At 70.2% G+C, this 113744-nt stretch carries 95 protein-coding genes (2 of these 95 running past the window's edge); 47 read left to right on the top strand and 48 right to left on the bottom strand.

Annotated features, from left to right (window positions below; all coding sequences use genetic code 11):
• The 6 genes from gspD to OV207_RS22270 form a co-directional block, all read right to left on the bottom strand.
• On the bottom strand, positions 1 to 1265 hold the start of the coding sequence (gspD, locus tag OV207_RS22245; RefSeq protein ID WP_267557109.1) for a type II secretion system secretin GspD. Its footprint begins 1354 nt before the window's first position; only the first 1265 of its 2619 coding nucleotides appear in the window; its start codon is at positions 1263 to 1265; its stop codon lies beyond the left edge, outside the window.
• Positions 1266 to 1290: 25 nt separating this feature from the next.
• Positions 1291 to 2205, bottom strand: a complete 915-nt coding sequence (gspC, locus tag OV207_RS22250) for a type II secretion system protein GspC (protein WP_193428270.1) — start codon at positions 2203 to 2205, stop codon at positions 1291 to 1293.
• 212 nt (positions 2206 to 2417) lie between these two features.
• On the bottom strand, positions 2418 to 3824 hold the full coding sequence (locus OV207_RS22255; RefSeq protein WP_267557111.1) for a sigma-54-dependent transcriptional regulator: 1407 nt from the start codon (positions 3822 to 3824) through the stop codon (positions 2418 to 2420).
• A gap of 46 nt (positions 3825 to 3870) precedes the next feature.
• Positions 3871 to 4881, bottom strand: a complete 1011-nt coding sequence (locus OV207_RS22260; RefSeq protein ID WP_267557113.1) for a ParB/RepB/Spo0J family partition protein — start codon at positions 4879 to 4881, stop codon at positions 3871 to 3873.
• 63 nt (positions 4882 to 4944) lie between these two features.
• The gene (locus tag OV207_RS22265) at positions 4945 to 6291 is read right to left on the bottom strand and encodes a TldD/PmbA family protein (protein ID WP_267557115.1); all 1347 of its coding nucleotides are present in this window, start codon (positions 6289 to 6291) and stop codon (positions 4945 to 4947) included.
• A 28-nt stretch (positions 6292 to 6319) separates the two neighbouring features.
• Positions 6320 to 7804, bottom strand: coding sequence for a TldD/PmbA family protein (locus tag OV207_RS22270; protein ID WP_193428266.1), 1485 nt, complete (start codon positions 7802 to 7804; stop codon positions 6320 to 6322).
• A 279-nt stretch (positions 7805 to 8083) separates the two neighbouring features.
• On the opposite strand from OV207_RS22270, the gene OV207_RS22275 reads away from it, so the two are divergent.
• The 3 genes from OV207_RS22275 to OV207_RS22285 all read left to right on the top strand — a co-directional run bounded on the left by OV207_RS22275 (position 8084) and on the right by OV207_RS22285 (position 11930).
• Positions 8084 to 10033, top strand: a complete 1950-nt coding sequence (locus tag OV207_RS22275) for an FHA domain-containing protein (RefSeq protein WP_267557116.1) — start codon at positions 8084 to 8086, stop codon at positions 10031 to 10033.
• 66 nt (positions 10034 to 10099) lie between these two features.
• A complete protein-coding gene (locus OV207_RS22280; protein ID WP_267557118.1) occupies positions 10100 to 11437 on the top strand; it encodes a cyclic nucleotide-binding domain-containing protein in 1338 nt (445 codons plus the stop codon).
• Between the two features lies 1 nt (position 11438).
• On the top strand, positions 11439 to 11930 hold the full coding sequence (locus OV207_RS22285) for a hypothetical protein (RefSeq protein WP_193428263.1): 492 nt from the start codon (positions 11439 to 11441) through the stop codon (positions 11928 to 11930).
• Positions 11931 to 11990: 60 nt separating this feature from the next.
• Here OV207_RS22285 and OV207_RS22290 read toward each other — a convergent pair whose 3' ends face one another.
• On the bottom strand, positions 11991 to 13577 hold the full coding sequence (locus OV207_RS22290) for a tetratricopeptide repeat protein (protein ID WP_267557119.1): 1587 nt from the start codon (positions 13575 to 13577) through the stop codon (positions 11991 to 11993).
• A gap of 142 nt (positions 13578 to 13719) precedes the next feature.
• On the opposite strand from OV207_RS22290, the gene OV207_RS22295 reads away from it, so the two are divergent.
• Positions 13720 to 14688, top strand: coding sequence for a homoserine kinase (locus OV207_RS22295; protein ID WP_267557121.1), 969 nt, complete (start codon positions 13720 to 13722; stop codon positions 14686 to 14688).
• Positions 14689 to 14702: 14 nt separating this feature from the next.
• Here OV207_RS22295 and OV207_RS22300 read toward each other — a convergent pair whose 3' ends face one another.
• The 3 genes from OV207_RS22300 to OV207_RS22310 all read right to left on the bottom strand — a co-directional run bounded on the left by OV207_RS22300 (position 14703) and on the right by OV207_RS22310 (position 18167).
• A complete protein-coding gene (locus OV207_RS22300) occupies positions 14703 to 15173 on the bottom strand; it encodes a nuclear transport factor 2 family protein (protein WP_193428260.1) in 471 nt (156 codons plus the stop codon).
• A gap of 72 nt (positions 15174 to 15245) precedes the next feature.
• A complete protein-coding gene (locus tag OV207_RS22305) occupies positions 15246 to 15773 on the bottom strand; it encodes a hypothetical protein (RefSeq protein WP_193428259.1) in 528 nt (175 codons plus the stop codon).
• Between the two features lie 33 nt (positions 15774 to 15806).
• Positions 15807 to 18167 carry a hypothetical protein gene (locus OV207_RS22310; RefSeq protein ID WP_267557124.1) on the bottom strand — a complete coding sequence of 787 codons (2361 nt, stop codon included), beginning with the start codon at positions 18165 to 18167 and terminating at the stop codon, positions 15807 to 15809.
• Positions 18168 to 18192: 25 nt separating this feature from the next.
• On the opposite strand from OV207_RS22310, the gene OV207_RS22315 reads away from it, so the two are divergent.
• Both OV207_RS22315 and OV207_RS22320 read left to right on the top strand, forming a co-directional pair.
• Positions 18193 to 18594 carry a TIGR02266 family protein gene (locus tag OV207_RS22315; protein WP_120535495.1) on the top strand — a complete coding sequence of 134 codons (402 nt, stop codon included), beginning with the start codon at positions 18193 to 18195 and terminating at the stop codon, positions 18592 to 18594.
• Positions 18591 to 19139 (top strand): DUF192 domain-containing protein, encoded by a 549-nt coding sequence (locus OV207_RS22320; RefSeq protein WP_267557125.1) that lies wholly within the window; start codon positions 18591 to 18593, stop codon positions 19137 to 19139. Before OV207_RS22315 ends, OV207_RS22320 begins: the two co-directional genes overlap by 4 nt.
• Positions 19140 to 19164: 25 nt before the next feature.
• On the opposite strand, the gene OV207_RS22325 is transcribed toward OV207_RS22320, so the two are convergent.
• The 7 genes from OV207_RS22325 to cglC form a co-directional block, all read right to left on the bottom strand.
• Complete coding sequence (locus OV207_RS22325; protein ID WP_267557127.1) at positions 19165 to 20946, bottom strand: GGDEF domain-containing protein; 1782 nt, start codon at positions 20944 to 20946, stop codon at positions 19165 to 19167.
• Positions 20947 to 21083: 137 nt separating this feature from the next.
• The gene (locus OV207_RS22330) at positions 21084 to 22304 is read right to left on the bottom strand and encodes a hypothetical protein (RefSeq protein ID WP_267557128.1); all 1221 of its coding nucleotides are present in this window, start codon (positions 22302 to 22304) and stop codon (positions 21084 to 21086) included.
• A gap of 79 nt (positions 22305 to 22383) precedes the next feature.
• Complete coding sequence (ybaK, locus tag OV207_RS22335; protein WP_267557129.1) at positions 22384 to 22860, bottom strand: Cys-tRNA(Pro) deacylase; 477 nt, start codon at positions 22858 to 22860, stop codon at positions 22384 to 22386.
• 5 nt (positions 22861 to 22865) lie between these two features.
• The gene (purK, locus tag OV207_RS22340) at positions 22866 to 24008 is read right to left on the bottom strand and encodes a 5-(carboxyamino)imidazole ribonucleotide synthase (protein ID WP_267557131.1); all 1143 of its coding nucleotides are present in this window, start codon (positions 24006 to 24008) and stop codon (positions 22866 to 22868) included.
• The gene (purE, locus tag OV207_RS22345) at positions 24005 to 24508 is read right to left on the bottom strand and encodes a 5-(carboxyamino)imidazole ribonucleotide mutase (RefSeq protein ID WP_193428252.1); all 504 of its coding nucleotides are present in this window, start codon (positions 24506 to 24508) and stop codon (positions 24005 to 24007) included. Before purE ends, purK begins: the two co-directional genes overlap by 4 nt.
• 215 nt (positions 24509 to 24723) lie before the next feature.
• Positions 24724 to 26157, bottom strand: coding sequence for a vWA domain-containing protein (locus OV207_RS22350; protein ID WP_267557133.1), 1434 nt, complete (start codon positions 26155 to 26157; stop codon positions 24724 to 24726).
• A 104-nt stretch (positions 26158 to 26261) separates the two neighbouring features.
• Positions 26262 to 26762, bottom strand: a complete 501-nt coding sequence (cglC, locus tag OV207_RS22355) for an adventurous gliding motility lipoprotein CglC (RefSeq protein ID WP_193428250.1) — start codon at positions 26760 to 26762, stop codon at positions 26262 to 26264.
• A 269-nt stretch (positions 26763 to 27031) separates the two neighbouring features.
• Here cglC and OV207_RS22360 point away from each other — a divergent pair, with 269 nt between their 5' ends.
• The 7 genes from OV207_RS22360 (at position 27032) to pcnB (ending at position 36417) form a co-directional block, all read left to right on the top strand.
• Positions 27032 to 27859 (top strand): outer membrane beta-barrel domain-containing protein, encoded by an 828-nt coding sequence (locus OV207_RS22360; protein ID WP_267557134.1) that lies wholly within the window; start codon positions 27032 to 27034, stop codon positions 27857 to 27859.
• Entirely contained in the window at positions 27856 to 28725 is an 870-nt protein-coding gene (locus OV207_RS22365; RefSeq protein ID WP_267557135.1) for an outer membrane beta-barrel domain-containing protein, read from the top strand. The genes OV207_RS22360 and OV207_RS22365 overlap by 4 nt, the downstream gene beginning before the upstream one ends.
• Positions 28726 to 28730: 5 nt before the next feature.
• Positions 28731 to 30755: an adventurous gliding motility protein GltC gene (gltC, locus tag OV207_RS22370; protein WP_267557632.1), complete on the top strand. Its 2025-nt coding sequence runs from the start codon at positions 28731 to 28733 to the stop codon at positions 30753 to 30755.
• Between the two features lie 105 nt (positions 30756 to 30860).
• Positions 30861 to 32159, top strand: coding sequence for an MFS transporter (locus tag OV207_RS22375; RefSeq protein ID WP_193428247.1), 1299 nt, complete (start codon positions 30861 to 30863; stop codon positions 32157 to 32159).
• Between the two features lie 10 nt (positions 32160 to 32169).
• Positions 32170 to 33204: a phosphate acyltransferase PlsX gene (gene plsX, locus OV207_RS22380; RefSeq protein WP_193428246.1), complete on the top strand. Its 1035-nt coding sequence runs from the start codon at positions 32170 to 32172 to the stop codon at positions 33202 to 33204.
• Positions 33201 to 34247, top strand: a complete 1047-nt coding sequence (locus OV207_RS22385; protein WP_193428245.1) for a phosphatase domain-containing protein — start codon at positions 33201 to 33203, stop codon at positions 34245 to 34247. The genes plsX and OV207_RS22385 overlap by 4 nt, the downstream gene beginning before the upstream one ends.
• A gap of 442 nt (positions 34248 to 34689) precedes the next feature.
• The gene (gene pcnB / locus OV207_RS22390; protein ID WP_267557137.1) at positions 34690 to 36417 is read left to right on the top strand and encodes a polynucleotide adenylyltransferase PcnB; all 1728 of its coding nucleotides are present in this window, start codon (positions 34690 to 34692) and stop codon (positions 36415 to 36417) included.
• 77 nt (positions 36418 to 36494) lie between these two features.
• On the opposite strand, the gene dinB is transcribed toward pcnB, so the two are convergent.
• A complete protein-coding gene (dinB, locus tag OV207_RS22395) occupies positions 36495 to 37697 on the bottom strand; it encodes a DNA polymerase IV (RefSeq protein ID WP_193428243.1) in 1203 nt (400 codons plus the stop codon).
• A 41-nt stretch (positions 37698 to 37738) separates the two neighbouring features.
• On the opposite strand from dinB, the gene OV207_RS22400 reads away from it, so the two are divergent.
• Positions 37739 to 38152 (top strand): secondary thiamine-phosphate synthase enzyme YjbQ, encoded by a 414-nt coding sequence (locus tag OV207_RS22400; RefSeq protein ID WP_267557138.1) that lies wholly within the window; start codon positions 37739 to 37741, stop codon positions 38150 to 38152.
• Here OV207_RS22400 and OV207_RS22405 read toward each other — a convergent pair.
• Together OV207_RS22405 and OV207_RS22410 are read right to left on the bottom strand one after the other, a co-directional pair.
• Positions 38133 to 39095, bottom strand: a complete 963-nt coding sequence (locus tag OV207_RS22405; protein WP_267557139.1) for an RluA family pseudouridine synthase — start codon at positions 39093 to 39095, stop codon at positions 38133 to 38135. The genes OV207_RS22400 and OV207_RS22405 overlap by 20 nt on opposite strands.
• A complete protein-coding gene (locus OV207_RS22410) occupies positions 39092 to 40222 on the bottom strand; it encodes a serine/threonine-protein kinase (protein ID WP_267557140.1) in 1131 nt (376 codons plus the stop codon). Before OV207_RS22410 ends, OV207_RS22405 begins: the two co-directional genes overlap by 4 nt.
• A 128-nt stretch (positions 40223 to 40350) precedes the next feature.
• Here OV207_RS22410 and OV207_RS22415 point away from each other — a divergent pair, with 128 nt between their 5' ends.
• Positions 40351 to 42222, top strand: a complete 1872-nt coding sequence (locus OV207_RS22415; RefSeq protein ID WP_267557141.1) for a serine/threonine-protein kinase — start codon at positions 40351 to 40353, stop codon at positions 42220 to 42222.
• A 19-nt stretch (positions 42223 to 42241) separates the two neighbouring features.
• On the opposite strand, the gene OV207_RS22420 is transcribed toward OV207_RS22415, so the two are convergent.
• Together OV207_RS22420 and OV207_RS22425 are read right to left on the bottom strand one after the other, a co-directional pair.
• Positions 42242 to 43876, bottom strand: a complete 1635-nt coding sequence (locus OV207_RS22420; protein WP_267557143.1) for a putative metal-binding motif-containing protein — start codon at positions 43874 to 43876, stop codon at positions 42242 to 42244.
• A gap of 35 nt (positions 43877 to 43911) precedes the next feature.
• The gene (locus OV207_RS22425; RefSeq protein ID WP_267557144.1) at positions 43912 to 44754 is read right to left on the bottom strand and encodes a hypothetical protein; all 843 of its coding nucleotides are present in this window, start codon (positions 44752 to 44754) and stop codon (positions 43912 to 43914) included.
• Positions 44755 to 44891: 137 nt separating this feature from the next.
• Here OV207_RS22425 and uppS point away from each other — a divergent pair, with 137 nt between their 5' ends.
• From uppS to OV207_RS22475, 10 genes are all read left to right on the top strand, one after another.
• Positions 44892 to 45686, top strand: a complete 795-nt coding sequence (gene uppS / locus OV207_RS22430; RefSeq protein WP_193428236.1) for a polyprenyl diphosphate synthase — start codon at positions 44892 to 44894, stop codon at positions 45684 to 45686.
• Complete coding sequence (locus tag OV207_RS22435) at positions 45683 to 46513, top strand: phosphatidate cytidylyltransferase (RefSeq protein WP_193428235.1); 831 nt, start codon at positions 45683 to 45685, stop codon at positions 46511 to 46513. Before uppS ends, OV207_RS22435 begins: the two co-directional genes overlap by 4 nt.
• A gap of 84 nt (positions 46514 to 46597) precedes the next feature.
• Positions 46598 to 48229 (top strand): RIP metalloprotease RseP, encoded by a 1632-nt coding sequence (gene rseP, locus OV207_RS22440; protein ID WP_267557145.1) that lies wholly within the window; start codon positions 46598 to 46600, stop codon positions 48227 to 48229.
• Positions 48230 to 48241: 12 nt separating this feature from the next.
• Positions 48242 to 48724: a septal ring lytic transglycosylase RlpA family protein gene (locus OV207_RS22445; RefSeq protein ID WP_420715254.1), complete on the top strand. Its 483-nt coding sequence runs from the start codon at positions 48242 to 48244 to the stop codon at positions 48722 to 48724.
• 24 nt (positions 48725 to 48748) lie between these two features.
• Positions 48749 to 49483, top strand: a complete 735-nt coding sequence (gene tsaB, locus OV207_RS22450; RefSeq protein ID WP_267557634.1) for a tRNA (adenosine(37)-N6)-threonylcarbamoyltransferase complex dimerization subunit type 1 TsaB — start codon at positions 48749 to 48751, stop codon at positions 49481 to 49483.
• Between the two features lie 67 nt (positions 49484 to 49550).
• Complete coding sequence (locus OV207_RS22455; RefSeq protein WP_267557146.1) at positions 49551 to 50582, top strand: aspartate-semialdehyde dehydrogenase; 1032 nt, start codon at positions 49551 to 49553, stop codon at positions 50580 to 50582.
• Positions 50583 to 50709: 127 nt separating this feature from the next.
• The gene (locus tag OV207_RS22460; RefSeq protein ID WP_267557147.1) at positions 50710 to 51756 is read left to right on the top strand and encodes an MXAN_2561 family MXYO-CTERM-anchored protein; all 1047 of its coding nucleotides are present in this window, start codon (positions 50710 to 50712) and stop codon (positions 51754 to 51756) included.
• Positions 51753 to 52475 carry an MXAN_2562 family outer membrane beta-barrel protein gene (locus OV207_RS22465; RefSeq protein ID WP_193428231.1) on the top strand — a complete coding sequence of 241 codons (723 nt, stop codon included), beginning with the start codon at positions 51753 to 51755 and terminating at the stop codon, positions 52473 to 52475. The genes OV207_RS22460 and OV207_RS22465 overlap by 4 nt, the downstream gene beginning before the upstream one ends.
• A gap of 10 nt (positions 52476 to 52485) precedes the next feature.
• On the top strand, positions 52486 to 54300 hold the full coding sequence (locus OV207_RS22470) for a PKD domain-containing protein (protein ID WP_267557149.1): 1815 nt from the start codon (positions 52486 to 52488) through the stop codon (positions 54298 to 54300).
• Positions 54301 to 54383: 83 nt separating this feature from the next.
• Entirely contained in the window at positions 54384 to 55046 is a 663-nt protein-coding gene (locus OV207_RS22475; protein WP_267557150.1) for a molybdenum cofactor biosynthesis protein, read from the top strand.
• Positions 55047 to 55064: 18 nt separating this feature from the next.
• Here OV207_RS22475 and OV207_RS22480 read toward each other — a convergent pair whose 3' ends face one another.
• From OV207_RS22480 to OV207_RS22495, 4 genes are all read right to left on the bottom strand, one after another.
• Positions 55065 to 55745 carry a hypothetical protein gene (locus OV207_RS22480; RefSeq protein ID WP_193428228.1) on the bottom strand — a complete coding sequence of 227 codons (681 nt, stop codon included), beginning with the start codon at positions 55743 to 55745 and terminating at the stop codon, positions 55065 to 55067.
• 112 nt (positions 55746 to 55857) lie between these two features.
• Positions 55858 to 59658, bottom strand: a complete 3801-nt coding sequence (locus tag OV207_RS22485) for an ATP-binding protein (protein ID WP_267557151.1) — start codon at positions 59656 to 59658, stop codon at positions 55858 to 55860.
• Between the two features lie 172 nt (positions 59659 to 59830).
• Positions 59831 to 61231: a M50 family metallopeptidase gene (locus tag OV207_RS22490; RefSeq protein WP_267557152.1), complete on the bottom strand. Its 1401-nt coding sequence runs from the start codon at positions 61229 to 61231 to the stop codon at positions 59831 to 59833.
• Positions 61232 to 61246: 15 nt separating this feature from the next.
• A complete protein-coding gene (locus OV207_RS22495; RefSeq protein WP_193428225.1) occupies positions 61247 to 61669 on the bottom strand; it encodes an NUDIX domain-containing protein in 423 nt (140 codons plus the stop codon).
• A 72-nt stretch (positions 61670 to 61741) separates the two neighbouring features.
• Between OV207_RS22495 and OV207_RS22500 the strand changes: the two genes are divergently transcribed.
• Both OV207_RS22500 and acs read left to right on the top strand, forming a co-directional pair.
• Entirely contained in the window at positions 61742 to 62227 is a 486-nt protein-coding gene (locus tag OV207_RS22500; RefSeq protein ID WP_267557153.1) for a hypothetical protein, read from the top strand.
• Positions 62228 to 62288: 61 nt separating this feature from the next.
• Complete coding sequence (gene acs, locus OV207_RS22505) at positions 62289 to 64241, top strand: acetate--CoA ligase (protein WP_267557154.1); 1953 nt, start codon at positions 62289 to 62291, stop codon at positions 64239 to 64241.
• Between the two features lie 18 nt (positions 64242 to 64259).
• Here the strand turns inward: acs and OV207_RS22510 are convergent, their stop codons facing one another.
• On the bottom strand, positions 64260 to 64421 hold the full coding sequence (locus OV207_RS22510; protein ID WP_267557155.1) for a hypothetical protein: 162 nt from the start codon (positions 64419 to 64421) through the stop codon (positions 64260 to 64262).
• A 242-nt stretch (positions 64422 to 64663) separates the two neighbouring features.
• Between OV207_RS22510 and OV207_RS22515 the strand changes: the two genes are divergently transcribed.
• The 5 genes from OV207_RS22515 (at position 64664) to OV207_RS22535 (ending at position 70930) form a co-directional block, all read left to right on the top strand.
• Entirely contained in the window at positions 64664 to 66367 is a 1704-nt protein-coding gene (locus OV207_RS22515) for a dipeptidase (RefSeq protein ID WP_267557156.1), read from the top strand.
• Positions 66368 to 66592: 225 nt separating this feature from the next.
• Positions 66593 to 67531, top strand: coding sequence for a squalene/phytoene synthase family protein (locus OV207_RS22520; protein ID WP_267557157.1), 939 nt, complete (start codon positions 66593 to 66595; stop codon positions 67529 to 67531).
• A gap of 86 nt (positions 67532 to 67617) precedes the next feature.
• Positions 67618 to 68151: a hypothetical protein gene (locus tag OV207_RS22525; protein ID WP_193428219.1), complete on the top strand. Its 534-nt coding sequence runs from the start codon at positions 67618 to 67620 to the stop codon at positions 68149 to 68151.
• 100 nt (positions 68152 to 68251) lie between these two features.
• Positions 68252 to 69256, top strand: a complete 1005-nt coding sequence (gene dusA / locus OV207_RS22530; protein ID WP_193428218.1) for a tRNA dihydrouridine(20/20a) synthase DusA — start codon at positions 68252 to 68254, stop codon at positions 69254 to 69256.
• A gap of 378 nt (positions 69257 to 69634) precedes the next feature.
• Positions 69635 to 70930 carry a tetratricopeptide repeat protein gene (locus tag OV207_RS22535; RefSeq protein ID WP_267557635.1) on the top strand — a complete coding sequence of 432 codons (1296 nt, stop codon included), beginning with the start codon at positions 69635 to 69637 and terminating at the stop codon, positions 70928 to 70930.
• Between the two features lie 223 nt (positions 70931 to 71153).
• Here OV207_RS22535 and OV207_RS22540 read toward each other — a convergent pair whose 3' ends face one another.
• From OV207_RS22540 to OV207_RS22550, 3 genes are all read right to left on the bottom strand, one after another.
• The gene (locus OV207_RS22540; protein ID WP_267557158.1) at positions 71154 to 71753 is read right to left on the bottom strand and encodes a GNAT family N-acetyltransferase; all 600 of its coding nucleotides are present in this window, start codon (positions 71751 to 71753) and stop codon (positions 71154 to 71156) included.
• A gap of 332 nt (positions 71754 to 72085) precedes the next feature.
• Entirely contained in the window at positions 72086 to 72406 is a 321-nt protein-coding gene (locus OV207_RS22545) for a hypothetical protein (RefSeq protein ID WP_267557160.1), read from the bottom strand.
• A gap of 709 nt (positions 72407 to 73115) precedes the next feature.
• Positions 73116 to 76325, bottom strand: coding sequence for a CHAT domain-containing tetratricopeptide repeat protein (locus OV207_RS22550; RefSeq protein WP_267557162.1), 3210 nt, complete (start codon positions 76323 to 76325; stop codon positions 73116 to 73118).
• A gap of 270 nt (positions 76326 to 76595) precedes the next feature.
• Between OV207_RS22550 and OV207_RS22555 the strand changes: the two genes are divergently transcribed.
• A complete protein-coding gene (locus OV207_RS22555; RefSeq protein ID WP_267557163.1) occupies positions 76596 to 77594 on the top strand; it encodes an ADYC domain-containing protein in 999 nt (332 codons plus the stop codon).
• Between the two features lie 13 nt (positions 77595 to 77607).
• On the opposite strand, the gene OV207_RS22560 is transcribed toward OV207_RS22555, so the two are convergent.
• Positions 77608 to 78522, bottom strand: coding sequence for a sigma-70 family RNA polymerase sigma factor (locus tag OV207_RS22560; protein ID WP_267557164.1), 915 nt, complete (start codon positions 78520 to 78522; stop codon positions 77608 to 77610).
• Between the two features lie 65 nt (positions 78523 to 78587).
• On the opposite strand from OV207_RS22560, the gene OV207_RS22565 reads away from it, so the two are divergent.
• Entirely contained in the window at positions 78588 to 82553 is a 3966-nt protein-coding gene (locus tag OV207_RS22565; RefSeq protein WP_267557165.1) for a bifunctional serine/threonine-protein kinase/formylglycine-generating enzyme family protein, read from the top strand.
• 93 nt (positions 82554 to 82646) lie between these two features.
• On the opposite strand, the gene OV207_RS22570 is transcribed toward OV207_RS22565, so the two are convergent.
• Genes OV207_RS22570 through OV207_RS22580 form a run of 3 tightly spaced genes read right to left on the bottom strand, consistent with a single transcriptional unit; the run spans position 82647 to position 84695 of the window.
• Positions 82647 to 83108, bottom strand: a complete 462-nt coding sequence (locus OV207_RS22570) for a hypothetical protein (protein ID WP_267557166.1) — start codon at positions 83106 to 83108, stop codon at positions 82647 to 82649.
• A 30-nt stretch (positions 83109 to 83138) separates the two neighbouring features.
• On the bottom strand, positions 83139 to 84095 hold the full coding sequence (locus OV207_RS22575) for an alpha/beta fold hydrolase (RefSeq protein ID WP_267557167.1): 957 nt from the start codon (positions 84093 to 84095) through the stop codon (positions 83139 to 83141).
• Between the two features lie 48 nt (positions 84096 to 84143).
• On the bottom strand, positions 84144 to 84695 hold the full coding sequence (locus OV207_RS22580) for a glutathione peroxidase (RefSeq protein WP_193428210.1): 552 nt from the start codon (positions 84693 to 84695) through the stop codon (positions 84144 to 84146).
• Between the two features lie 147 nt (positions 84696 to 84842).
• Between OV207_RS22580 and OV207_RS22585 the strand changes: the two genes are divergently transcribed.
• Positions 84843 to 85742, top strand: coding sequence for a transporter (locus OV207_RS22585; protein WP_267557168.1), 900 nt, complete (start codon positions 84843 to 84845; stop codon positions 85740 to 85742).
• Positions 85743 to 85912: 170 nt separating this feature from the next.
• Here the strand turns inward: OV207_RS22585 and OV207_RS22590 are convergent, their stop codons facing one another.
• Positions 85913 to 87466 carry a hypothetical protein gene (locus tag OV207_RS22590; RefSeq protein WP_267557169.1) on the bottom strand — a complete coding sequence of 518 codons (1554 nt, stop codon included), beginning with the start codon at positions 87464 to 87466 and terminating at the stop codon, positions 85913 to 85915.
• A gap of 133 nt (positions 87467 to 87599) precedes the next feature.
• Positions 87600 to 87992, bottom strand: a complete 393-nt coding sequence (locus tag OV207_RS22595; RefSeq protein WP_267557170.1) for a hypothetical protein — start codon at positions 87990 to 87992, stop codon at positions 87600 to 87602.
• A 279-nt stretch (positions 87993 to 88271) separates the two neighbouring features.
• Between OV207_RS22595 and OV207_RS22600 the strand changes: the two genes are divergently transcribed.
• Positions 88272 to 89561 carry a hypothetical protein gene (locus OV207_RS22600; RefSeq protein WP_267557171.1) on the top strand — a complete coding sequence of 430 codons (1290 nt, stop codon included), beginning with the start codon at positions 88272 to 88274 and terminating at the stop codon, positions 89559 to 89561.
• Between the two features lie 28 nt (positions 89562 to 89589).
• Here the strand turns inward: OV207_RS22600 and OV207_RS22605 are convergent, their stop codons facing one another.
• The 4 genes from OV207_RS22605 to OV207_RS22620 form a co-directional block, all read right to left on the bottom strand.
• Entirely contained in the window at positions 89590 to 90675 is a 1086-nt protein-coding gene (locus tag OV207_RS22605; RefSeq protein ID WP_267557172.1) for a hypothetical protein, read from the bottom strand.
• A gap of 21 nt (positions 90676 to 90696) precedes the next feature.
• Positions 90697 to 92007, bottom strand: coding sequence for a GAF domain-containing sensor histidine kinase (locus OV207_RS22610; protein WP_267557173.1), 1311 nt, complete (start codon positions 92005 to 92007; stop codon positions 90697 to 90699).
• Between the two features lie 86 nt (positions 92008 to 92093).
• Complete coding sequence (gene trxA / locus OV207_RS22615) at positions 92094 to 92426, bottom strand: thioredoxin (protein WP_267557174.1); 333 nt, start codon at positions 92424 to 92426, stop codon at positions 92094 to 92096.
• Between the two features lie 123 nt (positions 92427 to 92549).
• Positions 92550 to 93461 (bottom strand): LysR family transcriptional regulator, encoded by a 912-nt coding sequence (locus tag OV207_RS22620; protein WP_420715255.1) that lies wholly within the window; start codon positions 93459 to 93461, stop codon positions 92550 to 92552.
• A gap of 272 nt (positions 93462 to 93733) precedes the next feature.
• On the opposite strand from OV207_RS22620, the gene OV207_RS22625 reads away from it, so the two are divergent.
• From OV207_RS22625 to OV207_RS22635, 3 genes are read left to right on the top strand one after another with little or no spacing between them, the layout of a single operon-like run.
• Entirely contained in the window at positions 93734 to 95698 is a 1965-nt protein-coding gene (locus OV207_RS22625; protein ID WP_267557175.1) for a LodA/GoxA family CTQ-dependent oxidase, read from the top strand.
• Positions 95695 to 96819, top strand: coding sequence for a tryptophan 7-halogenase (locus tag OV207_RS22630; protein WP_267557176.1), 1125 nt, complete (start codon positions 95695 to 95697; stop codon positions 96817 to 96819). The genes OV207_RS22625 and OV207_RS22630 overlap by 4 nt, the downstream gene beginning before the upstream one ends.
• Before the next feature lie 36 nt (positions 96820 to 96855).
• Positions 96856 to 100026 carry a hypothetical protein gene (locus OV207_RS22635; protein WP_267557177.1) on the top strand — a complete coding sequence of 1057 codons (3171 nt, stop codon included), beginning with the start codon at positions 96856 to 96858 and terminating at the stop codon, positions 100024 to 100026.
• A 185-nt stretch (positions 100027 to 100211) separates the two neighbouring features.
• On the opposite strand, the gene OV207_RS22640 is transcribed toward OV207_RS22635, so the two are convergent.
• The gene (locus OV207_RS22640; protein ID WP_267557178.1) at positions 100212 to 101207 is read right to left on the bottom strand and encodes a hypothetical protein; all 996 of its coding nucleotides are present in this window, start codon (positions 101205 to 101207) and stop codon (positions 100212 to 100214) included.
• Positions 101208 to 101513: 306 nt separating this feature from the next.
• Between OV207_RS22640 and OV207_RS22645 the strand changes: the two genes are divergently transcribed.
• On the top strand, positions 101514 to 101954 hold the full coding sequence (locus OV207_RS22645; protein ID WP_193428198.1) for a CBS domain-containing protein: 441 nt from the start codon (positions 101514 to 101516) through the stop codon (positions 101952 to 101954).
• A 133-nt stretch (positions 101955 to 102087) separates the two neighbouring features.
• Here OV207_RS22645 and OV207_RS22650 read toward each other — a convergent pair whose 3' ends face one another.
• Together OV207_RS22650 and OV207_RS22655 are read right to left on the bottom strand one after the other, a co-directional pair.
• Positions 102088 to 102291 (bottom strand): hypothetical protein, encoded by a 204-nt coding sequence (locus tag OV207_RS22650; RefSeq protein WP_267557179.1) that lies wholly within the window; start codon positions 102289 to 102291, stop codon positions 102088 to 102090.
• Between the two features lie 153 nt (positions 102292 to 102444).
• Positions 102445 to 103380, bottom strand: a complete 936-nt coding sequence (locus OV207_RS22655; RefSeq protein WP_193428197.1) for a bestrophin family protein — start codon at positions 103378 to 103380, stop codon at positions 102445 to 102447.
• A 320-nt stretch (positions 103381 to 103700) separates the two neighbouring features.
• Here OV207_RS22655 and OV207_RS22660 point away from each other — a divergent pair, with 320 nt between their 5' ends.
• Entirely contained in the window at positions 103701 to 104012 is a 312-nt protein-coding gene (locus OV207_RS22660) for a hypothetical protein (protein WP_193428196.1), read from the top strand.
• Between the two features lie 118 nt (positions 104013 to 104130).
• Here OV207_RS22660 and OV207_RS22665 read toward each other — a convergent pair whose 3' ends face one another.
• Together OV207_RS22665 and OV207_RS22670 are read right to left on the bottom strand one after the other, a co-directional pair.
• Positions 104131 to 104877 carry an NADPH-dependent F420 reductase gene (locus tag OV207_RS22665; protein ID WP_193428195.1) on the bottom strand — a complete coding sequence of 249 codons (747 nt, stop codon included), beginning with the start codon at positions 104875 to 104877 and terminating at the stop codon, positions 104131 to 104133.
• A gap of 30 nt (positions 104878 to 104907) precedes the next feature.
• Positions 104908 to 105339, bottom strand: a complete 432-nt coding sequence (locus OV207_RS22670) for a MarR family winged helix-turn-helix transcriptional regulator (RefSeq protein WP_267557180.1) — start codon at positions 105337 to 105339, stop codon at positions 104908 to 104910.
• 142 nt (positions 105340 to 105481) lie between these two features.
• Between OV207_RS22670 and OV207_RS22675 the strand changes: the two genes are divergently transcribed.
• Positions 105482 to 106129, top strand: a complete 648-nt coding sequence (locus OV207_RS22675) for a hypothetical protein (RefSeq protein ID WP_267557181.1) — start codon at positions 105482 to 105484, stop codon at positions 106127 to 106129.
• A 197-nt stretch (positions 106130 to 106326) separates the two neighbouring features.
• On the opposite strand, the gene OV207_RS22680 is transcribed toward OV207_RS22675, so the two are convergent.
• Together OV207_RS22680 and OV207_RS22685 are read right to left on the bottom strand one after the other, a co-directional pair.
• Positions 106327 to 107268 carry a DUF808 domain-containing protein gene (locus OV207_RS22680; protein WP_267557183.1) on the bottom strand — a complete coding sequence of 314 codons (942 nt, stop codon included), beginning with the start codon at positions 107266 to 107268 and terminating at the stop codon, positions 106327 to 106329.
• A gap of 84 nt (positions 107269 to 107352) precedes the next feature.
• Positions 107353 to 108669, bottom strand: coding sequence for a hypothetical protein (locus OV207_RS22685; protein ID WP_267557184.1), 1317 nt, complete (start codon positions 108667 to 108669; stop codon positions 107353 to 107355).
• Positions 108670 to 108749: 80 nt separating this feature from the next.
• Here OV207_RS22685 and OV207_RS22690 point away from each other — a divergent pair, with 80 nt between their 5' ends.
• Complete coding sequence (locus tag OV207_RS22690; protein WP_267557185.1) at positions 108750 to 109238, top strand: hypothetical protein; 489 nt, start codon at positions 108750 to 108752, stop codon at positions 109236 to 109238.
• A gap of 22 nt (positions 109239 to 109260) precedes the next feature.
• Complete coding sequence (locus OV207_RS22695; protein ID WP_267557186.1) at positions 109261 to 110472, top strand: FAD-dependent oxidoreductase; 1212 nt, start codon at positions 109261 to 109263, stop codon at positions 110470 to 110472.
• Positions 110473 to 110478: 6 nt separating this feature from the next.
• On the opposite strand, the gene OV207_RS22700 is transcribed toward OV207_RS22695, so the two are convergent.
• Complete coding sequence (locus tag OV207_RS22700) at positions 110479 to 111942, bottom strand: PLP-dependent aminotransferase family protein (RefSeq protein WP_267557187.1); 1464 nt, start codon at positions 111940 to 111942, stop codon at positions 110479 to 110481.
• A gap of 64 nt (positions 111943 to 112006) precedes the next feature.
• Between OV207_RS22700 and OV207_RS22705 the strand changes: the two genes are divergently transcribed.
• The 3 genes from OV207_RS22705 to OV207_RS22715 all read left to right on the top strand — a co-directional run.
• Positions 112007 to 112504: a cupin domain-containing protein gene (locus OV207_RS22705; RefSeq protein WP_267557188.1), complete on the top strand. Its 498-nt coding sequence runs from the start codon at positions 112007 to 112009 to the stop codon at positions 112502 to 112504.
• Positions 112501 to 113385 carry a dihydrodipicolinate synthase family protein gene (locus tag OV207_RS22710; protein ID WP_267557189.1) on the top strand — a complete coding sequence of 295 codons (885 nt, stop codon included), beginning with the start codon at positions 112501 to 112503 and terminating at the stop codon, positions 113383 to 113385. Before OV207_RS22705 ends, OV207_RS22710 begins: the two co-directional genes overlap by 4 nt.
• 69 nt (positions 113386 to 113454) lie before the next feature.
• Positions 113455 to 113744 carry the 5' end (the start) of a hypothetical protein gene (locus tag OV207_RS22715; RefSeq protein ID WP_267557190.1) on the top strand. Its footprint extends 844 nt past the window's final position, so 290 of the gene's 1134 nt are visible here — the first part of the coding sequence; its start codon is at positions 113455 to 113457; its stop codon lies beyond the right edge, outside the window.

The raw sequence follows: 113744 nt of genomic DNA on the forward strand, positions 1-113744 counted from the left end.
ACGATGACGAGCGAGTTCGTGCCCTTGTCGGCGGAGATCTTCACCTCGCCGCTGAACAGCTCCGCGGCCTGGGTGGTGTTCCCGCGCGGGATGCCCTGGGGCTGCTGCACCACGGGGCCGCGCTGCGGGCGGTTGGCGGTGCCCTGCGCCAGCGACTGGAGCGTGCTGGCCAGCTCCTCCGAGTTGGCGTTCTCCAGCGGGTAGACCTGGATCTTGTTGCCCGTCTCCGACGGGATGTCGATCTCGTTGACCAGGTCCTGGATGCGGCCGAAGGCCGCGGGGCTGGCGACGACGATGAGCTTGTTGGTGCGCTCGTCCGGGATGATCTGCGACAGCGTCACCGCGCCGCCCGTGTCGGTGCCGCTGCCCGGGGCGACGCCGCCCTCGGGGCCGGGGGGCTGGCCGGGGGTGCCCTGCGGGAAGCTGCCGGGGCGCTGGCCGGGGCGCGCGCCCGCCTTCGCCTCGAAGAGCTTCTGGACGGTGTTGGCCACGTCCTGGGCGGTGGCGTACTGCACCTGGATGATGCGCATCTCATCGCTGGAGGAGCGGCTGTCCAGCTGGTTGATGAGGCGCTCCAGGCGGTGGATGTTGGAGCCCACGTCGTTGATGATGATGGTGTCCGGCGGGTACGGGATGGTGTCGCCGTCCTTGGACACGAGCTGCTGGAGCACGCCGCGCAGGGGCTCCACCTCCACGTACTTGATCTTGAACAGCTTGGTGATCATCTGCTCGTTCGTGGTGTACGGCGTCGACTCGTCCACGATCGTCGGGATGGGGTTCTGCTTCGCGGAGCGCTTGTCCACGATCTTCAGGAAGCGGCCGTACGGGTAGACGGCGAGCCCGTTGGCGTCGAGCGCGGCCAGGAACGCGGAGTAGAACGAGTCCGCGTCCACCTCCACGCGGCCGTTCTCCGGACCGATGATGGAGATCTTCCCGCGCACGTTCTCCGGGAGGATGAACGTGCGGCAGGTGGCGTCCGACACGGTCTGGACGAGCTTCTCGATGTCCACCTTGTCGAAGTAGATGCCGTAGCGCGCGCGGCGCCGGGCCTCCTCGCACGAGGGCGTCTGGCGCGGGCCCTGGTTCGCCTCCGGGGAGGCGGTGGCCGTGCCGCGGGCCGGCGGGGTGGTGGGCTGCGGGGTGATGGTCCGGTCGCGCTCATCCGAGGCGGGAGGCGTACCGGGCTGCGAAGGACGGCGCTGGGCCCACGCGGGGACGGAGAGCGCGAGGCACAGACAGAGCATCCAGGACGGGAGCGTCTTCATGGAGGAGCGGGCGCTGACGGGGTGTTTAACGGACGTTGTAGGATTTGCGGATCGGCGCTCCGTTGCGCTCGATCTCGATCTCGATGCGGGAGGAGTCCTTCAGCTTCGAGTAGACCTCCAGCGCCTTCTCGGGGCTGTTCAGGTCGAAGCCGTTGATGCGACGGATGACGTCACCGTTCTGGACGCCGATCTTCGAATAGATGGAATCCGGGCGGATGGAGAACAGCTTGAAGCCCACCGCCTGACCATCCTTGAAGGCGGGCACGATGCGCGCCTGCATGGCCACGTCGTTGAGGTTGCTCAACGTCTTGTCGATCTCCGCCTTGGGGACTTCGTACTCGTTCTCCCCGGTGGACTTGATGCCGTTGCCGATGCCCGTGGTGTTGGCCGGCGCGGCGACGGGGGGCGGGGTGTAGGCGGCGACGGCGCCATCCCCGGGCTGCCCGTCGATGAACTCCTTGCGGCCGCCGTTGTTGATGATGACGCGCTCGCGTTCGATCTCCATGATGGTCGCGCCCATCAGGTCGTTGCCAATCATGTACGTCTGCGAGCGCTGCGTCGTCATGTCCTGGATGGACGCGAACGACCAGTCCGGATTGCTGGCGACGAGCGTGCCCAGCAGCTTCACGCGCAGGCTGCTCTTGGCCGGCGGCGCGTTGGCGTCGAACTCCGGCCGGGTCTCGTCCGGCGCCTTCACCGCGACCTCCGGCTCCGGCAGCTTCACGCCGGTGAGCCTGGACAGCCGCTCCGCGTCGATGGACGCGAGCGCCGTGTCCGCGGTGTGGGTGCGCTGCGCGACGCGGGCGGGCGCCTCCGACGCGGGGGAGGGGGAGATGGAGGATTCGACGAACAGGTTCACCGTGCGCGCCGCCAGCAGGGCGACGAGCAGGATGAACAGCAGGTTCACGCTCCAGAAGTATTTACGAAAGAAGAGTTCCATCACGCTTCCGGGAGAAAGCCAGCCCCACATGGGACCGTGAGCAAGGCAGGTGCCATCGCTGGGCGGGTGGGAAACCCAGGACTTACGGCCAAGTACGCGAAATTATTTCGGAATAGGACGCGGGCCCGGCTGGGGGCGCAGGGCTGACAACGCGTCCGGACAATTTGTCAAAAGCGGGCGGGGGCCGGTGTGACGGCCTGTCAGTCCGCCGCTCACTCCACCGACCCGGGAGGGGAGAGAGGGGCGGGGGGCGCGTCCGGCCCCAGCTGCTCGCGCTCCAGCTTGCGGTAGATGGTGCGCGCGGCGATGCCCAGCAGGCGGGCGGCGAGCGTCTTGTCGCCCTTGGTGTGGCGCAGGGTTTCATGGATGACGCGCCGCTCAATCTCCTCCATGGGGGTGCCGATGGGGATGACGAGCTGGCCGGCCGAGCCCAGCGGGCCCTTGCGCACGGACTCCGGCAGGTCGCTGGCCTCCAGCACGTCCGTCCTCGCGAGCACCACGGCGCGCTCCACGGCGTGCTCCAGCTCGCGCACGTTGCCGGGCCACGCGTAGTTCTCCAGCACGCCCAGCGCGTCCGGGGAGAAGCCGCGCAGCACCTTGCCGTTCTTCGCGGCGAAGCGGCGCAGGAACGCCTCCGCCAGCAGCGGGATGTCCTCGCGGCGCGACGCCAGCGCGGGCACGCGGATCTCCACGACGTGCAGGCGGTAGTAGAGGTCCTCGCGGAAGCGGCCCTCCGCCACCTCCTTCTGCAGGTCCTTGTTGGTGGCGGCGACGAGCCGCACGTCCACCTTCACCGTCTGCGTACCGCCCAGCCGCTCCAGCTCTCCCTCCTGCAACACGCGCAGCAGCTTCACCTGCGCGGCCAGGGGCATCTCCCCGACTTCATCCAGGAAGAGGGTGCCGCCGTGGGCGCGCTCGAAGCGGCCCTCGCGCCGGGCCACCGCGCCGGTGTACGCGCCGCGCTCCACGCCGAAGAGCTCCGCCTCCAGGATGCTCTCCGGGATGGCGCCGCAGTTGACGGCGATGAAGGCCTGGCGCGCGCGGGCGGAGTGCTCATGCAGCGCGCGGGCGGCCAGCTCCTTGCCGGTGCCGGACTCGCCCAGCAGCAGCACGGTGGCGGTGGAGGGGGCCGCCTGGCGGATGGTGTCCAGCATGGCGCGGAAGGCGGGGGACTGGCCCACCATGGCGCGGCCGCCGGACGGGTTGATCTCCGCGAGCTTGGCCTTGAGGGAGGTGTTCTCCTGGACCAGGGCCTGCTTCTCCAGCGCCTTCTGCACGGCCTTCACCAGGGCGTGGCGCTTGAGCGGCTTGGTGATGAAGTCGTAGGCGCCGTCCTTCATGGCGGCCACGGCCGTCTCCACCGTGCCGTAGGCGGTCATCAGCACCACCTCCACGTCCGGGCGGATGGTGCGGCTGGCCTTGAGCAGCTCCTGGCCGTCCATGCCGGGCATCATCAGGTCGGTGACCATGACGCTGACCTCGGGGCGCCGGAGCAGCTCCAGGGCCTCCGTGCCCTGCGCGGCGGCGAGCGTGGCGAAGCCCTCCCGCTGGAAGATGCGGGCGACCGAGTCGAGATTGGCGCGGTCGTCGTCGACGACCAGGACGGTGGGAGCAGTCATGGGGTGCAAGGCCTCTTCTACTCCCACCCTGCAATCCCCATTCCCTTCAGGCGTGCTCTTCGTCCGGTTCCAGGGGGCCCCCACCCATGCGGCCGATGTCCTCGCGGCGGACCTTGTCCACGTTGAAGCGCTTCGCGCTGGCCAGCATGCGCTCCACGGTGGCGTCGAAGGTGGGAGGCGCGCCGTCCTTGCGGAAGCGCAGGAAGTTGAGGCGGGCGACGACGAAGTTCTTGAGGTACGGGCTCTGGAGGCCGCGCTCCTTGAGGGCCGCGACGATGGCCACCACCGCGTCGTCCAGCTCCAGCAGGCGCTCCGCGCGGGCGTCGCGCAGGGCCAGGGCCTCCGGCAGGGGCAGCTCCTGGAAGCCCTCCACCAGCTTGACGAAGGGGTGGTAGGCGCCGGCGGAGTAGCGGGGGCGCTTCTCGTAGGCGGCGCCCAGGGTGAGGAAGGACGGCTCCTCGAAGAGGTGCCCGTAGGCGGACTCCCTGCCCGGGCGGCCCGCGCCCACCAGGCCCCGCGCCATGCGGATGACCTCCAGCGAGCGCTCCTTCAGGTTGTGGGCCTTCTCCGTGTTGAGGGCCAGGATTTGATAGGCCACGTCCTCTTCCGGCAGCAGCAGCGCGACGATGGACTTCGCGCCCAGCAGGCGGCTCGCGTGCAGGCGGTGGTTGCCGTTGGGCGTCCAGTAGCGGCCCTGCACGCGCACGGCGATGACGGGGTCCAGGAAGCGGTCCAGGCGCTCCATGGCGGTGGCGAGCCGCTTGACGTGGGGCTCGGACAGGTCGCGCTGGTAGGGCGTGGGCTCCACCTTGTCGATGGGCAGCACGGCGAAGACGACGGGGTGCCCGCCCAGCGGATCGCGGTAGACGGCCAGCACCTCCCCGCCGTCCTGGCGCACCGCCTGGAGGAGCTCGTCCGGGAAGGCGACGGACTCGCTGGCGACGTCGGAGGCGGACAGGCCCCGCGACTTCGGCTCGGCCTTCTTGCGCCGGGGCTTGCGCGGGGTGGCCGACTTCGACTTCGCGGGGGCGGACTTGCGGGCGGACTTCGCGGCCATGCGGACGGACCCTCCTTGCCGGAGCGTGAAGGGCCGTCAGCGTAGGCCACGAAGCTCCGCGGGCTAGGCTCCGGAGACGGTGAGCTGTCGGAAGCGGACAGTGGGCGCTCCGGCCGAGCCGCCCCGGAACTGGAGGTCGCTGCCCACCGCGTCCACGTCCTTGAGCATCTGGAGGAGGTTGCCCGCCACGGTGACTTCCTGCACCGGGTGGGTCAGCTCTCCGTTTTCAATCCAGAGGCCGTTGGCCCCGCAGGACATGTCGCCGGACACCGGATCCGCGCCGTGGCCGAGCAGGGCGGTGACGTACAGGCCCCGGGGCACCTGGCGGACGATGTCCTCCGGCGACTGCGCTCCCGGCTCCAGGTAGAGGTTGGTGGTGCCGATGCCCGGCAGCGCGCTGTAGCCGCGCGACGCGTTGCCCGTGGTGCGCGCCTTCGCCTTGCGCGCGGTGAAGGCGTCGTAGAGGAAGCCGGACAGCACGCCCTTGTCCAGGATGGGGGTGCGCCGGGTGGGGACGCCTTCCCCGTCGAAGGGCGCGGTGGCGAGCCCCCGGGGCAGCAGGCCGTCATCCACCAGCGTGATGTGGTTGCCCGCCAGCCGCTTGCCCACGTGCTCGGCCAGGACGCTGGAGCGCTGGTACACGGCGTTGCCGTCCGCGGCCTGGGCGATGTTCTGCACGAAGTTCGCGGCCACCAGCGGATCAAACACCACCGGCACCTGACACGTCTTGACGGACTTCGCGCCCAGCATGCGCACGGCGCGCTTCGCGGCCTGCCGGCCAATGGACTCCGGCGACTCCAGGTCGTCGAAGAAGCGCTTGTAGTCCAACCAGAAGCCCGTCTGGAGCTGCCCGTCCTGGGCCGCCACGGGGACGGCGACCAGGTACACGTACGTGCCGGAGTAGCCGCCCGTCGCGCCCTCGCTGGAGGCCAGGTACACCTCCGACACGAAGTCGCCCGCGGACACGGAGTCGAACGTGGCCACGCGCGCGTCCTCGGCCCGGCCCGCGCGCTCCGCCTCCAGGGCCGCGTTGATCTTCCAGTCGCCGGGGAGGTTCGCGACCTTCGGGTCGAAGAGCAGGCCGGTGTCGCCCCGCTTGCCCAGGTCCTTCGCGGACGGCAGGCCGTTCAACTTGCTGGGCGCGGCGGCCTCCGCCAACTGCACGGCCAGGTCCACCACGCGCTCCAGTCCGGCCGTCGTGAAGTCGGAGGTGTATGCGAAGCCCAGCCGGTCCTTGACGAAGACGCGCACGCCCACGCCCTTGCTGGTGGCCTCCGTGAGGTCTTCAATCTGGCCTTCGCGGACGCGCACGCTGCTCTGGCGGCCCACCTCCAGATACGCTTCGGCCTGCTTGGCGCCCCGCTTCACGGCGCGCTGGACGATCTTCTTCGCGAGCTGTTCGTAGTTCACGTTGTCGTTTCCTCGAAAGAGCCGGCCTTCAGCCGACCTTCGTGCCGCCCACGGTGACGTTGTCGATGCGCACGGTGGGCAGGCCCACCCCCACGGGCAGCATCTGCCCGTCCTTCACGCAGATGCCCATGCCGGGGTCCGGCATCGGATCGCTTCCCACGCGGCTGATGTTCTTCAGCGCCTCCGGCCCCACGCCGATGAGGATGGCGTTCTTCACCGGGCGGCCCAGCTTCCCGTCTTCAATCTGGTAGGCCTCGCTGACCTCGAAGACGAAGTTGCCGTTGCTGATGTCCACCTGCCCGCCCCCGAAGGTGGCGCAGTACAGGCCGCGCTTCACCTCCTTGAGGATGTCCTCCGGCGCGTGGTCCCCGGGCGCCAGGAAGGTGTTCGTCATGCGCGGCAGGGGCAGGCTCTTGAACGAGTCGCGCCGGCCGCTGCCCGTGGTGCGCTGGTTCATCAGCTTCGCGTTGAGCTGATCAAAGAGGTAGCCCTTGAGGACGCCGTTCTCGATGAGGACCTTGCGCTCGCCCGGATTGCCCTCGTCGTCGATGTTGATGGAGCCGCGCGCGTTGGACACCGTGCCGTCGTCAATCACGGTCACCAGGTCGGAGGCCACCTTCTCCCCCAGTTTGCCAGCGAACAGCGAGGTGCCCTTGCGGATGAAGTCCGCCTCCAGGCCGTGGCCCACGGCTTCGTGCAGCAGGATGCCGCTCCAGCCCGGCGCCAGCACCACCGTCTGGGGGCCCGCCACGCAGTCCACCGCGCCCAGCGTGGCGATGGCCTGGCGCGCCGCCTCCTCCGCCACGCTCTCCGGCGTCACGCCGTCCCAGTAGGAGAAGGACACCCGGCCGCCGCTGCCGTACATGCCGGTGCGCCGCTCGCCGCCCTTGCCCAGGGCCACCACGTGCACGCTCATGCGGGACTGGTCCTGGGTGTCCACGCTGTAGCGGCCGGTGGTGTTGGCCACCGCGATGTGCCGCGTCTGATCCACATAGGACGCGTTCACCTGCTGGATGCGCGAATCGAAGGCGCGGGCGGCCTTGTCCGCGCGGGTGAGCAGCGCCGTCTTCCGGGCCACCGCCACGTCCTCCAGCGCCTGCGCCACCCGGTAGTGGCTGGGCACCGCGACACGCTTGATGGGGAAGGCGCGCTCGGCGCCGCCGCCCTGGGAGATCATCGCGGCGGTGCGCGCGGCCCGGAACAGGGCGGGCTCGTCCCAGTCGTCGGAGTAGGCGTAGCCCACCTTGGCGCCGGTGATGACCCGGACCCCCACGCCCTGCACCAGGCCCACCTGGGCGCTCTTGATGCGCGACTCCTCCAGGACCACCGCCGTGGTGGAGGTGCGCTCCACGTAGACCTCCGCGAAGTCGGCGCCCCGGCCCATGGCCTCCGCCAGGAGCCGCTCCAGCAGGCCAGGGGGGAGGAGCGGGGAGGGGAGGGCCTGGCGCGCGGCCAGGGGGGCGAGCTGGGCGGGACGGGCGCGCCTCGGGGACGCGGGAGCGGCTGCGGGCATGGGCGTGTCTCGTGAGGGAGCGGGGATGGGGTAAACCTACATCGGGACGGGGTGGCGTTGCGGGCCAACGGTCCGCGGGGGCCCGGTCTTCCCTGAAAGGAACGGTGGGAGCGCATTCCCACCGTGGGGTCGGCGCTCTAAGATGGCGTCCGCTTCAACCTGGACCCATCCATGCCTCCTCGCCGTCCATCACCGTCGTCGCGTTCGGGCACCGGCCGTTCCGGTGGCTCGACGGCGGAACGCCGTCCCAAATCTCCCGCCGGTGGGGACTCCCGCCGCGTGGCCGTCCCGGACGAAGACTGGTCCGCGCCCCTGTCGGGCGAAGAGGGGATGGATGAGGGCGGAGACCCGGAGCTGTACGGCGAGGCGGAGCCGCAGCGCTCGCGCACGGGTGAGACGCGGGTGGCGTCCATCGCGGACGTGCGCCCGGAGGCGGAGGAGGCCCCGGAGGAGGACGAGGACAACTCCGAGACGACGCGCGCCGGTCCCCCCGTGCTGGTGCTGGTGCTGGACGGGCCCGACAAGGGGCGCAAGAAGCGCTTCAAGGGCGTGCGCATGGTGCTGGGGCGCAGCAAGGACTGCGACTTCGCCCTGGGCGACCAGACGGTGTCCCGGCGCCACATCGAGCTCGTCTATGGCGAGAGCGGCGTCGTGATGCGCGACCTGGGCGGCATCAGCGGCACCCAGGTGAACGACCAGAAGGTCGACGAGTGCATCCTCAAGCACGGGGATGAGATCTCCGTGGGCAAGACGCGCCTGAGGTTCGTGGACGAGGGCGAGCTCATCAAGGAGATGCGCGCCAAGGCGGAGTCCGGCGAGGACGACGCGGAGAAGAAGAAGCAGGAGGAGCAGAAGAAGGACCCGCGCCTGGATGAGAAGACGAACGCGAACTACAAGCTCGCGGACCTGATGCGCGACGAGAAGGCGCGCAAGGCGGGCGTGCCCCGGCCGCGCCCGGTGCGCTCCCCGGCGCGCGAGGGCATCAAGTTCGACTTCAAGATGAAGGTGGGCGCCGCCGTCGTCGGCACGGTGGTGGTGCTGATGATGGTGGGCCTGGCGATGTCGGGGCGCGGTGGACCGCCGCCGCCTCCGCCGGAGAACCCCAGCCTGAAGCGCGCCACGGAGCTGATGCAGAAGGCGCGCGACAAGGTGCGTGACGGCGAGTACCCGGACGCCGTGCGCTTCGCCGCGGAGGCGGAGAAGGTGCACGCCGGCATCGACGCGGACGGCGTGGGCAAGGGCGCGCAGCGGCTGCAGGACATCGTGGAGGCCTTCAAGGAGGCGCGCGGCCTCATCGCGGAGAACCGCTACGACGACGCGCGCGCCCGGCTGGGCAACACGCCGGAGGGCACCGCGCGGACGGACGCGGAGCGCGACGAGCTCAAGAAGGAGCTGGAGACGAAGGAGCAGGCCTACACCGTGGGGCTGGTGGAGGCGGCGCTGACGGCGCGCGACGCGGAGCAGGTCCGCACGCTCATCCCGCAGCTCCAGGAGGACACCCGTCCCCCCTACGAGACGCGGCTGGCGGAGCTGGACGCGGCGCTCGCCAGGGAGGCGGCGCAGGCGGTGCGGCAGGCCGGCGCCAACCGGGCCGCGGCGGCGGAGAACGCGAAGCAGCGGCGCGCGCAGTTCGTGGAGCAGGCCTTCGAGGACGTGGAGCGCCGCTTCAACGGCGGGGACTTCCAGCGCGCGACGCTGGAGGTGGACCGGGTGATGGACAAGTACCGGGCGGAGGCGGACGTGCAGGCCCGGGCCCGGGCGCTCAAGAAGCTCATCCCCCAGTTCCGCTCCGCCTTCGAGGAAGGCCAGAAGAAGTACGAGAGCAACGCGCTGGAGGCCTCCGTGAAGCCCCTGCGCCGCGCGGCGGAGGTGTACCGGCAGATCGGCTTCGCGGGCTCGCTGGGGGACACGCTCGACAACGAGCTGGCGTCCGCGTCGGTGGCGGCGGGGCAGTCCGCCTTCAAGCGCAAGGAGTACCCGGCGGCGGGCCGCAGCTTCCGGGAGGCCCTGCGCCTCAACCCCGGCGACTCGCGCGCCAGGAACGGGCTGGACGAGCTGCAGAAGAAGGTGGAAGAGCTGTACCTGTCGGCGTACATCGCTCGTGACCGCGACCCTTCGATGGCGACGGAGACGTTCAAGATCGTCATCGAGTCGTCCGCGGAGGGCTCGGACGTGAAGCGCAAGGCGGAGATGGCGCTGAGCGAGCTGCAGAAGGCCGGCGGTTCGTAGCGCCCCGGGCCGCCGGTGGGCGGCCTCGTTGGTTTTCGGTTCGTCGTGGTGGGTCTGGAGACATGGATGAGTGAGTCGTCGTTGCGTGAGCTGGGCATGGACCTGTTCGAGGAGCGCCAGTTCGAGCGCGCCCTCGCCGCCTTCGCGGAGGCCGTGCGTCGGGTGCCCGCGGACCATCGCTCGCGCATGCTGGCCTCCCGGTGCCTGGCGGAGCTGGGGGAGCGCGAGCGCGCCGTCACCGCGTACCACGCGTGCGCGGAGGGCCTGCTGCGCCGCGACTACCTGTTGAGCGCGATGGCCGCGTGCAAGCTGGCGCTGGAGCTGTCGCCGAACGAGCGGCGCCTGAAGGAGACGCTGGCGCGGGTGCACTCGCGCGCCGCGCGCCACGCCCGGGGCCGCGCCGCGGTGCCGCCGCCCCTGCCGCCGGAGCACCTGTACGACGGCAAGGTGGACACGGACCTGATGGGCCTGCTGGGCGAGGAGCTGTCCAACCGCGCCATCGAAGTGCTGGCCGCGCCGGACACCGGCGGCAACGCCGACCCCCAGGGCCGGCCGCCGCTGCCGCTGTTCGCGGACCTGGACCGGGAGGCGTTCATCGACCTGGTGGGGCGCATGGTGTGGCGCACCATCAAGGCGGAGGAGGTCATCAGCCGCGAGGGAGAGCCGGACGACCACCTGTACGTGCTGGTCGCGGGCAAGGCGGAGGTGACGCGCAAGGCGGAGGGCGAGGACCGCACCCTGGGCTTCCTGGGCGGCGGGTCCATCTTCGGGGAGCTGGCGCTGCTGACGGGCGCGGCGCCCACCGCCACGGTGACGGCGGTGTCGGACTCGGAGGTCTTCGAAATCCGCCGCGAGCACCTCAACGCGGTGGCCAAGAGCCACCCGGCGGTGCCGCAGCTGCTGGCGGACTTCGCCCAGCAGCGCATGATGCGCAACCTGATGGCGAACTCGCCCCTGTTCCAGCAGCTCCCGGAGTCGGAGCGGGGCGCGCTCTTCCAGCGCTTCACCTTCCGGCCCCTCCAGGCCGGCGAGAAGGTGCTGGTGGAGGGCGAGCACTCGCCGGGGCTCTTCCTGGTGCTGGCCGGAGAGCTGGTGGTGCAGAAGGAGGACCCGGCGGGCGGCGTGGTGACGCTGGGCGTGCTGCGCGAGGGCGAGGTGGCGGGAGAGATTTCGCTCCTCACCGGCCTGCGCGCCACGGCCACGGTGCTGGTGCCGCGCAAGACGGCGTCGGCGTACCTGGAGCGCAACGCCTTCCACCAACTGGTGCAGGCCTTCCCCAACATCCGCACGTACCTGGAGCAGCTGTCCGACCGGCGCCTGAAGCAGATTGGCGAAGCGCTGCGTCCGCTGGAGATCATCGACGCGGACGACATGATGCTGGAGCCGGAAACCGGGGCTGCCTGAGATGGTGGTGACGCGCTCGCGGGTGGTGAGCGGCATGGCGGCGCTGTTGGCCGCCGGGCTGGTGCTCTTCCTCTGGCCCCGGGAGGAGCCGGGGGTGAAGGACGCGGTCACCCGGCGCATCATCGCGATGACGCGCTCCGCGGAGGAGAAGGACGTCGGCGGGGTGATGGAGGGCGTGTCCGAGCGCTTCAAGACGACGGACGGCTGGAGCCGCCAGGACGTGCACCGCATCCTGGCCGCGCAGGTGCTGCGCGGTCAGTGGGTCCGCATCTTCACCACCGACATCCAGGTGCACGAGGTGACGCCCACGCAGGCCGACTTCGAGGCGCGCTTCATCTTCGGCCGCTCGCAGGCGGACAAGCTGGAGGACCTGGCGCGCGACAGCGTCCTCAACGCCTACTCCATCGAGGGCGTCTTCGAGAAGGAAGCCGACGGGGAGTGGCGCGTGATGAAGGCGAAGCAGCGCCGGTTGGATCCCTCCGAACTCCTGTAGCGCTCGCGGCCGGCGAGCATGCCTGGGAGCACGTCCCAGGCACGACGCCTCCGGCGCGCGCTAGTTCTGCTGGAACAGCGGCCCGGCCTCCGTGAGCCACGCCTTGGCCATGGCGGGCTGGCCGGACGTCTCCAGGCGCTTCTTGATGTCGTTGGCCTTCGTGGCGATGAGCTCCGGCGGCGTGCCCTGGGCCCGGGCGCGCACGAGGGCGAAGTAGTGCTGCTGGCACCCGGCGGCGAAGTCGCCCTGGGCGAAGAGCAGCTCACCCAGCGCCGCGTACGCCTCCGGCATGCTGCCCGCGCCGGTGTCCGGGGCCACGGCGGACAGCAGCGCCCGGGCGCCCTCGAAGTCCTTGCGCGCGAGCAGCAGCGCGCCCTTGGCATACTGCGCCTTCGCCAGCCCCACGCCGCGCGCCGCCAGCGCCTTGTCATAGGCCGCGAGCGCGTCGTCCTGCCGGCCCGCCAGCTCCATCACCCCGCCGCGCGCCAGCCAGTACCGGTCATCCCGGTCCAGCGCCGCCACCGACTTGCCGTCCGAGGTGCCCACCTTCACGTCGCGGAAGGTCTTCTCGTAGGTCTCCAGCAGCGCCAGCGCGCCCTCGCCGTCCCCCTGGGCCTGGAGCAGGCGCGCGCCGTCCAGGGCCAGCAGGGGCGCGGTGGGATGCTTCGCCACGGCCGCCTCGAAGGCCGCGCGGGCCTCCGGGGCGCGCTTCGCCGCCAGCGCGCGCGCCCGGGTGAAGAGGGCGTAGTGTTCGTCCGGCGAGTCCTTGAGCGCCGCGTCCGTCAGCGGGAGCGCCTCGTCGGGCGCGCCCCTCGCCAGCGCCACCTCCGCCTGGGCCACCGCGAGGCGGGCCTTCAGCGCGGGCGTCAGCTCCTTGCCGCGCGTGCGCAGCTCGTCCAGCGTCACCTTCACGCTGTCCGGGTTCCTGCCCGCGTACAGCTGCGCCAGCGCGGACGTCACCTTCGACAGCAGGTGGTCCGGGTTCGCGGAGGTGGCCCGCGAGAAGGCCTCCACCGCCTGGGGGAACAGCCCCTCGTCGAGCAGGACCTCGCCGTAGGCCGTGGAGAAGCGCGGGTCCCTCCAGGCCCCCTCCGCCGCGCGCGCGAAGGCCTGCCGGGCCTCCGACAGCCGCCCCTGCCGTTGCAGCAGCCGCGCCTGCGCGAGCGTCAGCTTGGGGCTGTTGGCGCCCTGCGCCTTGAGCCCGTCCAGCAGCGTCTGGGCCTCGGCCGTCTTGCCCTCGCCCACGAGCAGCAGGACGCGCGCGCCGTAGCGCTCGCCGGAGCGGGAGCCCATGGCCTCCGCCCTGTCCAGCTGCTCGCGCGCCTTCGCGTCCGCGCCGGGCTGGTGGTGGTCCAGCCACAGCACCGTCTGGATGTCGGCGGACAGGGCGCGCGCGTCGCGCGAGTCGGGGGAGAGCGTGAAGAGCGTCTCCAGCTGCTGCTGCGCCATGGCCAGGTCGCTCGGGTTGCCCTTCAGGGCCGCGGCGCGGGCTGCGCGCAGGTGCGCGTCCACCTCCTGGCGCACCTGTCCGCGGTGGACGTACCAGGTCACCCCGGCGGCCAGCACCACCGCGACGACGCCAATCTGGAGCAACGCACTGCCCAGGCCCTCGCGACGCTTCCAGTCACCGCGACCCGACGTGTCCATGGGGTGGCCTCACGCGCGAAGATTGAAGATTTTCAGACAGTTATGCGAAGTAGGACGGGCATGGACAAATAGGTCCGCCCTCCCGGGGTGTCAACGGGTGGGGGCTGCCCGCAGGCGGGGCGGCAAGCCCAGGAGGCACGCGATGGCGGTCTACACGACACTTCCCCCCGAGGCATTCACCCGCGTGGCGGACGCATACGGCCTGGGGACCGTGCGCGGGATGACGCCCATCCCGCAGGGCTCCATCAACACCAACCACCGGCTGGAGACGGACGCGGGCCGCGTCTTCGTGCGCCACACCACGGTGCGCTCGCCTGACGACCTGCGCTTCGAGGCCGCGCTCCTGGAGCACCTGGCGCGCGCGCGCTTCCCGGCGCCGGTGCTGCTCGTGCCGACGGGCCCCGACCCCTTCCTGGAGCTGCACGGCGGGAGGATCAGCGTCTTCAAGTGGCTGGCGGGCGAGGAGCTCACCCGGGCCCGACTGACGCCGGAGCTGCTGGAGCAACTGGGCCTGGAGCTGGGCAAGCTGCACCGCACCACGCAGTCCTTCGGTGGCTCGCGCGACAACCCCTATGGCCCGGAGGTGGTGGCGGGCTGGCTCACCGGGCTGCGGCAGCGGTCGGAGCCGGAGCTGGCGGCGGTGGCGGCGGAGCTGGAGGGGCTGCTTGCGCGCGCGGCGGCGGAGCACCAGGGCCTGGAGCCCCGGGGCGTCATCCACGCGGACCTCTTCCTGGACAACGTGAAGTGGCTGGGCGACCGGGTGGGGGCCTTCTTCGACTTCGAGATGGCCTGCGTGGACGCGTACACCCGCGACGTCGCCATCACCCTCAACGCGTGGTGCTTCGAGGCCGGCTACCAGCCCGCGCTGTGCCAGGCCCTCCTGCGCGGCTACCAGGACGCCCGGCCGCTGGCGGAGGTGGAGAAGGCGGCGCTCTTCGGCCACGCCCTCTACGGCGCGGTGCGCTTCACCGCGAGCCGCATCCGCGACTACCACCTGTCGCCGCTGGGCGCGGACAAGCTCGCGCCCAAGGACTACCGCACGTACCTGTCACGGGCGCGGGCCCTGGGCGGCCTGGGGCCGGACGGGCTGCGCGCGCTCATCGGCGTGTGACGTCGTGTGACGGCCTAGATGCCGGAGACGATCTTCCAGTCGCCGTCGACCTTCTGGAACACCATCTGCTCCAGCTCCGAGTCCTGCTGGGGCCGGGCGTTGAGGCCGGGCATGCGCCAGGACGCGTTCCAGTAGTAGATGGCGGAGGCGACCTCTTCGTCCTCGCGGATCTCCACGCGGCGGACGTTGATCTCCACCTTGGGGTTCTGGAGCTTCTGGAAGAGCGCCTCCAGGTGGGCGCCCATGTTGGCGGCGGTGAGATCGTCTTCCGGGCCCTCGGTGCCGCCATCGTCGCGGAACTTCGGGGACACCAGGGACTGGATGGCCTTCGCGTCTCGCGCCTCCAGGGCGGCGCGGTAGCGCTCCATGACGGCGAGGATGGCGCGGGTGTCGTCGGTGTCCTGCAACTCCGTGCCGGGAATGCGCTTCGGGGCGCACGCGGCCAGGAGGAAGACGGCGCAGAGGGCGAGGAAGCGGTTGTGCATGGCGGGGCCTTATGGGTTCAACCGCATGGGTGTCAACCCATTCCCAGGCCCCGCCGGTGAAGCGCGCTTTGACTATTTGGCGCGGATGACTTCGGCGATGAAGCGGTTGAGGACGGGCACCTCGTTGTCGAGGATCTTCAGGCCCTCGGACTCGATGACCTTCTCACCGATGAACGCCACGGCCTTGAGCAGGAAGGGGAGCTTGAGCTTGATCTCCCCGTCCATGGTGCGCTCCGTCTCCCCGTTGCCCAGGTCGCGCAGGCGCAGCACGCCGTTGTTGACCATCATGTTGGAGATGGTCTGGGACGTGGGCGTGTTGGTGAACGACAGCTCCTTCTTGCGCTTGTCGTAGGTGGACGTCTCGATGAAGGCGAACCACTCGGGCGGCACCTTCTTGGTGCCGATGGTGGCGATGACGGGCTTGGGGCGATAGCGCACCTTGCGGTGCACGCGGTCGCCGTCCGCCTTCACCTCCAGGGGCTGCAACTCCAGCAGCACGCCGTGGTGCTGGAGCAGGAAGGGGAAGTAGCGCTCGTCGAGGAGCGCGCGCTCCACCTCGTCCACCGTGCCCTGGATCCGCTGCTTCTTGACGAACTGCATGCGCCGTCCACCTCCGGGATGTATGGCCCGCGTCTAGCGGAAAGCCTGACGCGGCACCAGGGGTCCTCGAAAGGTCGTCTGCTCGAAGTCACATCGCTCGCGCCACTCGCTGGCCGCCGCGCGGAACGCGGCGCCATAGTCCGGAAGTGCACCGACCTCGTGCCTCACGGTGCCGCAGTCGCCCGCCAGGTAGGCGGCTTCAATCCGCAGCCGCGTGGCCTCCCGGCGGATGGCCTCCGGCAGCGCGGTGTCCGCCAGGGCACGTTGGAGCTGATCCGCGGCGAGTGCCGGCGCACCCACCTGGTGCAGCCGCCGCCCCAGCAGGTAGCGCAGCCACGGGTCCTGGGGCGAGACGAGCAGGGCGCGGTCCAACAGCAGCAGGCGCAGCTCCTCATGCGACGCGCGGAAGTAGGCTTCGATGGGGGCACGGCGCGCCGGGGTCTCCAGCGCGGCCAGCTTCACCTGGGCGGTGCGCGTCAATTCCGGCCCGGGGTCCAGCGCGAGCGCGGCCCCGAGGAACGCGCGCGCCGCGTCCGGGTTGTCCAGGTGCAGGGCCACGTCGGCGCGGGCCACGGCCACCTCCGCGGCGAGCGTGGGCCGGTCCTTCACCTGTTCGGCGAGCGACGCCAGCACCCCGGCCGCGTCGGCGGAGCGCTCCAGCGCATCCAGGGCCACCGCCTGGCCCAGCTGGAAGGAGGGCTCCTCGGGCTGGAGGGCGGCGGCGCGCTGGAAGCGCAGCAGCGCGTCCTGCGGGTCGCTGGCGAGCGCGTCGCGGGCGGCGTCCGACAGCCGGGCCACCTCGCGGGCGCAGGCGCGGGAGAAGAGGCTGCCGGAGCGGAAGCGGGCGAAGGCGCGCGCGAGCGTGGAGGCGTCCAGGGGCAGCGCGTCCAGCATGCGCTCCCACTCCGTGACCAGCGCGTCCAGCGGCTGCCCGTAGGCGGCGTCGAAGTCCGCGTGCGCGTAGACGGCCCTCAGCTTGTCCGCGCCGTACGTGTCCGCCAGGTAGCGCAGGAACGAGCCCGCCACGGTGTACGCGCGCGCGGGGGCGGACTGGTAGAAGCCCTTGGGGCCCATGAGGTCGCGCATGTCCGGGGCAATCCCCTGCCGGCGCATGCCCGCAGCCCACTGGTGCAGGGTGAGCTCGCCCTGCACGGGGTCGTCCGCGGCCACGGCGAGGCCCTCGATGACGCCCATGAGCGGCCACACGCCCAGCCGGGTGGTGACGCGGAAGAAGCCCGAGCCCGCGGGGGCCGCCATCACGTGCGCCAGCTCGTGGTGCAGCACGGAGTGGGGGAAGGGCCGGTCCTGGATGTGCAGCTCGGTGCGCCAGGGCTTGGCGAACTGGGTGCGGCCCGCGCCCACCAGCCGCTGCTTCTCGTCCTCGGAGCGGTAGAGCCACACGCGCACGCGCTCCGTGGGGGCCACCCCCAGGAAGCGGGCCGTCTGGGCGAAGCGGAACTCCAGGTCCCGGGCCATCCGGTCCACGTCCTCGCGGGACTTGCCGCGCGGGTAGTGCAGGACGAAGTGCTCCGTCTCCCGCAGGCCGCCCAGCTCCTCCGCCAGGTACGTGTCCGTCATCCGCAGGCCCAGCTGGGGCGCGCGGGCCTCCAGCATCCAGATGCCCGCGGCGCACAGCGCGGTGAGGCCCAGGCCCCCCACGCGTGCCCCCTTCAGCGAGAGCCTGCCGGTGCGCACGTCGAGCAGCGCCAGGCTCAGCCCCGCGAAGGCGCCCGCCCACAGCAGCGTCTCCACGCGGAACCAGCCCAGCGCGGCCGTCATCCGCAGGGCCTCGTCGTAGAGCGGGCCGGGCAGGTGGCCCAGGAAGACGTTGAAGGCGAACACCTGGGGCCCGAAGACGATGGGCACCACCGTGACGACCAGGGACGCGACCATCAGCAGGGCGTACAGGCCCGCCGCGCCCCGGGGACGGCCCGTCGCGAAGCCCAGGAAGACGCCCGCCGACGAGGCGAGCACGGCGGAGGGCACGGTGAGCAGGGGGTAGAAGCCCGCCAGTTCGAACGGGTCGCACGCGGTGCGGAAGCGGGCGAAGAGCAGGGCGCACACGAAGGGGGGGATGAGCACCCCCAGGTTCAAGAGGAGGCTTGTCCCCAGGGCGCGGCCCACGGCGGTGCCGGGCAGGGCGGACGCCTCCGCCTGGGCGGGCCGGGGCAGGGCGCCGGTGAGGATGCGGCGCTCCTGGTGGGCGGCGGCGATGCCCGTCCCCCCACCGAGCAGGCCCACGGCGATGGACAGGGCGAGCCCCAGCTCGAAGCCGGGCACCCCGAAGAGGGGGAGCAGGACGAGGGCCGACCCCCCACCGGCGAGCAGCAGCACGGTGGCCAGGACGGCCGGACGGCGCAACAGACCCCGGGCACGGGGGAGGACTTGCCGCATGGTGTCCCCTATACTCCCCGGCCGCATGTCCGAACAGAAGAGCGGATCCGAACTGCGCACCCACGGTCGTGCGCCCATCGAGCTGAAGGTCGACTACAAGAAGCTCAATTCGTTCTTCGCCGACTACACGAAGAACATCAGCAAGGGTGGCACCTTCATCAAGACGAAGAAACCGCTGCCCATCGGCACGCGCTTCCTCTTCAAGCTGACGGTGCCGCACCGCGAGGCCCCCTTTGAACTGCTGGGCGAGGTCGTCTGGTCCAAGGGCGACGCGGAGGAGCCCGGCATGGGCATCCGCTTCATCTACAGCAGCGAGTCCCAGCGGGTGGACTTCGAGACGCTGGTGGAGCGGCTCATGTCCGACAGCCTGGGCTCCGAATTGACGGAGAAGCTGCTCAACAAGCCCCTGCACCCCCAGCACCCATGAGCGTCCGTTTCACGATGGCGCTGTGCGCGCTGGCGCTCGTGGGCGGTGCGTGCCAGGAAGCGCCCGCCGCACCTCCGAAGCCCGCGCCCGCCGCACCGCGAGCGCGCCCGAAGGACGTGTCGGCGGAGGACTACGTGATGCCAGGGCTGCCGCGCGCGCACGTGCGGCTGAAGGACGCCTACGGGGGCGTGCACCGGGTGGAGGTGGAGGTGGCCGCCACGGCGGAGTCGCGCACGCGCGGGCTGATGTGGCGCAAGGTGCTGCCCGCCGGGCAGGGCATGCTCTTCCTCTTCCCGGAGGAGGAGGTGCGGGGCTTCTGGATGCGCAACACGCTCATCCCGCTGGACATGCTCTTCATCACCTCCGAGCACCGCATCGTCGGCATCATCGAGAACGTGGAGCCGCGCACGCTCACGAACCGCTCGGTGGGCATCCCCAGCCAGTACGTGCTGGAGGTCCCCGGAGGCTGGTGCCAGTCCAAGGGCATCGTCCGGGGCGGCACGGTGGAGTTCGAGGGCGTGAGCACCCTCCCCATCACGCCCTGAGCACGCCGGCGGCCGTTGGCGCCCGCTACTCCGACGCCGCCGGCTGGAACAGGAACGTGCTGGCGTTCGTCTTCTCCGCCAGCGCCTTCACCTTCTTGCGCAGGGACGCGGCGACCGCGGACAGCTCCGCCGGGTGGGGGGAGCGGGACAGGCCCCGCTGGTCCACCGCCGCCAGGCTCAGCGTCACCGGCACCGGGGGCGTGCCCGGCGCGTCGCTCACGGTGAAGCCTTCGCGGCGCAGGTCCTCCGGGCCATGGAGCGGGACCTTCTCCGCGTCGAAGCGCTGACAGAGGGTGTGCAGCACCTCCGGGGACACGCCCTCGGGACACACGAGCACGAAGTCGTCGCCGCCCACGTGGCCCAGGTGCGAGCCGGGCGGCAAGAGGTGCAGGCACTCCGACAGGAGGCTCGCGGTGTGGCGGATGACACGGTCCCCCTGGAGGAACCCGTAGCGGTCGTTGTACGCCTGGAAGTGGAACAGGTCGCCGTAGATGATGGTGAACGCGCCGCCCTGGAGCGCGGCGCGGATCCACCGCTCGATCATCCGGCTGCCGGGCAGGTCCGTGAGCGGGTGCGCGCCGGTGGCCGCGTGCTGCTCCAGGTCCGAGGCCCGCGCGATGAGCTGCTTCATCGTCACCGTGCCCAGGAAGTGGCCCTGCGCGTCCGTCACCACCACCGGATCGTAGACGGACTCGGGCGGACGGCGCATCGCCATGCGCGCCAGGGCGGTGATGGCCGTGGCGTCCTCCACCACCATGAGCGCGTCGGCCGGCGCGTCCACCAGCGCGGGGCGCTCGTCGGCGGTGGTGCCACCCCAGCGGGCGTAGAAGCTCCGCCGCGTCACCACCGCGCGCGGCCGCTCCCCGTCCAGCAGCACGACGTGGTCCTCGCCCGGGGTGCGGCGGAAGAGCCGGTCCAATTCCACCGCGAGCGACGCGGCGGGCGCGCACGGGGGGCGGATGATCATGCTGCCCACCGTCTCGTCGTCCTCGTGCTCGCGGTGGTGCAGGGCGCGGATGGCCTCGCGGCAGCGCTCGGCGAAGTCCGCGCCCGGGCGCTGGGGCGTGTTCACCGGACGCGCCAGCAGGTAGCCCTGCGCGTGCCGGATGCCCAGGCGCAGGAGCACGGCCAGCTCGTTCCACGTCTCCACGCCCTCGGCGATGAGCACCGCGTCCACGCGCTGCGCGAAGGCGACCAGCGACTTCACCAGGTGCTGCCGGTACGTGTGCAGGTGGATGTCCCGCACCAGCGCCTGGTCCAGCTTGATGAAGTCCGGCGCGCTGTGCACCAGCGTCACCAGCCCGGAGTGCCCCGCGCCGAAGTCGTCCAGCGCGATGCCGAAGCCCTGCTCCGCGTACCGCCGCGCGAGCATGCGCAGCTGCTCCGTGTCCTCGAAGGTGCTGCGCTCGGTGATTTCGAGCACGATCTGCCGGGGACTGAGGCCGTGCGAGCGCAGCAGCTCCAGCGTGGACGCGCCGCCGAAGCGCTCGTCGCTCAGCACGTCGGGGCTGACGTTGAAGAAGAAGGGCCCGCGCGCTTGCGCCTCCGGCAGCGTGGCGATGCGGCGCACGGCCGCGGTCCAGCACGCGCGCTCCAGCTCGTAGGTGAACCCCTCCACGCGCGCGCGGTTGAAGAGTTCGTTGGGGGACTCCACCGGACCCAGCCCGCGCGACAACACCTCGTGGCCGAGCACCTCGCCACTGAGCAGGTCGACGATGGGCTGGAAGACGGTGGCGACCCTCGGCTCGTCTCCGTTCCAAAGCCAGGGAGGTGGCGGGCCGGGCTTGCTGGGGGAGGGCAGGCTCATGACCCCCAAAATGTACCGCGCCCGGGGGGGAAGCTTCAGTCCCCCCCTCCCTTGAGGAGGCCGGAAGATCCAAAAGGACGCTTGCGGGAAGACCCCACACCCCTTCCCGGAAACTGAGAAAGGCGTCCCCGCCCCGGCTACTCCCCGCGAATCCGTTGGATTTCCGGCACGTTGGCGCCCTCCGGGGACAGGGGGGCCGCGTCCACGGGCGCCATGGGCGCGACTTCCGCCGGCGCGACCTGGGCGAGCGTCACCTGCGCCGCGACCGCGTCCATGGCCTGCCCCTCCTCTCCCTGGGCAGTCGAGAGAGCGCGGAAGCGCCGCGCCAGCGAGGCCAGCTCCGCCGCCTTGAGCTGGGCCTGACCGCTGCGCAGCGACAGGAGCGCCACGCGCGCGCGCTCCAACAGCGCCACCTCCGCGCGCAGCCGCGCGATGATCCGCTCGCGCCGCTGACGCATGTCCCCCAGCCGCTCCACCTCTTCGGCCAGCGACGCCGCCGCGACCTCCAGCTGCCGGCGGGCCACCGCGTCGGTGCTGGCGCGGGCGCTCTTCTCCAGGCTGTCGCGCTCCGCATGAAGCTCGGCGGTGGCGCGCTCCTCCAGCTGCGCTTCCACGCCGGCCCACTCGGACGCCAGCTCCACCGCGCCGCGCGTGATGCGCGCCAGCGTGCGGGCCAGCTCCTCGCGCGCGGGTTCGCGGGGCAGCTTCGCCAGGGACTGGCCGCATTGCCGGTAGAGCGACAGGGCGCGCTCGGACAGGGTGTGGAAGTCGCCGGACAACTGGGGCAGCAGCTCCTCCGCGCGTGCCTCCACCGGATCCGCCGTGAGGGCCAGGTGCGCGGCGACGGCGCCCAGGCCCACGAAGAGCCCCACGATGCCGCCCACCATCACCGCCGCCAGCAGCGTGGGCGTGGCCACGGACGCCAGCCGCGGCGCCAGGACGTCCGCCACCGCGCCGCCCGCCAGGGTGAGCCCCGCGCCCAGCACGCTGCCCAGGCCGTAGTGCACGAGGGTGGGGCGGGCCTCCGCCACCTGGCCCTCCTCGCCCAGCTCGTTGAGGCGCGCGCGCACCAGCAGGCCGCCCGCGGCCGCGCCGCTCATCGCCACCGTCCACCCGGGCGACAGGCCCAGGCCGTAGGGCAGACCGATGAGCAGCAGCCCCAGCCCGCTCAGGAGGCCCCGGTCCCACCGGTCTCCGCGCGCGCACGCCAGCACCACCGCGGCGGGCACCAGCCATGCCAGCGGCATGGGCATGCCCATCCGCAGCGTCAGCCACTGCGCGAGCCCCGCCCCCGCGCCCGCCACCAGCGCGCGCGTGACGGTGTGTTCGAAGGCTTCGCGGTGGTGGAATTGCAACACGGCGGCATTCATCGGGACACCCCGGGAACGGCCCTCGGGCCGGGAATGTCCCTTCGAACGCGCGACCTGCGAAAAAGGTCTACGCCTTGGGGCGCGACAGCGGCCCCGTCCGGCCCTTCGTCACGCGGAGGTAGTCCGCGGGGGCCAGGAGTATCTGCGTGCCGCGCACCCCCGCCGACACGGCGACGGTGTCGAACAGCTCCAGCGTCTCGTCCACGTAGACGGGGTACTCCTTCTTGCCCCCCAGCGCGGTGACGCCGCCCCGGATGAAGCCGGTGAGCGGCTGCAATTGCTTGAGGGGGACCGTCTCCACCTTGCGGTCGCCGCTCAGCCGCGCCAGGGCCTTCAAGTCCAGCTCCGCGTTGCCGGGCACCACCGCCATCAACACGCCGGTGCGGTCGCCCTTGGCCACCAGCGTCTTGAACACCTGTTCGGCGGGCATGCCCACCTTGGCCGCCACGGTCTCCGCGGACAAATCGTCCGGGTCCACGTCGTAGTCGCGCAAGCTGTACGCGACGCCGAGCGAGTCCAGCAGCCGGGCGGCGTTCGTCTTCACGGGCGTCACATCCCCAGGAGCGTGGCGGCGGCCTTCACGCGGGTGAGCGCGTCCTCGGGCGTGGTGCCCACCGCGGACAGGTGGCCCATCTTGCGGCCCTTGCGCGCGTCGCGCTTGCCGTACAGGTGCAGCCGGACGCCGGGCATCGCCAGCACCTGCTCGAAGCGGGGGCCACCCTCGCTCAGCCACAGGTCGCCCAGCAGGTTGACGATGGCCGCGGGGCGCACCACCTCCACGGAGCCCAGCGGCAGGTTGCACACCGCGCGCACGGCCTGCTCGAACTGGCTCGTCAGGCACGCCACTTCCGTCGAGTGGAAGCTGTTGTGCGGCCGGGGCGCCACCTCGTTCACCAGCAGCGAGCCGTCCCCCAGGAGGAACATCTCCACCACCAGCAGCCCCTCCACCTTCAGGCCCGAGGTGATGTCGCGCGCCACCTGTGACGCCTGCGCCAGCACCGCCTCCGGCAGCGGGCCCGGCAACAGCGACCACGCCAGGATGCGGTCCTCGTGGTGGTTGAACGCGGGCGGGTACACCGCCAGCTGTCCATCCGGCCCGCGCGCGACGAGCACCGACAGCTCCGCCTCCAAGTCGAGCGCGGCCTCCACCACCACGGAGCGCTCGCCCAGCTCCTTCCACGCGACGGCCGCCTCGGAGGCGCCCTTCACCTCGTACTGGCCGCGCCCGTCGTAGCCGCCCTCGCTGGACTTGATGAAGCACTTGCCGCCCAGCGCGGTGATGGCGGCCGCCAGCTCCGCCTCCGAGTTCGCCTCGCGCCACGGGCCCAGCGGGAAGCCGCCCTTCGCGAGCCAGGCCTTCTGCCGGCCGCGGTGCTGCACCACGGACAGCACGTCCGCGCCGGGCCGCATGGGCGCGTGGCGCGCGACGGCGTTCAGCGTGGCCAGCGACACCTTCTCAATCTCCAGCGTCACCACGTCGCACGAGCGCGCCAGGTCCTCCGCGGCGGACGTGTCGGAGAAGGAAGCGGTGAGGCAGCGGTCCACCACCGAGCGGGCGGGGCAGGTGGAGTCCGGATCCAACGCCTGCACCTGATAGCCCAGCGTGCGCGCGGCCAGCGCCATCATGCGCCCCAGCTGCCCTCCGCCCAGGATGCCCAGCGTGCCGCCGGGGAGCACCACGCGCGCCGTCATCCGGACACCTCGCGGTGCGCCAGCACCTCATCCGTGCGGGCCTTGCGCCAGGCGCCCAGCCGCTCGCGCAGCTCCGGGTACTTGAGGCAGAGGATGGCCGCCGCGTGCAGCGCCGCGTTGGCGGCCCCCGGCTTGCCAATGGCCTGCGTGCCCACCGGGACGCCCTTGGGCATCTGCACGATGGAGAGCAGCGCGTCGAAGCCGTTCAGCACCGTGGTGGGCATGGGCACGCCCAGCACCGGCAGCAGCGTCTTGCTGGACACCATGCCGGGCAGGTGCGCCGCGCCGCCCGCCGCCGCGATGATGACCGACAGGCCCCGGGACTCGGCGGTGGAGGCGTACTCCATCATCCAGTCCGGGGTGCGGTGCGCGGACACGACGCGCACCTCATGCGGGATGCGCAGCTCGGCGAGGATGTCGATCGCCGGTTGCAGGTGTTCGAGGTCGCTTCTGCCGCCCATGATGACCCCGACCCACGGGGTGCTCGCGCTCGCCGCCATGCTGTCTCGCGCCTCCAGTGCGCCCTTCCAGGGGTGAAGCCTGGAAGAACGCGGAGATAGGGCCACGCGATTCCACAGGTCAACCGCGAAGATGCCGCTTCGCGTCGCCAGGGGGCGGGGGGCCGAGCGCTCCCCTCCCGCACACCACCCGACGTCCGCCGCCTTCCAGCGCCCGCCGTCACGGTTCCGTGACGGTGGGCCCCGGAGGCTGCCCGTCAGTAGGTGGAGCCCATCCGCCCAAAGCCCTTGAGCGCCTTCACCTTGCTGCTCTTCACCGCGGCGCGCTGGGACTCCTCGCTGTCCGCGTCGTCATAGGCCTTCATGGAAGCGGCCTGCTCCGCCTGATCCTCGGCCACCGCCGCCGCGCCCGCCACGTTGCCGGCCTCCCACAAGAGCGACTGGTTCATCTTCAGGTAGCTCCGGGCCTCGTCCTTCTTGCCCTGGCTCATCGCCTCCGCGGCCTTCTGGAGGTTCTGCGCGCCGCGCGCCCGGGCCGCGTACACCGTGGCCTCCTTGTCCTGGCGCTGCACGACCTCCTCCTGGACGTTGGTGGCCATCGCGGTCAGCCGGGACTGGTCCTCCACGTTGTGCCGGGCGATGAGGTCCGTGTACGTGAGCTTCAGCCCCGCCACCTGCACGGACTGGCCGGCCGTGGGGGCGGTGACGTTGAGGCGCACCACCACGCGCTCCACCTGGCCCGCGGAGAAGTCCGGCATCGCCACGCGCACGGTGTTGCCGGCCTGGTGCGCGCGGTAGCCCAGCACCTCGCCCAGCGTCGTGCCCGGAGGCAGCTCGAAAGACAGCTCCACGTTGCGCGCCACCGCGGTGGTGGCCTGCTGAAGGTCGCGCTGGAAGAGGTTGGACAGCTGGCTTGCGTCCTCCAGGAAGCCGTACGCGCCCGCGCCGTACTCCGCGAAGGCCTGCATCAGGTCCTCGTTGAAGTCGGTGCCCACGCCAATGGAGCTCACCGTGATGCCGGCGGCGCGGATCTCCCGCACCACGTTCTTCAGGCCCTCTTCGTCCGACACGCCCTCGGTGGGCTGGCCGTCGCTCATCAGGATGAGGCGGTGGACGGAGGCGCCACCGCCCATGGCGGACGCCAGCTGCGTGCGGCCCACGGACAGGCCCGCGCTGATGTTGGTGCCGCCGTCGTCCCAGATGCCGTCGATGAACTGGGCCATCCGCTCGCGGTTGGACGGCGTGGCCGGCAGCGACGGCAGGCTCTTCACGTCCGAGCCGTAGTGCACGATGGCCAGCCGGTCCTCTTCGCGCAGGAGCGTCACCAGGTGCCGCGCGGCCTGCTTCGCCTGCTGGAGCTTGTAGCCGCTCATGGAACCGGACCGGTCGATGACGACCGCCAGGTTCACGGGGCTGCGCTTCGCGCCCGCGACCTCCATGCCGGTGAGGTCCACCGTCACGTACGTCTCCGACGCGCCCACCGGGAGGTACGGGTGCGACAGACGGCTCTTCACGAGGATGGAGCCCGTGGCCCCGGTCTGGAAGACGGGGGGCGGCGTCGTGGGCGGGAGCGGCGTCGTCACCACCACGTGCGGCGTGGGCGGGGTGCCCTCACCCCGGGGCAGGCCCAGCACCAGGGCGGTGAGGGCCAGGCCACCGGCCAGGGCGAGGAAGAGGACCGTACGATTCATGGCAGGACTCCAAAGCGTGTGGAACGCGGGCCCTGCCTTTACGAACGGGGCGCGCGAAAAGGTCTAACCCTTTCGCGCGAGGCGACTGTTCAGTTCACCCTGCTTCAGGTGCCCTGGGCCTGCGGGGACGCGCCGGCGCAGAAGTAGGGCGAATTGTTCTCCCCGAACGTGTCGCGGTACTTCTGCTCGTCCGCCACGCGGATGGCGTCCAGCGTCGCCTGATCCAGGAGCAGGGGGCGGCACGTCATCCGGGGCGCGAGCCCCTCGGGCGCGTCATCGCGCGTCACCTCGCAGCCCGTGGTGGTCCCCTGCACGCACTCCTTGCTGCAGTAGCCCAGGGCCTCGGCCGTCGGATCCTCGCTGCGGACGCTGTCCACGTCGCGCACGCAGATGAGGTCCTCGCAGTCCAGCGAACCGAAGGAGATGAAGTCCTGATCCGGCGCCACGTCCCGCTCCAGGATGGGCATGAACTTGCGGCCGAAGGTTTCCTGCTCCTCTGCGGACGCCTTGCGCACCAGCCGGCACGGCTTGCCCAGCTCGGTGGTGACCTCGCAGCCTCCCAGCAGGAGGACGGCGGAGAGGAACAGCGCGGATCGCACGAACATCGTTGAGACCTCTAGGAAGGAAGGAACCGGGGCGTGGGGGGAAGGGACACCCGGAAGCCGGAAACGCTAGCACAGCCCTCCTTCACGCCAACCACCGACCTGCGGTGCACGGGAACGGTGGAATTGTGAAGGAACACCGCAGGATATCAGAGGAAGCAGGCACGTCGTGGCGGTTGATGGTTGGGAATACGGCCGATAGGATGGCGTGGCTGATGTCATGCTGCCTTCCGGTGGCAGTAAGCCCCCTCCCCCCCACGGAGCGCCCGGACTTGAACCGCCCCACGCTGATGCTTGCGCTGAGCCTGATGTGGCCCGCGCTGGCCCCCGCCCAGAGTCAGGAAGGCATGGGCCTCGATCTCACCGAGGACGCCCAGCCCAAGCCTCCCGAAGAAAACCCCACGCCGCCACCGGACGAGGAAGCCCGCCCCGCGTCGCCGCCCACCGCCGACAAGGCGAAGGAGATCCCACCGGAGGCGCTGATGCCGCTGACGGACATCACCCAGGACGACCGGGTGAAGAGCGTCCAGCGCAAGGTCTACCTGAAGAAGCACCGCTTCGAGCTCACCCCGCTGGTGACCCTCTCGGTGAACGACCCCTTCTATTCGAAGTTCGGAGGGTCGCTGCGCGGCGCCTGGCACCTGGCGGACACGCTGGCCATCTCCGCGCGCGGCTCGCTCATGCAGGTGCTGCCGTCGGATGACGTGCGCACCGCCAAGCGCACCTTCAACAGCAAGATCTACAACTCCGTGCCCCAGTGGTCCGCCATGGGCGACGTGGAGTGGGCACCGCTGTACGGCAAGGTGTCCTTCCTCAACTCCATCCTCCACTTCGACGGCTACCTGATGGGCGGCATGGGCGTGGTGAAGACGGAGACCTCCGCGCTGCCCGACCGCGGCCTCAACCCGGCCTTCGACCTGGGCCTGGGCATGCGGTTCGTCACCAAGGACTACCTGGCCGTCAACGTGGCCCTCATCAACACCTCCTATGTGGATCAGCCCCTGGGCAGCAGCAAGGGCGCCATCCAGAACATCATGACCCTCAACGCGGGCATCTCCATCTTCCTGCCCCTGCGCTCGACGGGGAGGGAGTCCGAATGAAGCCCTCCTTCCGTCTGCTGCTGACCCTGTGCGCGGGCGTCCCCGCCCTGGCCGGCGCCACCGACCAGGACACCTCCGCGCCGGCTCCGGCCGCCGCGGCTCCGGCGCCCGCCGCGGCTCCGGCGCCCGCCCCCAGGGCCTCGGCCGCCTCCCAGGAGGAGGAGGCCGGTGACGTGTCCGAGGTGGACAAGGACGCCCTGGGCCCCCTTCGCGAGCGCATCCGGCCGGTGTCCGGCCACATGTTCCTCAAGAAGGGCCGCTTTGAAGTGAGCCCGTCCGCGTCCATCACCATCCGCGACGCGTTCTACAAGAAGTACATCTTCGGCGGCTCGCTCACGTACTACCCGTCGGAGACGCTGGGCGTGAGCCTGCGCGCTGGCTACGCGGTGAACTCCGTGGCCGGCTCCGCGCAGATCTGCACCTTCACGGAGGGCTCGGGCGGCGACACGCGTGGCTGCCGCGCGCCCACCAAGGGTGAGCTGGACGGTCAGGCCCCCGGGCAGCTCACGCTGCTGGGCGGCGCGGACGTCCAGTGGGCGCCCATCTACGGCAAGCTGTCGCTGCTGGCGGAGAAGTTCGTCCACTTCGACATGTACGGCATCCTCGGCGCCTCGGTGGTGCAGTACCGCGGTCCGGAGACGACGCTCGTGGACGGACAGGCCATCGCGGGTGGCAAGTCCTACCTCACGGCCGGCGGCAACGTGGGCGTCGGCCTGCGCTTCTTCTTCAACCGCTGGGTGACGCTGCGCACGGAGCTGCGCGACCTCATCTACGTGGAGAAGGGCCGGGAGCCCACGCCCACGTACCTCCGCAACCAGATCCTGTTCGAGCTGGGCCTGTCCTTCTTCTTCCCCTCCGGTTCCTAAGCATGATGCGCACCCACCGGTTCCTCCGTCTCGCCGTCCTCGGGCTCACGCTCGCGTACACGGCCCCCACGATGGCCCAGTCCTTTGAAGGGCTGGACCTGGCGGGCCAGTCCAAGAAGAAGAAGAAGGGGTCGTCCGCCAAGAAGAAGACCTCCTCCAAGCGCGGCAAGGGCAAGGCCGCGCCGGCGGAGGACACCGCCGACACGTCCTCCGACACCACGGCGTCTCCTGAAGTGGCCCCCACGCCGCCCGCGGTCAACCCCGCCACGCCCCCGATGACCGCGACGCCCGCGGCCACCTCCGCGCCCGTCAAGCCCGCGCAGCCCGCCCAGAGTGGCGGCGGCCTGGGCCTGGACCTCACGGGCGACAACGACAAGCCGCCCGCGCCCACGATGACGTTCGACGCGGTGGACGTGTCCGGCAAGACGGCGGACCGCCAGCGCCTGGACGCGGCCATCTCGCTGTTCAAGGCCGACGAGTACGAGAAGGCGGCGATGGCGTCGCACGAGCTGCTGGGCGACGCCAAGCTCCAGGGCCTGCACACCGAAGCGCGCTACGTGCTGGCCAAGTCGCTCTACCGCATGGGCCTGTACCACTCGTCGCTGGGCGAGTTCTCCAAGATCCTCGCGGCGGGCCCGTCCACGAAGTTCTTCAAGACGAGCCTGGAGTGGCTGTTCTTCATCAGCCGCAAGACGCAGAACGAGACGGTCATCCTGGATGAGATCGCGCGGTACGCGAACTACGAGTTCCCGGAGAAGTTCCGCAACGAGTTCCGCTACCTGCTGGCCCGCTACCACTTCGTGCGCGGTCGCGCGCTGGACCAGGTGGGCCAGACGGAGAACGCGGACAAGAGCTTCGAGGAAGTGAAGCGCCTGGCGCTGTCCATCCCGCGCACGGACACGTTCTACCCGCGCGCGAAGTACCTGGAGGGCCTGGCCTTCTTCCGCAACGGCACGCGCAACAAGGACGCGGCCAGCAAGCGCGGCAACACGGACGTGCTGGCGTCGGTGGAGGCGATGAAGGAAGTGGTGCGCCTCACCCGTCCCATGGCGGGCCGCACCGGTGAGCAGGCGAAGCTGGACAAGTCGCTGCGCGAGCTGGCGTTCATGCAGCTGGCGCGCACGCACTACGGCATGCAGCAGAACCGCTTCTCCATCTTCTATCTGAACAAGGTGGAGCGCGGGAACACGCAGTGGCTGGAGGCGCTCTTCGAGTCCTCCTGGGCCAACTACCGCATCGGCCAGTACGAGCAGGCGCTGGGCAACCTCATCACCCTGTCGTCGCCCTTCTTCCGCGAGGAGTACTTCCCGGAGGCGCTCATCCTGAAGGCGGTCATCTATTACGAGAACTGCCGCTACCGGGAGTCCAACCTCATCCTCCAGGACTTCGAGCGCACCTACCTGCCCGTGCACGACGAGCTGGACTCGCTCGTGAAGAAGAACATGGACGCGAGCGAGTACTACACGGTGCTCGCCGACGTGCAGAAGAAGAACAAGGACGGCCTGGAGAAGAACGGCACGGACGTGCTCCTGGAGCGCATCCTGCGGCTGGCCCTCACGGACCAGGACCTGAAGAAGACCAACGACTCCATCCTGGAACTCGAGGGGGAGATGGACCTGTTCGCCAACAAGGGCGACACGTTCAAGTACTCCGAGCTGACCAAGCAGCTGCTGGAGGGCCTCAAGGTCCAGCGCACCAGCCTCATCTCCAAGGCCGGCATCATGGCCAAGGGCAAGCTGGAGACGGAGCTGGGCGCGCTCAAGCTGCTCCTGGCCAACGGCCTGCGCATCAAGTTCGAGACGACCACCAAGGAGAAGGAGTTCCTGGAGGAGCAGCTCAAGGCGGGCGGCCGCACGGCCATCGTCAAGAAGTACAAGTACTCCGTGGCGGTCGCGGACGATCAGCTCTACTGGCCCTACGAGGGCGAGTACTGGCGTGACGAGCTGGGCACGTACCAGTACACGATGACCAAGGGCTGCATCGAACGCGACACGGCCAACCGCAACATCCAGTCCGCCGGCGCGATGTAGACGCACGGCAGGACAGGTGGGAGTCTCCCGGCCCGCCGGAGCGCTTGGTCTGAGCGCTCCGGCGGTTTTCTCTTTTCGCAGGCCCGTGGACGAGGGGAGTTCGAGTTGGCTCGGGAGGCGTCGCTGCGGGTGGTGTTCGGCATCGCCGTCCTGGACCTCATCGGGTTCGGCATCCTGATTCCCCAACTGGGCGTGTACGGCGTGCGCTTCGGGGCGTCGCCCTTCACGGTGGGGCTGCTCGTCGCGGTGTACTCGCTGATGCAGCTGGTGGCGGCGCCCATCATGGGGCGGCTGTCGGACCGGTTCGGCCGGCGGCCGGTGCTGCTGTTGAGCCAGGTGGGTTCGCTCGCGGGCTACGTGCTGTTCGCCTTCGCGGACACGCTGCCGCTGCTGTTCCTCTCCCGCGTCATCGACGGGGTGTCCGGCGGCAACGTGTCCACCGCGCAGGCGGTGGTGGCGGACATCACCAAGCCCCACGAGCGCGCGCGGGGCATGGGCATCATCGGCGCGGCGTTCGGCCTGGGCTTCGTGATGGGGCCGGCGCTGGGCGGCGTGCTGGGCGCGTGGGGCGGCAACCTCGCCATCGGCCTGTTCGCGGCGGGGCTGTCCGCCCTGAACCTCATCAACACCTGGTTCTTCCTGCCGGAGACGCGGGTGCCGGGGAGCCCGTCCGCCACGGTGCGCACCATGAAGGGCGCCGCGTCCGTGCTGACGATGCCCGTCGTGGGCCGCTGCGTCGTGCTGGTGCTGCTCTTCACCGTGGCCTTCGCGCAGATGGAGGGCACCTTCTCCGTGTTCCTCCTCACGCGCTTCCTGTCGTCCGGGGCGGTGCCCCTGGAGGGCGGGTGGCTGGTGCACGCGGTGCACCCGGACGCGGCGGTGCTGAAGGAGGCCAGCCTGCGCTCCGGGGCCCTCTTCGCGGTGGTGGGCGTGCTGTCCGCCCTGGTGCAGGGCGGGCTGGTGCGCAGGCTGGTGGCCCCCGGGCATGGGCCGGTGGCAAGCTCGGGGGGCAGGGGAGGGCGCGAGGCCCCGGTGGCCGTGGCGGGGTTCGCGCTGACGGCGGCGGGGCTGGCGCTCCTGCCGGTGGCCCCCACGTACGGGTGGCTCTTCCCGGTCATGGGGCTCCTGGCGGTGGGCTCCGCGCTGGTGAACCCGTGCCTGTCGGCGCTGGTGTCGCTGCACGCGCCCTCGGAGCGCCAGGGGGCGGTGTTGGGCGCGTATCAGGCCTGCGGTTCGCTGGGGCGCATCGTGGGACCGGCGCTGGGCGGCCTGCTATTCACCCGGTTGGGCCCCGCGGCCCCCTACGGGACGGGCGCGGTGCTGGTGGGGGTGGGGGGTGTCCTGGCACTGTCGTTGGTGACACAGGTGAGAATGTCGGGAGCGGGCGCCGAGCAAAGCTCATAGGATGGAGTCCATGGTGGGGAAGCCGCAGCACATCACCATCGCGTTCGACGTGATGGGGAGCGATCACGGCCCGGAGGAGGTGGTGCGGGGCGCTGCCCAGCTCTCGCTGGAGTCTCCGCACATCCACGCGCTGCTCGTGGGGGACCGTCCTGTCATCGACGCGGCCCTGGCGGGCATCAAGCACAACGGCGAGCGCATCTCCGTGCACCACGCCGCGGACTTCGTGGGCATGGACGAAAAGCCCGGCGAGGCGCTGGCGCGCAAACCCGAGTCCTCCGTGGCGGTGGCCGCCCGGCTGGTGGCGGAAGGGGAGGCGCACGCGCTGGTGTCCGCGGGCAACACGGGCGCGGGCGTGCTCGCGTGCAAGCGCCACTTCCAGCTGATTCCGGGCGTGCGCCGCGCGGCGCTGGCCACGGTGTACCCGACGCGGGGCGTGCGCGGGGCGAAGCAGGACCCCTTCAGCCTCATCCTGGACGTGGGCGCCACGGTGGAGGCCACCGCGGAGGACCTGGTGGCGTTCGCCGTCATGGGCAGCGCGTACGCGCGCATCATCTCCCGCAACGAGCGGCCCAAGGTGGCGCTCTTGTCCAACGGCATCGAGCCGCAGAAGGGCCCGCCCCGGGTGGTGGAGGCGCACCAGCGGCTGTCGCAGATGACGGGGCTCAACTTCACCGGCAACGTGGAGGGCATCGACATCCCGCGCGGCACGGTGGACGTCATCGTGACGGACGGCTTCGTGGGCAACGTGTGCCTGAAGATGCTGGAGGGCGTGCACGACACGGTGATGGAGCTGGCCCAGTACGCCTACAAGGAGAGCCTGCGCTGGCGCGCGGGCCTGGCCATGCTGTCCTCCGGCATCGAGCGGCTCAAGGACATCACGGACTGGGAGCAGTACGGCGGCGCGCCCATCCTCGGGTTTGATCGCATCTTCATCAAGGCGCACGGTCGCTCCAAGGCGCGCGCCATCGCGAACGCGGGCAAGGTGGCCGCGAAGGCGGTGGCGAACGAGCTGGGCACCGCCATCCAGGAGGGCCTGGCGCGGTGAGCCTGCCGGACCGCATCGACCCTCGCCCGCCGCGCCGCATCTACCGGTGGGACCTGGACAAGACGTACCTCCAGACGGACTTCGAGTCGCTGCGCGACCTGTTCCGCACCGCGTTCCAGAAGGCGCACGAGAAGGTCGCCGTGCCGGGCGCCTCCGCGCTCATCCGGGAGCTGGCGGAGCAGGGGGACTCGCGGCTGTGCATCGTGTCCGGCAGCCCCAAGCAGATGCGCGCGGTGCTGGAGGAGAAGCTCAAGCTGGACGGCGTCCAGTGGGACGAGTTCGTCCTCAAGGACAACGTCAGCAACCTGCTGCGCGGGCGCTTCCGGGCCCTGCGCGGACAGGTGGGCTACAAGCTGCCCGTCATCCTGGAGAGCCGCATCCACGCGCCCGTGGAGGCGGAGGAGGTCCTCTTCGGCGACGACGCGGAGGCGGACGCGTTCATCTATTCGCTCTACGCGGACCTCATCGCGGGCCGGGTGGACGAGCGCGTGCTGTCGCAGGTGCTGGAGGCGGGCGGGGTGTACCCGGACGACGTCGCGCGGGTGCACGAGGCGTGGAAGAAGATCCCGGTGGCGGACCCCGTGCGCCGCATCTTCATCCACCTGGACCGGCTGACGCCGCCCGCGCACTTCACGGCCTACGGGCCGCGCGTGGTGCCCATCTTCAACTACTTCCAGGCGGCCCTGGTGCTGCTGGCGGATGGCCACCTCACGGCGCCCCAGGTGCTGAAGATCGCCGTGGAGATGGTGCAGACGGCGGGGCACAACATCATCACGCTGTCGAACTCCTTCCAGGACCTGCTGAGGCGCGGCCTGCCGCTGCAGCAGGCCGCCATCGCGCTGTCCCAGGCGATGGAGGGGCCCAACGCGCTGCTCAAGGCGATGCGGCCCGTGCCGGACATCCTGGCCGCGTTCAGCAAGCGCCTGGCCGCGCTGGGCACGCAGCCGCCCCCGCCGAAGGTGCAGGCGGTGGACTACGTGTCGCTCATCTCCCACGCGCTGCCCCGGACCCACAAGGGTCGCTCCACGAAGCCCTCGACCTGACGGGCCTCCCGCCCGTTCCACGCGGGGGGCTCCCATGGCCGGGCGGCGGCGGGTGCCTGCCTGCTTGGGGACCGTCCAGGAGGGCCCGGCCTGCCCGTCGCCCGGGGCAGGGTGCCCGGATGGGGCGGGGGCCGGGTGTTAGCCCTGGAAGGGCGCCTTTCGAGGGCGTGGGGCGCCGGGTGATACCGGCGCCTGGAGGGCGGGCGGGGGGGGCCCTGGTGGACCCCGCACGTCCCTGACGAATGTCCTTAAGCGCAGCCCCCATGGGTGGGAGGATGCGTGATAGACGGCAGCCCTTCCGAGGCGAATGACGCGAGACCCGACCCATCCCCCGCCCCTTGGCGGAACGCTGCCAGCCGCGCCCGGAGACGACGCGCGCGGAGAGGCCTCCTTTGAGGCGGCAGCGGTGGAGTCCTCCGGGTCCGCGCACGAGGTACTTTCTATGTCTTCCCCCCTGGACCTGACGGGCCAGGAGGAGCGCACCGCGGCCACCGAGCCGGCGGACTCCTCCGTGCGTCCCAGTGAACCTGAAGCCCGGGCCCCCGAGGCCCCTTTCGACAATGGCACCGAGCCCTCCTTCTCCGCGGACGCGGCGGACGACGAGGGCTTCGACGACGACGAGGACCCCGAGGAGGCCAGCCCGGTCGACCCCGAGGTGAGCGATGAAATCCGCCGCGCCACCGAGGCCCTGAAGGCCGCGGAGGCCGAGGACGCCCAGGCCGCCGCCGAAGCGGGCGACGAGGCCGAGGAGCCCGAGGCCGTCATCCTGGAGCCGGAGCCGGAGCCCGCGGCGAACGAGCCGGAGCTCCAGGCGCCCACCACCACGCGCACCGGCGAGCCGGCGGAGATCGACCCGGACGAGATGGATCCGGATGCGCTCAAGGTGGTGCTGCGGCTGCACCAGCACGGACACCAGGCGTATCTGGTGGGCGGCTGCGTGCGCGACCTGCTCCTGGGCAAGAAGCCCAAGGACTTCGACGTGGCGACCAGCGCCCACCCGGGCGAGGTGCGCGCCATCTTCCGCAACTGCCGGCTCATCGGAAGGCGCTTCCGGCTGGCGCACGTCTACTTCAAGGGCGGGAAGATCGTGGAGGTGTCCACCTTCCGCGCGAACCCGACGGAGCTGGAGCCCGCCCCGGGCGCGGCGACGGACGAGGCGTCGGGTGAGGACCTGCTCATCACCCACGACAACGTCTTCGGCACCGCGCAGCAGGACGCGCGCCGCCGCGACTTCACCATCAACGGGTTGTTCTACGACGCGGCCGAAGGTCGGGTCATCGACTACGTGCGCGGCCGGCGCGACCTGGACGAGCGGTTCATCCGCACCATCGGCGACCCGGAAGTGCGCATGCGCGAGGACCCGGTGCGCATCCTGCGCGCGGTGCGCTTCGCGGCGAAGCTGGACCTGGACATCGAGTCGCGCACCTACGCGGCGATGGAGGGCGCGGTGGAGGACCTGCCGCGCTGCGCGCCCGCGCGCCTGCTGGAGGAGACCTTCCGGCTCATCCGCGGCGGCGTGTCCGCCCCGGCGCTGAAGCTGCTGGCGGCGCTGGACGCGCTGAAGCTGCTGCTGCCGCCGGTGGACGCGTACCTGCGCGAGCACGGCAAGGAAGGGGAGAAGACCTTCTACGCCTTCGCCCAGGCGCTGGATAAGCGCGTGTCGGCGGGCGAGGTGCTGGACGACGCCATCCTCCTGGCGACGCTGCTGGCGCCCATTGGCCGCACGCAGCCGGCGGAGGAGGGCCAGGACGAGGGCCGCGCGTCCGTCGCGCACGTCATCGAGGACCTGCTCGCGGGCTTCGTGGAGGCCGCCAGGCTGCCGCGCCGCATCGCCGAGCGCTGCCGCATGCTGCTGCTGATGCAGCGCACGCTGTCCGGGGAGCGCCGCAAGAAGGCGGGCGCCTTCCGCCGCCACCCGCTCTTCAACGAGGCCCTGGCCGTCTTCGCGATGACGGTGGAGGCCACGGGCGAGGGACGCGAGGCGCTGGAGGCGTGGCAGGCCGGAGAGGTGCCCCCGCAGCGCGCGAGCGCCAGTGGCGCGGCGGACGCGGAAGGCCCCCGGCGCAAGCGCCGCCGTCGCCGCCGTCGTCGCACCGGCGGTGGGAACGGCGAGGGCGGCTCGGGCGCGGAGCGTCCGTCGTCCTCGGGTTCCGACGCGGGCGAGGGGTAGTCCGCGCAGGGGCCGGAGCGCTTCGGCGCTTCGGCTTCGCTCCAACGGGCGCCGGGTCGCGCAGGGGCTGGAGCGCTTCAGCGCTTCGGCTTCTCCACCGGCCGCTCGGAGCGAGGGTCATCGTCGTCCGGCGCCTCCGCGCCCGCGATGTCCGCCATGGTGATGGCCTTGCTGCCGAAGCGCGCGGCGATGCGGTCCATCGCTTCATTCAGCTTGGACGTCTTCGGCGCCGCCGCCGGGAACAACCCGAGCTGTGCCTCGTCCTCGTCCAACTGCACGCTGACGCCCGTGAGCCGCATCGGCTTGCCCTCGTGCGCGCGCTCCAGCAGCTCCAGCGCCGCGCGGTAGAGCACCTGCCCGTCGTCCGTCGCCTCGCGCAGCGTCGTGCGCCGGGTGATGAGCGTGAAGTCCGCGAACTTCAGCTTGAGCTGCACCACGCGGCCCTTCAGCGACGCCCGCCGCAGCCGCCGCGCCACCCGGAGCGCCTGGGCGTGCACGTGCGGCTTCAGCGTCTCCAGGCCCGTCAGGTCCTCCTCGAACGTGTCCTCCGCGCCCACGCTCTTGGCCGCCCGGTCCGGCACCACGTCCCGCGCGTCGATGCCGTGCGACAGCTCCCACAGGTGCCTGCCGCTGGAGCCGAAGCGCTCCTCCAGCCACCCCAGCTCCCGCGCCGCCACGTCCCCGATGGTGGACAGCCCCGCGCGCTTCATCGCCTCCTCCGTCTTGGGCCCCACCCCCCACAGCCGCGACACCGGCAGCCCCGCCAGGAAGGCCACCGTCTCCTCGGGCCGCACCTCGCGCTGGCCGTTGGGTTTGGCCAGGTCGGAGGCAATCTTCGCCACGAACTTCGCCGTGGCGATGCCCGCGGACGCCGGCAGGTTCAGCTCGTGGGCAATCTCCTTGCGGATCCGCTTCGCGATGTCCGCCGCCGCGCCGAACAGCCCCACCGACGCCGTCACGTCCAGGAACGCCTCGTCCAGGGACAGGGGTTCAATGAGCGGCGTGTAGCGCTCGAAGATGGCGAACACCTGCTCGCTGGCCTCCGCGTAGGCGGAGAAGCGGGGCTTCACCACCACCGCGTGCGGGGCCTGCTTCACCGCGCGCGCCATGGGCATCGCGCTCTTCACCCCGAAGGGCCGCACCTCGTAGGAGGCCGCCACCACCACCCCCCGCTGTGCATGCCCGCCAACGATGACGGGCTTGCCCCTCAGGGACGGGTTGTCGCGCTGCTCGACGGACGCATAGAAGGCGTCCATGTCCACGTGGAGGATGGCTCGCATGGCGTGAGTCACTCTAGTGGCCCCCTCTGACAGTGCGGCCCATGAAGACCCTCACCGAATACCTCTGGTTCGAGACGAAGTCCCGGCGCGAGCTGGTGCGCCTCACCGACACCGTGGCCGCGCTGGTGAAGAAGAGCGGCATCCAGGAGGGCATGGTGCTGGTGTCCGCCATGCACATCACCGCGGGCGTCTTCGTCAACGACGACGAACCCGGCCTCCACGAGGACATCTGGGACTGGCTCCAGCACCTGGCGCCCTCCGGCCCCGACTACCGCCACCACCGCACCGGCGAGGACAACGGGGATGCACATCTCAAATCCATGCTCGTCCACCACCAGGTGCTGATCCCCGTCACCGCCGGCAAGCTGGACCTGGGCCCCTGGCAGCAGGTGTTCTACGCGGAGTTCGACGGCCAGCGGCGCAAGCGCGTCATCCTCAAGGTGATGGGGGAGTAGCCCCGCCAGCCTCCGGCAACGTGAGGCCATGCCGCGCCAGCTCCGCCACCAGGTCCGGGGGCAGGGGGCTCACCACGCGCACGGGCTCCTTCGTGACGGGGTGGGGCACGCAGAGCGACCGGGCGTGCAGGAAGAAGCGCCCCAGCTCCGGCGCCTCGCGGCCCCCGTAGAGCGCGTCCCCCACCAGCGGCGCGCCGATGCCGGCCAGGTGCGCGCGCACCTGGTGCAGCACGCCGGTGAGGATCTTCACCTCCACCAGGCTGTAGTCCCCGGAGCGGCCCAGCACCCGGAACCGGGATAGCGCCTCGCGGGCGTCCTCGGCGCCGTGGGGGGCGGGCTCCACGCGGTCCGGGTGGCGCGGGTGGTGGCGCAGGGGCACCTCCACCTCGCCGTCGTCCGCGAGCGGCCCCGTCACCAGCGCGAGGTAGTGCTTGTCCACGGCGCGCTGGGTGAAGGACTCGCGCACGGCGCTCCAGGCCTCGCGCGTGCGGGCCGCGACGACCACGCCGGACGTCTCCACGTCCAGGCGGTGGCACAGGCCGCCCTCGCGCGGGTCCTGGGACGCCTGGGCGCACTCGGGGTAGCGGGAGACGAGCGCGTTGGCGACGGTGCCCGTCTCACCCGGTTGCAGCGGGTGGGAGGCCCGGCCGGCGGGCTTGTCCACGAAGAGCAGCGAGGCGTCCTCGTGCAGGATGACCAGCGGGAAGTCCGCGTCGGGCACGGCCTCGCGCGTCGTCTCCTCCACCGTCACGGCGATCTGCTGGCCGGCGGCGACCATCAGGCCCTTCTTCGCGGGGCGGCCGTTGACGCGCACCTGGCCCTCGTCGAAGAGGCGCTTCATGCGCGCGCGGGACAGGCCCAGGGCCTCGCCCACGAACAGGTCCACGCGCTGGCCCGCCTTGGCGGCGTCCACGGTGAGGGTGTGCGTCGTCGCGGTGCTCACTCGGAGAGGGCCTCGTAGACTTCCTCGGCCGTCTGGAACCGGTCGTCCGGCTCCTTGCGGATGAGGCGATGGGCGACGCGCGCGAGCTGCGGGTCGCCATGCAGGTTGAGCGCGAGCAGCGGCGGTGCCTCCGTCTCCAGCACCTGGCGCCACAGCTCGTGCGGCGTTTTCGCGTCGAACGGCGGACGCCCGCTCATCAGCTCGTACAGGATGACGCCCAGGCTGTACAGGTCCGAGCGTCCATCCAGCGGCTCTCCCAGAATCTGCTCCGGCGCCATGTACCGGTAGGTGCCCACGAGCTTGCCGTCCGCGGTGATGCCCGCGTCGTCCGCGAGGAACTTGGCGAGGCCGAAGTCCATCAGCCGCACCTGCCGGTCGTCGTCCACCATGATGTTGGACGGCTTCAGGTCGCGGTGCACCAGCCCGTGGCCGTGGATGTACGCCAGCGCCTCGCACACCTGGAGCATCGCGTCCTTCAGCCGGCCCATGCGCTCCGGGCGGTTCAGGTCCGCCATGCGCGGCGGGGTGACGGGCGCCAGGGTGGACGGCCTGCGCGCGACTTCGCGGCGCGGATCCAACGGCACGTCGCCCGAATCCGAGTCGTCCTCCGCGCCCGCGCCGTGGAAGCTGGCCAGGTCCTCGCTGGGGGCCTCCTCCGCGAAGGCGTTGAGGCCGAACGTGCCGTCATCGCTGTCCTCGTCCACGACCGAGTCGTCGTCCGCGTCCTCGTCCGGGCCATCCACGCTGCCGAAGTCGTCGTCCTCGGTGCGGCGGATGGACAGCGGCGCGCGAGAGAGCGGCGTGGCCGAGTGCAGCTGGCCCGTGCTCACGTCCAGGTAGTGGCGCAGGGTGAGGCCTTCGATGAGCTCCATGGCCAGGTACGGCCAGCCTTCGTGGACGCCGGCCTCGAAGACCTTCACCACGTTGGGGTGCGCGAGGTCCGCCAGGGTCTCGAATTCGCGCACGAGTCTGCGTGCGGCGCGGTCGTCCAGGGACGGACCGGTCGACAGGAGCTTCAGCGCGACTTCGTCGTTCGTGCGGCGGTCCCGGGCCCGATACACGGTCCCGGCCCCGCCACTGCCGAGCGTCTCCAACACGCGGTAGGGACCAATGGCCTTGCGGGGCATGGGGACGCGGATCCTACGGAGCACGTCACGCCTCGGTCAAACACCGGCTCGCACCTTGCGGGCCAGCGGACGCTCGACCCTCGAGGTCGTTTCACTTTTCCGGAAAACCGTGGGAAACCTCGGCACCAATGCAACTGGGGAAGTACCAGCTCGTTCGGAAGCTCGCGTCGGGGGGCATGGCGGAGGTGTTCCTCGCCAAGGCTGCCGGGCCGCGTGGCTTCGAGAAGACGCTGGTGCTCAAGCGCATCCTTCCGCACCTGGCGGAGGATGAGGCGTTCGTGGAGATGTTCCTGGGCGAGGCGAAGCTGGCCGCCCAGCTGGACCACCCGAACGTGGTGCAGATCTTCGACTTCGGCGAGGCCGACGGCAGCTACTTCCTGGCGATGGAGTACATCGACGGGCCCACGCTGCGCCGGCTCATCAAGCGCTCCACGGAGCAGCAGGCGCCGCTGCCGGTGGCGCTGTGCGCGAAGATGGTGGCCTGCGCCGCGGAGGGGCTGGCGTTCGCGCACGAGCTGGCGGACCCGGAGACGGGGACGCCGCTGGGGCTGGTCCACCGCGACATCAGCCCGGAGAACGTGCTGGTGTCCCGGCAGGGCGCGGTGAAGGTGGTGGACTTCGGCATCGCGAAGGTCGCGGGGCAGAGCCACCGCACGCAGACGGGCGTGGTGAAGGGCAAGGTCGCGTACATGCCCCCGGAGCAGCTCCAGGCCCGGAACATGGATGCGCGCGTGGACGTGTACGCGCTGGGCATGGTGCTCTACGAGCTGCTCACCGGCCGGCGCCCCTTCGACGCGGCGACGGAGGTGGGCATGATGCAGGCCATCCTCTTCGAGCCCTTCGTGCCCGCGGTGGAGCGCCGCCCCGACCTGCCCCCGGCGATGCAGCGCATCCTGGAGCGGGCGCTCGCGAAGGACCGGGTGGAGCGCTATCCGGACTGCCGGGAGCTCCAGGCGGACCTGGAGCGGTTCGTGATGTCCCAGGGCGAGCCCGTGGGCGCGTTCCAGATTGCCCGGCTGGTGGCGCAGGTGACGGAGAACGCCTCGACGCCGCCCACGCCCGTGGCGGCGAAGGTGCGGGAGACCGCGGTCCTGGACGTGGAGGCGCCGGGAAAGCCGAAGCTTCGTCCGGAAGGGGAGGCGCCGCGAGCCGCGGAGGCGTTGACGACGCCGATGCCTGCCGGGAAGGGCACGGCGTGGGGTGCGAAGGCCGGCGCGGAGAGGGCGGATGGCCGTGGACGGGACTCCATGGAGGCTCCCGCGCTGACGGCGCAACCGGCGCTGTCGGGTTCCTTCGATGCGGCAACGGATCCCGCGACGCCTTCCGCGGGCAATCTCCTGCCGCGAGGTGCGTCGCCCGCGCGACCCGTGGTTTCTCCGCCGGCTCCAGCGCGTGGCGATGCCGTGGAGTCCGCGAGTCCGGTGGGGAAGCCCGCTTTGCGCCGTGGGGTGGTGGTGGCTTCGGTGGTGGCCCTGGGCGCGCTGGTGTCGGCGGGGGGATGGGTCGTCCTCGGGTCGGGTTCAAAGCCCGTGGCGCCCGTGGTGAAGGGCGATTCGCCTCCGAAGGACCCGACGCTCACGAACGGAGCCCCGGAGGATCCGCTTGTTCCATCAGGAGCCCTGGCGGTCGTGACCGACGCGGGGGTCGAGGACGCAGGCGCTGGCGAAACGGACGCGGGCGCTGAGGAAGCGGATGCGGGTCCGACTGACGCTGACGCGGGCGCGGCGACCACATCGCCAGATGCGGGCCGTCCCGTGAGGCCGTCGAGGCCTCTTCGCCCGTTGGCCAAGGGAAGAGTGGAGTTCCGGATCCGTCCGTACGCGACGGTGTATCTGGACGGCAAGAACCTGGGGCAGACCCCGTTCGGTGTCGTCGAGGTCACGGAAGGGACGCACCGGGTGCGGCTCGTGAACAGTGACTTGAAGAAGGACGTGACCCGGACCTTTGCGGTGAAGGCCGGCCAGGACAATCTCTTCAAGCTCAACCTGCTGACGGAGTGATTCGCGAGGAACCCGACGTTCAGGGTTTGTACCGCAGCACGGTGCCCTTATGGCCCACGGCCCATATCTCCGTAGGGAGTGGCCCGTCGATGTTCGTGAGCGGCTGGAGCCCTGTGTAGACCGTCTGCCAGGTGCTGCCGTTGAACAGGTGGATCCTGCCTTCGAGGCTGGAGACGTAGACCCCGCTCCGGCCGTAGGCGACGACGTCCGTCAAATGCTCCGAGCCCATCAGGGGCGGTAGCATGCGCCAGACGCCGCGCTCGCGCGCCAGCACCGAGCCGTTGTCAGCCACCGCATAGGCCAGTCGGCTGTCCACCACGTCCACGCTCAAGAGGCCGCTGCTGTGGGGCGCATCCAGGTCTTCTTGCAACCAGGGGCCACCGTCCGGGTTGAAGCGGAACGCCGCCGGTCCACCATCCGACCGGACGCCCACGGCCAGCAGGGTATCGGTCGTTCCCTCTCCGTCCACCGCTCTCAGGCTGGCGGGAACCATGTCGAGCTGGGTGACGGCGCCCGACACGTTGAAGGGCATGGACCAGTGGAAGATCTTCCCGTTGCTGGCCACGGCATAGACCCCCTGGACTCCGCCGTCCTTCGCACTTTCAAGGCCGGTGATACCCGTAAGGTCATTCGAGGCGGATGGAGGACTCGTTTCGTAGCAGGTGGTCACTCCGGGAATAGTGGAGGCCAGCCCGTTGCTGGCCGACGCCAGGAACACCTGTCCGTCACGGCTGCTCCACGCGGCCCTCCAGAATCCTGAGCAGCCCTTCGCGAGCGAGTGATCGCCCACGTGGGACACCACTCCTGTCCCCGTCGCGAGCCATGTGTTGTTGGGCGCATAGGCCGCGAGCGCGGTCCAGTCGCTGGTCCCCGCATCGGGCTGCATCACCCAGGACGAGGTGGAACAGCCCTCATCCACTCGCCCATCGCAGTTGTTGTCCAACCGGTCGCACATCTCTGCAATCCCCTGCGCGATGAACGGGGAGTTCTCATCACAGTCCAACGACTGCGGGGACGCGCCCGGCACCGGAGGTGTGCAACCCATGCCTGCGGGTGTACCGGCCCAGCCATCGCCATCCTCATCGACGAACCAGGGAATGAAGGCCTCGGTCTCACCGTCGGCGCAATTGTCATCCACGCCATTGCAGACCTCCTGGGCTCCTGGGTGGCGTTGTGCGTTGTGGTCATCGCAGTCCGTGCCGCTGGTGCCCACATCGACATAGCCGTCCCCATCCACATCCGTTGCAGACACCACGAGCTGGACACCCAGCACGCTCCCCTTCGGAACCTCTACCTGTTTGCGGGCCTGGGCCAGAGACGTCCCCTCGCAGTTGGCATAATGGGCCGTCGCGACCAGGTCGAACGCGGTGCCCTGTTGCTCCGAGAGCAGGACGCGAAGGTGGGCCGGGTTGTTCGGGGTGACTTGCGTGGTCCCCTTCAGCGAAGTGGTGGCGAGTTCCCGCTGGTCGCGGTCCTGGAGCGACACCCGGACACAGCCCGGGCTGAAACCCTGGGCCTGGACCTCCACGGCGACTCCCCGGTCGCAGGTCGCGTTCTCCGTCAGCCGCAGGGTCGCGTCCTGGAAGCCCCGGCCCACATCCGTGCAGAAGCGCTGGACCTCGACGGCCTCCTTGCTGGGCACGGTGCAGCCCACGCCCAGCCACACTCCGGCCACCGCGAGCCACGCCCTCACGGCGTGCCCGCCTCGGCCGAGGGATCGCTCAGGAAGTACGCAGTGACGGCGCCCACCGCCGCCGCCAGCGCGGTGCCGAACAGGACGTTCGCCACCACCGCCTGACCGCGAGCGTCCTCCAGGTGTCCGTCCACGGCCGAGGACAGCTCCGCCTCGCGCGCGGAGTCCACGTTGCCGCGCGACTGGAGCCCGAACAACGTCCCCGCGCCTCCCGCCGCCACGCCGGTGCCCAGCAGCACCCACGACAGCGTCGGCACCTTCCGCACGGAGGTCCGCTTCGCATCCACCTTCAGGTCCACGCCGGGCGAAGCCACGGTCGCCACCGTCCGCGAGGGCGACGTCGGGGCGGCTCCCACCGTCCGCTGCACGGGCGCATCCGCTGGACGGGGCGTCACCTCCGGGACTGGTTGCGCCACCGCCGGCCGGTCGCGCTGGACCTCCTTGCGCACCGACTCGAAGTCGTCCTCCACCTTGGGCGACACCTTCACCGGCAGCTTCGCGTCCGGCGTCAGCACCAGGCCCGCCCGGAACGAAGCCCGCGCCTCCTCGCGCCGGCCCATGTCCGCCAGCACGACGCCTTCATAGAGGGTCGCCGACGCCCGCTCCGCGTCGGACCGGGCCAGTCGCTTCGCCCGCGTTACCGTGGCCAGCGCCTGCTCGTACTCCAGGTCGTCATGGAGCCGGGCCGTCTCCGCCATCGCGGCCGTGAAGTAGTCCCTGGAGGACGCCGGAGCCGGAGCCCCCACCGCCTGTCCGAAGGCCGGCCCCCCACCAAACAGGCACAGGCCCACCAGGCCACCCAGCAGTCGGAACCGGCCCAGGGCATCAGGAGTTTTCATGGAAGCCCACTCTATCCGGCCCTTTGTGCCCCATGAACCGTTCAACCCCGGCAGGCGACCGGCCAGCGGGGGAGGGGGACCGGCCGGCCACGCGCCCGTGGACGCGACGCGAAGCCACCGCTAGGGTGCGCGGCTTCATGGATCGCCCCACCGTGTTGCCCACCCCTCTCGAGGTCCAGGTCAAGGCCCGGCCTCTCCCGCGCCATGTGGGCATCATCATGGACGGCAACGGGCGTTGGGCGGAGCTCCGGGGCCAGCCGCGCCTGGAGGGCCACCGCGAGGGCAGCGTGAGTGTGCGGGAGGTGACACGCACCGCCCGCCGGGTGGGCGTGCAGGCCCTCACCCTCTACGCCTTCTCCTCCCAGAACTGGGCTCGCCCCGCCGAAGAGGTCGCCGGGCTCATGGAGCTGCTGCGCGAATATCTTGAGTCCGAGCGCGCGGAGATCCTGGACAACGGCATCCGCCTCAACGCCATTGGCGAGGTGGAGAAGCTGCCGCGCTACGTGAAGGACCCGCTGGAGCGGCTGATGGCCGACTCCGCCCACAACACCGGCATGGTCCTCACCCTGGCGCTCTCCTACGGTGGCCGCGAGGAGCTGCTGCGCGCCGCGCGCTCCCTGGCCGAATCCGTGGCCCGGGGCGAACTGGACCCCGCGCACCTGGGCGCGGACGACCTGGAGTCGCGGCTGTGGACCTCCGGGCTTCCCCCCGTGGACCTCGTGGTGCGCACCAGCGGCGAACAGCGCATCTCCAACTTCCTGCTCTGGCAAGTGGCGTACGCCGAGCTGTGCTTCACCGACGCCCTCTGGCCTGACTTCCGCACCGAAGAGTTCCTGCGCTGCCTGTCGCAGTACCAGGGCCGCGAGCGGCGCTTCGGACTGACGTCCGCCCAGCTGAACCGGGACGAAACACCCCAGCGGGCCAAGGCGTGAACGAGAAGAACAAGAACCTCCTCATCCGCATCCTCACGGGCATCACCCTCTTGCCGCTGGTGCTCCTGCTGCTGTTCCTGGGCGGGTGGTACAGCGCGGTGCTGCTCGGCGCCGCCGCGGCCGTGTGCACCGGTGAGTACTACCTCATCACGCAGAAGCGCCTGGGCGCCGCCGCCTGGGTGGGCATGGCCGCCGCCTTCCTCATGCCGCTGCTCCCCCTGAAGGACGCCGCCCGCACGGGCGAGACGGCCTTCTGGGTGACGTCCGTCTTCTTCTTCTTCGCGTGGATCTACAACCTGTTCCGGGGCGCGCTCGCGGAGGCCCCCACCCGGGCCGCGCACCTCGTCACGGGCTTCCTCTACGGCGCCATCGGCCTCACCGCGCTGTCCGCGCTGCGGCTCCTGCCCGAGCACGGCCTGGCGTGGGTCATCTGCGCGCTCACCATCACCTGGGCCAACGACACGCTCGCGTACTTCGCGGGCCGCTTCCTCGGGAAGCACAAGCTCTACCCGGCCGTCAGCCCGAACAAGACGTGGGAGGGCTTCTTCGGCGGCATGGTGGGCTCGGTGCTGGGCATGTTCATCGCCCGGGGGTTCTTCTTCCCCGTCTTCACCGTCTGGGACTGTGTGCTGCTGGGCATCTTCGGTGGACTGCTGGGCCCCGTGGGCGACCTGTGCGAGTCCATGCTCAAGCGCGCGTACGGCGTGAAGGACTCCGGAAAGCTCATTCCCGGACATGGCGGCGTGTTGGATCGCATCGACGCGCTCGTGTTCAACGCGCCGCTGGTGTTCGTCTATGTGCAGTTCGTGAGGCACCTGCTGCCCTAAGTGCCTGTTTTCGCGCCTGCCCGTCTGCCTCGCGCACGTCGTTGCGCGTTGTCCAGGTCGGGGGGCGCGATTACTGTTCGGCCCATGCTCCAGAACCTCGGGTTCTTCATCCTCCTGCTGGGCGTGCTCGTGACGGTGCACGAGCTCGGCCACTTCCTCGTGGCCAAGGCCTGCGGGGTGAAGGTCCTCAAGTTCTCCATCGGCTTCGGGCCGAAGCTCATCGGCTTCACCAAGGGTGAGACGGAGTACCAGGTGGCGCTGCTGCCCCTGGGCGGCTACGTGAAGATGGCGGGTGAGCTGCCCTATGAGGAGCTGTCGCCGGAGGAGGCCTCCCGCAGCTTCCTGGCGCAGCCACCCTGGAAGCGCGGCCTCATCGTGCTGGCGGGCCCGGCGTTCAACCTGGTGTTCCCCATCTTCGTGTACTTCTTCGTGTTCCTGGGCCCCCAGGAGACGCTGTCCACGCGCGTGGGCATGGTGTCGCCGGACATGGCCGCCGCCGCCGCGGGCATCCGCCCCGGAGACCGCATCCTCAAGGTGGAGGGCGAGCCGGTCCGCACCTTCGACGACATGCGCGACGCGTTCGTCGGCAAGTTCGAGCGCCCGGTGCCCATCACCCTGGAGCGCGACGGTCAGCAGCAGGTGGTGCAGGTGACGCCGGAGCGCAGCTCGGAGGTGTCCCCGGTGGACACCGTCGAGCGCGGGATGATTGGCGTGAGCCCCTATCCGCAGCCGCCGGTGGTGGGCGTGCTCGCGGGCTCGGCCGCGGCGAACGCGGGCCTCAAGAGCTTTGACCGGGTGCTGTCCGTCAACGGCGTGCACGTGCAGGACGAAGCGGCCCTCTACCGTGAAGTGGCCAAGGTGCCGGAGGGCTCGCCGCTGGCGCTGAGCGTCGCGCGGCTGTCGCCCGTGGCGGTGGGCGTCGTCTCCGGCCGCGTGCCGGAGGTGAAGCAGGTGTCCCTGTCGCGTCAGGCCGGCGAGGGCCCCGCGGCGCTGGGCGCCGAAGCGGTGGACCTCTACGTGGCGACCGTGGCGTCGGGCAGCGTGGCGGAGGGCGCGGGCATCCAGCCGGGTGACCGCATCGTGGCCATCAACGGCACGCCGCTGAAGTCCTTCAACAAGCTGGCCACGGTGCTCAACGGCCTGCAGGCGCAGCCCTTCACGCTCACGTGGCGCGGCGAAAAGGGTGAGCGCACGGAGAAGCTGGCGCAGGCGCCGCTCAAGATGCGCGACGACTACGGTCAGACGAGCGCGCCGCTGGTGTTCGGCGTGCGCCCGTGGAGCTTCAGCAGCGCGGACCTGCCGCCGGTGGAGAAGGTGACCATCGACCTGGGCCCGGTGGCCGCCTTCAAGGAGGCCGCGCTCATCGTCCCGAAGATCGTCGGGCAGATGGTGCAGGTGCTGGGCGGGCTGGTGGTGGGCAAGGTGTCGCCCAGCACGATTGGCGGCCCCATCATGATGTACCAGCTCGCCGCGAAGAGCGCCGAGCAGGGCATGGACAGCTTCCTCAACCTGATGGCCATCATCTCCATCAACCTGGGCGTGATGAACCTGCTGCCCATCCCGGTGCTGGATGGCTTCCAGCTGCTGTCCGCGGTGTGGGAGGGCATCCGCCGCCGCCCCATCCCCGTGCGCGTGCGCGAGGTGGCGAACATGGTGGGCCTGGCGCTGCTCCTGCTGTTGATGCTCCTGGCCGTGACCAACGACGTGACCCGCTGACCCAAAGAGGTGATGATGCGAGGACGTACCGCGCTCCTGCTGATGGGGATGGGACTGTTCGCCGGTTGCGCGACGCGCGCGACAAAGCCCCCGCCCCCGGAGACGGCTTCGGGCAAGGAAGACCCGAAGGTGACCCGCCGGGACAAGATGCCGGGCACGTACCTGGGCGAGGGCATCGCGTCCTTCTACGGCCCCGGCCTCCACGGCCGGCCCACCGCCAGCGGGGAGAAGTTCAACCAGAACGCGATGACCGCGGCGCACCGCACGGCGCGCTTCGGCTCCTGCGTGAAGGTGCTGAACATGGAGAACGGCCTCCAGGTGGAGGTGCGCATCAACGACCGCGGCCCCTTCGTGGACGGGCGCATCATCGACGTGTCGAAGGCCGCCGCGAAGACGCTGGGCATCCTGGACAAGGGCCTGGCGCGCGTGCGGCTGTACCGGTGCGGCGCGCGCGTGTCACAAGTGCCGCTGGACCTGTGGGCCATTCCGGCCTGAGGGACGAAGGAAGGGACGTTGCCCGTGTTGCTCGCGCTGGACACCTCCACGCTGACGCTGTCGCTCGCCCTGGTGGAACGCCAGGGGGACGCCCTGCGCACGGTGGAGCACGTGGTGGTGCTTCCGCCGGAGAAACAGAGCGAGGCCCTGCCCGGCGTCGTCGGTGAGCTGCTCACGCGCCACGGCCTGAAGCTGACGGACCTGGAGGGGCTGGCGGTGGGCCTGGGGCCGGGGTCCTTCACCGGCCTGCGGATCGGACTCGCCACGGTGAAGTCGCTCGCGTACGCCACGGGCCTGAGGGTGGCCGGCGCGTCGTCGCTGGCGGCGGTGGCGCTGGAGGGCCCGGAGGGCGTGCCGCTGTTCTGCCTCGCCGTGGCGCGCCGGGACGACCTCTACCTGGGCGCCTACCGCCGCACCGGCCACACCGTGGAGGCGCTCGCCGAGGAGACCGCGATGTCGCCGGAGGAGGTGGCCCAGCGCATGGCCGCCGAACCCGGGGCGGTGGCGCTGGGGCCGGCGCTCACGGACTACCGGCAGGCGCTGGAGAAGCACGGCGTCGCGCCGCACCGGCTCCTGTCCGGGCCGGCCTTCCCGTCCGCGGTGGAGGTGGGCCGGCTCGCGCGGCTGCCGGACGCCTATTCCATGCAGGCCCTGTTCGCGCTGGAGCCGCACTACGTCCGGGCGTCGGAGCCGGAGCGCAACCCCAAGTTCCCGCCGCTGCCGGGCCCCGCGCCCACGTCGCGGCTCAAGGAAGACTGACCGCTTTTCAGAAGGGCTCCGCGCGTCGTGCTCGCGCCCCTGGGGACGGTGGCGTAAAGGAGCCCTCATGAAAGAGAACCTTCAAATCGCGGTGGTGGGTGCCACGGGCGTGGTGGGCCGCGAGGTGCTGGCCGCGCTGTACGCGCGCGACGTGCCCATGGAGCAGGTGCGGGCCTTCGGCTCGGAGCGCTCCAAGGGCCTGGAGGTGGAGTACGGCGAGGACACGCTGGAGGTGGAGCTGGCCACGCCGGACGCCTTCAAGGGCGTCCACCTGGTGCTGCTGGCCACCCCGGCGGAGGCGTCCCGCACGCTGGCCCCGGCCGCGCAGGCCGCGGGGGCCTGGGTCGTGGACGCGAGCCCCGCCTTCCGCGGCGACGGCAACGTGCCGCTGGTGCTCCCGGGCTTCAACACGGAGGCCCTGGGGCCGGGCTTCACCTTCAAGGGCCGGGTGGTGTGTCTGCCGGGCATCGTCACCAGCGCGACGGTGCACCTGGTGGAGCCCCTGCGCCGCGCGTTCGGTGTGGTGCGCGCGCAGGTGACGGCGCTGATGGGCGCCTCCAGCGCGGGCGTGCGCGGCATCTCCGAACTGGAGAAGCAGACCGCGGACCTGCTGTCCGGCCGCGAGCCGGAGCCCCAGGCGTTCCCCCACCGGGTGGGCTTCAACCTGGTGCCCCAGGTGGGCGGCTTCATGGTGAACTCCCCCTGGACGGAGGAGGAGGGGGGCTGGACGCTGGAGGCCGCCCGCCTGTTCGCCGCCCTGGGCGAGGTGCCCGTCCTGGCCGGCACCGCCGTGCAGGTGCCCACCTTCCACGGCCACGGCCTCACCGTGAACGTGCAGCTCAAGAAGCCGGGCCCGGTGGAGCAGGTGCGCGCCGCGCTGAAGACGTCCCCGTCCCTCAAGGTGCTGGACGCCCCGGGCGAGCGCATCTACCCCATGCCCATGCTGGTGATGGCCGACCCCGCCATCCACGTGGGCCGGGTGCGCGCCTTCCCCCAGGCCCCGGAGTGGGTGACCCTCTTCGCGTCGGTGGACAACGCCGGCCGGGCGGCCGCCCAACTGGTGGAGGCCGGCCTCAAGCTCACGGAACGTCCCTCCTGACAATTTGGCACGGCCCTTGGGGATGGCGTGTCTGTTTGGCGCGCGAACCCGGGGCTTTTGCCGGTGAACGGGCCGTCCGGACGGGTGTTGTCGGTGGCCCCGCGCTTGCTAGCCTTCCGCCCCATCCATGCGCCTTCCCTTTGTCGCCCTCCTGCTCTTCGCCCTCCCGGTCGCGGCCCAGACGGGGACCGCGGTGCAGTTCACCACGACGGCCTCCACCACCACGACGGTGGTCTCGTCCCGGGCGAACTGCGCCACGCCACGGCGCTTCAACTGGAACCGGACCGGGAGCCTCTGCAACGGGGGCACCCTCTATTTCTATGTCACCTCGGGCAGCTGCGGGTCGCAGCCCGCGACGACGGACCTGGTGCTGGACACCGTCACGGTGAACTCCGCCACCACGGGCTCCGTGAACTTCTCCGTCAGCGAAGTCCTCGCCAAGCTGGCGACCCCGACGACGTGCGACTCACAGCAGAAGGAGATCACCTTCAAGCTGTGCGCCTCCACGCCGACGATCTCGGACTCGTTCAACCTGACCTGCTCGTCCACCTACTCCAACGTGGGCTCCCCCGCGTATGAGGTGAAGTACGACCCCGAGCCGCCCGCGACGCCTTCGATTGGCAAGGTCATCGCGCGGGACTCGGCGCTGTCGGTCCAGGTGGACAACGTGGAGACGGACTCCAACGTCATCGTGGAGCTCAACGCCATCCTGACGGCGGATGCGGGAGTGCCGGGTGATGACGACGCGGGCATGGACGAGGACGCGGGCACGGACGACGCGGGTGCCGACGTCGATGCGGGCGCTGACCTTGATGCGGGCGCGGACGTCGATGCGGGCGCGGAGGCCGACGCTGGCACCACCCCCGTGGAGGGTGAAGGCCCCACGCTTCGCTTCAACAAGGCGGCCGGTGAAGGCAACGTGCTGGCGACGGGGCTCATCAACGGGGTGACGTACCGGGTCCGTGCCAGGGTCGAGGACGAAGCGGGCAACGTGAGCGCCGCGTCCGCGGAGGTGCAAGGCACGCCCGTGAAGAGCAATGGTTTGTTCGACGCATACAAGAACGCCAACGGCCAGGAACAGGGCGGTTGTGCCGCCACCGGCGGAGGCGTCGCGGGCGGCGCGGTGCTGGCGGCGCTGGGCATCTGGCTGTCGTCTCGGAGGAAGGTGTCATGAGCAGCAGCAGGGCAGTGGGGCTGGGAGTCGCGGCGCTTCTCTTGGCGGTTCCGGCGGTGGCGCAGGAGGTGACGATCCCCACGCGCTCCCCGCGCACCGGCGCGATCATCTTCCGCGGTGGCGGCTACAAGCCTCGCATCGACTACGAGAAGGGCCTCACCGGCACTCCGTACAAGGACACCTTCGGGGACTCGTCGCTGCTGCTCATCGAGCTGGAGCTGCAGCGCTTCTTCTACCAGGGCATCGGCACGGCGGGCCTGGGCTTCTCCGCGGGTTACGGGGAGAAGTACGCCAACGCGGTGCTCGCGGACGGCGGCGGCGCGGCGGCGGACAAGGCGGCCCTGAAGGTGGTGCCCCTGCAGCTCAACGGCTTCTACAAGTTCGACTACGCCGCCTTCAAATGGGGCGTGCCGCTGGTGCCGTACGGCAAGCTGGGGCTCGTCTACTCACCGTGGTGGATGACCAAGGGCAGCGGCACCGAGGTGGTGGGCGGTGACACCGCCAAGGGTGGCCGGTGGGGCTACGCGGCCACCGCGGGCGTGTCGTTCCTCCTGGACGTGCTGGAGCCGCGCTTCGCGCGCGACTTCGACTCCGACCTGGGCGTGAACCACTCGTACCTCTTCGCCGAGTACACCTACGCGGAAGTGAACAACTTCGGCAGCGCGGGCCTGAACCTGGGCAGCCGGCGCTGGATGTTCGGTCTGGCGTTGGATTACTAACGGAACGCCCATGGCGTCCCGTCCCCGCGCGCTCCCGTCCTGTCTGCCGCTCCTCCTGTTGACGGTCGCCGTGGGGCTCGTCGCCCCCGGCTGCCGGAGCGTGAGGCCCGACCTGGGCCCGGAGCGGACGCTGGAGGCGGGCGTGCCGGAGTCCTTCGGCTCGCAGAACGAGAAGGCGCCCTCCGTCACCTGGGACTTCGGGGACGGAACGCCGCCCCGGACGGCGCCGGGCGTGCGCCACGCGTGGGCCACCGAGGGCCGCTACACGGTGCGCGCGCTGGACGGGGAGAAGGAGCTGGCCCGGGTGGTGCTCACCGTGGTGCCGCGTCCGGTGCTGCGCGCGGTGCCCGAGGACGCGCAGACGGTGCTCTGGGTGCCCCGCCTGCGCGGCAACGTGGAGGGCCTGGTGGACTTCTACGCGCGGGCCATTGGCTCGGGGAATGCCCGGCGTTCGCTGGAGGAGGCGCCGCTGGTGCCGCTGCTGCTGCGCAGCCTCTCGGGCGGCCCCACGGTGGTGGACCCGGAGGAGGGCTTCGGCTTCTTCCTGATGCCGGGCTTCGACGGCGTGGTGGCGCTGCTGGGCGTGACGGACATGCGCGCGGCGCTGGAGGCCGTCTCGCGCGAGCTGCGGAGCGCCGGCCACCGGGTGCTGCCCCGGGAGGATGGGAGCGCGCGCGTGGAGCCGGTGGACGGCGGGCACGCGATGCTGCTGTTCGCGGACCGGGGCTACGTGTACCTGGCGGTGCCGGACTCCCCGGACGCGCCTGAGCCCGGGGAGACGGTGAAGGCGCTGGCGGTGGAGTCGCCAGGGTCGCCGGACGTGAACGTCGTGCGCCGCCGCGTGGAGGCCCTGTCGGGGCCGGGCGTGTCGGAGAACGCGCTGCTGGGCGAATTGCGCGGCAAGGTGCGCGACGGCAGCGTGTTCCTCTTCTCCGCGCCGCCGGTGCCGGAGGGGGAGCAGGACGACATGCCGGTGCGGGGCTTCTTCGGCGCGCTGGCGGTGCAGGCGGATCAGGCGGAGCTGGACGGCTTCCTGTCCTCGTCCCGGCCGCTGCTGGGCGCGACGCGGGGCCCGGCCTCGGCGCTGCTCGGGCGCGCGGCGGCGGGGCCGGTGGCGGCCGCGCAGCTGTCCGTGCCGCCGGAGGAGCTGGCGCGGCTGGTGTTCGGCTCGCCCGGTTCGCCCCGACGGCAGCGCACGCTGGAGCGCTGGCGCACGCAGGGGCTGGACGCGGAGGCGCTCTTGAAGGCGCTGCGCGGGGACGTGGCGATGCTCGTCTACTTCGACGCGGCGGCCTTCTTCCAGGGCTTCATCCGCGACCAGCGCCCGGCGCCCAAGGGCACCGTGGTGATGGAGGCGGGGCTCACGTCGCTGCCGCCGGTGCTCCAACTGGTGCAGAAGCAGCTCCAGGACAACGGGCTCGTCTTCCAGAAGGAGACGCAAGGGGACACCACGCGCTTCCGCACGCGGCTGCTGGAGCAGCCGGTGTCGCTGTCGCTCAGCCCGGAGCGCGCCACGCTGGAGGCGGGCGAGGTGCTGGCCGGCCGTGAGCGGGGCGACGTGGGCGCGACGCTGCGCACGCGCTTCGGCGGGGAGGCGTTCGGTCCGGGCCACCTGTCGCTGATGGTGGACCTGGGGCGGCTGCGCGCGGACCTCGCGGGCGCGCGCTCGGTGCCGGGCGTGGGGCAGGGGCAGCTGCTGGCCAGCCAGGTCTTCGTCGGCGCGCTGCTGGAGCGCCTCACCCCGCTGGAGTACGGGTTCCTCGACTTCGCCCCCACCGAGGGGGGAGGTCGGCTCCGGGGCCGCGTCGTGTTGCGCGAGCGCTAGGTCGGTCGCCGCAGGGCGCACCCCTGCCTTGGGTCCTGTCACTTGTCGCTCCCGACGCGGGAGCCCTGGAGGGCGTTCAGGTCATGTCCGTCACGGTGCTGTACTTCGCCGCGGCCCGCGAGCGCGCGGGCCTGGCGAGGGAGTCCCTGGAGGTGCCCGACGGCGCGCGCGTGTCGGACGTGCTGGCGCTGCTCGCCGCGCGGCACCCGGCGCTGACGCCGCTGCTGCCGCACCTGCGCGTGGCGGTGCAGCAGCAGTTCGTGGGGACGGACGCCCCGGTGCCCCAGGGCGCGGAGCTGGCGCTGATTCCGCCCGTGGCCGGAGGCGCTCCGGGCCTCTTCGCGGTGGTGGACCGGCCGCTCGTCCTGGCGGAGGTCGTGGACGCGGTGGCCGCGGAGTCCGCCGGCGGGCTGGTGACGTTCTCCGGCGCGGTGCGCAACCAGACGAAGGGCCGGCGCGTGCTGCGGCTGGAGTACGAGGCCTACGCGCCCATGGCGGAGGCGAAGCTCGCGGAGATTGGCGAGGAGGTCGCGAACCAGTGGCCGGGCACGCGGCTGGCCATCGTGCACCGCGTGGGCACGCTGGTGCCGGGGGAGCTGGCCGTCGTCATCGCCGCGGCGTCCGCGCACCGCAAGGAGGCCTTCCGGGGCTGCGAGCACGCCATCGAGCGGCTCAAGCAGGACGTGCCCATCTGGAAGAAGGAGTTCTTCGAGGACGGCGAGGTGTGGGTGGGACTGGGGCCCTGACGCGGCCCCGGCGCCCCGCTACCGCACGCCGAAGCTCGCGGGGACGGTGACGCGCGCGCCGCCGTCCTGCTCGCGCGTGGCCTTCTCCTCGGCCGAGAGGGGCCGCATGGGCTGGTCCAACCCGAGCGTCTTGCGCCGCGCCTCCTCCTTGTCATGGGCGGACTGGAGCGCGCGCGCGTTGCTCGCGGCGATGCGCTGCGGATCCGGCCCCATGGTGAGGAAGGCGACGGGGGCGCTCAGGAAGAGCATGGCCGCGATGATGATCCAGGCCACGTCGCGCACCCGGAAGCGGTCCGCGCGCTCCTTCACCACCGAGGGCTGCACGAGCAGCCGCAGCTCTCCCTCCACCAGCCGCAGCGTCATGCCCTCGCGCAGCTCCAGGGACACGCGGCCGGGCGCGCCCGTGAGCTCCTCCGGGCCCACCGCGTGGAAGTCGTCGCCCTTGAGGCTCTTCTCCACCCGGGCCGACGGCGGGACGTGGATGCGCCAGCCCTTCGGGGTGCGCTCCGCGAGCAGGAAGGGCTCCTCCGGCAGGGTGAAGCCGTAGAGGGGCAGGGGGGCCGTCTCGTCGGGCGCGGCGTGGACCTGGGCCAGCTCGGGGCCGTAGCTCCAGGCCTCCGCCAGGGAGGTGCCCCAATACAGCTCGCAGAAGAGTCCGCCATCCGCCACGTTGGGGGAGGGCACGGGAACGGTCGCCATGTCGGGCGGGAGCATAAAGCCTTCGCTCCCTTCCGGCCCGGCTTCCTGCCGGGGGCCGTCCCCTGGCGGACGCCCCCACGCCTGGCTGCCCTCCCGGGAGGCGGCGCCCGGCTCAGCTTCCCGTCAAATCCTTGAGCAGCGCCTCCAGGGTCTCGAAGTGCAGCGGCTTCACCAGGTGCGCGTCGAAGCCCGCGGCCTTGGAGCGCTGGCGGTCGGACTCCTGGCCATAGCCCGTCACCGCGACCAGCTTCATCGCGCGGGGCTCCTCCTGCTGCCGGAGCAGCCGCGCCAACTCATAGCCGTCCATCACCGGCAGCCCGATGTCCAGCAGGGCGATTTCAGGAAGGAAGCCCTTCGCGGCCTCCAGGCCACTGGGGCCGTCGTAGGCCACGCGCGTGTCGCAGCCGAGGAACGCCAGGGATTCGGAGAGCACGTCCGCCGCGTCCTTGTTGTCGTCCACGATGAGCACGCGCGCGCTCACGGTGGTGGGCTCCGGGGGCACCAGCGCGCCGGGCTGCGGCGTGGGCAGGGCGGCCGGCGCTTCCGCCTCCAGCGCGGGCAGGCGCACCGTGAAGGTGCTGCCGCGGCCCCGGCCCGGGCTGTGGGCGCTGATGGTGCCCTCGTGCAGGGTCACCAGGCTCTTCGCGATGGCGAGCCCCAGCCCCAGTCCGCCCTGGGAGCGGTCCAGGGCCTGGTGCTCCTGCACGAAGAGGTCGAACACGCGCGGCATCATCTCCGGGGCGACGCCCACGCCCGTGTCGCGCACGCTGACGACCAGCTCCCGGCCCTCGCGCGAGCCCGTCACCGCGAGGAAGCCGCCCGGCTCGGTGTACTTCGCGGCGTTGGTGAGCAGGTTGGCGAACACCTGCGCCAGCCGCGTGGGGTCTGCGTCCAGCAGGTCCGTGCCGTGCACGGGCAGGTCCACCTCCAGCGTGTGCTGGCGCTGCTCGATGAGGGGGCTGGTCTGCTCAATCGCCTTGGCCACCACTTCGGTGAGCGTGATGCGCTCGCGCTTGAGGGTGACCTTGCCCCGGGTGACGCGGCTGACGTCCAGCAGGTCGTCCACCATCCGCACCAGGTGCGTCACCTGCCGCTCGATGAGGGTGCGCTCGCGCTCCGCGGCGGTGTCGCCCCGCAGGCGCATGAGCTGGAGCGCGGTGAGGATGGGGGCCAGGGGGTTTCTCAGCTCGTGGCCCAGCATCGCGAGGAACTCGTCCTTGGCGCGGTTGGCGGACTCCGCCTCACGCCGCGCGGTGGCCAGCTCCGTCACGTCGAAGACCACCACGACGATGGCCTCCACCTGCCCCTGCGCGTCGCTCATGGGCTGGTAGACGAAGTCGAAGAAGACCTCCTGCGCCTGCTCCGGAGCGTGGTGGAAGACGATGCGCACGGAGCGGCCGATGAAGGGCTCGCCCGTGGTGTAGACGCCGTCCAGCAGCTCGTAGATGCCCTGGTGGGCCAGGTCCGGGAGCGCCTCGCGGATGCCCTTGCCCATCACGTCGCGGTGGGCGATGAGCCGCAGGTAGTTCTGGTTGGCGAACTCGTAGACGTGCGTCGGACCGCGCAGGATGGCGATGCCCACGGGGGCGTGCTGGAAGATGCGCGCCAGCCGCTCGCCGTGCGCGGCCTCCAGCGCGCGCAGCCGCGAGCGCGTGAGCTGGGCGGTGACGCGCGCGAGCAGCTCCCGGGTGGAGAAGGGCTTCACCAGGTAGTCATCCGCGCCCGCGTGGAGGCCCTCCTCCTGGGCCTCCTCGCCCGCGCGCGCGGACAGCAGGATGACGGGCACGTGCCGGGTGCGCTCGTCGGCGCGCAGGGCCTGGAGCAGACCGAAGCCGTCCAGGCGCGGCATCATCACGTCGGTGATGATCAGGTCCGGGGGCCGGGCGAGCGCGGCCTGGAGCGCGGCCTCTCCGTCCGCCACCGCCTCCACCGTCCAGCTGACGCCGAGCAGCCGGCCCACGTAGTCGCGCATGTCGGCGTTGTCGTCCACCAGCAGGATGCGCGAGCGGCCCAGCGCGCCCAGCGCGGCGGTGTCGACGTGCCGCGTGGGCTCACCGTCCTGCCCGAGCGCGGGGGGGCTTCCGGGCAGCCAGCCCAGGGCGTCGCGCACGTAGGGGTTCGCGCCCGTCAGGGGGGCGCGGTGGTGCCGGGCGGACGTCACCTGCTCCTTCGGCAGGTGCCCGAAGCCCGCGGGGATGCGCACGGTGAACGTCGTGCCCCGGTCCACCTCGCTGCGCACGCCGAGCGTGCCCCCGTGCAGCCGCACCAGCTCGTGCACCAGCGCCAGCCCGATGCCGGAGCCCTCATGGGAGCGGGAGCGCGCGTTCTGGATGCGGTGGAAGCGCTCGAACAGCCGGGGCAGCTCGTGCTCGGGGATGCCGGTGCCGGTGTCGGTGACGCGCAGCTCGGCGTGTCCGTCGTGCCACCCCTGCGCCACGGTGATGCTGCCCGTGAAGGTGAACTTCAGCGCGTTGGACAGCAGGTTGAGGACGATCTTCTCCCACATCTCATGGTCCACCCAGGCCGGCTCCGGCAGGGGAGGACAGTCGACGTCGAACACCAGCCCCGCGCGCTCGATGGCGGAGCGGAAGGCGCTGGCGAGCCCGGCGGTCAGGGTGGAGAGGTCGGTGGGCTCGTACGCGGCCTGCACGCGGCCGGCTTCGATGCGCGCGAAGTCCAGCAGCGTGTTGACCAGCTTGCGCAGGCGCACGGCGTTGCGGTGCACCGTCTCCAGCGCTTCACCCTGGAGCGTGCGCTCGGGGGTGGCGAGCGCGTCCTCGGTGGGCCCCAGCAGCAGCGTGAGCGGCGTGCGCAGCTCGTGGCTGATGTTGCTGAAGAAGGCCGTCTTCGCGCGATCCAACGCGGCGAGCGCCTCCGCGCGCTGGCGCTCCTCCTCGTAGGCGCGCGCGTTGGCGAGCGTGGACGCGACCTGCTCCGCGGTGAGCTGGAAGAACGTGTGGTAGCGCGCGTCGAGCTGGCGGCGGGGGCTCACGCCGCCGACGAGGAAGCCCAGGGGGCGCGCCTGTCCCGGCCGCGTCAGCGCGCGCACCACCGCGAGCGGTGGCGGGGTGTTCCAGCGGCCTCCGGGCAGCTCAATGAGGCGCCGCGACAGGTCCCCCACGACGACCGCTTCGCCCGTGCGGGCGGCTTCGGCGAAGGGCCAGTCGGTGTCCCGCTCGTCGCTCAGGCGCTGCTGGAGCGGCCGCGCGGCGAGCGTGGCCTCCGACAGCGCGGCGCTGCCCACGCGCCGGGCGGTGTTTCCGTCCTGCTCCAGCAGGTAGAGCAGGGTGAAGGGCAGGTCCAGGTCGTTGCCCGCGAGCACGTCCACCACGGCCTGCGCGGCCTGCTCGGCAGAGCGGGCGTCGGTGGTGCGGGCCGCCAGGTCGCGCAGCATGCGCAGCTGCCGGTCGTGCTGCACCTCCTCGGTGGTCTCTCGCACGGTGACGAGCACGCCGCCCACGCTGCCCTGCTCGTCGGGAACGGGGCTGTACGAGAACGTGTGGAACGTCTCCTCGATGAACCCGCGGCTGTTGATGAACAGGGGCAGGTTTTCGCTCCACGTCGCGGGCGCGCCCTCGAGCACGCCCCTCGCCATGGGGCCGATGACGTTCCAGATCTCCTTCCACACCGCTTCGCCAGGAGCGCCGAGGGAGCCTGGGTGCTTGTGGCCGAGCACCGGACGGTAGGCGTCGTTGTAGACCTGGATCATCTCCGGGCCCCACCACATGAGCATGGGGAACCGGTTGTTGAGCACCACGCCCACCATCGTCTTCAAGCTGACGGGCCAGTCGCGCGACGGACCCAGCGGCGTCTGGGCCCAGTCCAGCGAACGCACCAGTGCCCCCATCTCACCGCCGCCCGCGAAGTGACGTTCGTCGGAAGGGGTGGGGGACAGGGGCAGGGGCAGGGGCATGCGGTTCTCAGGGGGAGGAGCCGAAGCAGGTGAGAGCCCCGGCTTCTAGTGGCGCGCAGGGGCTACTGCAATCGAGGGCGGTGCGCGCGACCGCGCAGGTCTGCCCGGGCGGCAGGCGCTCGGTGGGCCGCACGTAGGACAAAGGAGCGGGCGCTTCACCGCGCCGGGCGCCTCAGGGAGGGGCCGGCGTCACGACGCGCGCCGGTGGCTGACCAGGGGAGGGGGTTCCCGCGTCCTGCGTCGCAGCCGGCGCGGTGGACGCGGTTGCAGGAGGTGGGGCGGTCGCGGGCCCCGGTTTGCCGTTCGGCCCTGCTGGAGACGTTGCCGCCGCCGGCGCAGGCACAGGAGCCGTGGACGCCGCTGGGACAATCGCAGGCTTTCCGCCCGCCACCGCAGGAGGCGTGGACGCCGCCGGGACGGGCGCAGGCCTTCCGCCCGCCACCGCAGGAGGCGTTGAAGCTGTCGGAGCAGGCTTGCCGCCCGCCACCGCTGGAGGCGTGGGCGCCACCGTGCCGCCCGGACCGGCACGGGACTCCAACGGGGCAGGCAGCGCGCGGCGGATCTCCGCGCCCGCCGTGGCCACGATTCCAATCGACAGGAAGAGGAACCCGGCCGTCTGCGCCACCGTCTCCACGCGCGGCGGGATGCGCCGGCCGCTCACCGCCTCGACGGCGAGCAGCAGCACCCGGCCACCATCCAGCCCCGGCACCGGCACCATCGTCAGCAGCGCCAGCGCCACCGACGCCGCCACCATCGCGCGCACCAGCGCATCCAGCCCTGACGCGGTGGACGACGCGACGTCGGAGGACTCCTGGCGCATCAGCGCGCCCGGCCCGGCCCGGCCCGCGACGTCCGGGCCCCGCACCATCGCCACCAGCGTGGACAGCGCCTCGGAGGCCACCCGCCCCGTGTGCACGAATGACTGGCGCAGCGCCTCGCCGGGCGCGTGCGTGCGGAACACGTACTGCTGGCTCACGCCAATGCGCCCCGTGCCCCGCTCATCCCCACGGGGCCGCACCTTCACCGTGCGCGGCTCGCCGTGTCGCTCCACCGCCAGCTCCAGCTCGCGGCCCACGCCGTCCGCGACCCGCGCGACGAAGTCCGACCATTTCTCCAGCGGCTTGCCGTCCACGCGCAGCAGCCGGTCCCCCGGCAGCAGCTGCGCTCGCGCCGCCTCCGAGCCCGGCACCACCGTGCCCACCGTCAGCGGCACCACCACGTGCGTGCCCGACGAATACAGCGCGAACAGCAGCCCCATCGCCACCGCGTAGTTCGCCACCGGCCCCGCCAGGATGATGCCCATCCGCTTGAGCGGCCCCAGCGTGCCGAACCCCGTCGTGTCCTCTTCCCCGGCGCGGTGCGGGTTCATGCCCCGCAGGTCCGCGGACGCGCCCAGGGGAATCGCCCCCAGCACGAACTGCGTGCCCCCCAGCCGGAACGACAGCAGGGGCGGCCCGAAGCCCACGGTGAAGCGCGGCACGCGCACGCCCAGCAGGCGCGCGGCCAGCAGGTGCCCCAGCTCATGCACGATGAGCAGCGCTCCGAGGGCGAGCAGGACGAAGAGGTAGTGCATCCGGACCCCGGCGGACTACAGCTTGCGGCGCTTCCCGGTGCGCTTGTACGTCAGGTAGTCGGACAGGATGGTGCCGTGGTCGAAGCAGAGGTCCCTGGGCAGCGCGTCCAGCGTGAAGGTCTTCGCCTCCGCCGCGTCGTCCGCGCCCACCGGCTCGCCCGTCGCTTTCGCGATGAACACCGTGGAGATGGTGTGCAGCCGGGGGTCGCGCTTCGGATCCGAATAGCTGAAGAACTGCTCCTCCAGCGTCACGTCCAGCCCCGTCTCCTCCTTGGCCTCGCGGATGGCCGCCTTGTCCAGCGGCTCGCCCTCATCCACGAAACCGCCCGGCAGCGCCCAGCCCACGGGGGGATTCGCGCGGCGGATGAGCACGATGCGCTCGCCTGACAACTCGATGATGCAGTCCACGGTGGGTTTGGGGTTGCGGTATTCGGGCATGGCGTCGCACTCTACCCTCGCCCCTACCCGAGCGCCCGCTTCGGATGCCTCTCGTGGGCGATGGTGCGTGCCGTGTCTACCCTCCGACGCCTCTGCCTCGCTGCCCTCGCGCTCACGGCCCCTTCCCTGGCGGGCTGCCTGCCGTACAGCCAGAACCAGGGCGAATACACGCTGACCCCCGTGGAGGTCCTGCGCGACGAGTGCAACCTGCTGCCAGAGGTGGTCGGCGCGTTCCAGTTGAGCCTCCAGATTTCAGGCCGCGTCGTGCGCGCGGACTTCGGCGTGCAGGACATGCAGCTGCTCGGCTACTTCCTGGAGGACGGCGAGGCGTTCACCGCCGACGGCAGCGTGGCCAACGTGAGCATCGCGACGACCGGCGAGGAGTGCCTGCTCGATCAGGTCCGCCTGCACCTGGACGCCACGACCCAGTGTCCGACGCAGTTCAATGGTCAACTGCGACTCGCCTATGACTCCAACGGCGTCGCGCGCTGCAACTGCGAGCTGTGGGTCCGCTTCGAAGGCGTTCAGGGCAACACCCGCTGCGAAGAGTCGCCTTGAGACTCGGGGGCCGGGCCCCTACAACAGGAGGGCTGTTCCCACGCGCAGTGGAGGGACGCCCATGGCAGACACGCAGGCAATCGACTCGGTCCTGAACGAGTCCCGCGTCTTCGCACCCCCCGAGGACTTCTCCCGGCGGGCCCACATCCGCAGCATGCAGGACTACCAGCGGCTGTGGGACGAAGCGGAGAAGGATCCGCAAAGGTACTGGGGAGACCGGGCCCGCGAGGAGCTCTTCTGGAAGGAGCCCTTCCAGACGGTGCTGGAGTGGAAGCCGCCCCACGCGCGCTGGTTCATCGAGGGGAGGACCAACCTCGCCTACAACTGCCTGGACCGGCACCTGCCGAAGCTCCAGGACAAGCCCGCCATCCTCTTCGAGGGGGAGCCCGGCGACCGCCGGAGCGTCACCTACGGAGAGCTGTCCCGGCAGGTGAACCAGCTGGCCAACGGCCTCAAGTCCCTGGGCGTGAAGAAGGGCGACCGCGTGGGCATCTACCTGCCCATGGTGCCGGAGGCGGCCGTCGCCATGCTGGCGTGCGCGCGCGTGGGCGCGGTGCACTCCGTGGTGTTCGGCGGCTTCTCCTCGGAGGCGCTCCAGGAGCGCATGAAGGACATGGGCGCGAAGGTGCTGCTCACCGCGGACGGCGGCTGGCGCAAGGGCGCCGTGGTGCCGCTGATGAAGAACGTGGAGGCCGCGCTCCCGAACGCCCCCAGCATCGAGAAGGTCGTCGTGCTCACGCGCACCGGCGACGGGAAGCTCCCCCAGGGCCCGAAGTACATGGCGTGGGACGCGCTGGTGAAGGGCCAGCCGGACACCTGCGAGCCGGAGTGGGTGGAGAGCGAACACCCGCTGTTCATCCTCTACACGTCCGGCTCCACCGGGAAGCCCAAGGGCGTGCTGCACACCACGGCGGGCTATGCCCTGAACGCGTCGCTCACCACGCGCTGGGTGTTCGACCTGCGCGAGGACGACGTCTACTGGTGCACCGCGGACGTGGGCTGGGTGACGGGCCACACGTACGTCGTCTACGGCCCGCTGATGAACGGCGTCACCACGGTGCTCTATGAAGGCGCGCCCACCCAGCCGGGGCCGGATCGCTTCTGGGACATCATCGAGCGCTACAAGGCCACCATCCTCTACACCGCGCCCACCGCCATCCGCGCCTTCATGCGCCTGGGGGACGGGCCGGTGAAGCAGCACGACCTGTCCTCGCTGCGCCTGCTCGGCAGCGTGGGGGAGCCCATCAACCCCGAGGCGTGGATGTGGTACCGCGACGTCATCGGCGGCGGGCGCTGCCCCGTCGTGGACACCTGGTGGCAGACGGAGACGGGCAGCATCATGATCTCCCCCCTGCCCGGGGCCACGCCCACCAAGCCGGGCTCCGCCACCTTCCCGCTGCCCGGCATCCACGCGGAGATATTGGACCGCGACGGCAACCGGGTGCCGAAGGGGCAGGGCGGCCTGCTGTTCGTGACGAAGCCCTGGCCGTCCATGCTGCGCACCGTGTACGGGGACCCGGAGCGGTACGTGAGCACGTACTTCAGCGAACTGCCCGGCATGTACTTCACCGGCGACGGCGCGCGCACGGACGCGGACGGCTACATCTGGCTGATGGGCCGCGTGGACGACGTGGTGAACGTGGCCGGCCACCGCCTGGGCACCGCGGAGGTGGAGAGCGCGCTCGTGGCGCACGCGAAGGTGTCCGAGGCCGCCGTGGTGGGACGCCCGGACGACCTGAAGGGCACCGCGCTGGTCGCCTTCGTGACGCTCAAGCAGGGCAACGCCCCGTCGGACGCGCTCAAGAAGGAGCTGGCCACGCACGTGAGCAAGGAGATTGGCGCCATCGCGCGGCCGGATGAGATCCGCTTCGCGGAAGGCCTCCCCAAGACGCGCTCGGGGAAGATCATGCGCCGGCTGCTGCGCGACGTGGCCGCGGGCAAGAAGTCCACGCAGGACACCACCACGCTGGAGGACCTCAACGTGCTGGCCGCCCTCGGTCAGAACGACGAGTAGAGGCCTGGCGGGCCCTGCCTACGGCCGGCCGTCCTCCGTGTCCTTGCGGGGGCGGCCGTGCTTGTCCCGCACGTTCTCCCGGTCCGCCTTGCTCCACCAGATGCGGGAGCTCCACAGCGCCGGGCCCAGGACGACCGTGAGGACGAAGAAGACGACCAGGCCCACCACGATCTCCGTCACGGCTTCCTCCAGGGTTCCCAGGGCGGAAGTGCGCAGGGGACCGCGGAGGCAACCCTAGCGTCCCCGTACCCCGGGTGCCATCCAGCGCGCGGGGCGGGCAGTAGTGAGATGCACGGCGTCCATGGGCCCCGTGCATGCCGCACGGCGGCGAGCCCCACGCCCGGGCCCCGGCCCGGGCGCCTCCCGGTCGGGCAACCTGCCTGGGCGGGCAGCGGGCGGCAGTCCTGCTAGATTGCGCCGCCATGAACCGATTTGCCTCGACCCTGTTCACCGCGCTGCCGCTCACGGCGGCGCTCGTCGCCCCCGTCGCGGACGCATGCACCAGCATGCTCGTGACGAAGGGCGCCACGACGGACGGCTCCACGTTCATCACCTACTCGGCGGACGCGCACGAACTGTACGGCGAGCTGTACTACACGCCCGCGCGCCGTCACGCGGCCGGCGCGCAGCGCGACATCGTGGAGTGGGACACCGGCAAGTTCCTGGGGCGCATCAAGGAGCTGCCCGCCACGTACTCCGTGGTGGGCAACATGAACGAGCACCAGCTCTCCATCAGCGAGTCCACCTTCACGGGCCGCAAGGAGCTGGAGGGGCCCGCGGGCATCATCGACTACGGCTCGCTCATCTACGTGGCGCTGGAGCGCGCGAAGACGGCGCGTGAGGCCATCCAGGTGATGACGGACCTGGTGGCGGAGTACGGCTATGCCTCCACCGGGGAGACGTTCTCCATCGCGGACCCGAAGGAGGCGTGGCTGCTGGAGATGATTGGCAAGGGCGCAGGCCAGAAGGGCGCGGTGTGGGTGGCCCGCAAGCTCCCCGACGGCGTCATCTCCGCGCACGCCAACCAGGCGCGCATCCGCCAGTTCCCGCTCAACGACTCCGGCACCACGCTGTACTCGCCGGACGTCATCACCTTCGCGCGCTCGAAGGGATGGTTCACGGGCGCCGACAAGGACTTCAGCTTCGCGGACACGTACCACCCGCTGGACTTCGGCGGGCAGCGCTTCTCCGAAGGGCGCGTGTGGAGCATCTTCCGCCGCGCGGCCCCGTCCCTGAAGCTGGGCCTGGAGTACGCGGAAGGCACGGACCTGAACAAGCGCCTGCCCCTGTGGGTGAAGCCGGACAAGAAGGTGTCCGTGCAGGACACGATGGCGCTCATGCGCGACCACTTCGAGGGCACGCCGCTGGACATGTCCAAGGACGTGGGCGCGGGGCCCTACGCGGCGCCCTACCGCTGGCGGCCCATGACGTGGGACGTGGACGGCAAGCACTACGTCCACGAGCGCGCCATCTCCACGCAGCAGACGGGTTTCTCCTTCGTCGCGCAGATGCGCGCGTCGCTGCCCAACGCCATCGGCGGCGTGCTCTGGTTCGGCGTGGATGACACGTACACCACCGTCTACACGCCCATGTACGCGGGCATCCGGCAGGTGCCGAAGAACTTCTCCCAGGGCGTGGCCAGCCGCGGCGACTTCTCCTGGGACTCCTCCTTCTGGGTCTTCAACTGGGTGTCGAACCAGGCCTACGGGCGCTGGAGCGACATGATCGTCGACGTGCAGAAGGCCCAGGGCGAACTGGAGGGCCAGTTCCTCGCGGACCAGGCCCACGTGGAGAGCATCGCGCAGGTGCTCTACAAGCGCACGCCGGAGCAGGCCCGCCAGTACCTCACGGAGTACTCGCTCCAGCAGGGCGACAAGGTGCACGCGCGCTGGCGCAAGCTGGGCGAGCAGCTGCTCGTGAAGTACATCGACGGCAACGTGCGGGACGGGACGGGCAAGGTGAACCACCCCCGCTACCAGGACGCGTGGTACCGCCGCATCGCCGCCGACAACGGCGCCCGGCTGCAGTCGCGTGAGAAGCCCGAGCCGAAGCCCCAGGCCCCCGCGGCGCCGGCCCCGGCCGCCGTCCCGGCCACGCCGAAGCCCACCGTGGCCCCGGCCCCCTGAAGCCTGCCTCCCGGGGGCCCCGGGACGCCGGAGGGCCCTCCTCCGGTGTCCTGCTCCCGGGCCTGGCGCGGTCGTGACGCGGTGTCCGTCCATGGGCCCGCGCGGCGTCGGGCCCCGCGGATCCTTCACGTTCGCGCGTGTGTCGACGCGTGGCTTGTGGCAGTCACGGGCCCGGGCGGAGCGCGCCCCTTCGCGAAGGACGGTTCCTTGAGTGATGCTTCCGCTGTGACAGCCCTGCCGTTTCGGGACGACGAGCTGGCGGACTTCCTCGTGCGCACCAGCCGCACGTTCGCGCTCGCCATCCCGCTGCTGGAGGAGCCCCTGCGCCGCGAGGTGGGCCTGGGCTACCTGCTGCTGCGCGTCGCGGACACCCTGGAGGACGCCGCCCCCTGGCCGCGCGAGGAGCGGCGCGAGGCCCTGGCCGGCTTCGAGGCGCTGCTCCAGGAGGCCCCCCAGGTGGACGTGGAGGCCCTGGTGCGCGGCTGGTTGGCGCGCCCCCCCACGGACAACGCGGGCTACCTGGACCTGCTCTCGCGCACCCCCTCGCTGCTGGCGAGCCTGGACGCGCTGCGCACGGAGGCCGGCGCCATCCTGCGCCACTTCGTGCTGAAGACGGTGCGGGGCATGCGCGAGGTGCTCGCGGGCGCCACCCCCGAGGGCCTCGTGACCCTGCGCTCGCTCCAGTCACTGCGTGACTATTGCTACATCGTGGCGGGGCTGGTGGGGGAGCTGCTCACGGACCTGTTCGTCCTGGACCCGCGCCTCGCGCCGTACGCGCCGAACCTGCGCGCGCTGGCCCCGCTCTTCGGGGAGGGCCTGCAACTGGTCAACATCCTCAAGGACGTGCGGCAGGACCGGCAGGAGGGGCGCGCGCTGCTGCCCGTGGACGTGCGGCTCCAGGACGTGGAGCGGCTGGCGGGCGAGGACCTGATCGCGGCCGCCCGCTACGTGCGGGCCCTCTATGGCGCGGGGGCGCCCCGGGACGTGCTCGCCTTCACCACGCTGCCCCTGCTGCTGGCGCAGGCCACCCTGGAGCTGCTGATCCGCGACGGCGCGGGGGCCAAGGTGTCGCGCGCCGTGGTGCACGCCCAGATGAACGCGCTCCAGGCCGCCCTGGAGCGGGGCCAGCTCCCCGAGTCCGTGGAAGCGCTCGCCGGCCCCTGAAAAGCGTTCGAAAGGCCGCAACTTCCAGGTGCCTGCATCGGATAATTCCAATGCTGGTGTCTTCTCCCCCTGGAGTGCTGCCCCCCATGAACTGCGCCCGCTCGTCCCCGGCGGTCATCGTGTACTTCCCCGCGCGGCCGGACGCGGCGCCTCCGAAGGTGCAGCGTCGGGCGCTCCGGCTGGCGTGCGATGGGGAGGGGGGGATTCCCTTCGCCGCCACGCGTCAGCGCGGGCTGTGGACGTTCCAGACGGCGGCGGGGCCGGAGCGGTGGCTGCCCGGGCGGGTGCGGGGGCAGGCGCGGATGCACGCGTTCCTGGTGGAGGTGCTGGGCTTCGGTGGCCTCATCCAGGGCTACGACATGGCGGCGGACACGCGCAGTGATTCGGTTCCGGGGCACCCGGACTTCGCGAAGAACTTCGACCTGTTCCTGCACCACTACGCGGGCGCGCTGCTCAAGCAGCTGGCGCCGGAGTCCGCCTTCGGGCGCGCGCTGGGGCAGGTGGTGATGCTCAACGGCCAGCAGTGGGCCGGACTGGGCTTCACGCTGACGGACGCGGGCCAACGCCTGGTGGATGCGTGGCTGGCGGAGCAGGGCGTGGTGCTCAGCCCCGCTGCTTGAGACCCGGGCGGCCCGCGTGGCCGCCTGCTTCCGGAGGGGTTGGGGGGGCCCTCCGGGAGGCCTCTGGGCGGACGGCGGGATTCCGGATAGGGAAGGGGGGATGACTGCCCTGGCCTATCCCATGCCGCTGTGTGTCGCGCCGATGATGGACTGGACGGACCGGCACTGCCGGTACTTCTTCCGTCAAATCACGCGCCACACCCTGCTCTACACGGAGATGGTGACCACGGGCGCGGTGCTGCACGGCAAGCGCGACCGCTTGCTGGGCTTCACGCCCGCCGAGCACCCCGTCGCCCTCCAACTGGGTGGCTCGGAGCCGGAGGAGCTGGCGGCCTCCGCGCGCATCGGCGAGGAGTGGGGCTACGACGAGATCAACCTCAACGTGGGCTGCCCCAGTGACCGCGTGCAGTCCGGCCGCTTCGGCGCGTGCCTGATGGCGGAGCCGGACCTGGTGGCCCGCGGCGTGGCGGCCATGCGGGAGGCGGTGCGCATCCCGGTGACGGTGAAGTCGCGCATCGCCATCGACGAGCTGGAGGAGTGGCCGACGCTGGAGGACTTCGTGCGGCGCGTGTCCCAGGCGGGGTGCACGCGCTTCATCGTGCACGCGCGCAAGGCGTGGCTGAAGGGGCTGAGCCCCAAGGAGAACCGGGACGTGCCGCCGCTGCGGTACGACCTGGTGTACCGGCTCAAGCAGGAGTTCCCCCACCTGGACATCAGCCTCAACGGCGGCGTGAAGACGCTGGACGCGGCGGCGGAACACCTGCCCCGCGTGGACGGCGTGATGATGGGGCGGGCTCCGTACGAATCGCCCTACGTGCTGGCGGAGGCGGACCGGCGCTTCTTTGGCGGCACGCAGGCGCCCCCCACGCGGCACGAGGTGGTGGACGCGATGCTGCCGTACATCGAAGCGCAGCGGAGCCAGGGCGCGCCGCTGGGCGCCATCACCCGGCACATGCTGGGCCTCTTCCAGGGCCTGCCGGGCGCGCGCGCGTGGCGGCGTCACCTGAGCGAGAACGCCCACCAGGACGGCGCGGGCCCGGAGGTGGTGCTCGCCGCCGCCGCGAAGGTGCCGCGCGAAGCGGCGCTCCAGCAGGCCGTGGCCTGACGTCCGACAGTTGGTGTGAGTCTTTGTCAGGGAGCACCCTGAACGGCCCGAGCCCGTACCGGGCGACGAAGCTCCGCGCGCGCTCCCGCGCCATGCGCCGATAGACCGGAAGCCCCATCATGCAGCCCTCGGTGCAGTGGCTTCGCACCGTCGTCCATCTGCCGCACGCGGCATGGCAACGGGAACCTGGCAGGTGCCTTGGAGGACGATGCGGATTTTCTGCATCATTCTCCGCCTCGGTCGTTCATCCAATGGATGAGCGGTTGCCCCTGAAGTCAGTCAGAGGCAGCCCGAGAAACGCCTGGCTGCAAAGGGGGGGCATGGATGTCAGGATTACGACAGGTCGCGGCACCATTGGGTGTGTGGCTGTGCATCGTGATGGGGTTGGTGGGGTCGGCTGCCCGCGGGACGCCGAAGGAGGTGGCGCTCAGCAAACTCCAGAAGGCCTGCACGGCCGGAGCGGCCCGGGCTTGCTCCGACCTGGGCGGGCTCTATGCAGAAGGGCGCCAGGTGCCCAAGGACGAGGCCCGTGCAGCCATGCTGTTTGAGAAGGCATGCACGGGCGGAGAGGCTAGGGGTTGCTTCAGTCTTGGCGTGTTCCATGAGAGGGGCATTGGAGTGCCCAGGGACGAGGCTCGTGCCGCCACGCTGTATGAGAAGGCCTGCATGGGCGGAGGCGCCCCGGGCTGTTTCAACCTCGGCGGGCTCCATGTGTCGGGCCTGGGAGTGCCCAAGGACGAGGCCCGCGCCGCCACGCTGTTTGAGCAGGCCTGCACGGGAGGAATGCTCCAGGGTTGCTTCAACCTTGGCTCGCGCTACGAGAGTGGCCGGGGAGTGGCCAGGGACGAGGCCCGCGCCGCCACGCTGTATGAGAAGGCCTGCACGGGTGGCGCGGTCAGGGGGTGCGTCGGCCTCGGCGTGCTCTCCGAGGATGGGCGAGGTGTGGCCAGGGACGCGCGCCGCGCCGCCACGCTGTATGAGAAGGCCTGTACGGGCGGGGAGGCCCAGGGTTGCTTCAATCTTGGCAGGCTCTACGTGAGGGGCCTTGGCGTGAATCAGGACGGGCCCCGCGCCGCCACGCTGCAGGAGAAGGCCTGCACGGGCGGTGAGCCTCTAGGTTGCTACAGTCTTGGCATGCACTACGCGACTGGCGTCGGAGTACCCAAGGACGAGGCCCGCGCCGCCACGCTGTATGAGAAGGCCTGCACGGGCGGCGCGGTCAGGGGGTGCGTCGGCCTCGGCGTGCTCTCCGAGGATGGGCGAGGTGTGGCCAGGGACGCGCGCCGCGCCGCCACGCTGTATGAGAAGGCCTGTACGGGCGGGGATGCCCCGGGTTGCTTCGGCCTTGGCAGGCTCTACACGATAGGCCTTGGCGTGACCCAGAATGAGCCCCGCGCCGCCGTGCTGTATGAAAAGGCCTGCACGGGCGGAGCTGCCCCGGGTTGCTCCAATCTCGGTGTGCTCTATGAGAATGGCGCCGGAGTGCCCAAGGACGTGCGCCGCGCCGCCGTGCTGTATGAGAAGGCCTGTGAGGGCGGAATGGCCCACGGTTGCTACAACCTGGGCCTCCACTACGCGAATGGCGTCGGAGTGCCCAGGAACAAGGCCCGCGCTGCCCTGCTGCTCCAGAAAGCCTGCGAGGGCGGCGTGTCGGAGGCCTGCACCCAGCGATAGCCGTGGCCCGCGTGGCCTCCAGCCTCCTGCTTGAGTTTCCAATGGCTGCTCGCCGCTCCAGGACGCCACACGGGCTCGCCATCGATGAGGCGGCCCTGAGCTGGGATACACACCGCTGCGTGCGCTTCTTGCCGGCAACCCGGAGTCGCCGGAGCGGTAGGTGCAAACCGGGCGGCCCGCTGAATTGCATGGGGTATGGGTTACGCCGGGCCTTCATCCATCGTCAGCGGGTACGCGTGAGCTGTTCCAGGTGCTTGAGGACGGCGTCCAACATGCCCCGTGAGTCCACGAGGAACAGCTGTGCCTCCGCCGGATCTTCAGGTTCAAACTTGAACCTGCAGCCCTCGACCGCCGGCATCCCGATCCGCTGGTAGAACCGCATCACGGACGGGTCGCTGGTGAGCGTGAAGGGCGACAACTGGTTGTTCTCGCAGAATTCAAACATATGGAGGACCAGCAGCGTGAAGGCGCCGCTGCCCCTGAACTCGGAGCGCAGGACGGCTCGGCTCGCCTCGATCAGATTGGGTGCGTCCAGGAAGGACAGGTCCCAATGGGGTTGGTACCCGTGGATCTCGAATTGGCCCTGGTGCCTCCCGCAGATTCTGGCGCCCCCAATCAGCCTGTCCTCGTGGAAGACGCCGAAGCAGATGGCGATGCCATCCCGGTCGTCACGCAATTCATGACCCGATATCCGGATTCCGGATGGATTGGCTGGATTGAGCTTCCAGCCTGCTTCATGGATGTAGGCGTCGAAGAGCAGCCTTCGGTAATGGCCAAGCTCTTCTGGATTTTTAAGGATCCTGACCTCAAAGGAACTCGTCATGATGCCCTGTCACGGCCTGATCCGCTGACCGCGCTGTGAGAGCAGGACTGCGATGCAGGGGAGAGTGAGATGGAGTGAAGGTGTCTGGGGCTCCTTCATCAGAGGAGAGCCGGCAAGGCGGAAAATGATGCACAGGCGGCTGTTCAGCGAGCCGCCTGCGGATTCCCCTCGTCATTTTTCCCCGAGCCAGCTCTGTCCATTCGGGGGCACTCCGTGGGGTTGAGGGGAGCGGCTTCGGCTCTGCCCCGCTTGGGGAAACCGGGGGCCAGGGCGGGTGGGTTGCTCAACCCCGCCAGCCCGTGCTTGCGCCGATGTCGGCTGCTTTCCCTGGCTTACTTACATTTATCGCAGGGACTGCAAACGCAGCTGGCGGTGTTGCCGGTGGGAGTGCAGAGGCAGCATTTGCAGGTGACCTGCGCCATCGCGGACCTGTCCTGGCCGGAGTCGACCTGGCTTACGGTCTCGGACTGCTGGCCGTCGGTCACGAAGTCGACCTGGCTCACGGTCTCGGACTGCTGGCCGTCGGTCACGGTGATGGTGCCGTCGGCGTTCTGGCCGAGCTTGGCATTCTGGTACTCCGTTTGGGGCGCTCCACCGCAACCAACGAGGCCAAGACCCGTGAAGAGGACAACGGCTTTGATGTTGCGAATCATGATATTCATCCTGCCTGTCTTGAGAATGAGCTTCGGGTGGGTGAACGTGTCGGGCCAGACGCGGCTCCGCTTGAGTCAAGCGTGGGGTCTGGACCTCTTGGCTGACTTGATTCTCAACACCACGCGGCCTGGGGGCCCTCGAATAGGGGGCCAGGCTCGCACCTTCCGTGGATAATCCCAGATGTTCCAGAATCGCACGCCGCCCTCCCTCTTCCTCGACGTGGCTGCTTTCCCCTCGCGGGCTCGGGGTACGGCAGGAACACGCGTGTGGCCCCTGGTGTTTTGACCCTGAAGGGAGCTGCGTTTTGCGACATGCATTGGCAGGGCTCCCTCCTCCCTTGAGCCAGGGACCCGAAAAACCATGCAAAGAATTTTAGGTCGAATGAGGCTGCCGCTGGATGGGCTCGCTACGGGTGCTGCGCCGCCTGGGTGGCTAGGAAGGATGGGAGGCTCCCCGCGGCAGCGAGGCCGAGCGAAGAGGAGGCGCCTGCGGCAGCACCTTCTCCACCTGGGGCGAGGACATGACGGGGCGTCCGACACTGCTCGGCGGAGGTGCCTTCGGGTCGCGATGCCGAGCCTGAGCCCTACCGGACTTCCCTGAAGCAGGTCAGGCACGCGGACGGCAATCCCCGGCGGACAATGCCGGGCGGGACGAGCCTGGGGGCACGTCCGGCTCGCGCCTCGCCGTCAACCCTTCAAGGCCCCACCTTCAGCGAGCCGCCGTGGGCTTCGTGTCCGGAAGGGATGGAGCGCCTGGCGCCAGCGCACGCAGGGGCGCGTCGCTGCCCACCGTGATGAAGGGGGCCCAGTAGTGGGGATGGGGATACGTCCGCCGGAAGGAGCGCATCGCCTCGCGCAGCGCCGTGGCCCGGCCCTGCCCCGCGAGCAGGTTGCGGTAGTAGGCCTCCATGAGGGGGTGGGTTGCCCCGTCGTTCACCTTCCACAGACTCATCACCACCGTCTCCGCTCCGGCTACGAGGAAGGCACGGCGCAGCCCATACACGCCCTGGCCGAGTCTGACGTCGCCTCTGCCGGTGTCACAGGCGGAGAGGACCACCAACTGGGTCCCCCAGAGGTTGAGGCCCGCCAGCTCCAGGGCCGTCACCAAGGCGCTGTCAATTGGCGGCCCGGTGGGGCTGGAGGACGTCGGCGCGCTCGCCCCCGCCAGCAGCAGGCCGGAGCGCAGCAGGGGATCCGGTGGGCGCGAGCCGGGAGGTTCCTCTCCCAGGGCGCCGAAGTGGACGACGCCGCGGGAGCCCTTGGGCACCGGAGCGTCTTCCAGGAAGAAGCCGTGGGTGGCCAGGTGGAGGATGCCGGGGGTGGGCAACTGGAGCAGACGTTGCTTGGTGGCCTCGGGGCCCAGGAAGAGCTGGGCCTGGGGCAGCAGGTGCTGAATGGCTTCGGCCTCGTGGCGGGTGCCGGGGAGGGGAGCCGTGGCCCAGGCCCGGTGCACTGAGTCCTCGCGCAGCGAGGAGCGGAAGCGCTCGACCGAGGTAGATCGCTGGGTCTCCACCTGCGTCGGGTCCGTGGCAGGACCGGGGGGCTGGGGCGGGGCGTTGAAGTCCGGGTCGGCGAGGACGACCACGGAGGATGCGGGGACTGTCTCCTGGGGGCGAGCCAGCAGGTCCTTGCCGGAGGAGACGTAGGTGAAGTCGAAGGCATCCACCAGGAACTGGTGGCCGTCGTGGAGGGCCGCGAAGGGCACGAGGGCCAACTGGCCATCGGGAGCGAGGAAGACGCGGCGGGTCTTGCCCAACAGGGGCAGCAGGGGGTGGAAGGCGAGCCGATAGAGCGCCTGGGATTGGGCCTGGTAGGTGGTGTCCCGGTTGGCCAGGGCGTCTCTCAGATTGGAGGCGGCCGCGTCGATAGGCGCGGCGGGGCCCAGATCGACGGCGCGAATGGTGGCATCCGGACGGAGCACCAGCGCCAGGTAGCGAAGCTGGGCCTTGGAGGGACCGGCTCGGGGCACCAGCGGGCGATCCTCATAGGTGATGAACTCGACCAGGGCCCCGTTCCCGGGCAGGGCCGCAGCAACACGGTCGACGATGTCCACCAGGGAAGGCAACGCGGCCATCGTGCGCAAGGGTGCGGAGCGCTTGGCGAGCTCTGCTTCGAGGGCATCACCCTGTGCGGCAAGCTGCTTGAGCTGTTGCTGGTAGGCCGCCGATGGAAGCGAGCCCGGCCCCTGGAACGAGAGCTGGGCCAACTGGGTGCGCAGGCCGCGCAACCGATCAAAGGTGGCGTGCTCCTGTGCTCCCAGGCTGCGGTAGACAGCCCGGGAGATGTCGGCCGTCTCCTCCACGGAGCGGCCCTTGAGGAGCAGGGTCGCGCCCAGGGACAGCTTCTTCACGCGAGCATTGTCGGGATTCGCGCGCAGCAGCGCATGGAGGCGATCCTCATCGCGGCGCAGATACTGGAGGAAGTTGGCCAGACGCGCTTCGGAGAAGTCGAGCGCCTCGTCGCGCAGGCGCTGCTCGGACATGGCGAAGGCGCGCGTGAACAGTGCAACGGCTTCTCCAAGGCGCTGCTGGACCAGCCTGACCTGCGCCAGGTGATTGAGAAACTGGGCGAGATTGGGATGGCCCTTGCCGAGAGCCTTCTCCTCGATGGCGAGCGCGCGTTGGTGGAGCAGTGCGGCCCGGCCGTACAATCCCTGGTTCGCGTAGAGGTTGGCGAGGTTGTCGAGCGAGGTGGCGGTCTCAGGATGATTCTTGCCGAGCCTTGCTTCCCGGATGCCGAGTGCGCGCTGGTAGAGCGGCGCGGCTCGGTCGTAAGACTCCTGTCCCGCGTAGAGGTTGGCGAGGCTGTCGAGCGAGATGGCGACGTCGGGATGGTTCTTGCCCAAGGTCGCTTCCCGAACGGTGAGTGCGCGCTCCGCGAACAGCTCGGCCTGGTCGTATGACCCCTGCTCCTTGTAGAGGTTGGAGAGGTTGCTGACCAGGGTGGCGACGCTGGGATGACTCGTGCCGAAGACGGCTTCCGCGATGGCGAGCGCACGCAGATAGAGCGGTTCGGCCCGGCCGTACAGGCCCTGTGCCCAGTAGAGGTTGGCGAGGTTGTTCAGCACACTGGCGATATCGAAAGGGTTCGTGCCGAGGGCCGCTTCCTGGATGGCCAGCGCGCGCTGGTAGAGCGGTTCGGCCTGGCCGTACAACCCCTGCTCTTCGTAGAGGCCGGCGAGGACGTTGAGCGAGCTGGCGACCAAGGGATGGTTCTCACCCAGGGTCGTTTCCTGGATGGCAAGCGCGCGCTGAATCAGCGGCTCGGCTTGGCTGTACAGGCCCTGCCTTCCGTGGAGGATGGCCAGGTTGTGGAGCGATTGGGCGACGTCGAGATGGTTCTTGCCGAGGGCCGCTTCACGAATGGCCAGTGCGCGCTGATAGAGCGGCTCGGCCCGGTCATACAACCCCTGCTCCTTGTAGAGGATGGCGAGACTGTTGATTGCTTGGGCGACGTCGGGATGGTTCTCGTCCAGGGTCGCTTCCCGGATGGCGAGCGCGCGACGAATCATCGGCTCGGCCCGGCCATACAACCCCTGCTCCTTGTAAAGGAGGGCGAGGTTGTGGAGCGATTGGGCGACGTCGGGATGGCTCTTGCCAAGCGTCTCCTCCCGGAGGGTGAGCCCGCGTTGAATCAGCGGCTCGGCCTGGACATATTCCCCCTGACGCCGGTAGATCCTTCCGAGCAGGTTCAGACAGGTGGCGACCTCCGGGTGCGAGCTCCCGAGCACCGCCTCCCGCAGCGCGAGCGCCTGTTCGCCCTTCACGATGGCCTCGGCGTATTTGCCTGCCTTGTCGAGCGCTGTCGCTTCTTCAAAAGCCTTCTGTGCCTGTTGCAGTCGCGCATCCGGTGGCGGCTCGCCACCCGCCGCTCCCGCCACACAGCAAAGCACCACGACCATCCACCTGAGCATGCGCATCCGTTCCCCCCTTGAACGCAGACACGGCGAGTGAGCCCCAGTTCCCCGTCAATGTCACGCGGAGGTCGCCAGGATGGGGGGGGACGGGGCAGCCGGCGGATTCCGTGCATGACTCTTCAAGTCCCTGGCTCTCCACCATCGTGGTCCATCTGTCGTGCCCATGAACGTGCCGGAGAAAATGCGATGGAGAAGTTCCTGTGGGTCTGTCTGTTCCTTCTGCTTCCCTCCCTGGCGCACGCGGGTGCTTCGGCCTCCGCGAAGCCTTCTCCCATGAATTCCGCGGGCCTGGTTTCGGATGCCGAGCGCTACGCGCGCCGCTGCCAGCCGCAGTCCGGCAGCCGCATCGCCAGGCCCCAGGGGACGATGCTGTGGGGCACCAAGCGGGACTGGAACACGGAGAAGGTGGCGGAGGAGCGCAGCAGCGTGCTCGTCTCGGCGGACCTCGCACCCCTGCGTCGGGCGGAGGCGGGGGTGACGGCCCTGCGGCTTGATGGCGGGCACCTGGTCGCCTCCCCCGCTCCGGAGGCTGGGAATGCCATGCCTGGCGTCGTCGGCACCGTGCTGCAAGGGACGGACAGCGACGGCAAGCCCGTGGAGGTGGCCCTCTGCGCCGCCGAACCCTCCCCCGAGGATCCCGGGACGGTCTTCTACCGCATCGAGGCGTGGAACGCGGTGGCCCAGGAGTGGGAGAACCCCTGCGTCGCCGTGGGCCGCGTGACCCACCCCCGGGCCCTCGCGGTGGGCGGTGTCTGGGATGCCAGCGGAGCCCATCAGGGCACCCCGGGCAAGCTCACCTTCGCCTGTGAGAACGGCGCCATCACCAAGTGCATCCAATGGGGCTACAAGCCCTGGGAGCGCCGCGACGGGAAGCCGCTGGCGGAGCTCCACCAGGCCTGCACCCGCATGGCGCGCGCGGACTACTGTGGCAATGGCAAGAGCCACACGCGCCAGGACACCACCATCGACCTTTATGACCGGTTCGGCCTCGTCGAACGGGGGGAGTGGGATCCGGCGAAGGCCTCATTCGAGGCGGCGTGGGCGCCCGACGGCGCCACCTGCCTGGCGCGCACCCGGGACGGCCGCGCGCTGGCGACCCTCCTCCAGGAATGCCCCAACCGCTTCCAGACAGACGCGGCGGGCACTCCCAGCGAGGGGGAAGGGGAGCACTGCACGGTGCGGCGCATGAACGTGAGTCCCAGCGCCACGGTGCTACGGAACCTGACGTTCGCGGCCCCGAAGGGCGCTGCCTCCGCGGCCAAGGGTCCGTAGCGCTCCCCCCGGGTCAACCCTTCTCCTCCAATATCTGGCTGATGTTCATGTCCAGCTGACTGTCGATGAACGCCAGGAAGCTCTTGAAGCCCAGGGTGGAGAGGCCCAGCCGCTCCTGCAAGCGTTGCCGGGTCTCCTCGTAGACCCGCTGCCGTGCACTCTTCAACCAGCGGGAGACGGTGGATTGATTGACGCGAAAGAGCGAGGCCAGTTCGTACGTGGAGAGTTGATCCGCGAAGTGGAGGCGCAGCAGGTGGCGCTCGTCGGCGGAGAGCGTGGAGGCGGCTTCATGCACGGCCTGTCGGAATTCGGCGTGGTGCCGCCGCTTCATGACATCCAGCTCCGGATCGATTCCCTGCCCTGGCAGCATCTTGAGGACCTCTTCCGCGCTGTCCTCGGACGCGGGCTTCTCCGCGGCCCGCAGCTTGTTGGCGATGCGCCCGGCGGTGACGAGCACCCAGCTCAGCAGCGCGCCGCGCCCCGTGTACTCACCAATCCTGGGAGCACTCTCCGGGGTGGCCACCAGCAACTTCACGCGTGTTATTTGACACACGTCGTCAATCATCGCGTCGGGTTGTCTGAGACCCCGCAGCTTGCCTGGCAGCTTCGCGAGGTAGCTCTTCTCGAAGGCCTCGTGGGCGGAGGCCAGGCCCTGAAGACATCCACACGTGAGGTAGAGTTCCGCCAGGGACAGCTTCGTGAGAAGCGGCGCGATGGGGCTGTCTGGACTCACCTTGGGCAATCGCTCGGCGACGTGGATCACGAATTGACCGAGGGAGAGCTTGACGGTGGGCCACTGCGCGCAAGCATCCTCCCACGCGCGGATCAAGAGCGAATCGAGCGCCGCGGCCTCCTCATCCGTGAGGGGGGCGAAGCGCACCGGGGTGTGTTTGAGAAACGTCGCGACGCACTGGGACACCTGTTTCATTGGATGCCCCATCCTACGCACTTTGTCTTCCCCTTCAACGCATGCCATTGAATGGTCCCCCCTCCATGGCTCCCCTGAACACTTCCCGGTCCATGGATCCGCCGCCCGCTGGCTGTCTGACGGATGAGGTCCTGGTGGAGCTCCTCGAGGCGCGTTTGCCGGACGAGGAGCTGACCCGGGTCCATGGGCACGCCGCCAGCTGCGACGACTGCCGGACCCTCCTGGCCACCCTCACCCCCGGCATCCTGTCCTCGGGGAGAGCGCCCTCGGAGCTCCGCGAGCCGGCCGACACCTCGCGGGAGCCAGGGCTCTCCTGGATGCCACCCGACGCCTTCGACGAGTTCCGCCTCGAAGCGCCCCTCGGGCGCGGCGGGATGGGCGTGGTCTTCCTGGCGCACGACATGTCGCTGGATCGGCGCGTGGCGGTGAAGTTCATTGCCTCCCGTCAGCCCGACGCCCGGGTCCGCGAGCACTTCACGACCGAGGCGCGGGCGCTCGCGCGCCTGCAGCACGCCAACATCGTCAACGTGTTCAGCGTGGGGGAGGTGGACGGCCACCCGTACATCGTCTCCGAGTATGTCGTGGGCCAGAGCCTCGCGGAGCTGCCCCTGCCGGTGCCATGGCGCCGGGTCCTCTCCCTGGGGGTCGGACTGGCCCGGGGGCTCGCGGCGGCGCACCGCCAGGGCGTCCTCCATCGCGACCTCAAGCCCTCCAATGCCCTGGTCACCCGGGACGGGGAGGTGAAGCTGCTCGACTTCGGGCTGGCCGAGCGCTTCGAGGTGGGGACGGCCCTGGCGTCCAGCGCGCAGTCCCTCGTCGGGACACTGCCCTATCTGGCGCCGGAGCTGCTCGCCGGAGCTCCGGCGACGCCTCGGAGCGACCTCTTTGCCCTGGGCCTCGTCCTCCATGAGTTGTGCACGGGCGAGGTGCCCCGGCGCGCGGCCCGAGGGCTGGAGGCGGCTCCTCCTCGCGCCGGGCTCGGGCCGGACGTCGACCCGGACTTCGCCACGCTCATCACGCGGTGCCTCGCGGCCAATCCCCTGGACCGGTTCGCTTCGGTGGAGGCCCTCTGCGAGGCCCTGGAGCGGCTGGAGCGCATCAGCGCGCCCGCGCCGCTCTCCTCCGGCAACCCCTACCGGGGCCTCGCACCCTTCGAGGCCGAGCACCGCTCGCTCTTCTTCGGGCGCGAGGCGGACATCCGCGCCGTGCTCGAGCGCCTGCGCACCCAGCCCCTGGTCCTCGTCGCCGGAGACTCCGGGGCCGGCAAGTCCTCGCTGTGTCGCGCTGGCGTGCTGCCACGGGTGGCCGCGGGCGCCCTGGACGCGGGGCGTGAGCAGATCACGGTCACGCTGTGGCCCGGTCACCGCCCGCTCGAGGCGCTGGCCGCCGCGCTCGCGCCCGTGCTCGGCCGGAAGGAGGCGGAGCTTGTCACCGCGCTCGCGCGGACGCCGGCCTGGCTGGGGCCGGCGCTGCGCGAGGCGCACTCACGCGGGCGGGGCCTGCTGCTCTTCATGGATCAGTTGGAAGAGCTCCTCACCCTCTCCGATCCGGTCCAGGCGGCGCACGTGGCCCGCCTCCTCGGGGAGCTTGCCCTTCCGTCATCGGGGGTGCGCGTGCTGCTGGCGGTGCGTGGCGACTTCCTGACCCGCCTGTGCGCGCTGCCCGGCCTGGGAGAAGAGGCCGAGCGGGCGCTCTACATCCTTCGCCCCCTGTCGCTGGAAGGGGTTCGCGAGGCCATCGTCGGTCCCGCGCGCAGCCGGGGCGTGGCCTTCGAATCCGGTGAACTCCTCCAGGCGCTCGTCGCCTCCACGGCGCCCGGCGTGGGCAGCCTGCCGCTGCTCCAGTTCGCGCTCGCCGAGCTGTGGGAGCGGCGCAATCCGGAGCAGGGCCGCATCACCCGGGAGGCGCTCGACGCGATGGGTGGGGTGGCAGGGGCCCTGTCCCGCCATGCGGACGGGGTGCTCGGGCGGCTGGGGCGCGCCGAGTACGCGTCGGCGCGGCGACTCCTGCTCCAGTTGGTGACGGCGGAGGGGACGCGCAGCGAGCGTGGCGAGGAGGAACTCGTCGAGGCCTCGGACGGGACCTCCCACGCCGCCCTTCGCGCGCTCGTCGAGGGCCGCCTGCTGCACACGCGCACCCTGGGAGGTCAGCCGCGCTGGGAGATCGCCCACGAATCACTCATCGCGAGCTGGGGCACGCTGCGCGACTGGCTGGATGACGACATCGGGCAGCGCGCGCTGCGCAAGCGGGTGGAGGCGGCCAGCGCGGAGTGGGAGCGCCTCATGCACGTCAGCGACGCCCTCTGGGGACAGCGGCAGTTGGAGGAGGCGCGGCTGCTGGAGCCCTCCACCCTGGGCGCGCGCGAGCGTTCCTTTCTCCTGGCTTCCCGCCGCGCCGTGACCCGCGAGCGCTGGAGGCGCCGGCTCGCGGGGGGCGTCGTCGCGCTCGCCATCCTCGCCTCGGGCGGTCATCGGCTGCTGGCGTACCTCGTGGACGCGCGGTTGAGCGCCGAGGAACTTGGCACGGCGCGGGAATCGCTCGCCGGGGGCCGAGCCCTTGCCCAGGAGGCCCGCCTGCGCCGTGAGGAGGCCCTGGCGCTGTTCGACAACCGGGCGCCACCCTCCATGGACCTCAAGGCCTCGCCGGACTCCGGAGGCCTCAGGAAGGCCGCCGAGCGGCAATGGACCGAGGTGCTCACCCTGCGCGACCAGTCCGAGGCGGCCTACGCCCGCGCCACCCAGGCCCTGGACAGGACCCTCGAGCGGCATCGCGGCCATGGGGAAGCGCGCCAGCTCATCGCGGAGGTCACCTACGAACGCATCCTCCTCGCCGAGGACTTCCATCAGCGTCGTGAGCGTGACGCGTGGGTGCGACGCCTGGAGCAGGAGGCGGACACCTCGAAGGAGGGAGCGCAGTGGCTGCGACGGCTCCAGGCCCCGGCTGAAGTCGAAATGGAGACCACCCCTCCAGGGGCTCGGGTCGAACTCGAACGCTACGTCGAGGACGAGGAGGGGACGCTCCGCCGCGAGCCCGTTCCAGGAGTCGCCCCCCTGGGCCCGACCCCCATCGCCCGGCTCCAGCTTCCCGAGGGCTCCTATGTGCTTCGCTTCACGCGGCCGGATTCCGTGCCGGTGGAGTTGCCGCTGCTGCTCACGCACGGGGCCCGCGAGAAGGTCCGCCTCGCGCTCCCCTCCGCGTTGCCTGAAGGTCATGCCTACGTCCCGCCGGGCTGTTTCCTCCTGGGCCGCGCCGGGCCGGAGGAGGTGCGGAAGTTCTCGTTCAGTCCGCCGATGCATCGGCGCTGTTTCAACGAGGGATATCTGATTGGCAGGAGGGAGGTGACGTTCGGGGATTGGATGGTCTACCTCGACGACCTGCCTCCGGAGGCGCCCGCGAGGCGGCTCCTCGAACAACCCCGCTTCGGCGACGGTGGGGCGGTCACGCTGCGGCGGCATCCTGACGGTGGCTGGCTTTTCACCTTCTATCGTTCGAGCGAGACGTTCCGCACGGCGAGGGTGGGCGAGGATTTTGTCTATCCGGGGCGGCACCGCAGACGCACTGGTGATTGGAGAGGGTTTCCCCTGTCCGGCGTCTCCGCCCAGGACCTGGAGGGCTACTTCGACTGGCTCCACCGCACGCAGCGGCTGCCGGGAGCGCGCCTGTGCAGCCAGCACGAGTGGGAGTACGCGGCCCGAGGCGCGGATGGGCGGCAATACCCCCATGGCGACCAGTTGCAGCCCGATGACGCCAACATCGATGAAACCTACGACCGGCTGCCCACGGCCTTCGGACCCGACGTGGTCGGCTCCCACCCCGCATCGGTGAGCCCTTTCGGCCTGGAGGACATGGCTGGCAATGCCTACGAACTCACGCGGTCCGCGACACCGGAATTCGGGAGCGTCGTCCTGCGGGGAGGCTCCTGGTATTACGACTCCTTCGTAGCGTCGAGCGCGGACCTCTCACCCGGAGACCCCACGGCGCGCGACGCCAGGATCGGCGTGCGCGTCTGTGCTTCGTTCTCTCCTGAGTGATGGCCCTGCTCCGGTGCGGAGCAGGGCGTGGTGCTCAGTCCCGCTGCTGCCTCTGGAAGGGGGTGGGAATCCTCCGGGAGGCCTTCGGCCAGGTCAGTCACGCAGCACGGACAGGATCTCCTGGGCGGGTCGTACTTCATCCGGAGACGTGGCCGCCGTGAGACAGCGCTCCACGTCCGCCTCCAGTCCGGCGATCTTCTCCCTGACCAGCTCCTTCAGCGGACGAAGTCCCCCAGCGGTCTCCACGAGATCGAAGCCCTGCTCCGGCTCGTATGAAGCAAGGAGATCGATGAGGATCTCCAGCGTCTCGATACGGGCGTGGGTGCCCCCCTCTCGCAGGAGTTCCCCCAGGAAGGGAATGACCGCCAGGACCACGGGGAAGTAGGTCCCGGCGTGGGCGTTCCCGAGCGAGTAACGGACGCGGATGCCAGCCTCGTTACCTGTCTCGCGGGTTGAGGCCGCGAGCGCGCACAGCGCCCGGGGCACCGCGCCCCGGGGGTTATCTGACGGTTGGATCTCCTGGTCCCAGAGGACGTCTCCGAGCCCCTTCAACATGGCATTCAGCCTTCCTTCGTGGGCCCGCGTTCAGGCGGGCAGGGCTTTCAGGAAGGCCAGCAGCGCGGCGTTCACTTCCTCGGCGCGCTCCTGCTGGATCCAATGGCCCGCGCCCGGGATGACGAGCGGCTCCTGGAGGTTGGGCACCAGCGCCTTCATGGGGTCGATGGGGGCGAATGCACGCCCGGGGTCCTTCTCTCCAATGATGAAGAGCGCGGGCTGCTCAATCTTCACCGTGGCCAGCTCCGGCAGCTCCGCCCAGTCGCGATCCATGTTGCGGTAGCGGTTGAGGCCACTCCGGAAGCCGCTGCCCTCGAGCTCCTTCGCGAAGTACGCGATGTCCTCTTCCGTGAGCCAGGAGGGCAGCGTCTCGGGAGCGGCCACCCCGGTGAGGAACCCGTCGCCCGGCTTCCGGGCCTGCACCAGCGGTGACTGGGGATCAAAGCTGGGAACGCCAGCGAGGATCAGGCGCACCGACTTCGGGATGTCCGCTTCGAACTCCGCCTCGGCGACCCCGGGCTCCTGGAAGTACAGGATGTAGAACCACTTCTCGCCGAAGACATGCTTGAAGAGCTGGGTCGGCGGCAGCGGCGTGCGGCCCATGTGCGGGACGCTCATGCCGACGACCGCGCGAAAGCGGTCAGGGTGGAGCGCGGCGCAGGTCCACGCCATCGCCGCGCCCCAGTCATGGCCGACCACCACCGCCGTCTTCTCCCCCAGGGCGTCGAGCAGGCCCACGAAGTCCCCCAGCAGGTGCTTCATGCTGTAGGCCTCGATCTCCTGGGGCTTGTCGCTCTGCCCGTAGCCGCGCACGTCGGGCGCGACGGCGTGGTAGCCCGCGTCCGCCAGCGCTGAGAGCTGGTGGCGCCACGAGTACCAGGACTCCGGCCACCCATGGAGCAGCAGGACGAGGGGGCCTTGTCCCGCCTCCGCGAGGTGCAGGTGGATGCCGTGGGTCTTGACCGTGCGGTGCGTGATCTCAGCCATGGTGTTCACTCCCTTCGTGGAGTCTGGGGTGCGTCTGCGCGCCTGGCGTCAGGCCTGCTTCGCCAGCGCCGCGTCAATGGCCTGGACGATCCGCGGATCGTCCGGCGTCACGTCCGGGGCGAAGCGGGCCGCGACGCGACCCTCCCGGTCGATGAGGAACTTCTCGAAGTTCCACTGCACCTCCGGCTTCGGATTGGCTTCGAGGCCGTAGCCCTTGAGCTTCGCGCGCATGGGGCCTTCCCCCGTGGCATCCGGCAGGGCGTTCGTGAGCGCGTGGTAGAGCGGGTGCTTCTTCTCGCCCACCACCGTGACCTTGGAGAACAGCGGGAACTTCACGGCGTAGGTCAGGCTGCAGAACTCCTGGATCTCCGCCTCGCTGCCCGGCTCCTGGCCCAGGAAGTCGTTGGCGGGGAAGCCGAGCACCTCCAGGCCCTGCGCGTGCTTCTGCTCGTAGAGCTTCTCCAGCCCCTCGTACTGCGGGGTCAGCCCGCACTTGGAGGCGACGTTCACCACCAGCAGGACCTTGCCCTTGTACTGGCCCAGGGTCTTCGCGGTGCCGTCAATGGCGGTGAGGGGGATGTCGTAGAGGCCGTGGCTCATGGGGTGCTCACCTGTGGGAGAAGAAGGCGGCGGAGCCTAACGCCCGAGGACCGCGGATGCCCATGGAGAAGGGGAGCGACAGTGCATCTGTGCACTCCGAGCGGACCTTGTTCGGGGGCACGGTGACGTCGACTAGGGTCCCACCGCATGCACACCCGCCTGCGTCTCGTCTTCCTCGCCGCCGTGCTCTGCGCGTCCAGCGCGTGGGCCCGGCCCTACCGCGCCATGGTGACGCGCACCGCGTCCACCACCAAGAGCGGCAACCTGGAGCTGGGCCTGCGCTACCAGGGCTTCTTCGCGCTCGACCTGGACGAGTCGCAGCCCTACCAGCAGATCTCACCGAGCCTGCGCTTCGGCATCGTCGACAACCTGGAGGCCAACCTCTACGTGGAGCTGCTCGCGCTGGGGCTGCCCGGAGAAGACGACTTCAAGGTCGCCTTCGGTGACATCCCGCTCGGGTTGCAGTGGACGTTCCTGGAGTCCAGCACGGCGGCGCTGGCGGCCTATGGGCGTGTGACGCTGCCCACGGGACCGAGCGACGAGGACGGCATCCTCCCGAGCCTGTCCGATGGCACCTGGGACTGGGAGGGCACCCTCGTCGGTGAGCTGCGCGCGAACAAGGACCTGCGCTTCATGTTCAACGGCAGCTACCTCCACCAGGGCACGCGCGACCGCGACACCCTGCCCGACTTCGACGTCCCGGACGCGTTCCAGCTCGCGGTGGCGGCGACCTACAACCTGGACAAGTTCACGATGCTGGGACTGGAGGTGGTGGGCCGCCTGTACTTCGAGGACGTCATCACCCCCGTCTGGCGGGACAACGCCGCCCAGGTGGAGATCCTCCCCATGGTGCGCCATGAGGCGTTCCCCGGCCTGGTGCTGGAGGCCGTCGCGGGCGTGGCCGTCACCGAGGACCTGCGGGAGATCTACCAGTTCCGCGTCCTGCTCGGCGCCACCTACGAGTTCGACCTCGCCTCGGGGCCGAAGCTGCCGAAGAGCAAGTCGGACCTGCGCCCGCCCAAGCCCACGCCCCGTCGCCGCCGCTGAGGGAGCGCGGGTCGCCGCCACCACGCCGCGGACGACCCGCTTGCCCGTCACCCAGGTCTCGCTCGATGCGGGCTTCGGGGACCTGTCCCCCTTCACGACGAGCTTCACGCACGCGTTCGGTGCATCGCCTCTCGTGCGTGGGGAGTCAGCCTCAAACGACGACGGGAGGGTCAGGGTTTACAGGCGGTGCGCAATCCCAGGCCCGTGACCAGGTACGCGCGGGCCCCGCTGTCCCAGAACTTCTTCATCACGTGCTCGGCCTGGGGCATCACCTTCGTGGTGCCGCAGACTTCCGCGTTGATGGTGGCCTTGTGGACCGTGAAGTCGTCGGCCTCCAGGAAGTCGAGGGAAGGGGACGAGGCCGACATGTGGCATGTGCGGCAGTACTGCTTCACGACGCCGTTGTAGAGGCCCACGTCCTTCTTGCCGTTGCCCGTCCAGCCCACGGGCACGTACGTGTCTTTGGCGACGGCCGTGGGGTTGGCCACCTGCAGGGGCGCGTACATGCCCTGGATGAAGTCGTCGACGCCCTTCGCGGGCTCCGTGCGCTTCACCAGGTTGTTCAGCTGGCGCAGCGCGCTCGCCTGGGCCGCGGACGTGAAGCCCGTGGCGGAGGAGTACCGGAAGCTGAAGACGTCGAAGGGCAGGAAGCTCGCGCCCGACACGGTGTGGGTGCTCGCGTCGTAGGTCGCGTTCACGCCGTGGCAGCTCAGGCAGTTGTTGGGGACGGTCTTGTGGCGGCCCGTGTTGTCCAGGACGGCCTCGGGGGTGCGGGCGCCCAGGGCGTCGTAGACGATGAACTGCACGCTGTTGGGGTTGTTCGCGGGCGGCTGGTACACCATGGCCACCGTGGCGAAGGAGTTCGTGCGCGCCACGGCGTCCTGGAGCGCCACGTTGGAATCGCCGCCGAAGACGACCTTCCCGTTGTCGCGCGCGGCGTAGTTCTTCACGTAGCAGGCGGCGCCGGTCTCTCCGGAGGGCGTGGTGAAGTAGCGACAGTGCATCTCCCGGCCGAGGCCAAGGTCCCCGTCGTTGTAGTAGGTGGCCGTGAGGTCGGGCGCGCCAAAGCCATACTTCGTGAGGAAGGCATTGAGGGTCGCGGGGGCCTGGATCTTCGCGTAGTACAGGTTCGTCTCCGCGATGCTGCCATCCCCCTTGCGGCCCAGGAAGTCCGGAGGGGTGGCGGAGTCCACGGGGTTGAGGAGGGTGGACACCACGGCGGCCTGGGTCCTTCCCATGCCCTCGCACGCGGCCCCCACGTCCGACCAGGCCTCGCCCGCGTGCTCACCCAGACAGGCGGAGAACGTCACGTCATCGAAGGTCGTGAGGACCTTGGCGCCATCCGTGTCCAGGGCCAGGGCCCGCACCCGCATCACGCCGCCCGTGGGCCAGCGCGGCGCGGTGGCGGGGTTGGTGGTCACCGGCGTGCCGTTGACGCTCCAGGCGTAGAGCGGATCCGGGCTGTTGTAATGGGAAGCCGTGCTGCTGGTGACGGCGTTGGCGAAGACGACCCAGTTGGCTTCCAGGAAAGGGTCGGCGGAAGCGTCCTTGAGGACCTGCAACTGGACGGGGGTGGAGGGCCGGTTGTGGTAACCCTGGAAGACGAACGTCTTGCCCTGGACCGGGTCGTCGGTGGTGGTGCCGTTGAGCGGGCCGGTCATGCACCCGGGGGCCAGCAACACGAGTCCGGTGAGCGCGAGGCGGCGGAGGTAGCGAAGTCGCATGGGGGCTCTTTCTGGGCAGACGGCCCGCCACGGGCCCATCTCCCCACGCCCAACGAAGCCCGCCCCTTGAACCCCTCACCGCTTTCTTCGCGGCGGGCCCTGGCCCGCGGCCCGCCATGCCCGGAGGCCCCGGCTACTTCCAGGAGCACCCCTTGATCTTCGTGCAGTACGCCTCGTTGGTGGCCGTCTCGCACTTGATGGGGAGGCCGCCGCACATGTTGGTCGCGAACATGTAGTAGCAGCCGGGCTGGCTGCTGCAGAAGGTGCGCGAGTAGACGCCGCAGAAGGTGGCCTTGCCCGAACAGCGGCTGGAACCCTTCGCGGTGGAGCCCCCCTTCGCGTCGCCTGTCTCCGGAAGGGCGGCCGCGCCGCCGTCCTCGCCCGAGGCGCCGGCGTCCGCCTTCGCGGTGGAGGCCTCCGCCTGCGCCTGCTTCGCCTTGCCCTCCGCGTGTGCGGGAGTCCCCAGGAGGACCGTCGCCACCGTGAGCGCCATGAAGAGACCGACACGCTGTCCGTGATGCACCATGTTCCTGACCTTTCGTGTGGGGCCGGCCGCTCCCACCGCCATCCTTCGGCGCGGCACTCTACGGCCGACCGGAATCTTTCCGCGACCCATCCCGACAGCGTGCAGCGTATCCACGCAATGGTCCTCTCCCCTCGCCAGGAGGCCCGACTGGATGCGCCCCGAGGCTCCATGCGTCCCCTCCGACCGTTGCTCAACGTCCTCCTCCTGGGAATGCTCGCCGGCTGCGGAGAAGACGTCCTCCCGACGCCTCCGCCACGGGAGCCGCCCTTGAGTCAGCAGATGGACCCCGTGCTGAAGAGGAGGCTCGAATCGGCCAGGGCCGCCATCGAGGCCGACGGATGCTTCCGGGAGGAGCCCGACGTCTCCTCCTGCGCTTGGGGGGATTTCGCCTTCGACCCCGAACAGTTCGCGATGGGCCAGGACACCGGTGAGGCCATCCTCATCGTGGATGACTTTCCCGCGCTGCCTCCCCGGGCCATCCGCTACAAGAATCGCATCCAGGGGTATTTCCGCGTGGACCCCCAGGGCGTGGTGGGGCCGGTGTCCTTCTCCTGGCGGGCGCCGGTCACGTTCTTCCAGACCCTCGGCTCCTTCGCGACGCCCGACTTCCATCCGGCCGAGCAGCTTCGCGAGCTGCGTGAGCCGCTCGCTTCGACCTACGGGTTCCATGAGGCCGGCAACGCGGGCCATGGCAGCTTCGTGCTCTCACTGCTCGTCGAAGCGAACCCCCACCATCCCCTGGTGCTGCTCGACACGTTGAGCTTCCGCTCCTTCGCGCTGGAGGAACTCTGTGATGCCTCTGGAACACCGGAGGCCCTCCACCGCCTCCGCGCCAAGGCCGAAGGCGTCGCGGCCCAGCTTCGCGGGCTGATGGGGGCGCAGCGCGTGCGCTTCGTCAACCTGAGCTCCGGGGTGACGCTCGAATCGATGCGCGAGGAGTGGACGGCGGCCTGCGGGCCCACGCGCCCGGATGACACGGTGCTGCGGGAGAAACTGGGGGCCTACGCTCCCATCTACGACGCGCTGTTCAACACGCCAGGGGTCTTCGCCGCCCAGGCCGCCATCAACGCGGCGAACCGCCAGGACAACCCCTTCGACCTCCCCTCGGAGGCCTTTCCCAACCGGCTGCGCGTGGGGTTCTTCACCGCGCTCGACTCCGGACTGGGGCCCGACGGCCGCGGCCCCTCCTCACGGATTGAAGGCTGGCCGGGGCGGTCCAACGTCGACCTCTACGTGAACACCGGGGTGCTGCCCTCCCGGCCCTTTGCCCACAACAGCACCCCCCTGCTGCAGGTGGACGGCTTCGGCGTCGACATCCACCCCATCACCTTCACCACCACGTCCTGGGTCGCGCCGCTGGCGCTCTCGCGCTTCATCCACGCCCGGTCCACGCACTTCGCTGACACGGAGATGTCGGATGCGCTCATCCAGGAGGTCGTGAGCAGGCTGATGCCCCGGGGCTGCGACGACCTGCCGGAGCAGCGCTGCATCTACCAGGACCCGCTGTTGCATGGGCAGACGGAGGCCGTGCGGCTCAACTACCGGCCCCGAGAGTACGTGGAGCCCTGACGCGGCCTCCACCCCCTGGCCGCCTGGCTCATTCCTCCGCGGGGGCCAGGCGCCACTGCTGGTTGTTGCGCGAGGGGTCCCGGTTCGGATCGTAGTTCGGATCATTCGACGGGACGTATTCTCCCCGGTCGTTCATCCAGTACTGCCGGGCGCCGGTCTCCACCTGGTGGCGCTTGCCGTTGGACGGGTTCCTGACCGTCTCTTCGTCCTTGATGTAGTTCATGAACCGGTTGTGGTTCCGGTCCGAGGCCGCGTCGCGGTCGGCCTGGTTGGACGCGATCATGTTGTTGATGGCGTCGTTCTTCTCATGGAAGGCCCGCTGCTGTGCCTCGAAGGCCGACTTGTTGGCCCGCATGCGCTCGTTATGCGCGGCCCAGCTCTGGCGCTCCTTGTTCATCTCGTTCTGGTTGTAGGCCTGGACGTACTGGGGGTTGTAGCGGGTGTTGGACAGGGCATGGAGGACGACCTGCTTGCTCTGCTCGTAGCGCTCCTTGGGGGCGTCCAGCGCGTGGCAGTAGTAGTTCCAGCTGACCATGTTGCCCAGGTCGTTCGCGCTCAGGTGGATGACAATCATGTAGGGATTGCCCTTCTTGTCCATCCACTCGGTCACGCGTGACAGGAAGAGCTGTCGCACGGGGCCGACCTTGTACAGCAGGTCCGAGAAGCCCTTGTCCGACGCGGCGATCTCCGGGGCGTCGTACTGCTTCACCAGCTTCGCGCCATCCTTCTGGGCGACGGGCACCAGGTCCTGCTGGATGACGTCCTCGATGGAGGTGAAGACCCGCATCGGGTTGCCGGTCCTCGCCGACAACTGCTGCATCATCGGGTCATTGGAATACATGAACGTCTTGAGCGGGAACATGTAGACGTTGACGTTGCCCGGGCCGCTCATGGCGGCCTTGCCGTTGTTCAAGACCCAGTTGTCTGGCAGGGGCAGGGTCGCCATCTCCAGGAACTTGTCGTCGAACATCTTGTGGGCGACGACCTTCCCGTTGGGAGGCACCTGGGTCATGGCCTGGGCCGCTCCGCTGGAGGCCGTCCGGGGCTTCTCCTTCTCGTCGCACGCCGGGGTCGAGGCGAGCAGGGTCAGGAGCAGCAGTCTGGGGATTTTCATGGTGGGTCCGTTCAAACCGCTTCAGCTCAGGAAGCCCGTGGGCTTCTCCTCTTTACCGTGTTCCGGCCGGGCCCGGGCCGGGAACAGCTCCGGCGAAGTCGCCTGGAGGGGAAGGGTGATGGTGAAGCAGGTCCCGGCCTCGGCCGAGCTCGTCACGGTCACCTTCCCCCCGTGGGCTTCCGCGAAGCCTCTCACCAGGGGGAGCCCCAGCCCCCAGCCCTTCTGCGCGCTCTCCGTCGCGGAGCGGGAGCGGTGGAAGGGCTCGAAGATGTTCAGCAATTCGTCCCCGGCGATGGGGTTGCCCTGGTTGATGACCTGGAGCGTCGCGTGCTCGCCGCTCCGGCCGAGCACGACCTCAATCGGGGTGCCCGGCGCGCCGTACTTCGCCGCGTTGGAGGCCAGGTTCTCGATGATGCGACGCAGGCCAATGGGATCCGCCACGAGGTTGAGCGGGCCTCCCGCCTTCAGGACGAAGCGCTCCGGATAGACGGCTGAGAGCTCCTCCAGCGCCTGGACCGCGATGGCGTGGAAGTCGCACTCGCTCACCTTCAGCGACACCCGCCTGCCGGCCTGGACCTGGCTGGCGTCCAGCAGGTCCTGGATCATTCGCTCCGCGCGGTCCAGGCTCTGCGTCACGCGCGCCACCGCCGCCTGGACCCCCGGAAGCTCCCCATGGCGCCTTGCGAGCAGTTGCACGCCCAGCTTCGACGCCGTCAGGGGCGTGCGCAGGTCATGCGTCAGCGCCGCGACGAAGGTGTCCCGCAGGTTCTGCTCGGTCTTCAGCTTCGTGATCTGATTGCGGAGGTTGATCTCCGTCATGATGGAGGCGGTCATCTCCCGCATCACCGTGAGCTCGTGCTGGGTCCATTCGCGCACCTTCGGCTCGATGCAGCAGAAGGTCCCCAGCACGTGCCCCTCCGGGTTGATCAACGGCAGCACGATGATGGCGACGATCCCCCAGGGCCCCGTGGACGGGTGGAACTTCAGGAAGGGGTCGGCGGGCGCATTCGAGGAGATGATGGACTCCCCCTCCAGCGTGTACCGGCACAGCGACGCGTCGATGGGCAGCTCCCGGGTCTCCCGGAAGGGCGACGGCAGGCCGAAGTCCGCCTTGAAGAACTGTTTCTCGGCGTCCACCAGCGAGATGATCGTCAAGGGGACCTTGAGGATCTCCGCCGCCAGCCGGGCGAGGCGGTCAAAGGCCTCTTCCCGGGGCGTGTCCATCAGCCCCGTGTCCCGGATGGCCTGCAGGCGGTTCGGGTCGGTGAGGCGCCGGTTGCACCGCTGCGTCCGCCCGAGTGAGGACTCGTCCAATTCGCCTAGGAACTTCATGGGGAGGTTTTATCCCGGCGTGCCGGAGGTCGGACGCTCCCGCCGCCCCCCGGCGCAGTTGCTTCGTTGCATTTCCAACTCTGATTCTAGGCGGTGAGCACCTGGCGCACGGCCTCCTCCAGCTTGGGCCGGGCCAGCGCGCCGACAATCTGCCTCACCACCTTGCCGCCCTTGAAGAACAGCAGCGTGGGCATCGCGCGGACGCCGTACTGCCCTGGCGTCATCGGGTGGTCATCGACGTTGAGCTTGGCCACCTTCATCCGCCCCTGGTACTCGGAGGCCAGCGAATCGATGACCGGGGCGAGGACCCGGCAGGGCGGGCACCACGTGGCCGTGAAGTCCACCAGCACCGGCTCCGTCGCCTCCAGCACCTCGCGCTTGAACTCCGCGTCTCCCAGCTCGATGACGTACCCAGCCATGTCCCATCCTCCGTGAAGGGCGCGCCCGCGTGGGGCACGCCCGGGGTGCACGGCAGGATGTAGTCGCGGGCAGGGCGCGGGACGAGGCTCCCGCGCGAAACGCACTGTTCCGCCAGGAGCCCTCTAGCCCTCCTCCCACGGGAGCGCCGCGCTGCGCTCGGACAGCAACGCCAGGAAGGCGCGGACCTTGAGGGGGAGCTGCCGGCTGCTCGGGTAGACGGCGAAGATGGGGAGGCCGGGGGGCGTGTCGGACGCGAGCACCGGGACGAGCAGGCCCGCGCGCACGTCGTCCGCCACCAGTGAGGCTGGCAGCCTCACGATGCCCAACCCCGCGCGCGCCGCCGCTTGACCCGCGCGCACGCTCGGCACGCGCAGGCGCCCCGTCACCGGCACCGTGCGCGCCGTCCTTGCCTCCCCGAAGAACCACACCTCGTCGGTGCCGGGCTCGGCCAGCAGGACGCACTCGTGGGCCCGCAGCTCCTCCGGGGACTGGGGCGTCCCGTGGCGGCTGAGGTAGGCGGGGCTCGCATAACAGCCCGTGCGCACCCGCCCCAGCTTGCGCGCCACCAGCGACGAGTCCGCCAGCGGCCCGGTGCGCAGCGCCAGGTCGTACTCCTCCGCGACCAGGTCCACGTGCGTCTGCGCGAGCGACACCTCCACGCGCAGCCGGGGCTGGCGCAGCAGCAGCTCGGCGATGACGGGCGTGAGCAGCTCGCCCAGCAGGGACAGCGTGGCGATGCGCAGGGTGCCCTGGGGCGTGCCCCGCGACTCGCTGAGCGCCGCGTTCACCTCGCGGGCCTCGGCGACGAGCCGCGCGCAGTGCGCGTGGTACTCGCGGCCCGCCTCGGTCAGCCGCAGCCGCCGCGTGTTGCGCTCGAGCAGCCGCGAGCCCAGGCGCTCCTCCAGGGCGGCCAGCCGGCGGCTCACCGTCGACTTGCGCAGGCCCAGGCGCTCCGCCGCGGACGTGATGCCGCCCGTCGTCACCACCTCCGTGAAGAGGAGCATGTCATCCAGCAGCGGGGGACTCGTGGCCACGGGGCAAGCCTATGCCTGGGAACGGCCCTTGGGCATGGGATATCGCGAGCGAGGCCCTGGGATTGGGCTCCGGAGCGGAGGCGCCTGGCGAGGAGCCCGTCAAAGGCTGACGTGTCAGCCCTTGCCCCTTGACCTGTCAGCCCCCGCGCTGACGTGTCAGGACTGACAGGAGGTGCCCGCAAACCCGCGCACTTCCTCAAGTCCAGTCTTCAACTGGAAGGCCTGTGAATTGCAGAACTCCCCGCCAATACCGGAGGAGGGCTGCAATGGGCATGAGCTACAGGATCCACCCGGCGATCGGGGTGGCCCGCGTTGGGGACAGCGAGGACTACTACCTGGGGCCGGAGACGGCCAAGGGGCTGCCCCAGGAGCGGACCGGCGGGGACGTGACCCGCTTCCGCGACGTGCACGGCGGCATCCGTCGGCAGGCGGCCCGGTTCCAGATCCACACGTTCGACCCCTCCAACCCCACCGCCCCGGGCAAGCGCATCCAGCCGGGCGTCGACGGGGTGGTGGACATCGAGTGGACCGTCCACGTCGCGAACAAGAAGGCGGCCTGGTACGAGTTCCAGCAGCAGCTGGGCGCGGACGGCACGTATGACGCCACGCACCCGCTGCGCAACCCGCGCACGAAGGACGCGGCGGGGCGCAACGCGCTCATCATCGACCCGGGGCCCCGCACCGTGGCCTGCCGGGGCAACAACCAGCACCCGCCGCGCGCGGAGTTCTCCAAGGACGACCCCCAGGGCCGGAGCTATCCCCAGACGTTCCCCGCGACGGGCCTCCTCCCCGACAACAATGACATCACCACGTTGGGGAGCGCCATCGCGGATGACCAGGGCTACCTCTACACGGTGGGCGGCCATGGGCACTCCGGCACGACGGCCTTGTGGAACCTCTCCAACGGCTTGATTGACAACATCCTGTCGGATGACCCGACGCTCAGCGCCACGATGATCCGGTGCGTCGGCGAACTCAGGCCGGTGGCGGACCAGTGCTATCCGACGTGGGACGCGCTCTCCGACGCCATGAAGGCGGAGCTGAGGAAGGACCCGCTCAACTGCCCGGACGACGTCGACGCGACCGTCGCCTTCATGAAGGGGCAGGCCACCATTCAGCCGCGCCTGGACACCTACGCCAACAACAACTTCTGGTGGGACGACACGTCGGACGGTCCCGTCACCGCGACGGTCATCCTCCAGGGAGGCGCGCGGGTGGAGGTGGTGTCTCCAGCGTGGATGATGGTGGCCCCACCGGCCTATGCGCCCCAGTTGCTCAACATGGTCACGCTGTACGACACGCTGCGCGACACCTTCATCACCCAGCGCGACCTGGAGCCGGAGTTCTGCAAGGGCGGGACGTTCAACGACGGCTACAAACCGAACTTCCAGGCGGACATCCTGCCCATCCTCCAGCGCCCGAATGACTACCGCTGGACCGCGCGCGTCAACGACCAGGGGGCGGACGCGCACGCGGAGCTCCCCCGGCAGCAGACCGCCAACCACAACTTCATGAAGTACGTGCGCGACCCGAACTCCCCCAATGACTATCCGGGCCGCATGCCGAAGATGGCGGGAGACAACCCGCTCACGGACCAGGACACCCGGCTGTTCCTGACGCTCACGCGGACGCAGTACTTCTTCCTGAGCCAGTTCAGCAAGGGCCTCTACGACGACACCCCCAGCACGGCCACGCCCACCCCGGGGCAGCTGTTGGACAGGGGCGTGCTGGAGAACTGCGTGGGCGGGCCCTTCTGTCCGGGCATCGAGATGACCTGGATCGCCCGCGACGCGAACTTCTTCATGGAGCCGTTCCGCTTCAAGCACCGCGCGCTCGCCGGCCCGGGCCTGCGCTGGGACACCAACCCCCATGATGGCCAGGGCCTGGAGCCGGGGGATGCCACCAAGTACATGGCCCTGCCGTGGCAGGCGGACTTCAACGAGTGCTCCCAGCAGGTCGTGCAGAACACGTCCCTGTGGTGGTGGCCGTCGCAGCGGCCCTACGAGGTGCGCTACCTGGGCCCGAACCAGGAATGGCAGCAGGGCTACTGGACGCGTCCCTTCGACATCAACTTCGAAAAGGACGAGGACATGGTCGACAAATGGAAGGGATTGGGCTTCATCCTCGCCCGCAAGGACGCCCAGCCGGCGGACCAGGGTCCCTCCAGCGCGGAGGATCCGGCGCCGCTCTACATCGAGGTGGAGCGCCTGCTGCTGCCGGACGGTAGCCTGCCGTGAGCGACACCCACTGCGACGTCGCCGTCCTCGGGGGAGGGCCGGCCGGCGCGGGGGTGGCGCTCGCCCTGCGTGCCCAGACGCGGCTGTCCGTCACGCTGGTGGAGCGCACCACCCATGACGCCCCCCGCATTGGAGAGACGCTGCCCCCCGACGCCCGGCTGCCCCTGGCGAGGCTGGGCGTGTGGGGCGGCTTCCTGCGCGACGGGCACCTGCCGTCGCGCGGGACGGCGTCCTGCTGGGGCTCCGCCACGGTGGGCTACCACGACACGCTGATGTCTCCCTTCGGGTCGGCCTGGCACCTGGACCGCTCCCGCTTCGACGCGAGCCTGTGCGCCCAGGTCGCGGAGCGCGGGGGCTCCGTGCGCACCGGCACCACCGTGGAGGGGTGTGAGGCTTTGGGCCCGGAGGGCTTCCGGCTGCGCCTGTCGCATCCGGTGGAAGGCCCCACCACGCTGTGGGTGCGCTTCGTGGTGGACGCGACCGGGTGGAAGGCCGCCTTCGCCACGTCCCAGGGCGCGCGGCGGCAGGTGGTGGACCGCTGCTTCGCCCTCTACGGCGACTTCCGCCTGCGGCAGGGCGCGGCCTTCAGCACGCAGGCGCTGGTGGAATCCCGCCCGGAGGGCTGGTGGTACTCCGCGCTGCTGCCCGGAGGGCGGGTCGTCGTCGGGCTGATGGGCGACGGGGAGTCCCTGCGCGGCGTGCGGGGGCAGGAGACCTGGCTGTCATTGCTGGCCCGCACCACCGCCACCCGCGAGCGGCTGGAGGCGTGTGACTTCAGCGGCGAGCCCCCGCGCGCGGTGCCTGCCGCCGTGGCCTGCCTGGACCGTGTCCACGCGGAGCACTGGCTCGCGGTGGGCGACGCGGCGTGTGCCTTTGATTCGCTGTCGTCCCAGGGCATCTCCAAGGCGCTCGGCTCCGCGCTGCTGGCGGCCGAGTCGCTGGAGCAGCACCTGCGGGGCCGTGCGGACGCGCTCGGGGCCTATGCGGCCCGGGTGCGTCAGGGCTTCGTGGAGCACCTGCGGACGCGGGACCACTACTACCGGGAGGAGCGGCGGTGGCCTGACGCCCCTTTCTGGCGCAACCGGCGCAAGGCATTGGCCTCCGGCGCCCTGGCCGCGTGACGGCCGCTTCTTGCTCACCCCAACCGGGATCAATCCATGAAGACAAATCGTCAGCGATATCTCCTGCTCGCGCTGGGAGGCGCGAGCGCCCTGACCGTGGCGGTGGCCCTGGTCGGACAGCGGGGAGGGGACTCCCAGGAGACGGGGTCCACCCGCCCCCCGCCCCTCCGCGAGGATGCGAGCGGGGTCCAGATGACCTCCGTGCCCACGCCGGGCACCGTGCCCACGCCGTACCCCGTCTTCCCCCACGGCAACAAGCTGACCCAGCCGCTGGACGAGGATGACATCCAGGCCCAGCAGTTCCTCGCCTTCTATGGCAAGCAGGGCGGCGTCACCTTCCCCGCGCTGACGAAGGCCTCGCTCCAGGGGCTGCCCAACCGGACCCTGGACATCGCGCACAACGGGCTGGACCTGGGCAGCCAGCGGTTCAATACCTCGCTGGTGTGTCAGTCCTGCCATGACGCGGACTGGCTGGCCAACAGCGACATCACCCGGCCTCCCGACGCCCCGAAAACCTACCAGCCCCTGCCCACCATGGCCTTCTGGCAGATGCCCACCGTGGACACGTTCTGGAACGCCAATACGCAGCCGTCCTTCCTGGACCCCGACGCGCCCCTGCCGCTCGCGGCCAACTGGTCTCCGTTCGGTGACTGGAGCGCGTCCGTGAAGGCGCTGGCGGGCCGCGACCCCATCTTCCTCGCGCAGGTGGAGACCACGCGGAAGCTGTCGCCCCACCAGCCCACCACGGTGGACAACCTCTGCCTGCGCTGCCACTCCCCGCTGGGGCAGCGCCAGGCGCAAAGCCAGCACAAGCCCTTCACGCACGACCTGCTCTACGCGACGCCCGCCAACTCCACGCAGGACCCGGAGCGGGCGGTGCTGGGCGCGCTGGGCCGCGACGGCGTCTCATGCAGCGCGTGCCACTCCGTGGCGCCCACCAGCGGGCAGCCCTGGAACGGCACGGACTACACGGCCTTCTACGGCACCCAGGAGGGCACCATCTTCGGTGACGACGTGGCGTCCCGCCTCAAGCAGCGCGACGAAACCGTGCAGCCGCCGCCGTTCCCGTTCACGTCGTCCATGAACCTGCGCCCGGGCACCATCGTGGGCCCGGACACGCGCCTGAAGAAGCAGCCCATGGCCGCCGCGGGCCTCAGCCTGGAGACGGCCGCCACGGTGGGCGGACACAGCTACCTGCGCGACTCCATGGTCTGCGGCTCGTGCCACGTCGTCATCCTGCCCAAGGTGCCCACGAACTACCGGCCCTCCATGCCCATCGCGGAGGCGGAGGCCCAGGGCGTCTACAAGCGCCCCGCGAGCTGCGCGCAGGGCCAGACGACCTTCAGCCCCACCGGCGACTTCCTGACCGACCCGTGCGTGGAGCTGGCCTACGAGCAGACGACCTACTTCGAGTGGCTCAACAGCGGCTATGCCCAGTCCACCTCCACCTGCATGACGTGCCACATGCAGATCACCTCGCCCGACTCGCCGTTCGACGGCAGCGTGAAGGTGGCGCAGCAGAACCCGGACCTGGCGGCCTTCTACCGCGACAACACAGCGCTGCCGCCCCGGCAGTACAACCGCCACACGCTCCTGGGCATCAACCTGTTCGTCCATGAGATGTTCCAGCAGTTCCCGGACGTGCTGGGCCTGGACTTCTATGCGCAGCCGGACTCGCGCGTGCCGCCGTACCTCCAGAGCCCGGAGATCCTCGCGCGCACGCCCAACCTCGTCACCAACCCGGGCGCGGAAGACGGCCCGAAGGCCGACGGCTGGGTGCCGGACTCCGGCGCGACGGTCACGGTGGTGACCCAGCAGCAGGGGATGGCCCAGCAGGCCATCCGTCCCAGCCACGGCGCGCAGTTCTTCCAGCTGAGTGGCGGCGCGGCGCTGACCGTGGACGTGTCCTCGTACCAGGACCTCATCGACCGGGCGGCGGGGGCGGCGACCGTCCAGTGGGGCGCCACGGTGTACTGCGATGGCGTCGCGCCGTGCGGCACGCTCTCCTTGCAGCAGCAGGCAGGGCAGGGGGCCTGGACGAACACGGCCGGCGCCACCCCGGTGACGGCCACCCAGCAGCGCTGGCTGTCCGTGCATGCCGCGAGCCCCACGCCGATTCCCGCGGGGACCCGCGCGCTGCGGCTCGCGTTCCAACCCGGCCGCGCGCTAAGCGTGGACGACGTGTTCCTCGCGCTGAAGTTCCCGGACGGCTCCGTGAAGCCGCTCACGGACGGCAAGCGCGACTACACCTTCGCGAAGAACCTGCTCAACGCCGAGCAGTCCATCCTGGACCTGGCGGTGAACACCTCACAGGGCGTGTTTGATCCGACGCAGCCCGCGGTCCTGGTCTCCCTGGGCCAGTACAAGGAGGACAGCGGCCTGTTGAGCGTGCCCGTCACCGTCACCAGCAACGTGGGCCACAAGTTCCCCAGCGGCGCGGGCTTCCGCCGGGCCTTCCTCCAGTTCGAGGTGCGGGACGCCGCCGACAAGGTGCTGTGGGCGTCCGGTCAGCCCAACCCCCTGGGCGTCATCTGCAACGGCGTCTGCAAGTCGGATGACAGCGCGCTGCTGGCGAGCGAGTTCACCACCGACACGTCCCAGCTCCAGCCGAACCACCAGGTCATCACCCGGCAGGACCAGGCGCAGGTCTATGAATTGCGCGCGGTGGATGACATGAACCGCCTCACGAGCCTGGAGCTCCAGCAGTTCAAGGAGGTGAAGGACAACCGCCTGCTGCCGGAGGGCTGGACTGCCCCGGCGCAGCGCAAGTCGGACGAGATGCTGCTCGGCCTGAACCTCAAGCAGCTCGCGAGCCTCACCGAGCCGTTCAGCCTCGTGCTCGGGCCCAACGACACGAGCGTGTCGGGGGACCCGGACTTCAACACGTCGCCCGCGAAGGGCGTGGACCAGCTCGTCTACCAGGTGCCGCTTTCGGCGGTGAGCGGGTGGAAGAGCATCCGGGTGCGGATGAACTACCAGACCATCCCGCCCTTCTACCTGAACGCACGCTTCCGGGACTCGCTGCGGGATGACAAGGGCCAGCCCTCCCAGCCAGGGCCCGCGGTGCAGCGGCTCATCTACATGACCAGCCACCTGAACACGAAGACGTCGCTGAAGTACCCGGCGCAGGGGCAGGACGGGCAGCAGGTGGACCTCATGGACAACTGGTCCATGGTGTTGAGCGAAGCCCGCATGACGAAGAACTAGGCTCGGCGGCTGGGTTTGAACCTGGCGGCCATCGGAGGGCGGGCTTCAAGCCCGCCTCCGGTGGCCGCTTCGTCGTTTCCCGGTGGTGCTGGCCGGGGCGGGGACATGCGAAGAGCGGCCACCGGTGACGGTCTGACGACCCGTCCCGATGACCGCTCCCGGGTGCTTCGCGAGCAGCGGGCCGCTCAGCGGCCGATGGTGGCGTGCGAGCCGAGCACGATGCCGCGCTGGGCGCTCATCCTCCGCGCCAGCTCCGGCGACGCGCCCAGCTCCTGGGGCGAGCGCAGCTGGTGGAAGAACCGGCTGCTCTGGTCGAAGTAGGCAATGGGCTTGAGCCGGATCTGGAAGCCCGGCTGGGGCTGGGTGCCATTGGCCCAGTACGAGTAGGTGATGTTCGTGGTGTAGTTGGCGGGCACGCTGCAGGTGACGGACGTGTTCCAGCTGCCGTTGTTCTGCGGCACGGTCGTCTTCTCCAGGACGATGAGCGGGGAGGGGCCCGGGGTCCCCGCGGAGAAGGCGACGCTGGCCCCGCCGGGCACGTTGGTGCACTCGAGCTGGAAGATGATGCTTCCTGCCTCGGTCCCCTGGGAGTACTCCACGGTCGTGTTGAAGGTGGGGGTGTTGGCGTCCACGAGCGCGACGTTGCGCCAGCCGAAGCCCGGGTTGTTGAGGATGAACTCCGTCAGGTCGGTGTAGCTGCCCACCACCGGCACGGGGTTGTCGTGCTTGGGGGTGGAGACCCGGCTGATGAGGCAGTAGTGGTCACCGCTGATGGAGTTCGGCGCCCAGACGAAGGGGTTGTCCGTCACGGCGATGTCGCCCGCGCGGGGGGCCTGGAGGAAGACCTCGGTCTGGTTGTCGCTGGTCTTGAGCGCGTTGTCCTTCCACTTGTTCGGGTAGAGCAACAGGCTGGCAGGCGTGTAGTACAGCGACACCTTGCCGCTCTCCGCGCCGCTGGAGAGGTTCTTGGTGCGCAGGTAGATGTAGTTCTGCCCGCCGGTCACCAGGTTCTGGCCCACGTCCTGGTTGTAGTTGCTGGAGAAGAAGGCCTGCGGGTCGTTGGTGGGGTAGATGCCGGAAGGGATGATGTCCGGCGACTCGTAGGCCAGCGGGGGCGAAGGAAGCTGGCCGTAGTCCGACAGGTTGGAGCGGAAGAACAGATCGTCATACATGGTGGTCATGGGCGTTCCTCGTCGAAGGGGGACATCCGCGGCAGGGAAATCCCGGGCGGACGCAGGAACGTCACTGCACCCCCCGCGCCAATGACTCGCACCGCCGAACCTGCCGGAAATCCATGGCAGGCCCCCGTCCCGCCGCTGGCCTGACGCATCAGGAGCGATTCCTGACGTGTCATGCCCGCGCGCCGTGGGTGCCCAAGGGCCCCTGCATGCCCTGGGCCCGGGGAATGGACAGACACGCATGCCGGCCGGCGGCGTGGTGCCCACGCTGAAGGAGAAGCGGGTTCATCCCCCCGCGGGAGAGACGCCATGGCGATGCAACGAGTGAGTGAAGTGATGACCCCGGACGTGGAGACCCTCCGCCCGTCCGACTCCTTGAAGGTGGCCGCGATCAAGATGCGCGACCTAGACGTAGGCCCCATGCCCGTCTGCGACGGCGACGAGCTGGTGGGAATCGTCACCGACCGGGACATCGTGGTGCGCGCGGTGGCGCAGGGCCTGGACATGGAGGGGACCCAGGTGGCCCAGGCCATGACGCGCGGCGTGGACTACGTCTTCGAAGACGACGACGTCACCCAGGCGGCCGAGAAGATGAGGGCCTCGAAGATCCGCCGCATCCTGGTGTTGAACCAGGACAAGCGGCTGGTGGGCATCCTCGCCCTGGGAGACATCGCGGAGGAGCTGGACGCGCAGGAGAGTGGCAGGACGCTCGGCGCCATCTCCGCGGACTCCGCGCCGGCACCGCATTGAGCTGCCCCGGCTCCAGGGGGAGCGGGCGTGCTCCTCCCTCAGGGAGGGGGGCCCGCGACTTCCGGTACCACGCGGCGCGTCGACAGGATTCGACGCGCCGCATGATGATTCACGGAAGGCTCACGACGGGAGTTCAGAAGCAGGTGCAGGCGGCGTTGACACACTTGCCAAACCGAGCGCCCTTGGCCTGACAGCTCTGGCTGCACTCCACGGGATTGCACTCCACCTGCGATGCTTGCGCCGGGGTGGAAAATGCCAGCGTGAGTCCGAACGACATGGACGCGCCCGTGAGCATGGCGAGCAACACACGACCGGCCTTCTTGACGGAGAGATTCATCTCAAGCCTACCTTTCGGGGTGAAGTGACAGGGGACTTCGATGTTTCGTTCGTGTTTCCGGCTCGCAGCATAGTCACCGGGAACGCCCCTGAAAAGCCGTAAGCCCCGCCAGGCCTCGGATGTCTTATGTGTGTTTGCGTGGGCCTCGCGCTCCTAGGGGAGGATGAAGTTCTCGGAGCGCAGCGGTTCGGGTTGGGGCTCTCCCAGCGCTTCCAGCAGGTTGATCTCCGCCGTGCGCGTCATCGCGAGCAGGGGCAGGTCATTGGGCGCGGTGCCGAAGGGCTCCTCCAGCTCGTCGCTCAAGCGGTCCAGCCCGAAGAAGGTGTAGGCGATCATCGCTGAGAGCACGGGCGTGAACCACCCCATCGCCTCCGCGAGCCCGAAAGGCAGCAGCAGGCAGAAGAGGTACGCGGTGCGGTGCAGGAGCACGGTGTAGGCGAAGGGCAGCGGGGTGAAGCGGATGCGCTCGCAGGCGGTGAACACACTCATCAGGGCGTGCACCCGCTCGTTCAGCGCACCCCAGGTGATGTCGGTGAGCCGGCCCTCGCGAAGCAGCGTGGCCAGCTCGCGCTGATGCTCGCGCAGCAGCGCGTTCGGGCGGTTCCCGCTGGCCAGCACGCGCGAAAGCTCGGGCTCCTCCAGGAAGCGGGAGAGGTCCTCCCGCGCGTCGTATCCGCGCAGGTGCGCGGCGAGCGCGTGCGCGAAGGCGATGTTGCGGTGCACGAGCCTCCGCGCCGCCTGCTGCCCCGCGACGGGCTGTTCGGCGCGCCCGTCGTCCAGCAGCGCGATGGCCGCGTGGGTCAACGCGCGCACCTCGATGATGAGCGCGCCCCACTGCTTGCGCGCCTCCCACCAGCGGTCGTAGCAGGCGTTGTTCCGGAACCCGAGGAAGATGGAGAGCGCGATGCCGAGCAGCGACAGGGGCGCGGGGGAGGTGACCCGCAGCCGCAGGTAGCCCTGCTCGAACGTGAAGACGACGAGGCAGGCGAGCCCCGCGATGCCCAGGATGTGGGGCAGGACGCGCGGCAGGATGGTGCCTCGCACGACGAAGAGGAGGCGGAAGAAGCCAGGGCGGGGGCGGACGATCACGAGGCGCCCCTCGTGCTCCAAATCCATGGGCGTCGCAAGGGCGGCGTGCGCTCCCTGGTGGGCGACCGCGCACCCGCTTCCGGGCCCCGTGGAGCGGCACCGGGCTTCAAGGCCCGCCGCGTGGCCGGAAGGCGCCCTGGGGGACCCGGGCCGTCCGGTGTGGGCCAGCGGTTCCTGCTGCCCTTGGCGCCTTCGCCTTGAGAGGCGGGTGAAGAAAAGGCTGTCCGGGTTGAAGCGCTGCGCGTCCCCTGCCTGCCAGCTCAGGGGGCGCGCGTCCTCGCCGCGCGGACGGTCCCCAGGCCCATGCCTAGCGTGAGTGCATGTCCCGGCTCTTCTATTCGCGGCGAGCGGAGCGGCAGCTCCAGCGGCTTCCGGGCGAGGTGCGCCTCCACCTGGAGACCCATCTGGAGAACTTCGCGCTCCTGTTGCGAAGCGCGGTGTCGCTGGAGCCCGTCCTGTCCCGGATGAAGCGCGTCGACGACGGCTTCGTCACGACGGTGGAGGGCCTCCGGGTTTCGTTCGCCCTCGACAGCGTGCTGCGCGTCCTCCTGGTCCACTGCATCATGCCGGTCGAACCGGGGGAGTTCGTCACGGAGGAGGAGGGGAGTCAGGACCCCCTGTCCGCTTCCTAGCGCGTGTCCGCGAAAGAGGTCGAGGCGCCCGGCGTCGAGGAGGCGTGGGCCGGGGAGAGAGGATCCGCGCGCGCGGATCCTCTTGCGCGAGACGCATCGCGGAGGACGGCACCAGGGCTCACATGTACAGCGCACGACTCAGGCGGACGCCGTATTCCGCGTCTGGGTTCGTCGTGCCGTCTCCCAGCCGTTCCATGAAGGCCGCAACAGCCAGGTCGCGCCGCTTCGGCAGTCGCGCGCGCTCTGCCGCGGCAAGGGCGCTCGCCATCTGCTCGCGGGTGAGGTCCGTGCCGTAGCACGGCGCGCCAGGCTGCTGCCGCCACGACTCCGCAAGCGTCCCCGCGTCGAAGGCGTCGAACCCGGTGTCGTCGACGAGCGCCATTCCCACCTTGCGTTCTCTCTCGCTATTCCCTGCAACGGGAAGCGCGATGCGGTCCGGGCTCCCTGGGGCCCTGGCCTTCTTCGCGAAGGAGTCGGAGCCGATGGAGTTCCATGCCTTCACGACCGGCCGGCCCAGCTGCTCGGCCACCCACAGGCTCTCGACCTGACCGGCTTCGATTGCGTCGATCCTGCTGTCGCGCGCCGGGTAGTAGTTCGAGGTGTCGATGACGACCGTCTCGGCGGGGACGCTGGCGATGAGCGGCGCGATCCCGGCAAGACGGTTGAGGGGAATCGAGAGGATCACGACGTCAACGTTCGCGACGGCTTCCGCCGCCGTGACCGCGCGCCCGCCGTGTTCCAGCACGTCGGCTCCGATCGTCTCCGGGCCACGGGAGTTGGCTACCTTCACGTCATGTCCGGCCGCACTCAGCCTTCGAACCAGGGTCTTCCCGATGTGGCCGGTCCCCAGGATGCCAATCTTCATATTTGAATCTCCCTGTTGTTCTTGAAGCCTTCATTCGTCGGCCGGGTGGGCGAGCGCTTCGAGCGCGCGACGGAGGTCGTCCAGGCGCTGGTCGGTGAGCTGGCATGCCGACTTGATCTTGTCCGTGATGCCCCGGACCTCGGCTGCAAGGCCGCGGCCATGGGCTGTCAGGTCGACCAGCACGCGGCGTTCGTCGGTGCGGTCGCGGGTGCGCGCTACGAAGCCGGCGCTCTCAAGCCGCTTGACCAGTGGCGTGATGGTGCCCGTGTCCATGCCAAGGCGGGTGCCAAGTTCTCCAACGGCCAGGGGCGCGCCATTCAGCAGCTCAAGGATCACGAGATACTGGGGAAAGGTCAGGCCCAGCGGCTCAAGGAAGGGCTTGTGTAGACGCGCCATCCGGTTCGCCGCTCCATAGAGCGCGAAGGAGAGTTGTGTGCCGACGGTTCGCTGTTTCGGAGCCATTGTTCTCTAGTGCTCTAATATCTAGTGCACTAGATAATTTCGGAGTGGGGGGCTGTCAAGAGGTGGGGCCCGGCGAAGTCATTCCGGATGAACCGGATGCTAGGCTCGTCCTTCCGTCGCGCTCGCGAAAGGATCGACTGCCATGCTGTCGCTGGTCGCCGCCGTCCTGCTGGCCGCTGTCCCCGCTGCCTCCCCCCTGTCCCTGGTATCGACCGCGCCGTCCTTCGATGGACGCCCCTTGTCCGCGCGGCTGCTGGTGGCGCAGGCGACCACGGGCTCGGAGCCGGAACTCTTTCCCGCTGCGCCGTTCCCGGAGCGGGCCGAGCAGGACCCCCAGCCGATGGGCGCGGATGCGGGCCTGGACGCGCGCATCGCGGAGCTGACCCAGCAGGTGGGCCTGCTCCAGGGGCAGATCAACTCCATCCGCCTGGGCCGCCCCGGTGGCTACAAGGCCATGACCATCATCGGCTTCTGTCTCTCGCCGCTGCTGCTCATTGGCCTGCCGCTCATAATCGGTGGACTGGACGAGGCGGGCAGCACCGGGGACGCGCTCATGACCGTGGGCCTGGTCTTCGCGGTGCCCGGCGCGGCGGGCGTGGGGCTGATCATCGGCGGCTTCTCGGGGGGAGCGCGGGCGGCCCGGGAGAAGAAGGACCGGCGCGACGCGCTCATCCAGGAGCGCACCCTGATGGAGCAGGAGCTGCGCGAGCTCCAGGCCCGCCGTGACGGCCTGCGCACCCGGCGCTGGCAGCCCCGCGCCACCCTCCCCCTGCTCGCCGTGCGCTTCTGACGGCGGCGCGAGAGGGGGCCTCACTGCGGCGGTGGCCCTGGGCGCCGGTCTCCTCGCGGTAGGCCAGGGAGCCCACGTGGCCGGAGATGGATTCCTGGAAGACCCACCAGCGCCAGTGCTCGCTCCTCAACGTTCTCACGCCGGGGGTGAGCACCCGCCGTGCTCGGGCAGGTGCTCCCGGGCTCATCGGGGCGCTGCTACTTCTTCGGGCCCCGGCCCTTCACGACCTTCTTGCCCAGGGTGAAGAGCAGCACCAGCACGGCCCCGGCGCCCAGCCCCACCGCGGCGTTGAGCAGCATGGGGGCGAGCCCGCCCAGGAGGGCGCCCACGCCCGGCACGGCCGCGGCCCAGGCGGTGAAGGACTCCTCCGCGTGGTGCAGGCTGGAGATGCCGTGCACGAGGATGCCGCCGCCCACCAGGAACATGGCCGCCGTGCCCGCGACGGAGAGGAACTTCATCAGCCACGGCGCCGTGCGGAGGATGCCCGCGCCCAGGCTGCGCTGGAAGCTCCCGGACTGACGGCTGAGATAGAGCCCCGCGTCGTCCAGCTTCACGATGCCCGCCACGAGCCCGTACACGCCCACGGTCATGATGAGGGCGATGCCCACCAGCACCGACACGCGGGTGGCGAAGCCCACCGTCGCCACGGTGCCCAGGGTGATGGCGATGATCTCCGCGGAGAGGATGAAGTCGGTGCGCACCGCGCCCTTGATCTTGTCCTTCTCCAGGGCGACCAGGTCCACGTCCGGGTTCGTCAGCGCCTCACGCAACTGGGCGTGGTGCGCGCTGTCCTCCTCCGCGCTGTGCAGGAACTTGTGCGCGATCTTCTCGAAGCCCTCGAAGCAGAGGAAGGCGCCGCCCACCATCAGCAGCGGGGTCACCAGCCAGGGCGCCAGCGCGCTGATGGCCAGCGCCGCTGGCACCAGGATGGCCTTGTTGACCATCGAGCCCTTCGCCACCGCCCACACCACGGGCAGTTCGCGGTCCGCCTTCACGCCCGTGACCTGCTGTGCGTTGAGCGCCAGGTCGTCTCCGAGCACGCCCGCCGTCTTCTTCGCCGCCACCTTCGTCAGGATGGAGACGTCATCCAGGATGGTCGCGATGTCGTCGAGGAGCGCAATCAGGCTGCTGCCTGCCATGGGGTTCTTCCAGGTTGGAGGGATGGAAAGTCGCCTTGCGGCCAGAGCGGATTACCACAGCGGGGAGGCCGGGGCACGGACTGCTCAGGGCAGGTCCATGGCCGTGGGGTCGGCCTGCCAGCGCTGGAGCTGCGCCTTGGAGGGAAAGGACCGCACGCGGTAGCGCTCCGGGTACAGCCCCGGCTCGGGCATCAGCAGCGTGCCGGCGTCGCGCACCACGAGGTCCCAGCGGACGGAGGCCACCGGGGGCGCGTCGGGGCCCAGCGCGGAGTCCATGAAGCGGATGACGTCCGCGCGCGGCAGCAGCGTCTCTCCGTCGCTGTGCCAGACGGTCTGCCCGAAGAAGCGCCCCTGCGCGTCCTGCTCCGGCAGGTAGCCGGCGACGAAGAGCTGGGAGCCCTCCTGCTCATGCTGCTGCCGCAGCCGCCCGGTCTGCTCATGGTAGCTGCGCACCCGGCTGGCGAACGCGAGGTTCTCCAGGAGGCTCCGCGACGGGCTGCCCGGCGCCGGCAGGAAGGGCTTCCAGCCGTCGGCCGTGAGGCGCAGCGCGTGTCCGTCCACCGGGCGCGGCGCCTTGACGCCCACCAGGGCCGCCTCCGCCACCGCGAGCAGGCCCGTCGCGTCCTCGGAGCCGGTGATGAGCAGCGTGTCCCTGTTGGGCACCATCACGACCTGGTCGCCCCGGACCTGGCAGCCGCGCACCACGTCCTCCAGCAGCAGCCGCGAGGCGGCGTAGCTGTCGTCCGTGGAGAGCAGGCAGGCGCCCAGGGTCAGGGACGTGAGCGGCACGGGGTCCAGCCGCCGCAGGTTGGCCATCGCGTCGGTGTGGGCCTGCTCGTAAGGGATGCCCCAGCGCGCCAGGTCGTCCGAGGTGACGTAGCGCATGGCGTCCGCGGTGTCCTGGACGAGCGCCACCGCCAGCACCTCGCCCAGCGGCCGCCAGGACACCGGCGCCGACACGCCGGGCTCCTGGGAGAACTGCTCGAAGGTGTCGCGAGCGCGCACCACCAGCCTCAGCAGTGGACGCACCTGTGCGTAGGTCTCCGGGGCCTCCGGGAGCACGCCCGTCCGTCCCAGCCGCGCGAGCACCTCAGCCCGCTGTTCGGGCGGGCGGGCCAGGTACTCGGTGTGGAAGTTGGTGAGGAAGAGCGCCATCCCCAATCCGCCGTCCGGGGCGATACCCTGGATGAGGAAGCGCTCCGGGTCATACACCAGCTCATCCTTGACGCCCCCGGCACGGAGGGCCGCCATGGCCTGCTGGGCGAACGCGTCCTTCTCCGTCAGCTCCGGGAGCGACTTCCCGGAGGACTGCGTCGCCCCGCTGGCGAAGACCAGCGCGGCGACGAGCACCAGGGCCGAGACACCGAAGAGGGCCACCTTCCACTGCGTGTTGCGTGACATGGGCCGGGGAGAAGACCCCGCCAGGGTGGTTTCGTGCAAGCGCACTCAGCGTGCGGTGCGCCCATGGTAGAGAGGCGCCCATGAACCTCTTGCGTTTGTCGATGATGGGCCTGGGCGTGGCGTTCCTGGTGTCTGGCTGCGGAGGCAGCCGGATCAACTCCAAGGTGGACCTGTCCAGGATGGGGCCGTCAATGAACGCCAAGCGCTATGCGAACCTGGAGAAGATCGCCGCGACGGACCTCAAGTGCGCCGAGGAGCTGACGCCCGACTACCTGGGTGAGAATCAGTATCAGATGAGCGGGTGCGGCACCGAGGGCATCTATGAGCTGCGCTGCCGCATGGGCCAGTGCTCGTGGGTGCCCGACGTGAGGGCCCGCGCGCAGTTGGACCTGGGATGCGCGAGGGCGCAGCTCAAGACTTCACGCCTGGATCCGGTCACGGTGGGCGTCACGGGCTGCGGGAAGCGCGCGAGCTACAGGGCGCTCGGCTCGGTCTATGGATTGACCTGGACGCTGAACTCGGCGGTGACCGAGGACGCAGAAGCCGCCGCGACGCCCACGCTGGAGTGACGCGCCCCCTGGAGGGGAGACCATGAACGACTCTTTTGACATCATCGTCATCGGTGGCGGCTCCATCGGTCTGGCCGCCGCCCACTACGCTTCCCGCGAAGGGAAGCGGGTGCTCGTCCTCGAGCGCTTCGACTATTTCAACGACAAGGGCGCTTCGAGTGGGGCCGAACGCCAGTTCCGCATCCAGTACAATGAAAGAGAGATATCGCAGCTCGTCCTCGACTCCATCCCCCTGTGGGAGGAGCTGCAATCCGAATATTCCGTCGAGCTGCTCAAGACCGTGGGTTGCCTGTGGTTCGGCAACTCGAAAGTCACCGGGGCCGAGGGCCAGATTGAAGCCGTGACCCAGGTCATGCGCGAGCTTGACCTCCCCTACGAGACGCTGGGCGTTCGCGACATCGAAGACCGCTTCGGGTTCAAGCAGTTGCCGTCAGCCTACAGTGGCTTCTTCCAGCGGCATGGCGCCGCCATCCATGTCCAGGCCACGCTGAAGACGCTCCACCGGAGCTGCGTGGAGAGCGGGCTCGTCACGCTCAAGAGCCGGATCGCCGTCCGGCGGATCGAGTCGAAGCCGGAGGGCGTCACGGTCGAGACGGATCAAGGTGTCTATCATGGCGCCAGGCTGGTCGTGACGGCCGGTCCCTACGTCAACGAGGTGTTGTCGTTGCTGGGGGTTCAGCTCGATCTCGTGATCTGGGAGATGGTGGGGGCGTACTTCCGGCAGACCGACCCGGCCGTGAAGTTCCCCACCTGGATCTCGTTCGACGAGAAGTCCGGCGATGATCCCATGCTCTATTATGGGTTCCCCGAGACCGACTGGGCCCATTCCAGTCCCTACGTCCGGGTGGCCGCCAACTACCCGGTGAGGACCTTCCGGGACGTCCGTGAATACAAGCAGGTCGCGGACCCGCGGTGCGTCCAGCAGATCAGCGACTGGGTGAAGCGTCACATGAAGGGGCTTGATCCGGAGCCCCGGTTCGCCTCGTCCTGCATCTGCGCGCTGGTGACCGAGCCAGGGAACGAGGGGGTCCTTCGTCGCGAGATCATCATGGACTTCGCGCCCGAATCGGTGCCGCACCACCGCAACGTCGTCGTCTGTGCTTCGGGCTGGAACTACAAGCTCGTGCCGCTCCTGGGGAAGATCTGCACGGAGCTCGCGCTCCGGGGGGAATGCCAGTACGACCTCTCGAAGCTGCGATTCTCCGCCGATGTCATGGCACCCCCTGCGCGCTGAAGGTTCTCAGCGAGAGACGCAACGGGAGAGGGCGTCGCAGATCCGCGACAGCTCGTCCGTGTCGTGGGCGGCGAAACCGAAGCGAAGGGCGGCGAGCCGGCCTTCATGAAGGTACGTCGAACCCGGCGCGATGAGGAGACGCTCCTCCCGCGCCCTCGCCGCGAATGACTCCGCGCTTCGCTGACGCAGCCGCAGCCAGAGGGCCAACCCGCCAGTGGGGACGGAGTACGCAAGGCCCGCTCGCAGTGAAGGGGTCCCGGAGAGCTGCCCCAGGAGGTGGTCCCGCCGCTCCTTGTAGACGCGGCGAGCGCGCCGCGCATGCTGTTGAAGGGTGCCGTCTTCGAACAGCTCCGCGATGGCGCGCTCAAGCACCGGATCGCCCTGCCGCTCAAGCACCGTGCGCGTCTCCCCGAGCTTGCGAATGCACTCGGGAGAAGCGACGAGGTAGCCCAGCCGGATCGCCGGCGCGAGCAGCTTCGAGAGCGACGCGATGTAGACGACGCGCCTTGAACCCGCGGTGGCATGAAGCGGCAGCAGGGGATTTCCCTCGAAGTGGTATTCGTAGTCGTAGTCATCCTCGAGCACCGTGAAGTCAAAGCGCTCGGCCAGATGGAGCAGGTGCATGCGCCTCTCCGGCGTCATCGAGACAGACGTGGGGTATTGATGATGCGGCGTCACGTAGACCGCCTTCAGCCGTCCGCGCAGGGTCCGCGCCGTCTCCTCGAGGATGTCAGTCCTCATGCCGCCGCCGTCGACGGGGATGTGGACGACCTCGGCTCCAGCGAACTCGAACGCCCGCCACGCGGGCGCGTACCCCGGCGTCTCCGCGGCGACCACGTGCCCGCGCGTGAGCATCGACAGCGCGTAGAGTCCGAGCGCGCCCTGGCTTCCCCGGGTCAGGAACACTTCCGCGCTCGTCGTGGAGAGCCCGCGTGCCTGGTTGACGAAGCCGGAGAGCACCTCGCGGAGTCCCGGATCGCCCACCGCGTCGGTGTACCCCGACGCGGTCCGGCTGAACGCGCGAAGCGCCCGACGGTATGCCCGCGCCAACTCCTCCAGCGGCGCGATTCGTGTGTCGGGCAGGCCGTCCGTGATGGACACGAGCGGGGCCTCGCTCCGGACCGGGCGTGCCGTGCGCGGTGGGCGCACTTCGGTGTCGGCGACCGCCAACGGAGGGAGGAGGGCGGCGACGCGCGTCCCCGAGGCCGGGAGGGTCTCCAGCCAGCCTTGCGCGACGAGCTCCTCGACGGCCGCCACCACGACCTTGCGGTTCACTCCCAACTGGGTCGCGAGCGTTCGGCTCCCCGGCAACATGGAGCCTGGAGGGAGACGTCCTCGCTGGATCTCCTGAACCAGGGCGCGGGCGAGCTGCGTCTGTTGCGAGACCGTACCGCCCCGCTCCAGGACCAGGTCGAACCGCCAGGGCCGGCGAACTGGACCCCTCACTGTCTCGATTCTGGAGCCTTTCATGGGTCCAGTTAATCGCTAGACGGAGGGTCGCGCAACGGTGCGCGGCAACCGGCTGGAGCCCTGTATGAACGAGAAGTTTCACTCCGCTGACTTCGACAAGACGCCCCCTCGCCCCCGTGTGGTCATGCCGGAGCGGCTCGCCCATCCCGCGGTGGAGTGCGCGGGTGAGCACGGGGACTACTCGAAGGCCCGGAAGCATCCGGTGTTCTTCGTCGACCTGCCCTCCCATTCGCTCAGCATGACCATTGGCTGGCTCGAGCCCGGCCAGTCCTCCAACCGCCATCGCCATACCTACGAGACCCTCCTGTTCGTCCTCGAAGGCGAGGGCTACTCATACGTCGGGGGCAAGCGGGTTGACTGGAAGGCGGGAGACGCCGTCTACGTGCCCGTGTGGGCGTGGCACAACCATGTGAACACCGGCGCGGGCCGCGCGCGCTACCTGGCGTGCGAGAACGCCCCGATGTTGCAGAACATGGGCGGCATCGCGCTTCGTGAAGAGGTCCCCGACCGGGGGGACCAGCTCTTCGACAAGAGCCACGACGTGGAAGGAGGCGCGCGATGAAGCTCCGCGGAATCGTCTCCTATCCCATCACCCCATTCACGGAGGGGCGTGTGGATGAGGTCCTCCTCGGCAGACTGGTGGAGGACATGGTGGGCGCGGGCGTCCATGCCATTGCCCCGCTGGGGAGCACTGGGGTGTTGCCGTATCTGTCTGACGAAGAGCGGGAGCAGGTCGCGGAGGTGGTCGTCAAGCGGGTGGCGGGAAGGGTGCCCACGCTCGTCGGTGTCTCAAGCCTCACCACCGAGCAGACCGTCCGCCACGCGAAGTACGCCGAGAAGGTCGGCGCCAGCGCGGTGATGATCATCCCCATGAGCTACTGGAAGCTCGGTGATGCTGAAATCCTTGGACACTTCGACGCGGTGGCCAAGGCGATCTCCATCCCGATCGCCGTGTACAACAACCCCGCGACGGGGGGGCTCGACCTGAGCCCCGACATCCTCTCCCGGCTGCTCCGGATCCCCAACGTCACGATGGTCAAGGAGAGCACCGGCGACGTCAATCGCATGCACCGCCTGGTCCAGCTCTGCGGTGAGGACGTGGCTTTCTACAACGGGAGCAACCCGCTCGCGCTGGCGGCGTTCGTGGCGGGGGCGAGCGGTTGGTGCACCGCGGCTCCGCATGTCATCCCCCGGCTCAACGTCGAACTCTATGAAGCCATCGAGCGAGGTGACCTGGCGGCGGCTCGCCGGAGCTTCTATCGGCAGCTCCCCTTCTTGCAGTTCATCGTGGCTCACGGCCTCCCGCGCGCCATCTCCGCGGCGCTCGAACTGATGGGGACCCAGGTGGGACCGCTCCGGGCTCCGCTGCAGCCGCTCAGCCCTGAGCGTGTCGCAGAGCTCCGTCAGATCCTCGTCGACCTCGCGATCCTCCCGGCCGCGTGAGCAGTTAGGCTGGGCGGCGACGTGGCCAGGCGCATGGGGGCCCAGGCCGTGATTCGAGGGGAACATCCGATGGGTGCTGTGTTCGCGGGAGTGTGTCTGCTGGCGGAGCTGGCCCTGGGCGTGGCGCTGATGGTGGGCGCCTTCTTCACCCTGGCCTTCAGCAGCGAGGCGTACCGCCACAACGCCACGCCGCTCCATCAGGCGATGAACCTGCTGGCCTTCGCCCTGGCGGTCCTCCCCACCCTCGTCACGCTCTGGGTCGGCTGGCGGCGCTTCCTGTCGGACCGTCCCTGGGACGCGGTGCCGCTGGGCATGGGGCTGCCGCTGGTGGTGCTCGTGGTGTGCGCGGGCGCGGGCGC

The sequence above is a fragment of the Corallococcus sp. BB11-1 genome (genome assembly GCF_026626625.1).
GTDB classification, from domain to species: domain Bacteria; phylum Myxococcota; class Myxococcia; order Myxococcales; family Myxococcaceae; genus Corallococcus; species Corallococcus soli.

What these genes read in the sequence shown, in the direction of transcription:
- gspC (WP_193428270.1), bottom strand. Translation starts at nt 2,205, where the DNA reads ATGGAACTCTTCTTTCGTAAATACTTCTGGAGCGTGAACCTGCTGTTC.
- OV207_RS22255 (WP_267557111.1), bottom strand. Translation starts at nt 3,824, where the DNA reads ATGACTGCTCCCACCGTCCTGGTCGTCGACGACGACCGCGCCAATCTC.
- OV207_RS22260 (WP_267557113.1), bottom strand. Translation starts at nt 4,881, where the DNA reads ATGGCCGCGAAGTCCGCCCGCAAGTCCGCCCCCGCGAAGTCGAAGTCG.
- OV207_RS22270 (WP_193428266.1), bottom strand. Translation starts at nt 7,804, where the DNA reads ATGCCCGCAGCCGCTCCCGCGTCCCCGAGGCGCGCCCGTCCCGCCCAG.
- OV207_RS22280 (WP_267557118.1), top strand. Translation starts at nt 10,100, where the DNA reads ATGAGTGAGTCGTCGTTGCGTGAGCTGGGCATGGACCTGTTCGAGGAG.
- OV207_RS22285 (WP_193428263.1), top strand. Translation starts at nt 11,439, where the DNA reads ATGGTGGTGACGCGCTCGCGGGTGGTGAGCGGCATGGCGGCGCTGTTG.
- OV207_RS22290 (WP_267557119.1), bottom strand. Translation starts at nt 13,577, where the DNA reads ATGGACACGTCGGGTCGCGGTGACTGGAAGCGTCGCGAGGGCCTGGGC.
- OV207_RS22295 (WP_267557121.1), top strand. Translation starts at nt 13,720, where the DNA reads ATGGCGGTCTACACGACACTTCCCCCCGAGGCATTCACCCGCGTGGCG.
- OV207_RS22300 (WP_193428260.1), bottom strand. Translation starts at nt 15,173, where the DNA reads ATGCACAACCGCTTCCTCGCCCTCTGCGCCGTCTTCCTCCTGGCCGCG.
- OV207_RS22305 (WP_193428259.1), bottom strand. Translation starts at nt 15,773, where the DNA reads ATGCAGTTCGTCAAGAAGCAGCGGATCCAGGGCACGGTGGACGAGGTG.
- OV207_RS22310 (WP_267557124.1), bottom strand. Translation starts at nt 18,167, where the DNA reads ATGCGGCAAGTCCTCCCCCGTGCCCGGGGTCTGTTGCGCCGTCCGGCC.
- OV207_RS22315 (WP_120535495.1), top strand. Translation starts at nt 18,193, where the DNA reads ATGTCCGAACAGAAGAGCGGATCCGAACTGCGCACCCACGGTCGTGCG.
- OV207_RS22320 (WP_267557125.1), top strand. Translation starts at nt 18,591, where the DNA reads ATGAGCGTCCGTTTCACGATGGCGCTGTGCGCGCTGGCGCTCGTGGGC.
- OV207_RS22325 (WP_267557127.1), bottom strand. Translation starts at nt 20,946, where the DNA reads ATGAGCCTGCCCTCCCCCAGCAAGCCCGGCCCGCCACCTCCCTGGCTT.
- purK (WP_267557131.1), bottom strand. Translation starts at nt 24,008, where the DNA reads ATGACGGCGCGCGTGGTGCTCCCCGGCGGCACGCTGGGCATCCTGGGC.
- purE (WP_193428252.1), bottom strand. Translation starts at nt 24,508, where the DNA reads ATGGCGGCGAGCGCGAGCACCCCGTGGGTCGGGGTCATCATGGGCGGC.
- OV207_RS22350 (WP_267557133.1), bottom strand. Translation starts at nt 26,157, where the DNA reads ATGAATCGTACGGTCCTCTTCCTCGCCCTGGCCGGTGGCCTGGCCCTC.
- cglC (WP_193428250.1), bottom strand. Translation starts at nt 26,762, where the DNA reads ATGTTCGTGCGATCCGCGCTGTTCCTCTCCGCCGTCCTCCTGCTGGGA.
- OV207_RS22365 (WP_267557135.1), top strand. Translation starts at nt 27,856, where the DNA reads ATGAAGCCCTCCTTCCGTCTGCTGCTGACCCTGTGCGCGGGCGTCCCC.
- gltC (WP_267557632.1), top strand. Translation starts at nt 28,731, where the DNA reads ATGCGCACCCACCGGTTCCTCCGTCTCGCCGTCCTCGGGCTCACGCTC.
- plsX (WP_193428246.1), top strand. Translation starts at nt 32,170, where the DNA reads ATGGTGGGGAAGCCGCAGCACATCACCATCGCGTTCGACGTGATGGGG.
- pcnB (WP_267557137.1), top strand. Translation starts at nt 34,690, where the DNA reads ATGTCTTCCCCCCTGGACCTGACGGGCCAGGAGGAGCGCACCGCGGCC.
- dinB (WP_193428243.1), bottom strand. Translation starts at nt 37,697, where the DNA reads ATGCGAGCCATCCTCCACGTGGACATGGACGCCTTCTATGCGTCCGTC.
- OV207_RS22400 (WP_267557138.1), top strand. Translation starts at nt 37,739, where the DNA reads ATGAAGACCCTCACCGAATACCTCTGGTTCGAGACGAAGTCCCGGCGC.
- OV207_RS22410 (WP_267557140.1), bottom strand. Translation starts at nt 40,222, where the DNA reads ATGCCCCGCAAGGCCATTGGTCCCTACCGCGTGTTGGAGACGCTCGGC.
- OV207_RS22415 (WP_267557141.1), top strand. Translation starts at nt 40,351, where the DNA reads ATGCAACTGGGGAAGTACCAGCTCGTTCGGAAGCTCGCGTCGGGGGGC.
- OV207_RS22425 (WP_267557144.1), bottom strand. Translation starts at nt 44,754, where the DNA reads ATGAAAACTCCTGATGCCCTGGGCCGGTTCCGACTGCTGGGTGGCCTG.
- uppS (WP_193428236.1), top strand. Translation starts at nt 44,892, where the DNA reads ATGGATCGCCCCACCGTGTTGCCCACCCCTCTCGAGGTCCAGGTCAAG.
- rseP (WP_267557145.1), top strand. Translation starts at nt 46,598, where the DNA reads ATGCTCCAGAACCTCGGGTTCTTCATCCTCCTGCTGGGCGTGCTCGTG.
- OV207_RS22445 (WP_420715254.1), top strand. Translation starts at nt 48,242, where the DNA reads ATGATGCGAGGACGTACCGCGCTCCTGCTGATGGGGATGGGACTGTTC.
- OV207_RS22455 (WP_267557146.1), top strand. Translation starts at nt 49,551, where the DNA reads ATGAAAGAGAACCTTCAAATCGCGGTGGTGGGTGCCACGGGCGTGGTG.
- OV207_RS22460 (WP_267557147.1), top strand. Translation starts at nt 50,710, where the DNA reads ATGCGCCTTCCCTTTGTCGCCCTCCTGCTCTTCGCCCTCCCGGTCGCG.
- OV207_RS22465 (WP_193428231.1), top strand. Translation starts at nt 51,753, where the DNA reads ATGAGCAGCAGCAGGGCAGTGGGGCTGGGAGTCGCGGCGCTTCTCTTG.
- OV207_RS22470 (WP_267557149.1), top strand. Translation starts at nt 52,486, where the DNA reads ATGGCGTCCCGTCCCCGCGCGCTCCCGTCCTGTCTGCCGCTCCTCCTG.
- OV207_RS22475 (WP_267557150.1), top strand. Translation starts at nt 54,384, where the DNA reads ATGTCCGTCACGGTGCTGTACTTCGCCGCGGCCCGCGAGCGCGCGGGC.
- OV207_RS22480 (WP_193428228.1), bottom strand. Translation starts at nt 55,745, where the DNA reads ATGGCGACCGTTCCCGTGCCCTCCCCCAACGTGGCGGATGGCGGACTC.
- OV207_RS22485 (WP_267557151.1), bottom strand. Translation starts at nt 59,658, where the DNA reads ATGCCCCTGCCCCTGCCCCTGTCCCCCACCCCTTCCGACGAACGTCAC.
- OV207_RS22490 (WP_267557152.1), bottom strand. Translation starts at nt 61,231, where the DNA reads ATGCACTACCTCTTCGTCCTGCTCGCCCTCGGAGCGCTGCTCATCGTG.
- OV207_RS22495 (WP_193428225.1), bottom strand. Translation starts at nt 61,669, where the DNA reads ATGCCCGAATACCGCAACCCCAAACCCACCGTGGACTGCATCATCGAG.
- acs (WP_267557154.1), top strand. Translation starts at nt 62,289, where the DNA reads ATGGCAGACACGCAGGCAATCGACTCGGTCCTGAACGAGTCCCGCGTC.
- OV207_RS22515 (WP_267557156.1), top strand. Translation starts at nt 64,664, where the DNA reads ATGAACCGATTTGCCTCGACCCTGTTCACCGCGCTGCCGCTCACGGCG.
- OV207_RS22525 (WP_193428219.1), top strand. Translation starts at nt 67,618, where the DNA reads ATGAACTGCGCCCGCTCGTCCCCGGCGGTCATCGTGTACTTCCCCGCG.
- dusA (WP_193428218.1), top strand. Translation starts at nt 68,252, where the DNA reads ATGACTGCCCTGGCCTATCCCATGCCGCTGTGTGTCGCGCCGATGATG.
- OV207_RS22535 (WP_267557635.1), top strand. Translation starts at nt 69,635, where the DNA reads ATGGGGTTGGTGGGGTCGGCTGCCCGCGGGACGCCGAAGGAGGTGGCG.
- OV207_RS22540 (WP_267557158.1), bottom strand. Translation starts at nt 71,753, where the DNA reads ATGACGAGTTCCTTTGAGGTCAGGATCCTTAAAAATCCAGAAGAGCTT.
- OV207_RS22545 (WP_267557160.1), bottom strand. Translation starts at nt 72,406, where the DNA reads ATGATTCGCAACATCAAAGCCGTTGTCCTCTTCACGGGTCTTGGCCTC.
- OV207_RS22550 (WP_267557162.1), bottom strand. Translation starts at nt 76,325, where the DNA reads ATGCGCATGCTCAGGTGGATGGTCGTGGTGCTTTGCTGTGTGGCGGGA.
- OV207_RS22555 (WP_267557163.1), top strand. Translation starts at nt 76,596, where the DNA reads ATGAATTCCGCGGGCCTGGTTTCGGATGCCGAGCGCTACGCGCGCCGC.
- OV207_RS22560 (WP_267557164.1), bottom strand. Translation starts at nt 78,522, where the DNA reads ATGAAACAGGTGTCCCAGTGCGTCGCGACGTTTCTCAAACACACCCCG.
- OV207_RS22565 (WP_267557165.1), top strand. Translation starts at nt 78,588, where the DNA reads ATGGCTCCCCTGAACACTTCCCGGTCCATGGATCCGCCGCCCGCTGGC.
- OV207_RS22570 (WP_267557166.1), bottom strand. Translation starts at nt 83,108, where the DNA reads ATGTTGAAGGGGCTCGGAGACGTCCTCTGGGACCAGGAGATCCAACCG.
- OV207_RS22575 (WP_267557167.1), bottom strand. Translation starts at nt 84,095, where the DNA reads ATGGCTGAGATCACGCACCGCACGGTCAAGACCCACGGCATCCACCTG.
- OV207_RS22580 (WP_193428210.1), bottom strand. Translation starts at nt 84,695, where the DNA reads ATGAGCCACGGCCTCTACGACATCCCCCTCACCGCCATTGACGGCACC.
- OV207_RS22585 (WP_267557168.1), top strand. Translation starts at nt 84,843, where the DNA reads ATGCACACCCGCCTGCGTCTCGTCTTCCTCGCCGCCGTGCTCTGCGCG.
- OV207_RS22590 (WP_267557169.1), bottom strand. Translation starts at nt 87,466, where the DNA reads ATGCGACTTCGCTACCTCCGCCGCCTCGCGCTCACCGGACTCGTGTTG.
- OV207_RS22595 (WP_267557170.1), bottom strand. Translation starts at nt 87,992, where the DNA reads ATGGTGCATCACGGACAGCGTGTCGGTCTCTTCATGGCGCTCACGGTG.
- OV207_RS22600 (WP_267557171.1), top strand. Translation starts at nt 88,272, where the DNA reads ATGGACCCCGTGCTGAAGAGGAGGCTCGAATCGGCCAGGGCCGCCATC.
- OV207_RS22605 (WP_267557172.1), bottom strand. Translation starts at nt 90,675, where the DNA reads ATGAAAATCCCCAGACTGCTGCTCCTGACCCTGCTCGCCTCGACCCCG.
- OV207_RS22610 (WP_267557173.1), bottom strand. Translation starts at nt 92,007, where the DNA reads ATGAAGTTCCTAGGCGAATTGGACGAGTCCTCACTCGGGCGGACGCAG.
- trxA (WP_267557174.1), bottom strand. Translation starts at nt 92,426, where the DNA reads ATGGCTGGGTACGTCATCGAGCTGGGAGACGCGGAGTTCAAGCGCGAG.
- OV207_RS22625 (WP_267557175.1), top strand. Translation starts at nt 93,734, where the DNA reads ATGAGCTACAGGATCCACCCGGCGATCGGGGTGGCCCGCGTTGGGGAC.
- OV207_RS22635 (WP_267557177.1), top strand. Translation starts at nt 96,856, where the DNA reads ATGAAGACAAATCGTCAGCGATATCTCCTGCTCGCGCTGGGAGGCGCG.
- OV207_RS22640 (WP_267557178.1), bottom strand. Translation starts at nt 101,207, where the DNA reads ATGACCACCATGTATGACGATCTGTTCTTCCGCTCCAACCTGTCGGAC.
- OV207_RS22645 (WP_193428198.1), top strand. Translation starts at nt 101,514, where the DNA reads ATGGCGATGCAACGAGTGAGTGAAGTGATGACCCCGGACGTGGAGACC.
- OV207_RS22650 (WP_267557179.1), bottom strand. Translation starts at nt 102,291, where the DNA reads ATGAATCTCTCCGTCAAGAAGGCCGGTCGTGTGTTGCTCGCCATGCTC.
- OV207_RS22660 (WP_193428196.1), top strand. Translation starts at nt 103,701, where the DNA reads ATGTCCCGGCTCTTCTATTCGCGGCGAGCGGAGCGGCAGCTCCAGCGG.
- OV207_RS22665 (WP_193428195.1), bottom strand. Translation starts at nt 104,877, where the DNA reads ATGAAGATTGGCATCCTGGGGACCGGCCACATCGGGAAGACCCTGGTT.
- OV207_RS22670 (WP_267557180.1), bottom strand. Translation starts at nt 105,339, where the DNA reads ATGGCTCCGAAACAGCGAACCGTCGGCACACAACTCTCCTTCGCGCTC.
- OV207_RS22675 (WP_267557181.1), top strand. Translation starts at nt 105,482, where the DNA reads ATGCTGTCGCTGGTCGCCGCCGTCCTGCTGGCCGCTGTCCCCGCTGCC.
- OV207_RS22680 (WP_267557183.1), bottom strand. Translation starts at nt 107,268, where the DNA reads ATGGCAGGCAGCAGCCTGATTGCGCTCCTCGACGACATCGCGACCATC.
- OV207_RS22685 (WP_267557184.1), bottom strand. Translation starts at nt 108,669, where the DNA reads ATGTCACGCAACACGCAGTGGAAGGTGGCCCTCTTCGGTGTCTCGGCC.
- OV207_RS22690 (WP_267557185.1), top strand. Translation starts at nt 108,750, where the DNA reads ATGAACCTCTTGCGTTTGTCGATGATGGGCCTGGGCGTGGCGTTCCTG.
- OV207_RS22695 (WP_267557186.1), top strand. Translation starts at nt 109,261, where the DNA reads ATGAACGACTCTTTTGACATCATCGTCATCGGTGGCGGCTCCATCGGT.
- OV207_RS22700 (WP_267557187.1), bottom strand. Translation starts at nt 111,942, where the DNA reads ATGAAAGGCTCCAGAATCGAGACAGTGAGGGGTCCAGTTCGCCGGCCC.
- OV207_RS22705 (WP_267557188.1), top strand. Translation starts at nt 112,007, where the DNA reads ATGAACGAGAAGTTTCACTCCGCTGACTTCGACAAGACGCCCCCTCGC.
- OV207_RS22710 (WP_267557189.1), top strand. Translation starts at nt 112,501, where the DNA reads ATGAAGCTCCGCGGAATCGTCTCCTATCCCATCACCCCATTCACGGAG.